The following is a 109,901-nucleotide window of genomic DNA, read 5'->3' on the forward strand; positions in this document are numbered from 1 at the left end:
GATCACCGACCATTCGAAATCCGTCAGGTCATAGCGGCGCCGGCTCATCGTTCCTCCTCTGCAATGAGGAAAAACGTGAATCACAAAACTGACGACAAAGGAATCCCGTTTATGAGTTTATGGCCTAGGAGACGATCCTCAACGGCGGAGGCCCCGTCTCATGCGGTCCGCATTGTTCACCCTGGCCTTGGTCTTGGCCACAATCCCGGCGCCGGGCGCCCAATCCGCCGGCGCCGCAGACCCGGACACCCGAACTGCAGGCGCCGCCGCCGGCGACGACGGGCTCGTGCGCACCACCGGGGCATTCGATGTGGCCCAGACCGTGGACCGTCTGGCCCGGGCGGTCGAGGCGCGCGGATCGACCATGGCGCAGGTGCGGCGCGTGTCGGGCTCGATCTGCGGCCGAGCCAGGTGCTGATCTTCGGCCGGCCCCAGGGCGGCACGCCACTGATGCAAGCCGCTCCGACCCTGGCGCTTGACCTGCCGCTCAAGGTGGCGGTCTATGAGGACGCCCACGGCACCACCCGTCTTATCCATACCGATCCGGGCTGGCTGCTGGCCCGCCACGGACTCGCCGAACGTCGGCCCGCCATCGACAAAATGCGCGGGCTGATGACAACGGTGACGGCCATTGCCGCCGGGCAAACGCACGGCACCGACGCCCCCTGACGCCCCGACACGCCGAGGGCCGCGCCGCCCCTGCCCTTGCCACACGCACCAGTGACAGACGCACCGGATCAGTCGGCCTCCAGGTCGCGGGCGCGTTCGGTGTGCTTGAGCAGCCCGGTCCATTCGGGGTGGGTCTCGACCATCCGGTGATAGACCGGCTTGACCGCCTCGATCAGCGCGCCGCCGGTATCCAGAATCTCGTCAGCGAACCGCAGCATACGGCTGTTGGGCCAGATCGGGTCGCGTACCGCGGCCACTGCGGCGAAGGCGCCGGCGGCGTCGGTCACCTGCATCCGGTAGAGCAGGATCGCCGCCGCCGCGGTCGAGCGCGACCGGCCCATATGGCAATGCACCAACAGATGCCGGACCTGGTGCGGCGCCAGGGCGTCGGCATGGGCGATCAGGTGGCGCACATCTTCGCGGTCGGGGGCGCGCAGGCCGGCCCGTTCGTCGATCAGGTCGTGCAGCCGCAGGGTCATCCGCGACGCCAACGCCATCCGATCGAGCGCCGGCGGGTCGGGCTCGTCGGGGTCGATCAGCGACACCGCGTGGCTGATGCCCCGATTGTGCAGGCCGGCCAATTCGTCGAGGCCGGCGATCGACAGGTCGAACGGCAACTGGGTCATGGGCATACGCTCCCTCCTTCTGATCGTCGAGGCCCGCCGGCGCTCAGTCCAGGGTCAGCAGATCCACCGCCCCGATGGTCGCCGGCACGCCGAGCCAGTCGGCCAGCGCTTCGGGCACCCAGGCGTCGCGCGGGCGCTTGCCGGTCATCAACAGGGCGAAATTGTCGGCCAGAATCTCTTCGGGGTGGATCGTGTACTGGGTGTTGCGGCCGATCCGGTCGTAAAGATCGTCCAGATCGTCGGTCCGGTAGAGACGCGCGGTGCCGTCGCGGCCGTTGACCGCCTCGCAGCGGCCGCCGGTGTGGCGCACCGCCATGAAGCCGGTGCGAAACTGCCCGGCAAAGCCCGGCGGGCGCCGCATCGGGTCATAGGTGCGCGACACGGCGTAGAGCAGCGGCACCACCTTGGTGGGCACACCGTCGACGGTCACCGGCAGATAGTGCGCATTGACCGGCGCGTCGGGGTTGGTGATCCGCCGCCCGGCATAGGGCGCGGGCAGGTCGAAGGTGCCGCAGGGCTCGAACCCGATCAGCGCGTAGAGCTCGTCGCGGGCGGCGCGATTGTGCCGCGACAGCACATGAAACAGCTCGTGATAGAACAGCTCCACCAGCGTGCCGTCGGCCGCCCGGCGTGCGATCAGCCCCGGCGCCGCCGTCGGCTCCACTGCCGTCGCTGTCGTCTGCGGCGAGGTGGTCGCCGGCCGCGCCTCGGTCCGGGCCGCTGCATCGGGTTGCGCGCCCTTGGGGCCATCGGCTGAGCCCGGCCCCGGGCCGGTTTGGCGCGGTGGCGAGCCCGCGTCCGGCCGGCCGGGTGCCGGCTGGGGCCGCTGGGCCGGCGTGCCCGCGTCGCCGGGCTTGGGGGGCGCGACCGGTTGGCCTTGCGGGCCGGTGGGGAACACAATGGCGTGGGCGCGGGTATGGGCGAGCCCGCCTTCGACCACCGGGCCGGCGCCGACGATTACCACCGTCTCGGGCAGCCAGCGGGCGAGTTTGGCAATCCGCGCGCGTTCGCCGTCGATCAGGGTGGTGAGCAGGTCGCGTTCGCGGGTGGTAAAGCCGCGCGCGGCCTGGGCATAGGCATCGCGGAGCGCGGCAACCGGCACCGGCGTTTCGGACAACAGCCGGATCGCCGGGTCAGCGGGGCTCATCTGGTCGAAATAGTCGTCATAGGCGCCGCTCAGGATCGCCCGGGCCTCGTCGGGCGCGGCCAGGCGCACCTCGACCGCCAGCGCAGGCCCCGCCAAGAGCCCCGCAAGCCCCAAGGTGGCCACCCCACAGATCGCCGCACGACGCAGCATCGACAGCATGACAAAACACCTCGACAGGGCCGGCCAAACGGCGCGGACGGTTGGCGACAACGGCATGGGGCGCGAGCCTAACCGCCCGCGCCCCCGCCGTCACCCCCCAGCCCTCAAGCCTTCAAGGCCTCAAGGCGGAGGCTATGCCGCCGCTTCGACCTGTGCGGCGGCGCCGTCGGCCACCGGCTCCCAACGGCCCCGGCCCGCATAGCGCTGCGCCACCCGGCCGGTGTCGTCGAAGGCGTAGAGCGCCAGCCAGCCATGGTCGAGCAGGTGGCGCACATGCTCATGCTTGGCGATCACCGCGTCGATGGCGTCGGTGGGCGCGGCGATCAGCACCGGCAGGCGCACCGGGTCGTGGATCAGCTTGTCGCCGTCGTCGAGCGACTGAACCGGCAGGCCGACGCGCAGGTCGCCGGCATTGCCTTCCAGCACACCCACGGTCCCAACGACGTTGTGCAACACCTTGTTGCCGCAACCGAAAACCCGGTTGTCCACGGTCGAGGCGAAATATTGCAGGCTGATCCAACTGGCCACCACCATGGGCGCGGTCATGATCACTTCGAGCACGCCGAAGCCCTCGTCGCGCTGCCAGTCATAGGAGTGCAGGAACGCCTTGCCGGCCAGATCCAGATGCTGGGTGAAGGCGCGCGGCGCGGCGACGAAGGCAGCACAGCCGGCCAGCCCCCATTCGGGCCGCACCTGGCTCCAGTCGCGGCTGCGGTCGATGACGCCGTCGGGTGTCACCCGGCCGGTCGGGTCGGTCAGCAGACCGGCGCGTTCGGCGCGGGCCCGCGCGCCCGCCTCGTAGAGCCGGTCGGCGAGCCGGGTCGCGTCGGCCTTGTGGCTGTCGGGCACCCGGGCGGTGTCGAACAGCACCACCCGGTCGGTGGTTGTGTCGTGCTGGGCGCCCAGGAACACCGTGTCCTCGGGCACGGCGAGGCCGCGCTGGGCCAGCCCCCGGCGCACCTCGGGGTCGTTCAGCACCGCTGCGGCGATACGCACATTGGGTTCGCCGGTCAGGCCGCCGCACGCGCCGCAGTCGAGGCCGGCGGCGTGGGGATTGTTGACCGTGGTCGAACCGTGGCCGACCAACACCACCAGACGCGCGAAGCCCTCGGTCAGCGACAGGCCGCGCAGCGCGCCCTCGCCCAGCGCCACCCGATCGTCGAGCGGCAGGGCCGAGATGTCGGGCGCCAGGTCGGCAGCCACCTGGCCGTCGAGGCCGTCGTCGCGCGGGTGCGGCACCGGGCGGCTGGTGCCGAGCGTGTCGGTGACCAGCTTGGCCAGATAGCTCGGCCCGGCGGTCTCGACGAACGAAAACGCCGACACCGCCGCCATCTTGAACGACTTCCAGGCGCGCGTGGCGGTGCGCCGGGCCCGCCGCTTGTCGATCGCCGCGTGCACCCGGTCGGCGGCGTCGGCCGGCCCGTGGGCGCAGCGATGGGCGCTGGCCAGGCTTTCGCGCACGGTGTGGCTGGGCAGCAGCGGCACCGGGCAGTGGGCGCTGCCGACCTCGTCGCCAAGCCGCACATATTCCATGGGGAAGGCGAAGAAGCCGGCAAAACCGATGGTCGCCACATCGGGCGCCACCGCTTCGAGGGCGCGGCGATAGACCTCGGAACGCACGTCGATGCAGAAGGCCAGTTGGGCAGACGGCCGAGCTGGGCCGGTCTCGATGCGGTCGGCGGCGCCGTTGATGGTGGCGATCAAGCGCCGTTGCCAGCCGCGATCATAGGCGGTCTGCAACAGCGCGTCGACCATCAGCGCGGTCTCGCCGGCGCGGTCGGTGGCGTCGTCATAGGCCCGGCGTGCCTCGGCCCAGGCCCGGTCCACGCCCTGGGGTGCGAGCGCTGTCAGCAGCGCCGCCTCCCAGGCCAGGCGCACGGCCAGGAACTGCGCGGCGGTGTCGTCCGCCTCGCCGGCCAGTTCGTCGGTCCAGCCCAGATAGCGCGCGTACCCGGCCCAGCCGGCCATGTCCATGACCAGCCGGTGCAGATAGGTCTTCACGCCATCGGCGGGCACGCCGAGCAGCGCCAGCGCCTCGGCCGCGGCCGCCGCCGGGTCTTCGGGCAGGGTCTGAACCGCGGCCGAGAAGCCCTTGAGCCCCATCACGTCGGGCGTCCGGTCCAGCACCGCCTCGGCGCGCCAGGCGGCATAGGGGGCCAGGTGGCGCCAGGGCGACGGCCACAGCGCCTGGCCGCCGTCGAAATGGCGCCCGGCCCAGTGCGAGATCTGGTCGGTCATGAACCGCGCCCAGTCCTCGCCCGTGGCTTGGGCGGCGACCCCGGCGACCGTGGGCAGGGCGGCCGCGCGCGCCACCATATCGTCGCCGCGCCCGGCCAGCGTCTTGAGCGCGGCCGCGTCGGCGGGCAGATCGGCGGCACGGTCGCCGGCCTCGCTCCGCCCGGTTTCCAGCGCCGCCGCCAGGTCGGCATTGGTGATCCGCCCCTCGGCGATCGCCCGGGCATAGAAGCCGCGCGGCATGGCCATGCGCGCCCCAGCGGCGCGCGCCATGGTCACCGCGGCACGGGTGAAGGTCTGTTCGGCGATGCCGAGGAACGGGTTGACGGCGACAAAGGTGCGCAGCGGCCACAAGGGTGCCACCCGGCCGGCGGCCTCGGCCAGGGCGGCGCCGGCGGCCTCGGCGGTCAGCGCGGCCTGGCCCGGTGTCGTCGGCTGGCCCGCAGCGGGGGTCATGGTCGGATCGAAGGGCATGGCTTGGCTCCTCATGACTGAAGGGGGGATTGCGCGCTGGGCGCGTGCGACGAGACGGTGGGAACGGCCCCGGGCGTGGCGGACGCACTGGCCGCGTCGGCGGCGTGGGCCCGGGCGGGCGCCTGGCGCAGCGCGCCGATGCGGCGGTTCACATAGGCGTTGGCATAGGCACCTTGGGCGGCCAGCAGGTAGAGCCAGCGCCCCTGTCCGGGCGCCAACCGCGGCCCCAGGGCCTGGGCCAGGGTGACCAGGGCGAACGCGCCGCCGACCACCGCCATCACCGCCTGCATGGCCAGCGTCGGCTCGACCGGGCGCGGCAGCATGGCGTCGAGCAGCAGGTGGGCGCCCAGTTGCAGGCCCACATAGACCAGCGCCAGCGCGCCGCTGGTGGTCACCGTGCGCACCACCACCTCGCGGCCCGGCTTACCGGTCAGCCCCTGCGACACCAGATGGGTCAGGCCCATCACCAGGATGGCACCGAACAGCAGGATCGCCGGCTCGGTCTCGGGCGTCAGGCCGGCGACCGTGGCGATCACCAGGAACAGCCCCAGCGACAGGGTCAAGGCGGCGACGAAGGCCGCCGGGTGGGCACCATAGGGGCCCGGGCGCGGCATCGACCGGCGCACCGTTTCGACCACGCTGCCGGCGGACAGGAACGCGTGCGCCTTGTAAAGCGAGTGGGCGACGATGTGCAGCACGGCGGCGGAAAACGCCCCCAACCCGCACTGCAACAACATGAAGCCCATCTGCGCGACGGTCGAATAGGCCAGCGAGACCTTGACGCTCGGCTGGGTGAGCATGGCGATGCAGCCGAACAGCGCGGTGACCGCGCCGATCACCGCCAGCACGGTCATGGCGCCGAGGCTCAACACCATCACGTCGGCGAAGCGCACCACCAGAAAGCCGCCGGCATTGACGATCCCGGCGTGCAACAGCGCCGACACCGGCGTCGGCGTTTCCATCACCTCCAGCAACCAGCCGTGGGTCGGGAACTGCGCCGACTTCAGCACCGCGGCGATGACGATCAGCCCGGCGGCCAGCGCCACGCCCCACGGCGCACTGCCGGCAGCGGCCGCCGCCGACGCGGCCTCGGCGATGCCGGCCAGGTCGGCGGTGCCGAACGCCCGCGCCAGCAGAAGCGCCGCCAGGATCAGTGCGGCATCGCCGGCGCGCGCGGCCAGGAACTTCTTGCGCGCCGCGACCACGGCGATCGGCCGGTCGGCATAGAACACCAACAACCGGTGCAAGGTCAGGCTGGTGGCGATCCAGGCCGCCACCAGGTGCCACAGATTGCCCGCCGTCACCAGCAGCAGCACCGCCGCCAGGGTCAGGCACAGCGCGCCCATGAACCGACCGTGGCGGGCGTCGCCGTCCATATAGTTGCGGCTGAACTCGGTGACGATGACGCCGACGAACGACACCAGGCAGGCCATGATGGCGCTCAGCGGGTCGAGGCGCGGGCTGAGCCCCACGCCGCCCACGCCGATCAGCGCGCCGGTGGCCGGCCCGCCAACGATCAGCCCCAAGCCGGCAACCACCGACAGGGCGAGCGCGCCGAGCGTGGCGACCCGCGCGGCGGTCAGGACGAGGCGCGGCCGGCGCCCCGGGTCGACCAGCGACACGCCGGCGGCCAGCGCCAGCAACAGCGCGGCCACCGGATAAAAGGCAGCCAGAAAGGCGGACATGAGCAATCTCCGTCAAAAAGAAGCGGGGTGGGAAAGCGATGCTGGGGCTTGGAGTAGCAGCCCGATTTTGATATATAAAATTCAATGATTGGAACGAATCGTTCGGAAAATACGAACGTTTACGGAGCCGCCACGCCATGGCCGCGCTGAACTATCACCATCTGCGCTATTTCTGGGCGGTGGCCCATGAGGGGTCGCTGACCGGTGCGGCGGCGCGGCTGAACGTGGCGCAATCGTCGCTGTCGGTGCAGATCAAGACCCTGGAGGAGCGGCTGGGCCACGCGCTGTTCGAGCGCCGGGGCAAGCATCTGGTGCTGACCGAAGCGGGGCGCATCGCGCTCGACCATGCCGACGCCATCTTCGACCTGGGCGACGATCTGCTGGCCACGCTGGCCGAGGCCGGCACCGCACAGCGCAGCGTGTTCCGGGTCGGCGCGGTGTCGACCCTGTCGCGCAATTTCCAGCTCAGTTTCCTGCGCCCTTTGCTGGACCGCGTGGACGTGGAGGTGGTGATCCGCTCGGGCCGGCTGGGGCCGCTGTTGCAGGCGCTCGAAGCCCACCAGTTGGACGTGGTGCTGGCCAACACCCTGCCGCCGCGCGACGCCGCCAGCCCCTGGCTCGCCCATGTGATCGACGACCAGCCGGTCAGCCTTATCGGCACACCGGGCCGGGTCGCCGGCCGCGCCGACCTGGCCGCGCTGGTCACCGACAACGCGCTGGTGGCGCCGACCCGCGACAGCAGCATCCGCGCCGACTTCGACGCGCTGATGGACCGGCTGGGCCTGCGCCCGCGCCTGGCGGCCGAGGTGGACGACATGGCCATGCTGCGGCTGTTGGCCCGCGACGATATGGGGCTTGCGGTGCTGCCGCCGATCGTGGTGCAGGATGAACTGGACAGCGGCGCCCTGGTCGAGGCGCTGCGCCTGCCCGACCTGACCGAGTCGTTCTACGCCATCACCCAGCGCCGCCGGTTTCCCAACCCCTTGCTGAAGGCGCTGTTGCCGGCCTGATCGCCTGCGCACCCGGTGTCAGCCGTTTGACATGCGGCCCTAAACCGCGTAATGACCCTATCCGATTCCGGTTTTCGGACATGACATACCGATCCGCGCCCGAGGGTGCCCACCAGTCAGCGAGGTTTCGCCCACTGGTGCCATTGGTGTTTGTCTGACCGCCGTTTGCCCACCGGATGGAGAGGCATGATGTTCGACAGTTTGAGCGATAAGCTCGGCGCGATTTTCGACGGCCTGCAAAAGCGCGGCGCGCTCAAGGAAGCCGACGTGACCGCCGCCCTGCGCGAGGTCCGTGTGGCGTTGCTGGAGGCCGACGTGGCGCTGCCCGTGGTCAAGGACCTGATGGGCCGGGTCAAGGCGCGCGCGGTCGGCGCGGAAGTGCTGCGCTCGGTGACGCCGGGCCAGCAGGTGATCAAGATCGTCCATGACGAGCTCAAGGAAACGCTTGGCTCGGACGGCCAGGGGCTCAACATCCACCGCGCGCCGCCGGTGCCGATCCTGATGGTCGGCCTGCAGGGCTCGGGTAAAACCACGACCAGCGCCAAGATCGCCAAGCGACTGACCGAGCGGGACAAGCAAAAGGTCCTGATGGCCTCGCTGGACACCCGCCGTCCGGCCGCCATGGAACAGCTCAAGACCCTGGGCGAGCAGAACCAGATCGCCACCCTGCCGATCGTCGAGGGCCAGACCGCCGCCGATATCGCCAAGCGCGCGCTCCAGGCCGCCAAGCTGCAAGGCTTCGACGTGGTGATCCTGGACACCGCCGGGCGCATGGCCATCGACGAAGACCTGATGGCCGAGGTCGAGCAGGTGCGCCGCATCGCCGACCCGGCCGAGACGCTGCTGGTCGCCGACAGCCTGACCGGTCAGGACGCGGTGACCACCGCCAAGACCTTCGACGAGCGCGTCGGCATCACCGGCGTGGTGCTGACCCGGATGGACGGCGACGGCCGCGGCGGCGCGGCCCTGTCCATGCGCGCCGTGACCGGCAAGCCGATCAAGCTGGTCGGCGTGGGTGAAAAGGCCGACGCGCTGGAAGACTTCCACCCCGAGCGGATCGCCGGGCGCATCCTCGGCATGGGCGACATCGTCAGCCTGGTGGAAAAGGCCCAGGAGACGTTCGAGCAGGAAAAGGCCGAACGCCTGGCGCGCAAGATGCAGAAGGGCCGCTTCGATCTGGACGATCTGAGCACCCAGTTGCAGCAGATGCGCAAGATGGGCGGCATGAAAAGCCTGATGGGCATGATGCCCGGCATGGGCAAGCTGCAAAAGCAGATGGACGAGGCCGGCTTCGACGACCGCATGATCCGCCGCCAGGAAGCGATCATCTCGTCGATGACGCCCCAGGAGCGCCGGGCGCCCGACCTGATGAACGCGTCGCGCAAGCGCCGGGTCGCCGCCGGCTGCGGCTTGACCGTGCAAGAGGTCAACCGGCTGCTGAAAATGCACAAACAAATGTCGGGCATGATGAAGCGCATGGGCAAGGCGTCCAAGCGCGGCGGTGGCATGCCCAACATGGCCGCGCTGATGGGCATGGGCGGGGCGGCCCCGGGCATGGGCGCCAAGCTGCCGCCCGGCATGGGGCTCGGTCCCGGCGCCATGGGCCCCGGCGGCCCTGGCATGCCCGGCCTGCCCGGCGATGGCGACGGCGACGGTCTGCCGCCGCTGCCGCCCACCGGCGGTGCCGGCAGCGGGCGCAAACCCAAGCGCCGCAAGAAGTAACCCCTGATACGGCGCCGTGTCGGGGCTTGTGCACCTGCGCTCCCCGGCCGCCGCCCCCGACCGAACAAACCCAACCCGATCCCGCGCGGGATCACCAGTCAAGGAAGGACCAACCCCATGGCACTCGCAATTCGCCTGTCCCGCGGCGGCGCCAAGAAGCGCCCCTATTACCGCATCGTGGTGGCCGACAGCCGCATGCCCCGCGACGGCCGCTTCATCGAGAAGGTCGGCACCTATAACCCGACCCTGCCCAAGGACCATGACGAGCGTCTCCGCATGGACCTGGACAAGATCAAGGACTGGATGGCCAAGGGTGCCCAGCCCACCGACCGGGTGGCGCGGTTCCTGGAAAATGCCGGCGTGATGGACAAGAAGACGCGCAACAACCCCAACAAGGCCAAGCCGTCGAAGAAGACCCTGGAGCGCCAGGAAGAGAAGCGCCAGAAGGAAGAAGAGCGCAAGGAAGCCGAAGCCGCCGCCAAGGAAGAAGCCGAGGCGTAACCGGCTTGGACCGACCGGGGTTCGGCTGATCGCACCCCGGTCGCCGCCGCGCAAGGAGGCCGCGCCATGGCCGCAGCCGACCCCGACGACCGTACCGACAACCGCCACTGGGTGTGCGTGGCCGCCTTGGCCGGCGCCCATGGGGTGCGCGGCGAGGTGCGGGTCAAGACCTTCACCGACACGCCCGACGCCCTGGCGCGGTTCGAGACGCTGCACAAGGGCGCCTGCGGGCCGGTCTGCCGGCTGACCCTGACCCGGCCGATCAAGGGCGGCATGGCCGGCCGGATCGACGGTGTCACCAGCCGCGAGGACGCCCAGGCGTTGAGCGGCACAAGGCTTTACGTGCCGCGCACCGCCTTGCCCGACGACGCCGACGAGGACGAGTTCTATCTGGCCGATCTGGTCGGCTTGACCGCGCTCGACCTCGACGGTCGGCCGCTCGGCCGCGTCCAGGGCGTGCCCAATTATGGCGCCGGCGACCTGATCGAGCTGCGTCTCGACACCCCGGTCAAGGGCTTCGGCCGGTCGCCATTGATCCCGTTCGAGGCGCGCTGGGTGCCCGAGGTGGCGATCGATGCGGGCACCCTGACCGTCGACCTGGCCGGCTGGTTGGCCCGCCAGGTGGACGGTAGCGACCCGGACGCCCCGGCGGGCGGCAAGGCCGGCGGTTGAGCGGAGACCGAGCCATGAGCGAGGCGCCCACCGCCGACACCCGCCCGGTATTCACCGCCCAGGTGCTGTCGATCCTGCCCGAGATGTTTCCCGGGCCATTGGGATTGAGCCTCGCCGGCCGCGCGCTCGACCGCGGCATCTGGGGGTTGAAAACCCTGGACATCCGCGACTTTTCACGCGATAAGCACCGGTCCGTCGATGACACCCCGGCCGGTGGCGGCCCGGGGATGGTGATGCGTGCCGACATCGTGGCCGATGCCATCGATGCGGCGCGGGCGGACGCCGACCCTGATTGGCCGCTGGTTTATCTGTCGCCGCGCGGGCGCCGGTTCGACCAGGCGATGGCCGGCGACTGGGCGGCACGCGGCGGGGTGACGCTGCTGTGCGGCCGGTTCGAAGGCGTCGACCAGCGCGTGCTGGATGCGCGCGGGGTCGAAGAGGTGTCGGTGGGCGACTTTGTGCTGTCGGGCGGGGAGCCTGCGGCCATCGTCATGCTCGACGCGGTGATCCGGCTGTTGCCCGGCGTCATGGGCAAGGCCGAGAGCGCCGAGGAAGAGAGTTTTTCGGCGGGGCTTCTCGAAGCGCCGCACTATACCCGCCCCACCGTGTGGGACGGGCGCGCGATCCCGGACGTGCTGTTGTCCGGTCACCATGGGCGGATCGCTGCCTGGCGGCAGGATCGGGCCGAAGAAATCACCCGCTTACGTCGGCCGGACCTGTGGTCGACCTATGAGCGGACAGCAAATGAAGAAGGATAGGGCAGATGAACCCGATCGAGAAACTGGAACAGGAACAGCTCGCCAAGCTGACCGACGGCAAGACGATCCCCGAATTCGGGCCCGGCGACACGGTGCGCCTGCAACTCAAGGTGGTCGAAGGCAATCGCGAGCGGCTGCAGCCGTTCGAGGGCGTGGTGATCGCGCGCTCGGGCAAGGGCATCCACGAATCGTTCACCATGCGCAAAACCTCGTTCGGCGAGGGCGTGGAGCGGGTGTTCCCGGTCTATTCGCCCAATATCGCCAAGATCGACGTGATCCGTCGCGGTGCCGTGCGCCGGGCCAAGCTCTACTATCTGCGCGGCCGCACCGGTAAGGCTGCCCGGATTCCCGAGCGCAAGGACTGGCGCCGCAAGCCGAAAAACGCCCAAGCGGCGAAACCCACCACCAAACCGGCGCAGTAACCGGGGCGGGCCGCACGGGTCCTGCCCCCAAGGGCACCCCGCAGGCCAGCCACAGGCTGTATGACCGATCAGGCGGTGCCCCTTGAGGGGTGCCGCCTTTTTTCGTTTTGATTGGACCCACAGGGTCTTGTTTGATCGCCCGACCGACGCTGCCGCGATCGCGCGCGCCGCCGCCACCGGGCCCACAGATTTGAGGAACAGTCCATGAGCTATCGCATCGCCGTAGTGGGCGCCACCGGCCTGGTCGGCCAGGAAATGCTCAACATCCTGGCCGAACGCGAGTTCCCCGCCGCCCGGGTGCACGCGCTGGCGTCGCGCCGGTCGCTCGGCCAGACCGCCGCCTATGGCGAGCGGACGCTGAAGGTGGCAGCACTCGACGATTTCGATTTTTCCCAGGTGGATATCGCCTTGTTCGCCGCGGGTGGCTCGGTGGCCGCCGAGCACGCGCCGCGCGCCGCTCACGCCGGCGCCATGGTGATCGACAATTCGTCGCACTTCCGCATGGACCCCGACGTGCCGCTGGTGGTGCCCGAGGTGAACCCCGAGGCCCTGGGCCAGGCCAGCAAGCGCATCATCGCCAACCCCAATTGCTCGACCGCGCAGATGGTGGTGGCGTTGAAGCCGCTCCACGACCGGGCGATTTTGCGCCGGGTGTCGGTGGCCACCTATCAGGCGGTGTCGGGGGCGGGCAAGGCGGCGTCGGACGAGTTGTTCACCCAGACCCGCAACATCTTCGTCAACCAGGAGCCCGAGCCCGAGGCGTTCACCAAGCAGATCGCCTTCAACGTGATCCCGCATATCGACGTGTTCATGGACGACGGCGCGACCAAGGAAGAATGGAAGATGGTGGTCGAGACCAAGAAGATCCTCGACCCCAAGGTGCGGGTGTTTGCCACCTGCGTGCGCGTGCCGGTGTTCGTGGGCCATGCCGAGGCGCTGCACCTGGAGTTCGCCCAGCCGATCGAGCCCGACGAGGCGCGCGAGATCCTGCGCGAAGCACCGGGCGTGCTGGTGGTCGACAAGCCCGAGGACGGCGGCTATGTGACGCCGGTCGAAGCCGCCGGCGAGTTCGCCACCTATGTCAGCCGCATCCGCACCGACCCCACGGTCGAACACGGGCTGGCGCTGTGGTGCGTGTCGGACAATCTGCGCAAGGGCGCGGCGCTCAACGCGGTACAGATCGCCGAAAGCCTGATCGCCCGCCACCTGCCCGCACCGGCCGGCGACTGACCGCGCCGGCCGATGAGGCCGCCGCGGCGGGCCCGGTCGAGACCGGCCCGACCGCCCGTCGCCGGCGCGCCCTGGAGACGGCCGATCGGGACACAGGCGCAACGTGCCGGTGATTGCGGTTCGAAAACGGTGGCCGCGCCCCGGCGGCAAGCCTGGTGCAGTGTCGTTCAATACCGACCGCCCTCGCCCGACCCGTCAGCCGTGTGGCGGTGACCGGCGCCGCCGGATTGGCCGATGCCGACCGGATACCGGCCATGTTGCACCAGACCGCCGGCGGTCGAGATCGCCTGCCGATCAACACCGGGGACGTTTCGCCGTCGGGTCAGCGCCGGGCGCTGTCCGAGGTGCTGGCGCCGGCCCCGGTCGGTTGGGCTGCATCGTCGGCGCGGGCCGGCGGGCGCATGAGCGCGAAGTAAAGCGGGTAGGGCAGGCAGCGCAGCAGCTTGAGCAGCAGGGTGAACCGGCGCGGAAACGAGATCTCGAACCGGCGGGTCTTCAACCCGGCGATAATTCGGTCGGCGGCCTTGTCGGCGCTGATGATGAACGGCATGGGGAAGGGGTTGCTGGCGGTCATCGGCGTGTCGACGAAACCCGGCGACACCACCTGCACCAGCACGCCGTCGCGCCCCGCCTCGGGATGCAGCGACTCCGCCACATGGGTCATCGCCGCCTTGGACGCGCCATAGGCCGCCGCACCGGGCAGGCCGGTATAGCCCGCCACCGACGAGATCAGCATGATCCGGCCCCGCCCGCGGGCGCGCATGCGCCCAAACGCCGCCAGCGCCACGGTCAGCGCGGCGAAGAAATTGACCTCGAAATGATCGCGGAACAGCTTGACCGTCAACGTGTCGGCGGGCGCCAGTTTCCAGAACCCGGCACCATAGATCAGCGTCGCGACCGGTCCGAGCGCTTGCTCCACCTGATCGAGCGCCGCCGCGACCGCCGCCTCGTCGGTGGCGTCGAGCGGCACCGGCACGATACGGGCGGCCTTGGGCCCGGCCTCGTCGGCGACCGCCTGCAACTTGTCCGCCGAGCGCGCCGAAATCGCCACCGGCACCCCGGCACGCGCCAGCTTGAGCGCCACCGACCGGCCCATACCGGTGGACGCACCAACGATCCAGACGGGGCCTTCCACTCGGGTCATGATGCGTGGGTCTCCTGCTCTTTGGGGTCGATGCAATGGCCGATCAGCGGGTGCTGGGCCAGATCGTCTTGAACCGGCGCCACGGGGCGGCGGGTCGGGCGATAGACGATGGTCGAGCCGTCGCGCTTGACCTGAAAGGCGATTTTGGCGAGGCACCGGTCGGCATCGTACCAGAGGTCGAATGCCAGGTCCGGCCCGCTCAGATGATAGCGCGTGGCCTCGATCCGCTGCTTCGCCTGATCGGCGGGCGCTGCAACGGCGTCCGGCCCGCGCCCGGTAATGGTCACGTCCATGACCGCCCCGGTCTGAGTGTTGATCAGGCGGTCCTGATCCGGCGTCGCGGGGTGCCAGTAGCTGGTCGCCAACAGGCCGTCGGGGGCCGACACGTCGACGGTTTCGCCGGCGCCGGTGACGATCCGATAGCCGCCGTCAACCCACTGGGCCTCGACGCTCAGATCGGTGCCGTTATTGTTGGTTGCGCTGTTCAACGCCACCAGGCGGCCGTTTCGCCACACCTCGCGATTGTCGTGTTCGTAGCGATAAACGGTGATAAAGGCGAACTTGACCTTGAGCCGGATCGACACGTCGACCGCCAAGCCGCCGTCGGGCAGGGCCTTGAAGGCGATCTCATGGCGGCCGATGGTCTCGCCTTTGCGCAACACGTCGAAGCCGAAGCCCGGCTGTGGACCCAGGTTAGCCCAAGCGGCTCCGGCGCTTGCCAGGGCGAGCGCCAAGCATGTGACCAGCGCAGCCCGGCGACCGCAATTGGCCGCCCCGGTCGTCGCCGTGCGGGCGCGGATCAGGTCTTGAGAAATGGGTTGACCACCCAGCCCAGCGCGCCGGTCAAGCGCACCGGAGCGTCGAGCACGATCAGACACAGGCAGCCCTCCTTGGCATCGGCCACGGGCTGGTGAATATCCCCGCCGTCGGCCTCGCAAAAATCGCCGGCGTCCAGGTCGATATCGCCGTCGCGGTAGCCCCCCTGCAACACCACGGTGTATTCGCGGCCGCGATGGCTGTGCTGGGGCATGGCACGGCCGGGGTCGACCTTGAGCAGCGAAACACGGAACACATCGCTGCCGGGCAGATCGATACGCGCTTCGGTCACGCCATTGCCGCGTCGCTTCCAATCGAGCCCGTCGAGCGAGCCCTTGATATAGGGGCGCAAGGGTTCGGGCACCAACGCCAGGGCCGCGTCGTCGAGACCGCCGGCATCCATGCCCGGCATCTCGGCGCCGGCCGTCTCGTCGCCGAAGTCTTCGTCGTCAAGCCGTGCCAACACATCGTCGAGCGCGTCGTCCGACAGGCTCTCATCGTCGAGCGCGCACAACAAGCCGCCGCCAAGCGTCATGGTTTCGGTATACGCCGATCGCGCCCGGTCGCTCAGACTCAGGTGCGTCGCCACGGCCAACGCGACCGGTTCGGCCAGGCTGCCGCTGACATAATCGAGCATCAGCGCGTCGTCGATTTGGGTTTGCATGGTTCAGCTATCCGGCAAAGTCGTCTTCAATCGGGTCAGGGCCAGGCGAATCCGTGATTTCACGGTGCCCAGCGGCAGACCCAGTTCCTCGGCGATCGCCCGGTGCGATTTATCCTCGTAGAACGCCTTCTTGATCACCAGCGCCTGGTCGTCGGGCAAGCCGGCGATGCGATCGGCGAGCACCGCCCCGGTTTCGTTCGCCTCATAGGTTTCGTCCTGCGTCTCGACGGGTTGTTCGAGATGCAGAAAATCTTCTTCTCGCAGATCCGGGCGGCCCTCACGGCGCAACATGTCGATCCGCTTGTTGCGCACGATGGTGAACAGCCAGGTGGACACCGACGCCTTGGCCGGGTTGAAGCTGGCCGCCTTGCGCCACACCGCCACCATCGCCTCTTGAGCGATTTCTTCAGCGGTGTGCGGGTCGGCGCCCGCCCGCATGCCATATGCCTTCAGCTTGGGCGCAAAATGCGCGAAAAGCCGGGCGAAGGCTGCCCTGTCTCGTTCCTGCGCAATCGCGACCATCATGGCGCGCAGATCCGCCTCGGTGACGCCAGCCGAACGTGCGGCCGACGGTTGCGGCATTGTCCCAGTCACTCTGCGGGGCCCCGTCTGTGTCGATATGGATATCGCCAAGGTAAGCATCCTGAGTGCCAAAGATAAGCCGTCGAAGCAATCTACGCCCTCATCGGCGGACTGGATGACGCGGATCGCAAAAATCGATCATCGCCCCGAGGCCAGCGGCACGGGGCGGCGGAAGACCGCCGCAGCCCCGCGGCAACCGGGCGATCGCCTTAAGGGGGCGAAAGAAAATATTGCTTGATGGGCCGCGCGCCAGGGCGCATCCCCCGGGTAGGGCAACATTTGACGACGCCACGGGCCGTGCGGCTCTTGCGCAGGCTTGCCGGCTCGGCTTATCGCTGCCCTTTGTCCCGACGGGATGCCGCCATCCGCGGCGCCCGCCGCCTGTTTCCTCCGGCCGGAATGACGCGATGAGCGAGTTGACGCACCTCGAGCGGCTTGAAGCCGAAAGCATTCACATCATCCGGGAAGTGGCGGCGGAATGCCGCAACCCGGTCCTGCTTTATTCGATCGGCAAGGACAGCCAGGTGATGCTGTACTTGGCGCGCAAGGCGTTCTACCCCGCGCGCCTGCCGTTCCCGATCATGCACGTGGATACGCTGTGGAACTTCCACGAGATGATCACCTTCCGCGACCAGTTGGTGAAGGACTGGGACCTGGACCTGATCGTCCATGTCAACGAGGAGGGCGCGGCCCAGGGCATCAACCCGTTCACCCACGGTTCGGCGGTGTTCACCGATATCATGAACCTGGGCGCCTTGAAGCAGGGGCTCGACAAGCACGGCTTCGACGCGGCGTTCGGCGGCGGCCGGCGCGACGAGGAGAAAAGCCGCGCCAAGGAGCGGGTGTTCTCGTTCCGCACCCCCGAACATCGCTGGGACCCGAAGAACCAGCGCCCCGAGCTGTGGCGGCTTTACAACGCGCGCAAGCACAAGGGGGAGAGCATCCGTGCCTTCCCGCTGTCCAACTGGACCGAGATGGACATCTGGCAGTACATCTATCGCGAAAACATCCCCATCGTACCGCTCTACTACGCCAAGGAGCGCCCGGTGGTGTGGCGCGACGGCGTGATGCTGCTGGTCGACGACGACCGCATGCCGCTGGAGCCTGGCGAGACGCCCGAGATGCGCCATGTGCGCTTCCGCACGCTTGGCGACTATCCGCTCACCGGCGGCACCGCGAGCACCGCTGCGACCCTGCCGGCGATCATCGAGGAGATGATGCTGGCGACCACGTCCGAGCGCGAGGGCCGGGTCATCGACAAGGACCATGGCGCCTCCATGGAGCGCAAGAAGCAGGAGGGCTACTACTGATGGCCGCGGATTCCCAGCCCAGCACCGTCATCGAGTTTCTCGACGAACAGGCCGAAAAGTCGCTGTTGCGCTTCATCACCTGCGGCAGCGTCGACGACGGCAAGTCGACCCTGATCGGCCGCTTGCTCTATGACAGCAAGCTGATCTTCGAGGACCAGCTCGACACCCTGCGCGCCGACAGCAAGACCAGCGGCACCCAGGGCGGCGACATCGACTTCGCGCTGTTGCTCGACGGCCTGGAGGCCGAGCGCGAACAGGGCATCACCATCGATGTGGCGTACCGCTTCTTCGCCACCGACAAGCGCCGCTTCATCGTCGCCGACACCCCCGGCCACGAACAATATACCCGCAACATGGCCACCGGCGCCTCGACCGCCGAGTTGGCCGTGCTGCTGGTCGATGCGCGCAACGGCGTGCTGCAACAGACCCGGCGCCATGCCTTCTTGTGCAGCCTGCTCGGCGTGCGCCACCTGGTGCTGGCGGTCAACAAGATGGACCTGGTCGACTATGACCATGACCGGTTCCGCGCCATCGAGGCCGAATTCGCCGAATTCGCCCGGGGGCTCGGCTACGACGCCCCGATCTCGATCCCGATTTCGGCGCTCAAGGGCGACAATGTGCTGAACCCGAGCCCGGAGATGACCTGGTACCGGGGCCCGACGCTGATGGGCCATCTGGAGCAGGTGGAGCCGCGCGCCGACCTGTCGGAACGCGCCTTCCGCCTGCCGGTGCAATGGGTCAACCGGCCCGACCACACGTTCCGCGGCTTCGCCGGCACCGTCACCCGCGGCACCATCCGCCCCGGCGACCCGATCGCGGTGCTGCCGTCGGGCAAGACCAGCACGGTCGCGCGCATCGTCACCATGGACGGCGACCTGGACCGCGCGGTCCCTGGCCAGGCGGTGACCCTGACGCTCGCCGACGAGATCGACATCTCGCGCGGCGACATCTTGTGCCGGCCCGAGGAACGCCCCGGCGTCGCCGACCAGTTCGAGGCCAAGCTGGTGTGGATGGACGACAAGTCGCTGATGCCGCAGCGGCCCTATCTGATGAAGATCGGCGGCATCAGCGCCGGCGTGCAGGTCACCCGGATCAAGCACACGGTCAACGTCAACACGTTGGAAAAGCGCGCCGCGCGCCACCTGGACCTGAACGAAGTGGGCGTGGTCACTCTCAAGCTCGACCGCGCGATCCCGTTCGACCCCTATATGGACGACCGGCACACCGGCGGCTTCGTCATCATCGACCGGCTGACCAACAACACGGTCGGCGCCGGCATGATCGACTTCTCGCTCAGGCGGTCGTCGAACATTCATTGGCAAGCCATTGACGTCAATAAGGAAGCCCACGCCCAACAAAAGAACCAGGTGCCGCGGATGCTGTGGTTCACCGGGCTGTCGGGGTCGGGCAAGTCGACCATCGCCAATCTGGTCGAGAAGAAGCTGTTCGCGCTTGGCAAGCACACCTACATGCTCGATGGCGACAATGTGCGCCATGGGCTCAACCAGGATCTGGGCTTCACCGCCGAGGACCGGGTCGAGAACATCCGCCGGGTCGCCGAGGTGGGCAAGCTGATGGTCGAGGCCGGCCTGATCGTGCTGGTGTCGTTCATCTCGCCGTTCCGCGCCGAACGGCGTCTGGCCCGCGACCTGCTCGAAGACGGCGAGTTCATCGAGGTGTTCATCGACACGCCGGTGGACGTGTGCGCCGAACGCGACCCCAAGGGCCTGTACAAAAAGGCGCGCGCCGGCGAGATCAAGAACTTCACCGGCATCGACAGCCCCTATGAGGTGCCCGAGGTGCCCGAACTGCACATCGAGACCAACGATCTGGACGCGGAAGCGGCGGCCGACAAGATCGTCGCCTATCTGCTCGACCACTGATCGGCCAGCGATCAAAAGACCGACATACGGTCAGGGCAGGGCGGGGCACGGCATCGACCGGCCCCGCCCCCGCCGTCAAGGGTCGTCGAACAGCCGCTTGCCGCCGGCGCAAAAGCCGGTGATCTGGTCGAGCACATCTTCGAGCATGGCGATCTGGCGCGCGCTCAACCCCTCGACGGCGGCGTCCCGGTGGACCGCGCTGAACGCCGCCTCGATGGCCTCGGCGCTGGACCCGGCCTGGCGCAGCACGAACGCCAGCGACACCAGGGCCGCCGGGTCGTCATGGCGTTTGAGGGTGCGAAGAAGAGCCTGACGCTCTTCCCCGCCCCGGTCGGTCGCTCGTTCGGTCACGCGCGGTTCTTTCCTAGCACCCACCCTGGGGCGGTTGCGCCAAGACCCAGTTATTGGCCGTGCCCGCCAGCGCCTGGCGATAGGCCGCCACGGTCATCTGTTGGGCCGGCGACACCACGCCGTGGGTCGGGTTCTGGCCGGCATCGGCGTGATAGGTCAGCGTGTTGGGCAATTGATTGTTGTTGATCCGCCAGACCCGGAAATTCCCCACATTGCTGGTGCCGCCCCAGGCACCTTGCGGGCGCCGGTGGGCCGGCAGATTGCAGCCGGTCACCGGCGACACCGACATGCCTTGATAGCGGTGGTTGTCGTTCTGCGGGTTGACATTGCCATTGTGCACCTGAACGTCGGGATAATTGCCGTCGGTGACCACGTTGAGATAGTTCTTGAGGTTCTGATTGCCCTGGGCGGTGGGGTTGGCGCGCGGTTGGGCGGGGTTGCCGCCGTCCGAGACCATGCCGCGATAGAGCGTCTGGGCGGTCCCGGCCAGCGTCCCCGCCAGCCACAGCCCCACGGCCGCCAGACACAGGGCGGCCAGAGACAAGCGCTGCTGGCGCGCACGGGTGGTGGCCAAATCGTTGCGTGTCATGAGTATCTCCTGTTTCGAAGCCAGTGAAGGATCGCGCCGCGCTCGGTCGACGCCTCGCCACTAGGCCCGATCCGGGCGGCTTCGATCAGGAGGCAGGGATTCCCCCGCTTGGGTGCGGAAACCCGGGTCACGCAGCCAGCGACGGGCCGGCCTTCTTGAAATAGAGGAACGGATACCATTCGGTGGCCAGGGTCCAGCCGTCGCCGGCCATCGCCTCGATGGTGCGCGACGGACGCAGCGCCACGGCCCGGTGATAGGTCCATTGCCGATCGGTGGCACAAAACGCGAACCAGCCCGGCCCGCACGCCACCGCCTCGCCGCCCTTGGCACCTTCTTCGGCCAGGGCCCGGACCTCGTTGAAGGCGGTCAGACCGCGCCGGCGATAGACCGCGCCGGGGGCGGCGGCCGACGGGTCGCCCGCCTCGCCCCAGCCGCCGAACCGCTGCTGCGCGGCCTGGCGGCTGATGCCGACGGCGCGGCCGATATCGTCCCAGGTGGCCTCGGCCCGCCGGGCCGCGTCGACCCAACGCCCGACCGACCGGCGGGCCTCATCGGCGGCCACATGGGCCGCCGTCACCATTTGCAGAAACGCCGCCCGGTCGGCTTCGTCGAGCGGGCCGATCTCGGCCATCCGCCATTCAAGCGGCACATCGGCCGCCCGTTCTCGCAAGGATTTTTCTTGGTCCGGGGTCATTTCTCATCTCCTCAGGCGCTGTCATGGCTCGGGCGTTATGGCCGCTCGTTATGATCGGTCGTTTTAGCGTCAACCTTATCTTGACGGGCGTCAACGTAAGGTTGACATCAAGGCCCTGTCAACAGAATCTTGACGGCAGCGGTCGCATCGGCTGCCCGGGCGTCGTCGTCCGGCGCCAAGACGCTGGACGCGCGGCCGGCGCGATGCTATGCGAACCGACGGAGTGCGGGCGTAGTTCAATGGTAGAACGAAAGCTTCCCAAGCTTTAGACGTGGGTTCGATTCCCATCGCCCGCTCCAATCCTCCTCAAGATCCAGATCGCCCGGCGGCCGCCCGAATGCTTTACGCCGTCCCCCGATCGGCTTAAAACCGGCGTTTCAAAACCACCATAGGGATACCGTCCGGTGCAGCGGCGAGTGCGGCTGCCGCGCGGTGCAAAGAGGCCGGCCATGGACACGGTGATGAGCTATGAGGCGACCACCCACGCGATCGTGGTGGAGGTGACGCCGTTCTTCCTGGACGACGAATCCGACCCTGAAGATCATCGCTATGTCTGGGCCTATCAGGTGCGCATCGAAAACCAGCGCGGCGGGACGGTGCAGCTTTTGCGCCGGTCGTGGCGGATCACCGATGCGCTCGGCCGCACCCACGAGATCGACGGCGACGGCGTGGTCGGCGAACAGCCGATGATCGCGCCCGGCGATTGCTTCGAGTACACGTCGGGCGCACCGCTTGCCACGCCGTCGGGGTTGATGCAGGGGTCTTACACCATGGCCGACCATGACGGCCGGCCGTTCGAGGTGACCATCCCCGCCTTTTCGCTCGACAGCCCGTATGAGGCGCGGCTGGTGAACTGAGGCCCGGCCCGTGCCAGATCTGCGTATTGTCGCCTATGTCTTGGGGCTTTTGCTGCTGCTGCTCGGCGGCACCATGCTGGTGCCGGCGGCGGTCGACGCGGTCAATGGCAGCGCCAACTGGACCGTGTTTCTGGGCTCGTCGGCGCTGACGCTTCTGGTTGGCGGGCTGTTGGCGCTCGGCTTTCGCGGATCGAGCACCGCCATCGACCGGCGCCAGGCGTTCATCCTGGTCACCGCCGCCTGGGTGGTGCTGCCCTTGTTTGCCGCCGTGCCGCTGGTCCGCGCCGACATCGCGCTGTCGTTCACCGATGCGTTTTTCGAGGCCATGTCGGGCCTGACCACCACCGGCTCGACGGTGATCACCGGGCTCGACGATCTGCCGCGCGGCATCCTTTTGTGGCGGGCGATGCTGCAATGGCTGGGCGGGGTCGGCATCATCTTGATGGCCATGGCGCTGTTGCCGCTCTTGCAGGTGGGCGGGATGCAGTTGTTCCGCCTGGAATCGTCCGATGCGTCGGAGAAAACCCTGCCGCGCACCGCCGCCTTCGCCGGTTGGATCGGCGGCATCTACACCGGCCTGTCGCTGATCTGTTTCGGCCTGTTGTGGTGGGCCGGCATGCCCGCGTTCGACGCCGTCGCCCACACCATGAGCACCATCGCCACCGCCGGCTTTTCCACCAAGGACGCCTCGGTCGGCCATTTCGACAGCGCCACCATCGAAGCGATCATCGTCTGCTTCATGGTCGTGGGCGGCCTGCCGTTCACGCTCTACCTGCTGGCTCTCAAGGCCGGGCCGAAGGTGTTCTGGCGCGACGCCCAGGCGCGGGCGTTCATCGTCGTGGTGATCACCATCATCGCCGCCACCACGCTGTGGCTGCACCTGTCGCGCGACTATCCGCTGTTCGACGCGCTGCGCTACGGCAGCTTCAACATGATCTCCATGCTCACCGGCACCGGGTTCGCGTCCATGGACTATGGCCAGTGGGGCGGCTTCGCGCTCACCGCGATCTTGTTCGTCATGCTGATCGGCGGCTGCGCGGGCTCGACCACCTGCGGGGTGAAGATCTTCCGCTGGCAGGTGATCGTCTCGGCCCTGACCGCCTGGACCCGGCGGCTGTTGCACCCGCACGGCCTGTTCACGCCGCAGTTTCAGAACAAGCCGATCTCGGCCTCGATCACCGAATCGGTGATGGCCTATTTCTTTCTGCTGATGGCCAGCCTGTCGGTGATGAGCGTGGCGCTCGCCGCCGTCGGGCTCGACTATCTGACCGCCGTGTCGGGCGCGGTCACCTCGCTGTCCAATGTGGGCCCGGGGCTCGGCGCCACCATCGGCCCCACCGGCACCTTCGCCGACCTGCCCGACGCCGCCAAATGGCTGCTCAGCTTCGCCATGTTGCTCGGCCGGCTCGATCTGTTCACCGTGCTGGTGCTGTTCACGCCGGCCTTCTGGCGCGGCTGAACCGCACGCTCGACCAAGGAGGCCCGGCCCGATGCCGTCGCAACACGCCCTCGACCTGATCGCGACGCTGATCGCGTTCCCGACCGTCAGCCGCGACGGCAATGCCGAGTTGATCGACTTTCTCGACGACCATCTGCGCCGCGCCGGCGCCGAGGTGGCGCTGTTCCGCCACGCCCACGAGCCCAAGGCCAATCTGCTGGCGACGATCCGGCCGCGCGACCCGGTGGCCGCCGGTCGGCCCGGCGTGCTGCTGTCGGGCCATACCGACGTGGTGCCGGTGGACGGCCAGCCCTGGACCGCCGACCCGTTCACCGCCCGGGTCGCGGACGGCCGGCTCTATGGCCGCGGGGCGTGCGACATGAAGGGGTTTCTGGGCCTGGTGCTGGCGCGCGTGCCGCAGATGGTCGCCGCCGACCTGACCCGGCCCCTTCATCTGGCGTTTTCCTATGACGAGGAGGTGGGCTGTGCCGGGGTGCGCAGCCTGGTCGACCACCTGGCCGGGCTCGCCACGCCGCCGGCGCTGTGCATCGTCGGCGAACCCACCGAGATGACCGCGGTCACCGGCCACAAGGGCATCCGGGTGGTGCGCACCGAGATCACCGGGCGCGCCGGTCATTCGTCGGCCCCCGCCGCCGGCGCCAACGCCGCCGTGGCCGCCGGGCGTTTCGCGGCGTTCCTGGACGATCTGGCGCGCGACCTGGCCGCCGCACCACCGGCGCCGGGGTTCGAGCCGCCGCACAGCACGCTCAATGTGGGCCGCATCGACGCCGGCAGCGCGGTTAACATCATCGCCGACCACGCCACGGTGCTGTGGGAATATCGCAGTGTCCCGGGCGCCGACGCCGACGCGCCGTTGGCCGCCGCCCAAGCCTTCGCCGAGACCGACTTGTTGCCCGGCCTGCGCGCCACCGCCCCCGAAGCGGCGATCGCCTTCGCGGTCGAGGCGGACGCGCCGGCGCTCAGCGAGCTGGACCACAGCCCGGCGACCGAACTGGTCTTGCGGCTTCTGGGCGCCAACCACACCCAGGCGGTATCGTTCGCCACCGAGGCCGGCTTGTTCCAACACCGCGCCGGCATTCCGTCGGTAGTCTGCGGCCCCGGCTCGATCGCCCAGGCCCACAAGGCGGACGAATATGTGCGCCTCGACCAGCTTGACGCCTGCGACCGGTTCCTGACCCGATTGATCGACGAATTGACTGCCTGACCAGGGCCTTATCGCTGCCGGTTCAAGCGGTATCCGCCCGGCTCGGTTTGCAGGATCTGGGCCTTGGCGGGGTTGTCCTCGATCTTCTGGCGCAGGCGGTAGACATGGGTTTCCAGCGTGTGGGTGGTGACCCCGGCGTTATAGCCCCAGACCTGGTTGAGCAATTCCTCGCGCGACACCGCCTTGCCCGCCGCCCGGAACAGATATTTCAGGATCGCGGTTTCCTTCTCGGTCAGCCGGATCGGCCGGTCGCCGCCCTGGCGTTCCATCATCTTCGACGCTGGCTTGAAGGCATAGGGGCCGATCTGGAACACCGCGTCTTCGGACTGTTCGTGCTGGCGCAGATGGGCGCGGATACGGGCCAGCAGAACGCTGAACGCGAACGGCTTGGTCACATAGTCGTTGGCGCCGGCGTCGAGGCCCAGAATGGTGTCGGCGTCGGTGTCGGCGCCGGTCAGCATGACAATGGGGCTCGCCACACCGGCCTTGCGCATCAGCCGGCAAACCTCGCGGCCGTCGAAGTCGGGCAGGCCCACGTCGAGCAGGATCAGGTCGAAGCTGGTCTGCTTGATCGCTGAGAGCGCCGCACCACCCGAGGCCACCTCGTCGGTGGCGAATTCGTCCAGCAGCCCGAACTGGTCGGCAAGCGCGCCGCGCAGATCCTCGTCATCGTCGACCAGCAGAATTCGTTTGGCGCCCATCCAATCGACCCGTTATCCCTGTGCAAACCGCTCCCCCTGATAGTACATATCAAAACCAATGGTAAAAGCTAGTCCGCCCACCAGCGCCTCCGACCCCGACACACCGCGCAGCCAAGCCGGGTCCGGGTCCACCACCGCCGACCCGTTCGGCGCCGACGCCGCCCTGATGCACCGGGTCGCCCGGGCCCAGGACGATCTGCGTCGCTGGTATCCGGTGCGCGTGACCGCCGGCTCGGCCGAGCTTCTGATGCTGCCGGCGGGCAGTGGCAATCCGGCCATGCTCGCCGCGCTGAGCGACCGGCTCGGCCCGCCCCATCCGGTGATCACCCGCGAACGCGCCGCCGTGCTCAAGGTCCAGCACAAAGGGCACGAAACGGTGCGCCTGGCGCCGCGCGCCGACCGTTCGGCCCTCGATCTGGCGGCGCTGGCCGACGCCACGCTCGACCTGGCGACGCCGCTCAAGGGGCCGTTCACCACCGAACCGACCGACGCCGACGCCGATCGCGCGCAAGCGGCCGCCCTGACCCTGCTGAAGCGCGCGCGGTTGTTGCCCGCAGCACTGATCTGGCCGGCGCCCGACCGGTGGCCCGACGGCGCCGCCGCGTTGACCCTGGTGGAGGCGGACGCGGTCGCCCGGCTGGCAGAGACCGGGCCGGGCCGGGTGCACCGCATCGCCGAGGCGCGGCTGCCGGTGGCCCATGCCCCGGACAGCCGTCTGATCGGCTATCGCCCGACCGACGGCGGGCCGGAGCATTTCGCCCTGGTGATCGGCCAGCCGGACCGCGCTGCGGTGCCATTGGTGCGGCTGCATTCGGAATGCTTCACCGGCGACCTGTTGGGCTCGCTCAAATGCGACTGCGGCGACCAGTTACGCGGCGCCATCCAGCGCATCGGCGCGGTCGGCTGGGGCGCGCTGCTCTATCTGGCCCAGGAAGGGCGCGGCATCGGGTTGATGTCCAAGCTCAAGGCCTATGCCTTGCAGGACCAGGGCCACGACACGGTGGACGCCAATCTGCGCCTGGGCTTCGGCGTCGACGAACGGCTGTTCGACCCCGCCGCCGCCATGCTGCGCGACCTGGGCATGGAGCGCATCCGGCTGCTGACCAACAACCCAGCCAAGGTGGCGGGGCTCGAAGCGCTGGGGCTCGATGTGGTCGAGCGGGTGCCCCACACCTTCGCCACCAATCCCCATAATGAAGCCTATCTGGCCACCAAGCGCGACAAGACGGGCCATTATCTGTGACCACACCCGACCCCGGACCCACGCCCAGTCCCGCGTCCGAGCCTGCGCCTGGGGCGGTGTCGGTGCGCGCCGAGGGCGTGGGGGCCAGCGCCGGTCGGGTGGCCTGGGTCGGGGCGGACGGGCGAACGTTGAGCGCGCGCTGCCGGCTCGGCCGGGGCGGGGTGGTGGCGGCCGACGCCAAGCGCGAGGGCGACGGCGCGACGCCGGCGGGGCGCTGGCCACTGCGCCGGCTCTATTACCGGGCCGACCGGCTGACGCGGCCAGAAACCGCGCTGGCGACAACGGCGCTCGACCAGCTGTGGAGCTGGTGCGACGCGCCCGACCACCCGGCCTATAACCGGCGGCTGGATACCCCGCCGGCCGCCTCGCACGAGCGGCTGTGGCGCAGCGACCGGCGCTACGACCTGATCGTGCCGCTGGGTTACAATGACGATCCGCCGCTGCCGGGGCGGGGCAGTGCGATCTTCCTGCACCTGACCGACACGCCCGACCGGCCGACCGCCGGCTGCGTGGCCATGGACCGGGACGACCTGCTGGCCCTGCTGGCGGCGCTGACGCCCGCCAGCATGATGGTGATCGACGCGCCCTGAGGGGGGCCGAGGGGCGCTACGGCGACCCGATCAGCGCGGCCGGCGCGCGGCCAGGGCGATTTCCATGCAGGTGCGATGACAGATGCTTTCGGCGGGCAGGCCGGTGGTCTTGCACTGCACCTCGGCGCTCAAGGTGCGCGCCAGGGCGTGGCTCAGCCGCGGCGCCGACCAGCGGCGGATGTCGGCGGCGATGCGCTCGCGGTCTTTCCAGATCGGCGGCGGCGCCAGCTTCATCATCGCCGCCTTGGCGTCGAGCCCGGCCTCCATATGCGCGGCCATCAGGTGGAACTGCTGCAAGCGCCGCTGCACCGTGCGCAGGATCGCAACCGCGTTCTCGCCAGCGGCAAAGGCGCGTTCGATCCGGCGGTCGAGCCCGGCCGCATCACCACCGGTCACCGCCTCGGCGATCTGGCTCAAGGTCAAGGCCGAACCGTCGCCCACGCACGCCTCGGCGTCGGCGAGCGACACCGTGCGATCGTCGCCGTCGCCCTTGTAAAGCGCCAGTTTTTCGAGCTCGCGCCGCGACAACATGCGGTCGCCGCCCAGATTGGCGAGTAGATAGGCGCGCCCGTCGGCCGAGGCGGTGAGCCCGGCGGCCCCCAGGACCTCGCCGATCAAGCCCGACAGGTCGGCGGCCTCGTCGGGATAACAGGCAAGCGCCAGCACATCCTTGCGCTGTTCGGCCAGCTTGCGCAGCTTGGAGCGCGGCGAGAGGTCGCCCGCGACCAGCAACAAAAGGCTGTCGCCCACCGGCCCGTCGAGCGCATTGGCCACCGCGTCCGCGTCGCCGTCGCCGGGACTGTCCACGCGCACCAGACGCCGGCCGCCCATCAGCGAGATCGCGGCCATTTCGTCGGCAATGCGCGCCCGGTCGGCCTTGACCTCGTCAGGCCCGAGGCGGGCGACGCGGAACGGGTCGCCCGGGTCGTCGACGATCTGAGCGGCGATCTTGTCGGCGCGTTCGCGGATCAGCCCCTCGTCGCGACCGAACACCAGAACGCCCCGAAAGCCGGGGTCGAGGGCACGCAGGGCCGAGGTGATCTGACCGCGATTTGCCTTGACCATCAGATGTCTTCCGCGCGGTCCTTCAAGGCCACGGAAAGCCGCCGGGTGATGTCGTCGGCCAGCCGCTCGGCGGCCTGGCGACGGGCTGCGTCGCGCGCGGTGACCAGCGCATAGTCCGACTGCACCACGTCATAGCCGATCTGGGCGCGCGCCCGGTCGCTGACCAGGACCGCGCCGTCGCGCCGGTCGACCAGCCGATAGACCGCGGTCAGGCGCAGCCGCTCGCGGGTCACTTCCCGGTCGGCCTCCAAGCCGTAGCGGTCGCGATCCTCGCTCAGCGCGACGCTCAGATCGTAGCGCGGGTCGCGGGCATAGCCGGCCGGCGTCAAGCGGTCGATCAGCCCGTTGCGCAGCATCAACCCGGCCGGGTCGCCGATTTCGGCGACGGCGACGCGCGCCAGTTCCGCCGACGCCGCCACCCGGCCGCCGCCGGTGGCGTGCAGGGGCGTGAACCCGCAGCCCTGGACCGCAAGCGTCAGGCCCACAAGCCCGGCGCCGAGCGCGCCGCGCCAGCCCCGGCGGGCGCGGCGGTCAGCCGACCACCACATTGACGATCTTTCCCGGCACCACGATGACCCGGCGCACGGTCTTGTCGGCGATCGCCCGGCTCAGCTTGCCATTGGCCAGCGCCGCAGCTTCGAGCGCCGCTTTGTCGAGGGTCTTGTCGACCTCGATGGTGTCCTTGAGCTTGCCATTGACCTGCAAGGCGATGGTCACCGTGTCCTCGCGGACCAGCGCCGGATCGGCCACCGGCCAATCGGTCTCGGCCAGCAGGGTGCGATAGCCCAGTTGGCGCCACAACTCTTCGGTCAGGTGCGGCATCATCGGCGCGCACAGCCGCACCAGGGTCTCCAACGCCTCGCGGCGCACGCTGCCCGGCGCGTCGGACGCCGCCGAAATGGCATTGGCGAACTCGTAGATACGCGCCACGCTGCGGTTGAGGTGCAGAGCACTGAGGTCGCCGGTGACGCCCTCGATCGCCTTGTGGGTGGCCCGGCGCAAGGGGTGGTCGGCGGGATCGGGCGCGCTACCCGGCTCGGCCAGGTCTTCGGCCTCGGCGACCAGGCGCCAGACCCGCTGGACGAACCGCCATGCGCCTTCGATGCCGGCCTCGCTCCACAGCAGGTCGCGCTCGGGCGGGCTGTCGGACAGCATGAACCAGCGCGCGGTGTCGGCGCCGTATTGTTCGATGATATCGTCCGGGTCGACCACGTTCTTCTTCGACTTGGACATCTTCTCGACCCGGCCTTCGGCCACCGAAGCACCGGTGTCGGAGCGGATCAGATTGCCGTCGTCACGCTTGCGCACCAGATGGGGGAACACCCAGCCGCCGTCGCTGTCGCGGTAGGTCAGATGGTTGACCATGCCCTGGGTGAACAGGCCGGCGAACGGTTCCTTGCCGTCCACATGGCCGCACACCTCCAAGGCGCGCATGAAGAAGCGGGCGTAGAGCAGGTGCAGGATCGCGTGTTCGACGCCGCCGATATACTGATCCACCGGCAACCAATACCCGGCCGCCGCGCGGTCGATGGGGGCGTCGGCGTCAGGAGCGCAGAAGCGCAGGAAATACCACGACGAATCCACGAACGTGTCCATCGTGTCGGTTTCGCGCTCGGCCTCGCCGCTGCAGTTCGGACAGCGCACATGCTTCCAGGTCGGGTGCCGGTCGAGCGGGTTGCCCGGCTCGTCGAACGACACGTCGTTGGGCAGGGTCACCGGCAGGTCGGCCTTGGGCACCGGCACCACGCCGCAGTCGGGGCAATGGATGATCGGGATCGGCGTGCCCCAATAACGCTGCCGCGAGATGCCCCAGTCGCGCAGGCGGTAGTTGACCGTCCGCCGGCCCTGGTCCGCCGCTTCCACGCGGTCGATCACCTCAGCCTTGGCGTCTTCCACGGTCATGCCGTCGAGGAAGGCGGAATTGGCCAGCCGCCCGGGCCCGGTATAGGCCTCGGCACCGACCGCATAGGTGGCCGGGTCGGCGTCGCTCGGCACCACCACCGGGCGCACCGGCAGGTCGTACTTGCGCGCGAAGTCCAGGTCGCGCTGGTCGTGGGCCGGGCAGCCGAAGATCGCGCCGGTGCCATAGTCCATGAGCACGAAATTGGCCACATAGACGGGCAGGGTCTGGCCGGCGACGAACGGGTGCCGGACCGACAGGCCGGTGGCATAGCCGCGCTTCTCGGCGCGCTCGATGGCTTCTTCCGAGGTCCCGGTGCGCCGGCATTCCTCGACGAAGGCGGCGAGCTTGGCGTCGCCGGCGGCGAGCTCGGTGGTCAGCGGATGGTCGGGCGACAGGGCGATGAAGCTGGCGCCGAAGATCGTGTCGGGGCGGGTGGTGTAGACCTCCACCTCGCCGTCGCGGCCGTCGAAGGCGAAGCGCAGGCTCAAGCCTTGCGACCGGCCGATCCAGTTGGCCTGCATGGTCCGCACCTTGTCGGGCCAGCGGTCGAGATCGTCGAGGCTGACCAGCAAGTCCTCGGCGAAGTCGGAGATCTTCAGGAACCATTGGGTGAGCTTGCGCCGCTCGACCGGCGCGCCGGAGCGCCAGCCCTTGCCGTCGATCACCTGTTCGTTGGCCAAGACCGTGTGGTCCACCGGGTCCCAATTGACCCAGCTATCCCTCCGGTAGACCAGTCCGTGGTCCAGGAAATCCAGGAACAGCGCCTGTTCCTTGCCATAATATTCCGGGCTGCAGGTGGCGAATTCGCGATCCCAGTCGATCGCCAGGCCGACCTGTTTGAGCTGTTCGCGCATCGACGCGATGTTGTCGTAGGTCCAGTCGGCGGGGTGGGCGCCGGTTTCCATGGCGGCGTTTTCGGCCGGCATGCCGAACGCGTCCCAGCCCATGGGGTGCAGCACATTGTAGCCGCGCGCCCGATAGAAGCGGGTCAGGGCGTCGCCGATGGTGTAGTTGCGCACATGACCCATATGGATGCGCCCCGAGGGGTAGGGGAACATCTCCAGGATATAGTATTTCGGCTTGTCCGAACGGGTCGGGGTCTTGAACACCTGGGATTGCGCCCAGGCTTTCTGCCATTTCGCCTCGACGACTTTGTGATTGTATCGGGTCATGGTCGGCACAGTCTGTTAACGGGGACCAGGCGGCACAGGCGCGGTGCCGGCGGATGGGATCGGACGCGGCGTAGGCGGCGCGCTCAGCCGTCGAGCGACTGGATGCGGATTTGGCGCGCCCGGGTCAGGATCGCATCCTCGATCTCCAGCGCGGTTTGCGCCCGCACCGGGGCATTCACCCATTGCGTCCCGTCGCGGGTCTGGCGCAGCACGCGCACATTGACCGCGTCGGCGCGCAGCTCTTCGTCGAGCACGAACACCGACACCTTGAGCCGCTCGTCCCGGGCATCGGGATTGACGTACCAGTCCGAGATGATCACCCCAGAGCCGCTGTCCACTTCAAGCAGCGGCAAGAACGACAGCGTGTCGAGCGAGGCGCGCCACAACAGGCCGTTGACGCCGATCGCCCGGGTCTGATCGGGCGCCTGACGTGCGGTCGGGCCGCCTCCGCACGCGGCAACGAGGAAACAGGCCAGAAGCGGCGCCAAGAAACGGCGGGTGGTCATCAAACGGTCACTCTTCCGGAGTCTGGGTGATCGACAAAATGCAACGCAAAACATCATGCGATGGTAACTGCCGGTCGGTATAACGGGGATATGCGGGGTTGGCCAGAGGGTCCGGGCCACGGCCGTCGTAACAGGACCGACGCGCCGAGCGGTGTGCAAATGCAACAACCCTGAGCAAAACCGGACCGCTCGTTCCACCAAGCTGTTGCCGTGAGGGGGCATTGACTATACTTGGCCTGTGGCGGCGCGCGATGGGATATGGGATCGGGCGTTGCGGTCAGTCGACGAGAGTGGTCGGACACGATGTTGGGGCTTGAACGAACAGGCAGGCGGGACGATGTGGCCAATCCCTGGCGGAGTGGCGCCGTGGCACTCGCCCTGTTGCTCCTGACCGCGATCGAGCCCGGCTCGGCCGCGTTGGCGCAGACCAGCGCCCCCGATGCCGGGTCGACCAGCGCCGGCGATCGCCAAGCCATCGCGCCGCTGGAAGAGACCATGGAAGATCCGCGCACCGGCGCCAACGCCAAGCCGGTCGAGATCGTGCTCGACAATTCGCTCCACGGCTCGCCCGATGCCAAGGAGCCCGGCTTTCTCTATTTCGACGACTCGGCCGACAACGCCCCGGCAGGACCGACCATCACGGTGGGCGACGGCACGGTGTCGGGCCTGACGCCCCGGCTCTATTTCACGCCGCGCGGGCAAGCCGGCGGCGCGCCCGGGCCGATCGTCGCCGGCGGGCTGACCACCACCGGCGCGTCGAGCCGGATCAGTTTCAACGGCCTGACCGGCAGCGCGGCCACCGACGGTCTGAGCGTCGCCGTCACCTCGGCGGTGATGCAGCGCCCGAACAGCGGCGGCACCGCGGCCGGCGCCTTCGATTTCCAGTTGTCGCCGCTCGACGAGACCGTCAGCCTGGGCCTGTCGCTGGGCTATTGGGGCTTCAACCTCGACGCCAATGTGATGCGCGAAACCGCGCTGTTCACCGGCAATGTGGAAGGCATCGACTTAGGGCTCGGCTATTCCTGGGACGACTTCTCCACCTCGATCTCGGTGGGCGAGTTTCGCCAGGACGACTTGGGCGTCGGCGGGCCGGGGCTCGTGGACGACATCAATTATTACAAGATGGAATTGGGCGCGACCTACCAGCTAACCCGCAGTTTCCACTTGAGCGGCGGTGTCCAACACTTTGAATATGGACAGCAATGGCGCGCGTTCAGCGACCGCCAGCGGTTCCAACTGCTCTATCTGAGCGGCCAGCTGCGCTTCTGACCCCGGGCCGGCACCGCCCGGCGCCTCAGGCCGACCAACCGTCGATCGCGGCAATGCCGTCGACGCCCGGCGGCAAGCGCCGCACGGTCGCCGCCGAGATCCCGCCAAGCGCCACCAATGCCACACCGCGCGCGCCTCGATGCCGCGCCAACAGCCGCGCGAGGCGATGCGGACCGAGGCCCGGGGCGCCGGGATGGCTGCGGGTGGCGAACACCGGCGAGACCAGCACCGCGTCGGCGCCGATGCGCATCGCCCGCCGGATCGCCGCCGCATCGTGGGCCGCCGCGCTGATCAGCAGCGGCAGACGGGCGACGCCACCGAGCCGCGCCAAGCCTTGGGGCAGGTGCACCCCGGCGGCGCCGACCCGCAGCGCCAGGCGCGCGTCGCCGGCGACCAGCAGCACCAGACGACGACGCCGGCAGCGCGCCGCAACGGTGCGCGCCCAGGCCGCCCGATCCAGACGGTCATAGTCGCGCAAGATCACCCAGGTGCCCGGCGATAACCGGTCGAGCACATCCAGCGGATCGCCGTCGCGCCCCCGGTCCAGCACATAGATCGACACCGCGCCGGGACCGTTCAACGGCCGGGGCAGGGCGCGGCTCAGCGCCGTCTTGCCCGGGCCCGGTTGCGGGCGGTATGCAGGGCACCGGCGCCGCGCTGGCGTCACCGGAGCGCGCCGTCGCCATGCGCTAACTGATTTCGAGAAGGGGTCGGTCATGCCCGAGACGCTTTCACAGTCGCTTTCACCGGCGGGGGCGCCGTCGGGCTCCTCCGTCGCCGACAATCTTGCGGCGGTCAAGGACGCCATGCGCCGGGCGATCGCCCATCACGGCGTCGACCAGCCGCTGCCCACCGTGGTCGCAGTATCCAAACGTCACCCGGTCGAGCGCATCGTGCCGCTGCTCGACGCCGGCCACCGGGTGTTCGGCGAGAACCAGGTGCAGGAAGCCCAGGACAAATGGCCGGCGCTGAAAGAGCGCTTTGCCGATGTGTCGCTGCACCTGCTTGGGCCGTTGCAAAGCAACAAGGTGGCCGACGCGGTGGCGCTGTTCGACGTGATCGAGAGCCTCGACCGCGAGAAGATCGCCCGCCGGCTGCGTGACCAGATGGTCGCCCAGGGCCGCAAACCGCGCCTGTTCGTCCAGGTCAATACCGGCGAAGAGCCTCAGAAAAGCGGCGTCCTTCCCGGTGATTTAGCTGATTTTATAAGGCTTTGCCGGGAAGACTTGAAGCTGGATATCGACGGCTTGATGTGCATCCCGCCGGTGGAGGAGGACGCCGCCGTTCACTTCGCCTTCCTGAAAGAGCTGGCGCGGCGCCACGGGCTCGCGCGGCTGTCCATGGGCATGTCCGGCGACTATCCGGTGGCCGCCGCGGTCGGCACCGACTATGTACGGGTCGGCACGGCGATCTTCGGCGCCCGGCCGCGCGCTTGAGCCAGCCGGCCGCGCCGCCGATTGCCCCGCACGCCGCAGCGGGAGATCAGAAACCGCCGCCGCGCGCGGTCATCAACCGGCCGCACACATCGTCCAACTGTTCCAGGGTCTTATAGCTGACGGTCAGGGTCCCGCCGCGCTCGCCCCCATGGGTGATCGTCACCGACAGCCCGAGCGCGTCGGCCAGATCGTCTTCAAGCGCGCAGGTATCGGCGTCCTTGGGCGCCGCCTTGCCGCGCCGCTTGGGCCGATCCGCACCATCGACACCGTTATCGGCCGCGGCAGCCGCGTCGGCTTCGGCCGGCGGCGGCGCCTTGGCATCGGCGATCATCCGTTCCACTTGGCGCACGGTGAGCCCCTCCCGCTCGATCCGCTCGGCCAGCGCACCGGCTTCGTCGGCGCCGACCAGGGCGCGGGCATGACCCATCGACAGGCCGCCGGCCTCGACACGGCGCAAAACCGCCTCGGGCAGGGACAAAAGCCGCATCAAATTGGCCACATGACTGCGGCTTTTACCGACGATGCGGCCCACCGCTTCCTGGTTATGGCCGAACTCGTCGATCAGGCGCTTGTAGCTGCGCGCCTCTTCCACCGCCGTCAGTTCCTGGCGCTGGACGTTTTCGATGATCGCCAGTTCGAGCGCGCTGCGGTCGTCCATCTCGCGCACGACCACCGGCACGTCGTGGACGCCGGCGCGCTGCGCGGCGCGCCAACGCCGTTCGCCGGCGATGATCTGGTAGCCATTGCCACCGCCCGGCACCGGCCGCACCAAAAGCGGTTGCAGCACGCCCTTTTCGCGCATCGACGCGGCCAGTTCCTCGATCGCCGACTCGTCGAAATGAACCCGCGGCTGGAACGGGTTCGGGCTCAACATGCCGATCGAGACCGTGCGCACCGGCCCGGCCTGCCGCGCCGCCGCGGCAGTCTCATCGTCCTGGGCGGACTGGTCGGTCATCAGGGCCGACAGACCGCGGCCCAACCCGCGGGACTTGGACTTGGCTGTCACGGGCGTGGTTCCTTCCGCTGTGGCTGCAAGGGCGTTTCGAGGCGGGGGGGGGGCGCTTGGCGGGCGGCGATCACGCCGCCCGGGTCGTCGGCGCGGGCGACGGCCGGTTGCGGTTCAACAGCTCGGCGGCGAGTTTCATATAGGCTTGGCTGCCGACACAGCGATGGTCGTAGAGCAGGGCGGGCTTGCCGTGGCTCGGCGCCTCCGACACCCGCACATTGCGCGGGATGATCGTGGTGTAGACCTTGTCGCCCAGATGCTCGCGCACATCGTCCGCCACCTGGTCGGACAGACGGTTTCGCCGGTCGTACATGGTCAGCACGATACCGTCGATTTCGAGCCCCGGATTGAAACCCTTGCGCACCTGTTCGATGGTGTGGAGCAACAGGCTCAAGCCTTCGAGGGCGAAGAACTCGCACTGCAAGGGCACGATCACCCGGTGTGCGGCGACCAGGGCATTGACCGTCAACAGCGACAAGGACGGCGGGCAGTCGATCAGCACATAGTCGTAATGGCCGGTCATCCGGTCGTCGCGCACCGCCTGTTGCAGGCGATAGCTGCGTCGATCCTCGCCGACCAGTTCCAGATCCGCGCCCGACAGGTCGACCGTGGACGGCACCAGGTCGAGCCCGGGGATCTCCGTGGTCACGGCGGCGTCGGCGAGCGTCGCCGTGCCGCACAACACGTCGTAGATGGAGCGCCGGCGCGCCGCCCGGTCGATGCCCATGCCGGTGCTGGCATTGCCCTGCGGGTCCAGGTCGATCAGCAGGACGGTGCGCTCGACCGCGGCGAGCGCGGTGGCCAGGTTGATCGCCGTGGTGGTCTTGCCGACGCCGCCCTTCTGGTTGGCGACAGCGAGGATGGTGGTGGCATTGGCGCCGCTGCTGCGCGCCGGCCGGCCTTCGGGCAGTCCGTCGATGACCGCCTGATCCTTCTTGCGTCCGCGTCCGAACATGGCGCCCGGTCCTTCCCTGAAAGTGTCGCTTGGTCGCCGGAGCGTTTAAGCGCCGTCGCGGCGTCGTACCTGCGAAAGCCGCAGGAGCACGCCGTCGTCATGCGTAGCACTCGCCACCCGGTCCGCCTCGACTGTCCAGTATTCGGCGAGATCGGTCAATTCCTGCCCCACCTCGCGTCCCTTCAACAACCAGAAAACCGTGTTTTCATTGATGAAATCGGCCGCCCATTCAATCAGCCGCAAAAGCGGCGCGAAGGCCCGGGCGGTGACGATATCGACCGGAAACGGTGCCAAAGCTTCGAGCCGGTCGGTGTGAAGGGTCGCCTCGGCACCGGTGGCCAGCAGAACCTGGCGCAGAAAGCTCGCCTTGCGCTGGTCGGCTTCCACCAGATGAACCCGGCCGACCCCCAGTTGCGCCAGCACCAGGCCCGGAAACCCCGCGCCCGAGCCCAGGTCGAGGATCGTCGGGCACGCCAACCCCTCGCGGCGGATGGGCGGCACCAGTTGCGCGCTGTCGGCCATGTGCCGGCGCCACAGGTCGGGCAGGGTGGAGCGCGACACCAGGTTGATCGAGCGCTGCCACTTGACCAGCAACTCGGCGTGCTGCGCCAACGGGGCCGCTGTTTCACGTGAAACATCGCCCAAGCGACACACCAGATCCAGACCGGCCGCCCGGTCGTCGGTCATTCGAGGGTTCGCCATGGGATCAAGCCGCCCGCTGGCCGCGTTTGACATGGTTGAGCAGCACCATCAGCGCCGCCGGCGTCACCCCGGCCACGCGCGCCGCGCCGCCCAAGGTGTCCGGCCGGGCGCGGTCGAGCTTCTCGCGCACCTCATTGGACAAGCCGACGACCGCGCCATAGTCCAGGTCGGCGGGCAGGGCGAGTGCCTCGTCCTTGCGAAACGCGGCGATATCGGCCTCCTGCCGGTCGAGATAGCTCTTGTAGAGCGCGTCGATGGCCAGCTGGTCGGCGATGTCGGGCGCGATGGCGCCGAGCGCGTCGGGCCAGATGGCGCGCAGCCGGTCGAGCGTCACCCCGGGCAGGGCGAGCAGGGTCTCGCCGTCGCGTCGGCGGCCGTCCTGGTTGAGCGTCAGCCCGTGCGCCGCCGCCTCGTTGGGCGTCAGACTGAGCGCGCGCAGGGCTTGGCGCCCGGCGTCGAGCGCCGCTGAGCGGGCCTCGAACGCCGCTTGGCGCTCGGCGCCGACCAAGCCGACGGCGACCCCGCGCGGCGTCAGGCGCTGGTCGGCATTGTCGGCGCGCAACCGCAACCGGTACTCGGCGCGCGAGGTGAACATCCGATAGGGCTCGGGCGCGCCGTGGTGGATCAGGTCGTCGACCATCACGCCGGCATAGGCCTCGGCGCGGTCGAGCACGAACGGCGCGTCCGCACCGCCGGCCGCCAGCGCGGCGTTGGCGCCGGCCAACAACCCCTGGGCGGCGGCTTCTTCATAGCCGGTGGTGCCGTTGATCTGGCCGGCCAGATAAAGCCCGGTCAGGGCGCGGCATTCGAGCGTCGCCTTGAGCGCGCGCGGGTCCACATAATCATACTCGATGGCGTAGCCCGGTTGCAGTATCGCCGCCGTTTCGAGGCCGGGAATGGTGCTCAGCAGCGCTTGTTGCACATCCTCGGGCAGGCTGGTGGAGATGCCATTGGGGTAGACCGTGTGGTCGTCCAGGCCCTCGGGCTCAAGGAAAATCTGGTGGCTGTCGCGGTCGGCGAAACGCACCACCTTGTCCTCGATGGACGGACAATAGCGCGGCCCGGTGCTCTCGATCTGCCCCGAATAGAGCGGCGAACGGTCCAGATTGGCGCGGATCACCGCGTGGGTCTCGGCCGTGGTGCGGGTGATGTGACACGGCAATTGCGGCACGGTCACGCGCTCGGTCAGGAACGAAAACGGCGTCGGCGGGTCGTCGCCCGGCTGAACCTGGCACGCCGCCCAGTCGATGGTGCGGCCGTCGAGGCGCGGCGGCGTGCCGGTCTTGAGCCGGCCAAGGGGCAGGGCGAGCCGGTCGAGGGTGCGCGCCAGGCCAATGCTCGGCGCCTCACCAACCCGGCCGGCGGGGATGCGCCGGTCGCCCAAATGGATCAGCCCGCGCAGAAACGTGCCGGTGGTCAGCACCACGCGGTCGGCGCGGATCTCGCGCCCGCTCGCCGTGACCACGCCGGTCACGCGCGGGCGCGCGCCGCTGGTGTCGAGCAGCAGGTCTTCCACCGGGTCGGCGAGCAGGGTCAGATTGTCCTGGGCGCGCAACGCCGCCGCCATGGCTTCGGCATAGAGCTTGCGGTCGGATTGGGCGCGCGGACCCCAGACCGCCGGGCCCTTGCGCCGGTTGAGCAGCCGGAACTGGATCCCCGAGGCGTCGGCGACCCGGCCCATCAGGCCGTCGAGGGCGTCGATCTCGCGCACCAGATGGCCCTTGCCGAGGCCGCCAATGGCCGGGTTGCACGACATGGCGCCGATGGTGTCGAGCCGATGGGTGAGCAGGAGCGTGCGCGCGCCCATGCGCGCCGCCGCCGCCGCCGCCTCACAGCCGGCATGGCCGCCGCCGATGACGGCCACATCGTAAAGTCCCACCGCGTTTGTCATGATGCGCGGAAAATAGGCGCGCACGGGCGCGAAGTCAAAGGGATTGGCGCGGCTGCGCCCCCACGGGCCGCAGCCCAGACCGCCCATGTTCCACGTGAAACATCATTTACCGATGCAAAAGTCGGCAAACACCACGTCGAGCAATTCCTCCACGTCGACGCGCCCCAAGATGCGGCCGATACCGCGCACCGCCAGGCGCAAATCCTCGGCCTGGAGCACCAGGTCGCCGTCGACCGGGGTCCATGGATCATCGCCGCCGCCATCCCTGGCGCCATCCCCGGCGGCTGCGGCCACCGCCAAGAACCGGTCGAGCGCCGCCAGGCTGTCCTCGACCGCGCGCCGGTGACGCGCCCGGGTCAACACGGTGCCCTGGGCGGGCGGGGCGGCCGCCCCCAGGGCGTCGGCCAGGCGTTCGCTCACGCCGTCGAGCCCGGCACCGGTCGCGGCCGACACCGCCAGCCAGCCGGTCGGCGGCCCCCAACCGGCCGCGGCCAGATCCGCCTTGCTGGCCAGCCGGACCCGCGCCGGCCCGTCGGTCGCGCCGACCAGGGCCGCCACCCGGGCGTCGGCCTCGGTCTCGGAGATATCGCCCAGCGTATCCGCCGGCACCAGCACCAGGGCCAGGTCGGCGGCGGCGGCGGCGGCGCGGGCCCGGCGCACGCCCTCCCGTTCGATTACATCGTCCGACTCGCGCAAACCGGCCGTATCAACCAAGGTCACCGGAAAACCGGCAATATTCATGCGCACCCGTACCATGTCGCGGGTCGTCCCGGCGATCTCGGAGACGATGGCGGCGTCGCTCCGGCTCAGCGCGTTGAGCAAGGACGACTTGCCGGCATTGGGCGCGCCGAGCAGCACCACGGTGAACCCGTCGCGCAGCCGTTCGCCGCGCCGGCTGTCGGCCAGATGGGCGGCCATGGCGTCGCGCAAGGCGGTCAGTCTGGGCACCAGGTCGGCGCCGGCGTGGGCCGCGTCGGCCTCGTCGGCGAAATCGATCGCCGCCTCCATATGGGCGAGGCAGCGCACCAACTCGGCCCGCCAGCCCTCGTAAAGCCGGCTCAAGCAGCCGTCCATCTGGGCCAGCGCCTGGCGCCGCTGCGCCGGGGTCTCGGCGGCGATCAGGTCCGCCAGCCCCTCGGCGTGGGTGAAATCCATCTTGCCATGGTCGAAGGCGCGGCGGGAAAATTCACCGGCTTCGGCCGGGCGCAGGCCGGGCAGGGCGGCGAGGGCGGTCAAGGCGCCCTCGACCACCGCCGGGCCGCCATGGAGGTGCAATTCGACCACATCTTCGCCGGTGAAGCTCTTGGGGCCGGGAAACCACAGCACCAGCGCGCGGTCGAGCGGCGCCCCGTCGGCCGGGTCGCGCAGGCTGACCAGCCGGGCCAAACGCGGCGCGTCGGTGCGGCCACCGAGCGCGCGCAGAGCGTCGCCAGCAGCCGGCCCGGACAGCCGCACCACGGCGACCCCGGCCCGCCCGGCGCCGCTCGACAGGGCGAAAATGGTGTCCGGCGCCGTCTCAAGCTCGGTCTGTCCGGGGCGGACGGGCGCCGCTTGCCTCTGATCCACTGGCTCGATACCTTCCGCTTCGAGTAACCGCTGCGCGTGCCCCGATCACATGCGTCAAGGCGCGCCCGAACGCAATGGCGCCGACGGGCAGGCGGGCCGGCGGCGGTCGCGTTTACCCATGTTTCATGTGAAACACACGGCCCCCACAACCAAGAGTGTCGATTGCCATGCCCCAACTTTCCCTGCACAGCCCGGTGGGCGACCTGACGCTTTCCGAAGAAGACGGCGTACTGGTCGCCGTCGATTGGGGCTGGGGCCGCGACCAGGCCGACACGGCCCTGCTGCGCGCCGCGCGCCAGCAGATGCACGCCTTTTTCGATGACGACCTGGCCGCCTTCGACCTGCCGCTGGCGCCGGCGGCCACGGCGTTTCAGGACCGGGTGCGCGCCGCCTTGCTGGCGATCCCGCGCGGGCAAACCCGCAGCTATGGTGATCTGGCGCGCCGCCTCGACAGTTCGGCGCGCGCCGTGGGGCTGGCATGTGCGCGCAACCCGCTGCCCATCCTGGTCCCGTGCCACCGGGTGCTGGCCGGCGACGGCGCCTTGCGCGGCTATGCCGGCGAGGGCGGTGTGGAGACCAAGCGCGATCTGTTGCGGCTTGAGGGCGCGATCCCTTGAGCGCCGGTCGCCCTTCGGCCGCCGGTGCGGGGCGGCCCGCTGCCGGCCGTTTTGTCCCCTAACCCCGGACCCCAGGAGCTGGACCCATGTCGGACACACTCACCATCCCGGCCAAGGACGGCAGCGGCCGGTTCGCGGCCTATGTGGCCATGCCGGAGAGGACCCCGGCGCCGGCGATCGTCGCCATTCAGGAGATCTTCGGGGTCAATGCGGGCATGCGGCGGATCTGCGACGATCTGGCCGCACAGGGCTATATCGCCTGGGCGCCGGATCTGTTCTGGCGCATCCAACCCGGTATCGACCTGACCGACCAGACCGAGGCCGAATGGCAGCAGGCGTTCGACCTGTTCAACAAGTTCGACGCCGACAAGGGCATCGAGGATATCGCCGCCACCATCGCCGCGGCGCGTCGCCACCCTAAGAGCAATGGCCGCGTCGGCGCCGTTGGCTATTGCCTGGGCGGGTTGTTGGCTTATCTGACCGCCGCGCGCACCGATGTGGATGCGTCGGTCGGCTATTACGGCGTCGGCATCCACGAGCGGCTGGGCGAGAAAGACGCCATCGGGCGCCCGCTCTTGCTGCACATCGCCGAGGAAGACGGCTTCGTCGACAAGGACGCGCAAAAGCAGATGCACGATGCCCTTGACCCGCACCCCTTGGTGACCTTGCACGACTATCCCGGAGTCGATCACGCTTTCGCCCGGCCCAATGGCACCACTCGCAACGAAAATGCCGCCAAACTGGCCGATCAGCGGACGATTGATTTCTTCGCCGAGCATTTGCGTTAATCTTAACAGTGCGGGGGCGGGAGACGCGCCGGCCCCGCCCGCCCAGGCGGTCCGTGACGCCCCGCTGGCGCGGGTATCCAGCGTCGCGCCCCGGGGGCTGACCCATGCTGACCATCGAAGACTGCATCGCGCTCAGCACGCTCACCGAAGCGGAAATCGACGCCATCGCCGAACATGAGCACCTGCCAGAGATTGCGGCAGTCGAACTCGGTGCCTATCTGATGCAGACGCGTGATGGAAAAGCCCGGGTGAAAGCCATGATCGTCGACGATATCCACGCCGCACAGGCCAGGGAGCAGCACGCCCATGCGGCCAAGCTCAAGCTGTGCCTGAAGCACTTCCTGGCCGAACATGGCCCCGAGCTCGGCCGCCAAGTCTCGGCCGACGCCCGGGCCGATACGACGCCCGACCCGCGCGCCAACCACCGGGCCGACCGGGCCGGCGCGACCGACTGACCATCCCGTAGACAGGCGTCACAGCGCCGTCTTTCAAGTCTATTATCTTTTGGGGCCCGACCGCGATCGCCTCGCGCCACGCTCAGGGAGATGCCGCCTATGGCTGCTGATGACACGTCGCTACCGGACCACCCCACCGATGACCAACCGGCCTCGCCGGCGTCCACACCTTCGTCGTTCGCCCGGTCCACACCGCCCGCCCCCGTCCAGACCCCGCGCGATACCGCCGGCGAGGTGATGGACCAGCACCACACCTTCGACCGCCTGATGACCGCGCGGGTCGGTGCGTTGACCGGCGGGCTGTCGGTCACCTCGATCATGTCCGCCTGGGTCGATTGGGGCACGCACATGATGCAGGCCCCGGGCACCGCCCTGTCGCTGTGGCAGGAGGGCGCCAAGATGGCGACCCGCCTGGCGATCCACAGCGCCAAGGTGACCGCCGGACAGGAGGCCCCGCCGATCATCAAGCCCGACCCCGGCGACAACCGGTTTCGCGATCCGGCCTGGCAGACCTATCCCTATTCTCTCTGGGTCGAGGGCTTTTTGCTCGGTCAATCCTGGTGGATGGCGGCGGCCTGCGGCACCCGAGGGGTGTCCAACCAGCACCGCCGGCAGGTCAGCTTCATGATGCGTCAGATGCTCGACGTGGTCGCGCCGCCGAACATCCCATGGCTCAACCCGCAGATCGTCAAGACAACGCTGGAGACCGGCGGCGCCAACTGGCGGCGCGGCATGACGAACTTTTTCGACGATGTGGACCGCCAGATTTCCGGCCGCCCGCCGGCGGGCGTCGAGGAATACCCGGTGGGCGAGCGGCTGGCGATCACGCCCGGGCGCGTGGTGTTCCGCAACAAGTTGATGGAACTGATCCAGTACAGCCCGACCACCGAGACCGTCCACAAGGAACCGATCCTGGTCGTGCCGGCGTGGATCATGAAATACTATATCCTCGACCTTCAGCCCCATAATTCGCTGGTCAAGTATCTGGTCGACCAAGGCTTCACGGTGTTCATGATTTCCTGGATGAACCCCGGGCCGGACGATTGGGATCTCAGCCTCGACGATTATCGGCGCATGGGCGTGATGGAGGCGCTCGATATCGTCACCGCGCTGACCGGCGAGAAGGTGCACGCCACCGGCTATTGCCTCGGCGGCACGCTGTTGTCGATTGCGGCGGCGACCATGGCGCAGCGCCAGGACGAGCGCTTGCAGACCGTGACGCTGATCGCCGCCCAGACCGACTTTACCGAGGCCGGCGAGCTGACCCTGTTCATCGACGAATCGCAGTTGTCGCTGCTGGAAGATATCATGTGGGACCAGGGCTATCTGGACACCAAACAGATGGCCGGCGCGTTCCAGATGCTGCGCTCCAACGACTTGATCTGGTCGCGGATGATCAAGGAGTATGCCCTTGGTGAGCGCGCCCCGATCAACGATCTGATGGCCTGGAACGCTGACCAGACGCGCATGCCCTATCGCATGCACAGCCAGTATCTGCGCGCCTTGTTCCTGGAGAACCGCCTGTCGCGCGGGCGCTACGCCATCGGCGGCAAGACCATCGCCATGCGCGATATCGACTGCCCGGTGTTCGCCGTCGGGACCGAGCGCGACCATATCGCGCCGTGGGAATCGGTCTATAAGGTCCACCTGCCGACCAACACGGAGATTACCTTCGTGTTGGCCAGTGGCGGCCATAATGGCGGCATCGTGTCAGAGCCCGGTCACCCGCGGCGCCACTACCGCATCGCCACCCAGCAGCCCGACGACACCTATGTGGACCCGCAGACCTGGAAGAACCTGGTCAATCCCCAGGAGGGATCCTGGTGGCCGGAATGGGCGCGCTGGCTGTCCACACGCAGTTCGAGCGAGCGCGTGCCGGCGCGTGCCGAGGGCAACCGGAAGAAGGGCTACCCACCGCTCGACGCGGCGCCGGGAACCTATATCTATATGAAGTGAGAGTAGGGCGACCGGGAGAGCGGGTCGGCAGAACGCTGCCCGTTGACCGCTCGTCCGCCCACAGCGCCGAGGCGCTGCGCGCTCCCAACGCTCCCGCTGCGGCGACAAGCCATGAAAAACCCCTCTCCCAGCGGGGAGAGGGGTCGGTCCGGCGAGCCGAGAGAGGATCGCGGGGGCGGCAACTGCCTGTCGGCGGTGTCAAACGCCCGCCATTGCGAGCCGCTCCGCCTAATTGTTCATGGACGAGAAGAACTCTTCATTGTCCTTGGTTTCTTTGAGCTTGCCGAGGAGGAACTCGATTGCGTCCACGGTGCCCATGGGCTGGAGGATGCGGCGCAACACCCACATCTTCGACAGCGCGTCCTTGCTGACCAGCAATTCTTCCTTGCGGGTGCCGGACTTGAGGATATCGATCGACGGGAACACGCGCTTGTCGGCGATCTTGCGGTCGAGGACGATTTCCGAATTGCCGGTGCCCTTGAACTCTTCGAAGATCACCTCGTCCATGCGGCTGCCGGTATCGATCAGCGCGGTGGCGATGATCGACAGCGAGCCGCCATTTTCGACATTGCGCGCCGCGCCGAAGAAACGCTTGGGCCGTTGCAGGGCGTTGGCGTCGACGCCGCCGGTCAGCACCTTGCCCGAGCTTGGCACCACGGTGTTGTAGGCGCGCGCCAGGCGGGTGATGCTGTCGAGCAGGATCACCACGTCGCGGCCGTGCTCGACCAGGCGCTTGGCCTTCTCGATCACCATTTCAGCCACCTGGACATGGCGTTGCGCGGGTTCGTCGAAGGTGGACGACACCACTTCGCCGCGCACCGAGCGCTGCATGTCGGTGACTTCCTCGGGCCGTTCGTCGATCAGCAGGACGATCAGGAACACGTCGGGATTGTTGCGGGTGATCGACTGGGCGATGTTCTGCAACAGCACCGTCTTACCCGTGCGCGGCGGGGCGACGATCAGGGCGCGCTGGCCCTTGCCGATCGGGGCGACCAGATCGATCACACGGGGGCTCAGATCCTTGGTCGGCTCGTGCGGGTCGAGCTTGAGCTGATCTTCGGGGTAGAGCGGCGTCAGATTGTCGAAATTGACCTTCTGCTTGACCTTCTCGGGCTCTTCGAAATTGATTTTCGACAGCCGCAGCAGGGCGAAATAGCGCTCGCCGTCCTTGGGCGCACGGATATAGCCTTCGACGGTGTCGCCGGTGCGCAGGCCAAAGCGGCGAATCTGGCTCGGGCTGACATAAATGTCGTCGGGTCCGGGCAGATAATTGGCCTCTGGCGATCGTAAGAAGCCAAAGCCATCGGACAAGATCTCGATCACGCCGCCGCCGGTTATTTCTTCGTCATTCTCAGCCAGTTGCTTGAGAATGGCGAACATCATGTCCTGCTTGCGCATGGTCGAGGCGTTTTCGACGCCATATTCTTCCGCCAGAGCCAAGAGCTCTGCCGGCGCCTTTTGTTTCAATTCTTGGAGCTGCATTGCGCTTCTGTGCCGTACGCTTCACCGCGGCTTGGGCGCCGGGTGCACGTCATGTCTGATGGGAGGTAGGAGGTCAGCCCACACGTTGCCTTAGTGGTAACGCGACGGGAAAAAGCGTGGGCATGTGGGAATTGTTGGGACGATGTCCAATGTCCACCGCTTTGTGTACCATAACGGCACCGGCAGTCAAGGGAAAAGACGCCACACTCGCAGCGTCAGAACGGCTTGAACTCCACCAGGAAGACGATGAAGATGATCCCGAAAGACGGGATTTCGTTGACCATGCGGTAGAATTTGGTGGTCCGGGTGTTTTCGCCGGCGACGAACGTCTTGCGCCAGCGCGCCAGCACCATGTGGAACACGGTCAGCACCACTACCAGGGCCAGCTTGGTGTGCAGCCAGCCCTGGCCGACCAGATAGCCCCGGTCGACCGCCACCCAGATGCCCAGCACCCAGGTGGCGATCATCGCCGGATTCATGATGATGCGCAGCAGCCGCGCCTCGCGGGCCTGCCAGGCCTTGTCCTCGTCGCTGCCCACCTGTGCTTCGGCGTGATAGGCGAAATAGCGCGGCAGCATGAACAAGCCGGCCATCCAGAAGATCACGGCCATGATGTGAAGCGTGTGCGCCCAGGCGACGGGATCGGTCAGCGACATGGCAGGCCTCGTGTGCGGGAGCCGGCGTTACCGGCGGCTGGATTTCAGGTGGGCCGCCAGCGCCTCGATGTGCGCGGGCGGAACGTCGGGGGTGATTCCGTGGCCAAGATTGACCACATGGGCGCCCGATTTCAAGGCCTGCAATGCATCATCGGCGGCCCGGGTCATTGCGTCGCCGCCGATCAGCGGCAGACGCGGGTCCAGATTGCCCTGAATGCAGACATGGGGTTGCAGGTGTTCGGCCGCCCAGGCGGCGGGCACGGTCTCGTCGATGTGCATCGCGTCGACGCCGGTCTGCAGGTAGGATTTGAGGTTCAGCCCGCCGCCGCGCGGGAAGCCGATGACCGGCACATCGACCGCAGCGCGCAGCTTTTCGACGATGCGCTTGGTGGGTTGGGTCACCCACAGGTCGAATTGGTCGGGCGGCAACACGCCGGCCCAGCTGTCGAACAGCATGACCGCCTCGGCGCCTGCCTTCACCTGGCGGATCAGGTAATCGACGGTGACGATTTCCAACCGCTCGATCACCTCGGCGAAAGCTTCGGGGTCGCGATAGGCCATGTCGCGCGCCGGGCCTTGGTCTTTGGTGCCGCGACCGGCGACCATGTAGGTGGCGACGGTCCAGGGCGAGCCGGCAAAACCGATCAGCGATACCGGCTCGGGCAGGGCGGTCGTGAGCCGTTCGACGGTTTCGTAGATCGGCGCCAGACAATCGTGCGCCTTCGCCGGATCGAGCTTGGTTCGCCAATCGAACTCGCTCAACGGCGTCAGGCGGGGGCCTTCGCCCTGCTCAAACCACAGATCCTGACCCAGAGCCAGGGGCGTCACCAGGATGTCCGAAAACAGGATCGCTGCGTCGGGGGAAAACCGGCGGATCGGCTGAAGCGTCACCTCGGTCGCCAATTCGGGATTGAACACCAGGTCCAGGAACCCGCCGGCCTGGGCACGGACCTCGCGATACTCGTCCATGTAGCGACCGGCCTGGCGCAGGAACCAGAACGGCGCACGCTCTTGCGGCCGCCCCTTCAGGGTCTCGATGATCAAGGTCACCTGGCTTTCCCTTTCTACAAACTATGAGAATCTGGTGGTGGTGGTGGTTTGCGGTGGATAACGGGCATAACCCGGTTGTGACAAGGTTTTCCACAGCCAGCAGGCCCGGGCCGCCATGCCGGGTTGGAAACCCAAGCAGTACACGGGATAAGCGGCTGCATAGCCTGAATTGGCGCCGCAGGGAAAGATGTGAACTATGGGGATAAGGTTGCCGCGCAGAACTGCGTTTTTTCGGCTTGTCCACCGGGTCCACAGCCCGCACGCTTATGCCCATGGGGACGGGGGGAAAAACGCTCGTTTGGTCGCTTGCTGGGCTTGACCGGGAAAATCGGCCTGTTATCCCCATTTTACCCACAGTTATCCACAGCGCGTTTCACAGGATCTTCCCCCGGTTATGAACACCGCCAAAACGGTTCAACACATCCATCTGATTTCCGACGCCACCGGCGAAACGCTGGAGTCCATGGCCAAGGCGGCGCTCGCCCAGTTCGACACCGGCGAGGTGCGCAAGCACATCTGGCCGATGATCCGCTCGCCGCAGCAGATGGACCGGGTGATGAACGATATCGAGCGGCGGCCGGGCCTGGTGCTGTACACACTGGTCAACGAACAGATCCGCGATGTGCTGGTGCGGCGCAGTTCGGCGGCGGGGCTCAAGCATGTGTCGGTGCTCGACCCGGTGATCAGCGCGCTGGCGTCCTATCTGGGCCAGGAAGCGACCCATTTGCCGGGCCGTCAGCACATGATGGATGCGCAGTATTTCGACCGCATCGAGGCCATGCACTACACCATGGCCCATGACGACGGGCAGATGCCCGACGGGCTGGCGGCGGCTCAGATCATCCTGGTCGGGGTGTCGCGCACGTCGAAGACGCCGACGGCGATCTATCTGGCCAATCGAGGCTTTCGCGTCGCCAATGTGCCGTTCGTGTTGAACGCGCGGATGCCCGAGGAGCGCATGGCCAAGGCCAATGCCTTGGTGGTCGGTCTGACCACGTCGCCCGAGCGGTTGGTCCAGATCCGCACCAGCCGGTTGCGCTCGATCCAGGAGCAGAGCCAGACCGACTATACCGACCTGGAGACGGTGCGCGAAGAGGTGCGCCTGTGCCGGCGGTACTGTAACGAGCGCGGGTATCCGGTGATCGACGTGTCGCGCAAATCCATCGAAGAGGCGGCGGCCGCGATCATCAACCTCTATCACGAACGCAAAGGGCCGTGCGGCAATGGCGCTGGCGTCAAGTAAGCGCCGGGTGATCCTGGCGTCGGCCAGCCGGGCGCGGCGCGAGATGTTGGCGGCCGCCGGCCTGGCGGTCGCGGCGGTGCCGGCGGGAGTTGACGAAGCGGCGGTCAAGGCGGCCATGGCCGGGCAGGGCGCGGAGGCGGTGGCCCGGGCGCTGGCCGCTGCCAAGGCGTCGGCGGTCGGCGCGGCCCATGGCGACGCCCTGGTGATCGGCGCCGATCAGGTGTTGAGCCTTGATGACCGGCTTTACGACAAGCCGCGCGACCGGGCCGAGGCGCGCCGCCATCTGGAAAGCCTGTCCGGCCGCCGCCACGGGCTGGTCAGCGCGGTCACGGTCTATGGCGACGGCGCGGTGCAATGGTCGACCGCCGACCGGGTCGACCTGACCGTGCGGTCCTTGACCCCGGCGTTTCTGGACGCCTATTGCGCGGCCATGGGCGACCGGCTGCTGGACAGCGTCGGCGGCTATGAACTGGAAGGGTTGGGTGTGCATCTGTTCGAGCGGATCGAGGGCGATTACTTCACCGTGCTGGGCCTGCCGTTGCTGGCGCTGCTGGGCTATCTGCGCCGGGTCGGGGCGGTGGCGTCGTGACCGCCGCCGATCGCCCGGTCGCCGGGGTCATCGGTTGGCCGGTGGCGCATTCGCTGTCGCCGCGCCTGCACGGGTTTTGGCTCGACCGCGCCGGGATCGACGGGTTTTACGTGCCCATGGCGGTGGCGCCCGAGCGCCTGGGCGCCGCGCTTGCCGGGTTGCCGGCGCTGGGGTTTCGCGGCGTCAATGTCACCGTGCCGCACAAGCAGGCGGTGTTCGATGCCCTCGACCGGGTGACGCCGGTGGCGCGCCGGGCGGGGGCGGTCAATACGGTGACGGTGGGGGAAGACGGCACGCTTGAGGGCACCAACACCGATGTGGCCGGTTTTCTGGGCCATCTGCGCCAGGCGGCGCCGGTGTGGCAGGCGGATGCCGCGCCGGCGGTGATCTTGGGCGCCGGCGGCGCGGCGCGCGCCGCGGCGGTGGCCTTGCTCGACGCCGGAGTGGCGCGGGTGACCGTGGTCAACCGCACGGTGGCGCGCGCCGAGGCGCTGGCCTCGGCCTTGGGCGACGCGCGCGTGGCGGTTGCCCCTTGGGAGCGGCTGGCCGGCGCGCTCGACGGTGCGGGGTTGCTGGTCAACACCACGTCGCTGGGCATGGCGGGGCAGCCGCCGTTGACGCTCGACCTGGCGCCCTTGGCGGCCGACGCGGTGGTCTATGACATCGTCTATGTGCCGCTGGAGACGCCCTTGCTGGCCGCCGCCCGGGCGCGCGGTTTGGCGACCGTCGACGGGCTCGGCATGTTGATCCACCAGGGTGTGCCGGCGTTTCGGGCGTTTTTCTGCGCCGAGGCGGCCGCTGACGCGGCGACCCGCGCGCACCTGTTGGCGGCGCTTTAGATGCTGGTGATCGGGCTCACCGGGTCGATCGGCATGGGCAAGTCGACGGCGGCCCGGATGTTCCGCCGCTTGGGCGTGCCGGTGTTCGATTCCGACGCCTGCGTGCACGCGCTGATGCGCCCGGGACAGGCCGGGTATCGCGCCATCGCCGGGGTGTTCCCTGAGGTGGTGGTGGCCGGCGGCGTCGACCGGGCGGCCCTGGGCGCGCGGGTGTTTGCCGATCCCGGCGCCAAGGCGCGGCTTGAAGCCTTGTTGCACCCGTTGGTATTCGCCGACCAGCGCGCCTTTCTGGCTCGCCAGCAGCGGGCCCGCGCGCGCCACGTGGTGCTCGATATCCCGCTGTTGTTCGAGACCGGCGGCGCGCACCGGGTCGATTGTATTGCCGTGGTGTCGGCGCCTTATGCCATCCAGGCGCGCCGGGTGCTCGCCCGCCCGGGCATGACCGCCGACAGGTTTCGCGGCATTCTGGCGGCTCAGATGCCCGACGCCGAGAAGCGCCGGCGGGCCGATGTGGTGATCCCGTCGGGCCATGGGCACCGGCCGGCCTTGCGCGCCATCGTCGGCCTGTTAAGGTCCTGGCCGGCGGCGCGCGGCCGGGTCTGGCGGCCCGGTTGGGGCGGCCCGGCGATCCGGGCATTGCCGCGAGACGCAGCGTAGGGAGCGACCATGCGCGAAATCGTTTTCGACACCGAAACGACCGGCTTCGATCCCAATGAGGGCCACCGGCTGATCGAGATCGGTTGCGTCGAGATCCGCCACGGCCTGGCCACCGGCGAGACCTTCCACGTCTATCTCAACCCCGAGCGCGACGTGCCCGAAGAGGCGGTCCGGGTGCACGGGCTGCGGCGCGAATTCCTGGCCGACAAGCCGTTGTTCGCCGATATGGTCGACCGGTTTCTGGATTTCGTCGGCGACACGCCGCTGGTCGCCCACAATGCGAGCTTCGACCGCACCTTCATCAATGCCGAGCTGGCCAAGGCCGGGCGCCCGACCCTGCCGTCGCGTCAGTTCGTCGACACGCTGGAGATGGCCAAGCGCAAGTTTCCCGGCCAGCGCAATTCGCTCGACGCATTGTGCGAGCGGCTGGGCGTCAGCAACGCCCGGCGCGACCTGCACGGCGCCTTGCTCGACGCGGAAATCCTCGCCGAGGTCTATCTGGAGCTGCAAGGCGGGCGCCAGCGCGGGCTTGAACTGGTGTCGGAGGCGACCCGGACGGCGACGGTCGAGGTCCACAGACCGCACCGCGCCGCGCGCCCGCATGCACCGAGCGACGAGGAAGCCGCCGCACACGCCGCCTTCCTCGACCTGTTGACCGATCCGATCTGGCGGCGCGACGGGGGCTGAGCGCGCGCCGCCGTCCACCGGGTCAGTTCAGCGTCGGGGCGTCGCCGGTTTGCTGCTGTTGGATCTGCTGGCGCTGCTGTTGATAGAGCGCATGGAAATCGATCGGGTCGAGCATCAGCGGCGGGAAGCCGCCGTCGCGCACCGCGTCGGCGATGATCCGGCGGGCGAACGGGAACAGCATCTGCGGCGCTGCGATCAACAGGAACTGCTGCAACTGCGCGTCGGACAGATTGCGCGCCATGAACAGTCCGGCATATTGCACCTCGACCGCGAAGATCACCGTGGGCGTGTCTTCCTTGGTCTTGCTGGTGGCCGAAATCTTCAGCTCCACCTCATAGGCGTCCTGGCCGCGCTGTTGCGCCTGGACGTTCACCGACACGTCGATATTGGGCTTGTCGTCGGGCTGGCGATAGAGCGTCTGCGGCGCGTTCGGGTTTTCGAACGACAGATCCTTGACGTATTGCGCCGCCACCGAGGCTTCGCCGCCGGCGGGTTGAGCGTCGGACCCGGCCTCGGGGCCGGTGGTTTCTTCTGCCATGGTGTCACTCTTGTCCGTGATGGGGTCCGCTGAAGGAAGGCGTCGGCGCGGGGTGCGCGCAGGCCAGGGGCCGGATGCCGCAGCCACCGACAGATCGCGCGGTGGCTAGCATGAGCCCATGGCCGCCCACAAGCGTTTGTTGCCCCTGGACCCGCTGCGGTGGCAAGACCGCCGCGCGGTGCACCACGACGGCAAAAAAGATGTCAGCGCCGGTCGCCGTTGCGCCCGCTGTCGTCGTCGCCATAGCGCACCGCGTCGGGCTCCAGGTCGATGATGTCGTCCGAGCCATGGCCGTGCGGGCGCCCGTGGAAGCGCGGGTCGTGAAAGCGTGGGTCATGGCCGCGCGGGTCGGGGCCGGCGCCGGTCTCGGTGCGCACGATCATGGCGTTGACCATGCTGCCGACGCCCCAGGCGATCAGCAGCCGGCGCAGGCCGGGGATCAGCAGCACGAAGCCCACCGCGTCGGTCAACAGGCCGGGCAGAAACAGGCACACACCCGAAAGGGCCAGCAGCAAGCCTTCGAGCACGTCGCCGATCAACGGTTCGCCCCGGTCGGCCGCCGCACGAATGCGCAACACAAGGTCGCGGCCTTGCAGGCGGACGATCGACACGCCGATGACCGCCGTGGCGATCGTCAACAGCACGGTCCAGCCCAGGCCGATGGCCTGGCCGGCAAGCCCGAACGCATACAATTCGGCCAGCGGCAGGCCGACCAGCAGGAGGATCAGCACGAGGCCGACACTTGTTCTCATGGACACATCACCCTATGTCTGGCGTTCACGGTGTGGACGCTCTTTCTTCGATGTGCGTAGACTGTAGGGCTGTTGCAAGGTCCGCTCAAATTTCGGACATCCTGCGGGATTTTCGACCGTCCCGCGGGCAGCCCCCAAGACAGGTGATCTTTCATGAACGGCGGTGTTGTCGATCTCATCATTCTGGCCATGATTGCCGGTTTCATCATCTTGCGCCTGCGCAGCGTGTTGGGCCGCCGGCCGGAGGATGATCAGTCCCCGGCACCGGGTCAGGCCAGCCCGCGCGGCCAAGACGGCCCGCTGGCTCGTAAGCCGGCCAGCCCTGATCGCGAGGCGCGCGGCGATGGCGAGTCCGTGGTCGACATGGAAGCCGACCCCAAGCTGCGCGAGGTCTATCGCAAGATCCGCCGCGCCGACGCGTCGTTCGACCCGGCGGGCTTTCTGTCCGGCGCCCGCGAAGCCTACACGATGATTCTGGAGGCGTTCTGGGCCGGCGACAAAGAAACCATCAAGCCGTTTCTGTCCGACAAGCTGTTCAACAGCTTTGCCAAGGCGATGGACGACCGGGCCGAACAGGGGCACCGGGTCGAAAACAAGATCGTCGATCTGGACAAGGTGGACATCGCCGACGCCGAGATGGTCGATGGCCGGGCGCGCCTGACGGTTCGATTCGTCACCAGCTTGGTCAACCTGGTGCGCGACGAGCAGGGCCGGGTGATCGAGGGCGATCCCACCGACACCATCGAGGTCACCGACCGCTGGACGTTCGAGCGCGATCCCAAGTCCGCCGACCCCAACTGGACGCTGATCGCCACCCGGTCGGAGTAACGCCATGGCCCGGCCGTCCCGCGATGGGACCTGGGCGCTGGTGGCGGTTGCGCTGGCGGTGCTGCTGGCCGGCGTCGTTCTGGCGCTGGTCCTGGTGCCGCCCCGGCCGTCCAAGGCGCCCGAACCGCCCAAGCCCATCGACCGCGCGCTGCGCTACGACCCGGTGGATTATGCCGCGCTGCCGGGCTGGGCGGCCGACGACCACAGCTTGGCGCTGCAAGCGTTTCTGCAAAGCTGTCGGGCGTTCGAGAAACAGCCCGCCGAACGACCGGTGGGGCCGGGCCCGGTGGGCACCATGGCCGACTGGACGCCGCTGTGCGCCGAGGCCCGGTCGCTGGCCGCCGGCGGGATCGACGAGCGCACCGCGCGGGCGTTCTTCGAGGATCGTTTCCAACCCCTGGCCTTGACCTTGGGCCCCGAACGCCAGGGGTTTCTGACCGGCTATTACGAGCCGGTGCTGGCCGGCAGCCGGGTTCGCACCGAGCGCTTCGACGTGCCACTTTACGGCCCCCCGCCCGACTTGGTGACCGTCGATCTGGGCGCCTTTCGCGCCGATCTCGACGGCGAGCGGATCACCGGCCGGGTCGAGGACGGCCGCCTGCGCCCCATGCCCGACCGCGGCGCCATCGACCGCGGTGCGCTCGCCCAGCGCGATCTGGAGATCGTCTGGCTCGACGACCCGGTCGAAGCGTTTTTTCTGCACATCCAGGGGTCGGGGCGCATCCAGTTGCGCGACGGATCGGTGCTGCGGGTCGGCTATGCGGCGCGCAACGGTCATGCCTATCGCAGCGTCGGGCGCGAACTGCTCGCGCGCGGGCTGTTGGCACCGGGGCAGGCGAGCGCGCCGGGGATCAAGGCATGGCTGCGCGACCATCCCGACCAGGCTGCCGCGTTGATGGCCGAGAACCCCTCCTATATCTTCTTTCGCGTCGTCGAAGAGTTGGCCGACCGGTCGGTGGGGCCCATCGGCGCGCTCGGTGTGCCGTTGACGCCCGAGCGCAGCCTGGCGGTGGACCGGACGCATCTGCCCTTGGGCGCGCCGGTCTATCTGGATGCCAGCTACCCCGCGCCCCAAACCCACGAAGCGCGGCCGCTGCGCCGGTTGATGATGGCGCAGGACGTGGGCGGGGCGATCCGCGGCGCACTGCGCGGCGACGTGTTCTGGGGCACCGGGCCCAAGGCGGCCGAGATCGCCGGCCACATGATGCACGAGGCGCGGTTCTATCTGCTGGTGCCCAAGACGGTGGCATCGGGCGCCATGGCCGCTATGTAAGGGGCCATTGGCGGCCCGGATCGGGCCGGATGCCCCTTGATGACGGTCGGTGGAACGAACGGTATGGCGGCCAAGAAGACCCTGTCGGATGAGGACGCGGCCTTGTGGGATGCGGTCAAGCAGACCGTCAAACCCCTGGGCCAGCGCAAGGTGGTGGCGAGCGCGCCGCCGCCGCGCCGGCCGGTGCGCGCGCCCCGGCCCGCCGATCCGCTCGACGCGCCGCGCGTGCCGGCACCGGCTGCGGCGATCGACCGGCGCACCGCGCGGCGGCTGGCACGCGGGCAGATGGCGATCGACCGCAAGCTCGACCTGCACGGCCGCACCCAGGAACAGGCGCTGTCGTTGCTGACCATGGCGGTGCAGCAGCTCTATGCTCAAGGCGGGGGCTGTTTGCTGGTGGTCACCGGGCGCGGCGGCCGGCGGTTTCGCCAGACCGGCGACGTGCCGGCGGCCTATCGCCGGCGGGAGGATTTCGCGCCCGAAGGCGGCGTGCTCAAGCGCCAGGTGCCGCTATGGCTGACCGGCGCGGAGCTGGGCGGTTTCGTCTATGCCTATGGTCCGGCGGCCGATAGCCATGGCGGCGCCGGCGCGCTTTATGTGATGGTGCGCCGGCGCCGCTGACCGTTGGCGGACGATCAGAGGATATAGCGGCTGAGGTCGGTGTCCTCGCTCAGATTGCCCAGATGCTCGCGCACATAGGCGGCGTCGACGGTCACCGTCTCGCCGGTGCGGTCGGTGGCGGTGAACGATACCTCGTCGAGCACCCGTTCCATGATCGTGTGCAGCCGCCGCGCGCCGATGTTTTCCACCGTGGCGTTGATATCGGTGGCCATGCGCGCCAACTCGTCGACGCCGTCGTCGGTGAACACCAGGGTCACGCCCTCGGTGGCCATCAGCGCCACATACTGCTTGACCAGCGAGTATTCGGGCTCCAGCAGGATGCGCCGGAAATCGTCCTGGGTCAGCGCCGACAATTCGACCCGGATCGGCAGCCGGCCTTGCAGTTCGGGCAGCAGGTCCGACGGCCGCGACAGGTGGAAGGCGCCCGAGGCGATGAACAGCACATGGTCGGTCTTGACCGCGCCGTATTTGGTCGACACCGAGGTGCCCTCGATCAGCGGCAGCAGGTCGCGCTGTACGCCCTCGCGGCTGACGTCGCCGCCGCGCGTCTGTTCGCCCGCGCAGATCTTGTCCAACTCGTCCAGGAACACGATGCCCGACTGTTCGACCAGGGTGATCGCCTCGCGGTTGACCTGGTCGTCGTCCAGCAGATTGTCGGACTCCTCGGCGATCAGCGTTTCATAGGCGTCGGCGACGCGCAGACGCTTGCGCACCGTGGGCTTGCCGAACGCCTTGCCGAGCATGTCGCCCAGATTGACCATGCCCATCTGCGCGCCCGGCATGCCGGGGATGTCCATGGTCGGCAGCGACGCGCCGCCGGTGTCCGACAGGTCGAGTTCCACCTCCTTGTCGGCCAGCTCGCCGCTGCGCAGCATGTCGCGATACTTCTTGCGCGTGGTCTCGCCCGCCTGGTCGCCGACCAGGGCGGTGACCACCCGTTCCTCGGCATTGAGTTCGGCCTGGGCGCGGACATTGCGGCGCTCGCGTTCGCGCACCATGGCGCGCGCGGTCTCCACCAGGTCGCGGATGATCTGTTCCACGTCGCGGCCCACATAGCCCACTTCGGTGAACTTGGTCGCCTCGACCTTGAGGAACGGCGCCTGGGCGAGCTTGGCGAGCCGGCGCGAAATCTCGGTCTTGCCGACGCCGGTAGGGCCGATCATCAGGATGTTCTTGGGCAGCACCTCGTCGGCCATGTCGCCGTCGAGTTGCTGGCGCCGCCAGCGGTTGCGCAGGGCGATGGCCACGGCGCGCTTGGCGTCGCCCTGACCGATGATGAAGCGATCCAGTTCGGAAACGATCTCGCGCGGCGAAAAAGCGGTCATGACAGGTCCAGGGCTTCGAGGGTCACTTGGTCGTTGGTATAGATGCAGATGCCGGCGGCGATCGCCATGGCGCGGCGGGCCACCTGTTCGGCACTGAGCGGCTGGTCGGCCAGCGCGCGCGCCGCAGCGAGTGCGTAATTGCCGCCCGAGCCGATGCCGATGACGCCGTCGTCGGGCTCTAGCACGTCGCCAAGGCCGGTGAGCACCAGCGACACCTCGGCGTCGGCGACGATCATCATCGCTTCGAGCCGGCGCAGATAGCGGTCGGTGCGCCAGTCCTTGGCCAGTTCCACGGCCGCGCGCTTGAGCTGGTTGGGGTGGCGTTCGAGCTTGGCCTCCAGCCGTTCCATCAGCGTGAAGGCGTCGGCGGTGGCGCCGGCGAACCCGGCCAGGATGTTGCCCTTGGCCAGCCGGCGCACCTTGAGCGCGGTGCCCTTCATCACCGTGTCGCCCACCGACACCTGGCCGTCGCCGGCGACGACCACTTGGTTATCCTTGCGCACCGATACGATGGTGGTGCCGTGCCAGGGCGGCGACGCGGATTGCGGGGACATGGGATCTCCTGTCAAAGGCCGGCCGGCGCGCGAGGGTATCGACAGCGCCGGACGTGAGATGGATCGGGCGCCTCGGGTCGCCGGGCACCGGATTGCGGGGTATGTAAAGTCGCGCGCGGCGCGTCGCAAGGTGGCCACCTTGGCGATTGGCTTGGACGCCTGGGCCTGTTATACCCCGCCGCGACCGGGCTGGGGGCTGCTTTGCTGCTGTCCGGCCGATGATCAGCCCGGTCGGGGATGGCGCGGTGAGGGATGCGCGCCGCCGCCGGCGCAGCCAAGAGGGGTCCGATGATCATGCGTCAGGGCCAGGTCTCCCGCCAGACCAAGGAAACCGCCATCACCGCCCGGGTCGCGCTCGACGGCACCGGCATCGCCGACATCGACACCGGTGTCGGCTTCTTCGACCATATGCTGACCGCGCTGGCCCGCCACAGCCTGATCGACGTGGCGCTCAAGGCCGAGGGCGACCTGCATATCGACGCCCACCATACGGTCGAGGATTGCGGTATCGTGCTCGGCCGCGCGGTGGCCCAGGCGCTGGGGGACAAGGCGGGTATCGAACGCTTCGGCGCGGCTTATGTGGCCATGGACGAGGCGCTGGTGCGCGCCGCGCTCGACGTGTCGGGGCGCGCGTTCCTGGTCTGGGACGTGACCTTCACCCAGGACCGGCTGGGCACCATGGACGCCGAGCTGGTGCAGGAGTTCTTCCGCGCCTTCGCTTGGGAGGCCGGGCTGACCCTGCACGTCACCCAATTGGCCGGGACCAACAATCACCATATCGCCGAGGCCGCGTTCAAGGCGCTGGCCCGGGCGCTCAAGATGGCGCTGGCCATCGACCCGCGCCGGCCCGACGCCGCGCCGTCGACCAAGGGGACGTTGAGCGCATGAGCGAACGGGTTGCGGTGGTGGACTGCGGGTCGGGCAATCTCCGGTCTGCGGAAAAGGCTCTGGTGCGGGCGGCGCGCGGTGCTGGCATCGACCGGCGGGTCGCGGTGACCGCCGACCCCGACGCGGTGCGCCGGGCCGACCGGCTGGTGCTGCCGGGCGTCGGCGCGTTTGCCGAATGTCGCGACGGTCTGGCCCGGGTGGCCGGCATGCTCGACGCGCTCGACGAGGCGTGCCGGGCGGCCAAGCCGATCCTGGGCATCTGTGTGGGCATGCAGTTGCTGGCCAGTCGGGGCCATGAATACCGGGTCGAACCGGGCCTGGACTGGATCGCCGGCGAAGTCCAGCCGCTCAAGCCGGCTGACCGGGCGGCCAAGATCCCGCACATGGGCTGGAACCGCCTGACGCCGACGCTGGCCGGCAGCCGCCACCCGCTGCTCGACGGCATCGGCCCCGGTGCCCATATGTATTTCGTCCATTCCTATCATTTCGTGCCCGCTGCGCGTGCGGCGGTCCTGGCCGAGAGCGACCATGGCGGCCGCTTTGTCGCCGCGATTGGGCGCGACACGGTGGTCGGAACCCAGTTTCACCCTGAGAAAAGCCAGCAAATGGGGCAGAAGCTGTTGGAAAACTTCTTAAGGTGGCGGCCATGAGCGCAGACGGCATGAATGTCCTTCCGGAGATGATGGTGCATACGGCAGTAACGCGGGTGACGGCGCTGGAAGACCATGAACTCGGCGACCTGGTGAAGGCGGCCGAGGCGGCGATCGACGAGGGCGGCGCCAATTGGACGCGCTCGCCGGGCCAGGCGCCGCTGGAGAAATATTTTCGCGGTGTCATGCTGGCGCCGCACCGGGATCTGTTCGTCGCCCGGCTCAACGGCCGGGTGCGCGGCGGCCTGCAACTGATCCAGCCGCCGCCCTTGTCCGAGACCGGCCCGTCGAGCGGCGAGATCGCGTCGTTCTTCGTCGCCCCGGATGCGCGCGGTTTCGGCCTGGCGCGCGGCTTGATCGACGCGGCCGAGGCGCGCGCGCGCGACCTGGACCTCAAGGTGCTGGACCTGTCGATCCGCGCCGACCGCGAGGCGGCGCAAAGCCTGGTGCGCGCCAAGGGCTTCCACCGCTGGGCGGTGAAGTCGCACTATGCCCATGTGGACGGCCGGTTCGTCGCCGGGGCGTATTTTTCCAAGGACCTGGACGACCCCGACGGGCTGTCGGACGAGGACGAAGAGGGCTGATGCCGTGAAGCTGTATCCCGCCATCGACTTGAAGGACGGCCAGTGCGTGCGGCTCTATCAGGGCCGCATGGACGCCGCGACGGTCTATAACGACGACCCCGCAGCCCAGGCCAAGGCGTTCGAGACGGCGGGTTGCCATGCCCTCCATCTGGTCGACCTCAACGGTGCCTTCGCCGGCCAGCCGGTCAACGGCGCGGCGGTGGAGCGGGTGGTGGCCACGGTCGGCGTGCCGGTGCAACTGGGCGGCGGCATCCGCGACCTGACGACCATCGCCCAATGGCTCGACCGGGGCGTCGACCGGGTGATCCTGGGCACCCTGGCGGTGCGCGAACCCGACACGGTGATCGAGGCGTGCCGGCGCCACCCCGGCCGCATCGCCGTCGGCATCGACGCGCGCGGCGGGCGCGTGGCGGTCGAAGGCTGGGCCGAAACGGCGGACGACCTGCCGGTGGCCGACCTCGCCCGCCGGTTCGAACAGGCCGGCGTCGCCGCCATCGTGTTCACCGATATCGACCGCGACGGCACCCTCACCGGGGTCAATGTGGACGCGGTGGCGGACCTGGCCGAGGCGGTGTCGATCCCGATCATCGCGTCGGGCGGGGTGCGCGGCCTGGGCGATCTGCAGGCGCTGGTGGAGCGGCAAAAGCACTGCTCGGGCACCATCGAGGGCGTGATCGCCGGGCGCGCGCTTTATGACGGCACGCTCGACCTGGGCGCTGCCCTGGCGCTGTTGGAGGCCCCCTGATGCTCAGCGTGCGGCTGATCCCGTGTCTCGACGTGAAGGCCGGCCGGGTGGTCAAGGGGGTCAATTTCGTCGACCTGCGCGACGCCGGCGACCCGGTGGAACAGGCGCGCGTCTATGACCGCGCCGGCGCCGACGAGCTGTGTTTTCTGGACATCACGGCGAGCCACGAGAAACGCTCGATCCTGCTCGACGTGGTGCGCCGCACCGCCGAGCAGTGCTTCATGCCGCTGACCGTCGGCGGCGGCGTGCGCACGGCGGAAGACGTACGCAAGCTGTTGGTCGCCGGCGCCGACAAGGTGTCGGTGATGACCGCCGCCGTCGACCGCCCGGACCTGATCGCCGAGCTGGCGCAGCGCTTCGGCCGCCAGTGCATCACCGTGGCGGTGGACGCCAAGCAGATCAGCCCCGGGCGCTGGGAGGTGTTCACCCATGGCGGGCGCACCCGCACCGGTATCGACGCGGTCGCCTATGCCCGGCTGGCGGCTGAGAAGGGCGCAGGCGAGATCCTGCTCACCTCCATGGACAAGGACGGCACCCGCGACGGCTTCGACCTGGCGCTGACCCGGGCGGTGGCGGATGCGGTGCCGGTGCCGGTGATCGCATCGGGCGGCGTCGGCACGCTCGACCATCTGGTGGCGGGCGTGCGCGACGGCCATGCCTCGGCGGTGCTGGCGGCGTCGATCTTCCACTTCGGCGACCATTCGATCCCCGAGGCCAAGCGCTATATGGCGGCGGCCGGGCTGGCGATGCGCGAGGGCGACCATGGCTGACCGCCCCAAGAACACCCAAGCCCCCGACGCTTCCCCTGGCGCTCCTCAAGCCCGCCAGGACACCCCGGCACCGGGTCGCGACTGGCAGGTGCTCGACGCGCTGGTCGCCACCATCGCCGAGCGTCGCGCCGCCGGCGACGACCAGACCAGCTATACCGCCCGGCTGTTCGCCAAGGGCCGCGCCAAGATCGCCCAGAAGGTCGGCGAGGAGGGGCTGGAGACCGCGCTCGCGGCGGTGGGCGAGGGGCCGGACGCGGTGGTCTCGGAATCGGCCGACCTGTTGTTCCACTGGCTGGTGCTGCTGGCCGAGATGGACGTGGACCCGGCCCGGGTGCTCGACCGGCTGGCCGAGCGCCAGGGCTTGTCGGGGCTGGCGGAGAAGGCGGCGCGCTCCGACTGATCCGGGGCGGACAGGAAAAGCGGTTTGGCGGCCGGGGCTTGCGGCGCCTGCGTCAAGCCGCCAAAGTCGGGACCCACGGACCCTGCCAGCTTGAGGAGCGCCGCCCATGGCCTATGATCCCGACAATGTCTTCGCCAAGATCCTGCGCGGCGAACTGCCGTGCAACAAGGTCTATGAGAACGAGCACGCGCTCGCCTTTCACGACATTCACCCGCAAGCGCCGGTGCACGTGCTGGTGATCCCCAAGGGCGCGTATGTGTCCATGGAGGATTTCACCGCCAACGCGCCCGACGAGCTGGTGCTGGGCTTTTTCCGTACCGTGGGCCATGTGGCGCGGGAATTGGGCCTGTCGGACCCGGGCTTTCGTATCCTGGCCAATCATGGCGCCGACGCCCACCAAGAGGTGCCGCACCTGCACGTGCACATCTTCGGCGGCCGGCCGTTGGGGGCGATGCTGGTCAACGCCGGTTGACCCATTTGTCGCACCCAGCCGTATCTCGTTGGTCCGACAACAAAACCGGAGTGACCGAGAGATGACCATTGCCGCCTGGTGTGTGCTCGCCTTCCTGATTATCGCCTATGCGCCGCGCGCCGGCTCGATCCGCGGCGCGATCGCGCAGGAAGGCCGGTACGACAATATCAACCCGCGCGCCCAGCAGGCCCGCCTCGAAGGTGCCGGCGCCAAGGCCCAGGCCGCCCACGCCAACAGCCTTGAAGCCTTCGCCCCGTTCGCCGCCGGGGTCTGGGCCGCGCACGCCTTCGGCGCCGACCCGATGATCCGGGACGGCCTGGCGCTGGCCTTCGTGGCGGTACGGCTGGTCTATTGGCGCGCTTATGTGGCCGACTGGGGCAATGGCCGCTCGGTGGTTTGGGCGCTGGGCTTCCTCATCACCGTGGCCCTGTTCGTCGCCGCCGGTCTGACGTGACGCTGGCGCGCCGCTAAGGACGCGAAAGGGGGGGGCCGTGGCCCCCCAAAACACCCCGATGCAGGGCGCGACGGCGCCGATCAGGCGCTGATCTTCTGCGCGACCAGCTTTTTCAGATCGTGTTCCGGGCGCGGGCCCAGATGGCTGATCACCTCGGCGGCCGCGATGGCCCCCATGCGGCCGGCGGCTTCCAGGCTCAGGCCCCGGCTGAGACCGGTGAGCACGCCGGCGGCATAGAGGTCACCCGCGCCGGTGGTGTCTTCCACCGTGGTCGGTTCGGCCGGCACGTGCACCCGTTCGCTGCCGCGCGCCAGCGTTCCGCCCTTTTCCGAGCGCGTGCACACCGCCACCTCGACCTTGGCCGCCACCTGTTCGACCGCCGCGTCGAAATCGTCGGTTTCGTAGAGCGATTTCAGTTCGGCTTCGTTGGCGAACAGGATGTCGATCTTGCCGTCGTTCAAAAGCGCCTGGAATTCAGAGCGATAGCGGTCGACGCAGAAGCTGTCCGAGAGCGTGAACGCGGCCTTGCCGCCGTTCTTCCGGGTGATGTCCATGGCCTTGACGAAGGCGTCCTTGGCGGCCGGGGGGTCCCACAGATAGCCTTCCATATAGACGATCTTGGCGCGCTTGAGCATCGCTTCTTCCACGTCGTCGGGGCCGAGGCCCTGGCAGGCGCCGAGGAAGGTGTTCATGGTGCGCTGGCCGTCGGGGGTGACCAGCACCAGACAGCGCGCCGTGGGCGGGCCGTCGGTGGCCGCCGGGGTGGTGAACTCGGCGCCCAGCGAGCGAATGTCGTGGGTAAACACATTGCCAAGCTGATCGTCGCGCACTTTGCCGATAAAACCACAGGCGCCGCCCAGCGACGCGATGCCGGCGATGGTGTTCGCCGCCGAGCCGCCGGACGATTCCACGCCGGGGCCCATCTGGGCGTAGATCGTCTCCGCCTGGTCGGCGTCGATCAGGATCATGGCGCCCTTGTCCATGGCGTGTTTTTTCAGGAAGGCGTCGTCGGTGCGAGAAATCACGTCAACAATTGCGTTGCCAATGCCGACCACATCAATGGTATCAGCCAAAAGTGTCTCCTGTCCGCTGTTCGCGGCACGTCGTCTGACGCCGCGCGCCGCCTCGAAAAGCGCGCTTGGCGTAACATGGTCTTGAGAATAATTGAAGGCCCGCGGCCAAAGGAACTGTGAATGCTTGCAAAATCCTTGCGTTTGACACTTGCCGGATTGAACGAACCGGCCGTTCAGCGGGTGGTGGTGATCGGCTTGATGACCGCTGCGGCGGTGTTTGTCGGCGCGCTCATCGGCCTGGTGGCGCTGGTGCCGTATCTGCCCGACCCGAATTGGGCGTGGCTCGGTCCGGTGGCCGACGTGGCGGCGGGGCTGGCGGCGGTGGCGCTGGTGGTGGTCGCGGCTTATGTGCTGTTTCCCGGTCTCGCCACGCTGGTGATGAGCTTCTTTCTCGAAGACGTGGTGCACGCGGTGGAAAGCCGCCATTACCCCGAGGCAGCCGAAGGCGCCGAGGCGCGGCTGATCGACGAGGTCGGGCTTGGGCTGCGGCTGTTGGGCGTCAGCTTGCTGATCAATCTGGTGATCTTGCCGCTGTATCTGATTTTGCTTGCCACCGGGGTTGGCTCGCTGGTCATGGCCGGGCTGTTTCTCTTGGTCAATGCGGGGCTCTTGGGGCGCGAGTATTTCGAGATGGTGGTGGTGCGCCACGTGCGCCGGCGCGAGGTGGCGGAACTGCGCCGCGCCCACCGCACACTTACCTGGCGCGCCGGGCTGGTGATCGCGGCGCTGTTCATGATCCCGATCGTCAATCTGTTCGCGCCGGTGCTGGGCGCCATGCTGATGACCCATCTGTTCCACCAGGAACGCCGTGCGGCCGGTGCCGGGCCGCGCCCGCCCCGGGCCGGGACGGCGCGGCCATGACCGCCCGCGCATGGCGTCTGACCGTGCCGCTGGCGCTGCTGGCGCTCGCCGGGTGCGCCGACCTGGGGTCGCGGATCGACGGCTGGCGCGAAGGCGGATCGGCGGCGGCGGACGCTGCCGTTGCTGGTGCCTCGGCTGACCGGTCTGCCCATGGTGGCGCGCGGCGCGGGGGGCCCGGCGTGCCGCCGTCTGCGGTGCCGCAGGTCGACGGGCGCCCGGTGCCGCCGCCTGAGCCGGGGCTGCTGCTGGGCAAGACCGCGGCCGAGGTGCAGGGTCTGCTCGGCCCGCCCGATCTGGTGCGCCGCGAGGGCGCGGTGCACGTGATGCAGTATCGCAGCGCCGGCTGCGTGTTCGACGTGACCCTCTACGAGGCCGGCCCCGGCGCGCCGTTCAAGGCGTCGTACCTGGAATCGCGCGACATCACCGGCACCATGCTGGCCGCCGGCGCATGCCTGCAGTCACTGGTGCCGCCGACGCGCTGGGCCGACTGGCGCCAACAGGCTGCGGCCACCCGCGCGGTCGACGCCGATCCGGGCGCGCCCTGACCGGCCTTCGGCCGCATCCGCGCCGCCGGCATCAGGCGTCGGCGGGTGCCGGCGTTTTGGGCTCATAGGGGCACAGGTCGCGGATCGGGCAGGCGGGGCAATTGGGCTTGCGCGCCTTGCACACATAGCGCCCGTGCAGGATCAGCCAGTGATGGGCGTGGCGGCGATAGGGCTGGGGGATCACCGTCATCAGCCCCTTTTCCACCGCCAGGGGCGTCTTGCCCGGCGCCAGGTCGAGCCGGTTGGCGACCCGGAAGATGTGCGTGTCGACCGCGCAGGTCTCGTGGCCGAAGGCGATGTTCAGCACCACATTGGCGGTCTTGCGGCCGACACCCGGCAAGGCTTCGAGGGCGTCGCGGTCTTCGGGCACGCGGCCGCCATGCTCGGCGATCAGCCGCTCGGACAGGGCCAGCACATTCTTGGCCTTGTTGTTGAACAGGCCGATGGTGCGAATGCGCTCCTTGATGCCGTCGAGCCCCAGGGCTGCCATGCGCTCCGGCGTGTCGGCGACCGCGAACAGCGCCCGGGTCGCCTTGTTGACCCCGGCGTCGGTGGCCTGGGCCGACAGCACCACCGCGACCAGCAGCGTAAAAGCGTTGGTATATTCCAGGTCGCTGCGCGGCTCGGGGTTGGCGGCGGCCAGGCGGCGGAACACTTCCTCGACGGTTGCGGGCGACATGGCGGGCGCTTTTCGTGGCACGGGGTGGGGGCGGGGGGCGCGGCCAGGCAGGGGACCTGGAGCGGCAGTTGTGCCGCTTGCGCTGAACCGGTTCAAGTCTCAACGTCGTATCAGAGCGATGTCTAGTCCGCCGCCCTATCCGCCCAGCCTGGCACCGGCCGCCGCCGGGGCCTCGCCCCCCGATGCGCCCGGTGACGCGCCGGCCGGGGTGGCGGTTTGGTTCGACGCCGTGCTGCGACCCAACCGGTCGCTCGGCCCGGCGGGGCGGGCGCGCTTGTTCTGGGCGGTGGCGGCGTTGTCGGCGGTGTCGGCGCTGCGCTTTTGGGCGGTCGGCGCATGGCCGGTGGCGCTGTTCTTCATCCTCGACGCCGGGCTGCTTTGGGGCGCGTTCAAGCTCAACGACCGCGCCGGGCGCCGGACCGAGACGATCCGGCTCAGCCGCGCCGGGCTCGATGTGGCCTATACCGCGCCCGATGGCCGCACCCGCACCGCCCGGCTCGAACCCGTCTTCGCCCGTGTCGACGTGCGCCACGCCGGCAGCCACCGCGCCCAGGTGCGGCTGGTGTCGCGCGGCGTGGAAGCGGTGGTGGGCTCGTTCCTGAGCCGCGACGAGCGCCTGGAGATGGCCGCCGCGCTCGACGAGGCGCTGTATCGGTTTCGCACCAACCAGGCCCCGCCCACACCCGGCGGCTGAGCGGCTTTCGCGGGTCGCGCAGCGGTCGCTGACGGTCTCGGGCTAGAGCGCCAGATTGCCGGCGACCACCCGCTCGATCTCCCAGCCCCAGCCGGTCTCTTTCATCAACACGAGCTGGCTGCCGCCCTGGATGCGGTGGGCGGTCCAGACGATGGCGACCAGGGCGCGGCTGCCGTCGTCGGAAAACGCCGGCAGCGAGACCCGCAACAGCCCCGCCGCCTTGGGGAAGGTGTCGTTGAACGCCGCCCAGAACGGGTTGTAGCCGCGCGGCAACCGCTCGCCGCCGTCGAGCGCGCGCTGCCGGCGCCGCTCGGCGCGGTCGCGAAAGCGCGCCTGGACCTCGGCGGTGAGCACCCGGCAGCGCTCGACCCCGTCGCACAAGCTGTCGAGGGGCGCGCGCGCCACATTGCGGTCCTTGAGCGCGTCGAGCAGGGCCTCGGGGATCGCCGCCGCGCCGTCGGCCGTGCCCGGTGTGGGCAGAAAGCCGCGGCCGATGGTGCGGTCCGAGACCACCGCCAGCGCGCCTGCGTGGGCGCCGCGATAGACGTCGATGGCGGCCAGGATGGCGTCGGCGTCGCGCGCGCTCACCGTTGCCTGGGGCGTCGCGATGCCGGGGTCGGGCATGGTCTGGGCCAGGGCGGGCGCTGGGGCCGGGATGCTGGCCAGGGCCGCCAGAACCGCGCCCAGGGCGACCCACATACCGGCCTGTGCGCCCCGGCGGCCCATGGTCAGCCGATCCCCAGCACGTCGGCCATGCTGTAAAGGCCGGGCGCTCGGCCCGGCTCGGCGGCCCACAGCGCGGCGTGCAGCGCGCCTTCGGCGAAGATCGCCCGGTCGGTGGCCTTGTGGGTCAACTCCAGGCGCTCCTTGGTGCCGGCGAAGATGACGCTGTGCTCGCCGGCCACGTCGCCGCCGCGCAGCGCCGCAAAGCCGATCTGGCCGGGCTCGCGCGGGCCGGTGATGCCGTCGCGCGGGCCGGCCCGGAGCGTGTCGAGATCGCCGCCCCGGCCGCGCGCCGCCGCCGCCCCCAAGGCCAGCGCGGTGCCCGACGGCGCGTCCACCTTGTGACGGTGGTGCATCTCCAGGATCTCGATGTCCCAATCCGTCCCCAGACGTTCGGCCGCCTGTTGAACGAGCGCTGCCAACAAATTGACCCCCAGCGAGAAATTCGCCGCCTGGACCACCGGCACATGGGCCGCTGCCGCGCTGATCGCCGCCTGGTCCTGGGCGTCGAGGCCGGTGGTGCCGACGACCAGGGCGGTGGCGTGGGTGGCGGCGAGCTCGGCGTGGGCGCGGGTCGCCGCCGGCACGGTGAAGTCGACCGCCACATGGGCGGCGGCGAACGCGGCGGCGGCATCGTCGCTGACCGGCAGCCCGGCCACCGTGCGCCCGTACCAGGGGCTGCCCGGCGTGTCGGTCAGGCCGGCCAGTTCGACGCCGGCGCGCCCGGCGACGCTGTCGATCAGCGTCTGGCCCATGCGCCCCGACGCGCCGGTGATGGCGACCCGCACGGTCACGATGCCGGCTCGGTCTGGCCGAGCGGCTGGCCGGCGAGCACCTGGTCGATCATCGCCAGCGTCGGGTCGACGCCGTAAAGGGCGATGAAGCCGCCCATGCGCGGGCCCTGGCTCTGGCCCAGCAGGACCTCGTAGAGCGCCTTGAACCAATCGCGCAGATTGTCGAACTCGGCGGTTTTGCCGGCGGCGAAGACCTCGTTCTGGATCGTGTCGCCGTCGGCGTCGGCGGGCAGGGCGCGCAGCCGCCGGGCCAGGTCCTCAAGCCCGGCGCGTTCGGTGGCGTCGGGCAGGCGATAGCGCTTGGTCGGGGCCACGAAGTCGTCGAAATAGGCGATCGCATAGTCCATCAGCGCGTCGAGGGCGGGGTGGCTGTCGGGCGTGGTGTCGGGCGCATAGCGGCTCACATAGCCCCAGAGCCTGGCCTTGTCCTCGGTGTGGGCGGCGCTGACCAGGTTGAGCAGCAGGGCGAAGCTGACCGGCATGTGCACCGCGGGCACGGCGCCGCCGTGGATGTGGAACACCGGGTTTTCCACCTGCTGGGCGGGCGTCTGGTCGGCGAACTTGGCCAGATGGGTGTAATACTCGTCGACCGCCTTGGGGATGACGTCGAAATAGAGCTTCTTGGCCTTGCGCGGCGCCTGGAACATGTAGAGCGCCAGGCTCTCCTGGGTGGCGTAGCGCAGCCAATCCTCGATCGAGATGCCATTGCCCCGGGACTTGGAGATCTTCTCGCCCCGGTCGTCCAGGAACAACTCGTAGCTGAAGCCTTCGGGCGGCCGGTTGCCGAGGATCTGGGTGATCCGGCTCGACAGCTTGACCGACTCGATCAGGTCCTTGCCGGCCATCTCATAGTCGACGCCGAGCGCGTCCCAGCGCATCGCCCAGTCCACCTTCCACTGGCACTTCACATGGCCGCCGGTGACCGGCACGGTGAACAGGCTGCCGTCCTCGTTGCGGAAGGTGACCGTGCCGGCGTCCGCGTCGCGTTCGACCAGCGGCACCTGCAAGACCTTGCCGGTGGTCGGGCTGATCGGCAGGAACGGGCAATAGGTCTTGCGCCGTTCCTCGCCCAGGGTCGGCAGCACCACGTCGATCACCGCGTCATAATTGGCCAGGACCTTCTGCAACGACGCGTCCATGCGGCCGCTCTTGTAGCAGTCGGTCGCCGAATAGAATTCGTACTCGAAGCCGAACCGGTCGAGGAAGGCGCGCAGCCGGGCATTGTTGTGGGCGCCGAAGCTGTCATGGGTGCCGAACGGGTCGGGCACCACGGTCAGGGGCTCGTCCAGATGGGCGGCCATCATGTCCTGGTTCGGCACATTGCCGGGCACCTTGCGCAGGCCGTCCATGTCGTCGGAAAAACAGATCAGCTTGGTGGGCAGATCGGGCGCCAGCCATTGCAGCGCGCGCATGACCATGGTGGTACGCGCCACCTCGCCGAAGGTGCCGATGTGCGGCAGGCCCGACGGGCCGTAGCCGGTTTCGAACAGCACGAAGCCTTTTTCCGGGCCGCCGGCGTCTGCCACCCGTTTGAGCACCCGGCGCGCCTCGACGAACGGCCAGGCCTTGGCGTCTTGCGCCAGGCTGGTCAGGTCGGCGGGGGTGGGAACGGAACGCGTGGCCATAGCGGCTCTCCAGGGTTAGCCAGTCGGATGATACACGCCCGACCGGGTACGCCACGGCGGCCGGAAAATCAACATTTTCCGGGGTTTTCTGCGCGTTTGAGGAAGATGCCGGGCCGGTATGCGGCGGCGATCCGGCCGCCTGCGGCGGTCCAAGCGCGCTGCAGGGCGCGCAGACCGGGTGCCTGGGCGCTCGCCGCGTCCGCCGCTCCGGGGTGGCCCGCGACCGCCGAAGCGCCCATAGTGGCGGGAAAACGCCACGCGACGGCCCGACTTACGGGTCCATGAGGGGAGGATCGCGATGACTGACCATGCCGACATGACCGCCTTTGCGCGCCAGGTTTTCGAGGCCCAGCCGTTCAGCCGCTGGATCGGTGCCGAGCTCGTCTCGGTGGGGGCGGACGACGCGCGGATCGCGCTCGACCTGTGCGACCGGCACCGCCAGCAACACGGTTTCGTCCATGGCGGCGTGATCAGCTATCTGGCCGACAATGCGATTACCTTTGCCGGTGGGCTGGCGCTCGGCGGCAATGCGCTGACCTCGGAGTTCAAGATCAACTATCTGCGCCCCGGCGTCGGCGAGCGCCTGGTGGCCGAGGCGCAGACCTTGTCGGCGGGCAAACGCCAGGCGGTTTGCACAGCGCATGTTTTCGCCGAAAGCGGGGCGGAACGTCGGCTGTGTGCGGTGGCCCAAGGGACGGTGCTGCCGGTGGCCGGCTGAGCCCGGTGCCGGCGCCGGGGATAGTCCCTTGTGCCGGCCGCGGTCGGGCTCCATCCTGAGAGCATAAGCGGAGCAACGATCCGTGCCTTGGGGAGAGAGATCGCGATGACGCCGTTCCGACCGCAGAGCCACCTGCCGACCCATGAGGTCACCAACCAGCCCGAGCCGCTGACCGACTACAATCTGTTCGACAGCGACCTGGCGTTCGCCGAGACCGTGAAGCGGTGGGGTTGCGCCGACACGGTGCGCCGGGTGCGCGCCTATGGCGCCGCCCTCGGCCGCGACGAGATCCTGGCCGCTGGCGATCTGGCCAACCGCGAGACGCCCGAACTGGTGGCCTTCGACCGCTTCGGCCGGCGGCTCGACGAGGTCCGCTTTCACCCCAGCTATCACCGGCTGATGAGCCTGGGCATGGAACACGGCCAGCATTCGATCGCCTGGACCGCCGAGGCCCACGGCCATCTGAGCCACTGCGCGCTCGAATATCTGATGCACCAGGTGGAGGCGGGGGTGTGCTGCCCGTTGAGCATGACCTATGCCGGGTTGCCGGCGCTCAAGGCCAATCCCGCCCTTTACGAGACCTGGGCGCCCAAGCTGCTGTCGCGCAGCTATGACCCGGCGTGCCGGCCGGTGGCCGACAAGGTCGGGGCGACCATGGGCATGGCGATGACCGAGAAACAGGGCGGGTCGGACGTGCGCGCCAACGCCACCCGCGCCACCCATGTGAAGGGCGAGACCTATGAACTGGTCGGCCACAAATGGTTCTGCTCGGCGCCCATGTCGGACGCCTTCCTGACCCTCGCCTATACCGACGCCGGGCTGACCTGCTTCTTCGTGCCGCGCTGGACCGAGGCGCGCGAGCGCAACCGCCTCTTCATCCAGCGGCTCAAGGACAAGCTCGGCAACAAGGCCAATGCCTCGTCCGAGATCGAGTATCACGGCGCCGAGGCGATCCGGGTCGGCGCCGAGGGCCGCGGCATCCAGACGATCATCCAGATGGTCCACCACACCCGGGTCGACACCACGGTGGGCGCGGCCAGCCTGATGCGCGCGGCGCTGGTTCAGGCGCTCCACTTCACCGCCCAGCGCAGCGCGTTTCAAAAGCGCCTGATCGACCAGCCCTTGATGCAGGCGGTGCTTGCCGACCTGGCGCTGGAGACCGAGGCGGCGATGCTGCTGGCCTTCCGCATCGCCCAGGCGTTCGACGCCGCCGAGGCCGGCAATGCGCAGGAAAAGGCGTTTTCGCGCATCGGCGTGGCGATCGCCAAATACTGGCTCAACAAGCGCGTGGTCGGCGTGGTGCACGAGGCCATGGAAGCCCATGGCGGGTCGGGCTTCGTCGAGGACGGGCCGATGGCCCGGCTCTATCGCGAGGCGCCGCTCAACGGCATCTGGGAAGGGGCGGGCAATGTGATCTGCCTTGATGTGCTGCGCGCGCTCGACAAGGACGCCGAGGCCAAGGACGCGCTGGTCGAGCAGTTGAAAGCGGCCTGCGGCCACGACCGGCGGCTTGACGCCCAGGTCGACCGGGTGATCGCCCTGGCGTCCAACCGCGCCGGGCTGGAAGCCAATGCCCGCCGGCTGGTCGAAGAAACCGCGCTGGTCCTGCAAGCCGATCTGATGATGCGCCACGCGCCGGCGGCGATGGCCGATGCCTTCCTGGCGTCGCGGCTCGACGAGGAAAACTGGGGCCACGCCTTCGGCACCCTGCCGCCGGGGCTCGATCTGCGCGCCATCGTCGAGCGCGCGCAGCCGGTGCTCTGAGGCGGCGGCCCTTTGGCCACCCTCGCCGTCATTGCGAGCCGCCTTTAGGGGCGCGGCAATCCATGGCAGGGTGGCGGCCGGGGTGCCGTCCCGGCGCTGCTATGGCGCCCAGGGCTGGCGGTGATGGGATTGCTGCCCTGCGCTCGCAATGACCGGGGAACGGGCTTGTGCTCGGCTCATCGGCCCCGGGAGCGGGATGGGGGCGGCATGGGGAGCGGGACGGGCTCCCTTCCACGCCCGCGATGCTACCCCATCGACAACAGCCAGGGGGCGGCCGGGCCTAGCTCACCGTCCAGGTGCGGCCCTGGCGCAGGAAACCGTTGAGCGCGGCCAGGTCGGCCGATGGGCCGCTCTCGTCGGCCTCGGCGTCGTGCACCTGGCGCAGCAGCGCTTCCTCATAGGGCGGCGCGGTGTCGTCGCAATAGAGCACGCCCATGACCACCGGTGCTGCCGGGCCGCTGAGCGTGGCGAGCATCTGGGCCAGGATCGGGTTGGTCTCGTTGTGGACCATGATCTCGGTTTCGTCGACGCCGTCGCCGCCGCCGACCGCCACGATGTCGAGCTTGAGCGTGTTCGGGTTGAGCTTGAGCCCGCGCCGGCGGTCCTTGCCCCAGATCAGCGGTTGGCCGTGAACGGCGTAGAGCTGGTGCTCGGGCGCGGCGGCCTTGGCGGTCAGGTCGGCGAAGGCGCCGTCATTATAGACCACGCAGTTCTGGAAGATCTCCACGAAGCTGCCGCCGTGATGGGCGTGGGCGCGCTTGAGCAGGCCGGGCAGGGTCTTTTGCGCGGTGTCGGTGGTCCGCGCCACGAACCGCGCGCCGCTGCCGAGCGCGAACGCGCACGGGTTGATCGGCCGGTCGACCGAGCCTTCGGGCGTCGACGGCGTGCGGGTGCCGAGCGCGGTGGTCGGCGACGCCTGGCCCTTGGTCAGGCCGTAGATGGCGTTGTTGAACAGCAGGATGTTGAGGTCGACATTGCGGCGCAGGGCGTGCAGCAGATGGTTGCCGCCGATCGACAGGCCGTCGCCGTCGCCGGTCACCACCCAGACGTCGAGAAACGGGTTGGCCAGCTTGATGCCGGTGGCCACCGCCGGCGCGCGGCCGTGGATGGTGTGGAAGCCGTAGGTGTTCATGTAATAGGGAAAGCGCGACGAGCAGCCGATGCCGGACACAAACACCGTGCTTTCGGGCCGCGCGCCGAGCTCGGCCAGGGTCTTCTGGATGCCCTTGAGGATGGCATAGTCGCCACAGCCCGGACACCAGCGCACTTCCTGGTCGGAGGCGAAGTCCTTCGGGGCCAGGCCCGGCACCGCCGGGTCGGCCTTGGGGCGGGCCTTGGGTTGGGGCCGGTCCAGCAATTCCGGGGCCGGGGCCGGCGGCGGCGGCGGCGCGAACTGGTCCATCAGGCGATCTCCTGGTCGGGCTGGTCGAGGCTTTGGCCCGCGTCCAGCCGGGCGATGGCGGCTTGTACTTCGCAGATGGTGAGCGGTTGGCCCGAGACCTTGGTCAGCGAGGCGAGGTCGATGCGATAGCGATCGCGCAGCACGCTGGCCAGTTGGCCATTGTTCATCTCGGCCACCAGGATCTGGTCGTAACCGCTTAGCAGCGCGCCCAGATTGGTCGGGAACGGGTTCAGGTGGCGCAGGTGGATGTGGGCGGCTTCGATGCCCTCGCGCCGGGCCTGGCGCACCGCTTGGGCCAGCGCGCCATAGGTCGACCCCCAGCCGACCACGGCGACGCCGCCGGCGTCCGAGCCCTGTTCGACGCGCTGGGCCGGCAGCCGGCGGGCGACCCGCGCCACCTTGTCGGCGCGCAGCCGGGTCATGCGCTGGTGGTTGGCGGCGTCGTAGGAGATATGGCCGGTGTCGAAATCCTTTTCGATGCCGCCGATGCGGTGCATGCGGTCGGGCGTGCCCGGGGTCACCCAGGCGCGCGCCTGGGTCTCCGGATCGCGCTCGAACGGGCCGGCGTCGCCGCCGCGCTTGGGCGGGGTGATCGGCTCCAAGCCGGTCAGGTCGGGCAGGCGCCAGGGCTCGGCGGCGTTGGCCATGAAGCCGTCGGTCAGCACGATCACCGGGGTCATCGTCTCGATGGCGATGCGCGTCGCCTCGATGGCGGTGTGGAAACAATCGGCCGGGCCGCTGGCGGCGATCACCGGCAGCGGCGCGTCGCCGTTGCGCCCGTAGATCGCCTGATAGAGGTCGGATTGCTCGGTCTTGGTGGGCAGGCCGGTGGATGGGCCGCCGCGCTGGCAGTTGACCACCACCAGCGGTAGTTCGGTGGCGATCGCCAGGCCCAGCGCTTCGGTCTTGAGCGCGATGCCCGGCCCCGACGACGAGGTGATGCCCAATTGCCCGGCATAGGACGCGCCGAGGGCGGCACAGATGGCGGCGATCTCGTCCTCGGCCTGGAAGGTGATGACGCCGAACTGCTTCATGCCCGACAGGGTGTGCAGGATCGGCGACGCCGGGGTGATCGGGTAGCTGCCGACGAACGGGTCGAGCCCGGCCAGCTTGGCCGCTGCCACCAGACCCCAACTGAGCGCCTGGTTGCCGGTGACGGTGCGGTATTCGCCGGGGTCGGCCTCGGCCGGCAGGACGCTGTAGCGGCGCAGGCCGCCGCCGAGCTCGGCGGTCTCGCCATAGGCATGGCCGGCGTTGAGGGCCGCCACATTGGCCTCGGCCAGCGGCGCCTTGGCGGCGAATTTGGTGGTCAGCCAGTCGATCACCGGCTGGCGGTCGCGGCCGAACATCCACAGCGTCAGGCCCAGCGTCCACATGTTCTTGCAGCGCAGGGCGTCCTTGTTGCCGAGCCCATGGGGCTTGACCGCCTCGATCGTCTGCTTGGTGATGTCGAGGCCGAGGATGCGGAAGCCGTCGATGGTCTGGTCGTCGAGCGGATTGTGCGCGTAGCCGGCCTTGTCGAGCGCGCGCTTGGTGAAGCTGCCGGTGTCGACGATCGCCAGCCCGCCGGGGCGCAGACGTTCCAGATTGGCCTTGAGCGCGGCCGGGTTCATGGCCACCAGCACGTCCGAGATGTCGCCCGGCGTCATCACCTCCGACGCGCCGAAATGAACCTGGAACGCCGACACGCCGAACGGCGTGCCCGCCGGGGCGCGGATTTCGGCGGGATAGTCGGGAAAGGTGGACAGCCCATGGCCGCCCAAGGCCGCCGATTGGGCGAACTGGGTGCCGGTGAGCTGCATGCCGTCGCCGCTGTCGCCGGCGAAGCGGACCACCACGGACTCGAGGGTTTCGCGCGCGGTACGCAGGCCGAGGGCGGTGGCACTGTCGGGCCGGTCGGGGTCGGCGGGGGCGTCGGTTTCGGTGGCTTGGGGTGCAGGCACGGTCGGGGCGCTGGCCATGGGACCTCACTGTTACGCGCGCCGATACCGGGCCCGGGGGCGGGTGAACGGCGCATCACGATGGGGCGGCGAAGGGCGCCGTCCCGCAAAGTGCCGGGTCGTCCCGCGAGTGGGCGGGCACGGGCCCGGTCGTCAACACGCCGCGGAGTTTCAACACGGGTGCCGACGCGATGCAAGACAAACCGGCACCTGTATGACGCTTTCAAGACAGGGCTGGGGAAGCGCTGGTCGCGGCGGGCGGGATGCCGCCGATCAGCCGGTGCGCTTCGGCGATCACCAGCGCATGGCGCTTGGCGATGACCGCCGGCTCGGCGCCGTAGCCGCCGCCGGGAACGCTCGCCAACGGCACACCGCGCGCCCAGGCGGTTTCAAGCACCAGCCGATCGCGGGCGGCCAACCCCCTGTCTGTCAAAGACAAACGGCCCAGCTTGTCGTCCCGGTGCGGGTCGACGCCGGCATTGTAAAAGATCAGTTCGGGGCGGTGGTGGGCGACCAGCGGGTCGAGCAGGTCGGCAAGGGTCGCGAGATACGCCGCGTCGCCGGTTGCGTCCGCCAGACCCACGTCCAGGTCGCCGGCCACCTTGCGCACGGGGAAGTTCTTCTCGGCATGGAGGGAAAAGGTAAAAACCGCTGGCTCATCAGCGAAAATCGCCGCCGTCCCATCGCCTTGATGGACATCCAGGTCGATGATCAGCACGCGGTCCACCAGGCCCTCGGCGCGTAGCGTCGCCACCGCCACGCCCACATCGTTGAACACGCAGAAACCGGCGCCGAATCCGGGATGGCCGTGATGGCTGCCGCCGGCGGTCTGGGCCGCCAACCCCCGGTCGAGCGCCAAACGCCCGGCCAGCGTGGTTCCGGCAGCCGAAAGGCGTGCGCGGTCAACCAGTTGCTCGCTGACCTGGAAACCGATCCGGCGGCTGGCGGCCGCGTCCAGCGTGCCGTCGAGTACCGCCGAGACATAAGCCGGTGTGTGCGCCAGTTCGAGCCAGGCCCGGGGCGCGGGTGCGACGCTATGGCACAGCGCCGGTGTCGCCCATCCGGCGTTCGTCACCACGTCCCACAGCTCGGCGTACTTGGCCATGGGGAATCGGTGACCCTCGGGCAACGGCGCCACATAGCGCGGATGGTGAACCAGCGGGAGAGCCATGGCCCAAGACGGTATCGCAGGCGCTGCACCGCCAGAAGGCCCGGGGGCTGCGGTTCAAGCGCGCGGGCATGGGGGTCCGGGCGCAAAAAAGGCGGCGCCCCCCTCGAACGGGAGGCGCCGCCCCGGTTTCGGCACCGGATCGGGGCAGCGCCCCGACCCGGGGTCGGTCTCCGGGTCGGACAGGGGCTTAGAAGCCCATGCCGCCCATACCGCCCATGCCGCCCATGTCGGGGGCGCCGCCGCCGGCCGGCTTTTCTTCCGGAATCTCGGCGATGCAGGCTTCGGTGGTGACCATCAGGCTGGCGACCGACGCGGCGTCTTGCAGCGCCGTGCGCACCACCTTGGTCGGGTCGATCACGCCGGCCTTGACCAGGTCTTCATAGACCTCGGTCTGGGCGTTGAAGCCCCAGTGGTTTTCGCCTTGCTCCAGGAGCTTGCCGGCAACCACCGCGCCGTCGACGCCGGCGTTGGTGGCGATCTGACGGACCGGCGCTTGCAGCGCGCGACGGACGATGTCGATACCGCGGGTCTGGTCTTCGTTGTCGCCCTTCAGGCCTTCAAGCGCCTTGGTGGCGTAGAGAAGCGCCGTGCCGCCGCCCGGGATGATGCCTTCTTCCACCGCTGCGCGGGTGGCGTGCAGGGCGTCGTCGACCCGGTCCTTCTTCTCTTTCACTTCCACTTCCGAGGCACCGCCGACCTTGATCACGGCAACGCCGCCCGACAGCTTGGCCAGCCGCTCTTGCAGCTTTTCCTTGTCATAGTCGGAGCTGGTATTGTCGATCTGGTTGCGGATCTGGTCGCAACGGGCCTTGATCTGGTCGTCCGAGCCGGTGCCGTCGATGACCGTGGTGTTGTCCTTGTCGATCGACACCTTTTTGGCGGTGCCGAGCATGTCGACGGTGACGTTTTCGAGCTTGATGCCCAGGTCTTCCGAAACCACCTGGCCGCCGGTCAGCACGGCGATGTCTTCCAGCATGGCCTTGCGACGGTCGCCGAAGCCCGGCGCCTTCACCGCCGCGACCTTGAGGCCGCCGCGCAGCTTGTTGACCACCAGCGTGGCCAGGGCTTCGCCTTCCACGTCTTCAGCGATGATCAGCAGCGGCCGGTTGGACTGAACCACCGATTCCAGCAGCGGCAGCAGCGCCTGCAGGTTCGACAGCTTCTTCTCGTGCAGCAGGATGTAGGGGTTTTCCAGCTCCACGGTCATCTTTTCGCTGTCGGTCACGAAGTAGGGCGACAGGTAGCCACGGTCGAACTGCATGCCTTCGACCACGTCCAGCTCCGAATCGAGGCCCTTGGCTTCCTCGACCGTGATCACGCCTTCCTTGCCGACCTTTTCCATCGCTTCGGCGATCATCGAGCCGACGGTCTTGTCGCCATTGGCCGAGATGGTGCCGATCTGGGTGATTTCGTCGTTGGACGAGATGTCCTTCGAGCGGCCCTTGATGTCCTCGACCACCTTGGTCACGGCCAGATCGATGCCGCGCTTCAGGTCCATCGGGTTCATGCCGGCGGCCACCGACTTCATGCCCTCGGTGACGATCGCTTGCGCCAGCACGGTCGCGGTGGTGGTGCCGTCGCCGGCCAGGTCGTTGGTCTTGGACGCCACTTCCTTGACCATCTGGGCGCCCATGTTCTCGAACTTGTCTTTGAGTTCGATTTCCTTGGCGACGGTGACGCCGTCCTTGGTGATGCGCGGTGCGCCGAACGACTTCTCCAGCACCACGTTGCGGCCCTTCGGACCCAAGGTCACCTTGACCGCGTTGGCCAGGGTGTTGACGCCCGACAGAATGCGGTCGCGGGCATCGGTATGGAAACGGACTTCTTTGGCAGTCATCGGACTGTGCTCCTAGCTTCCAGAATCGGTTTCAGATTGAATGAAATCCCGGCGCCTCAGTCGACGATACCCAGGATGTCGGATTCCTTCAGGATCAGCAGGTCTTCGCCGTCGATGGTGATTTCCTGGCCACCCCATTTGGCGAACAGCACCTTGTCACCCTGCTTGACGTCCAGCGGGGCCACTTCGCCCTTGTCGTTCTTGGCACCCGGGCCGACGGCCAGTACTTCGCCTTCTTGAGGCTTTTCCTTGGCGGTATCGGGGATAATGATGCCGCCCGCGGTCTTCTCTTCGCTTTCGACGCGGCGGATCAGCACCCGGTCGTGCAATGGACGAAATGCCATGATACGGCTCCTCCTCAAACCATGCGGCCGGCTCGTTTGCGACACCGGCTCAGGTCCTTGTTTCCGAAGGGTTCAGAATGCGCGTTAGCACTCACCCTAGTCGAGTGCTAACAGCCGCTAGATTGGGCAGGGGCACGATCATGTCAAGACGCCGCACCGAAAAAAATGACCGGCCGGGGCGGTGGTCGCCGCCGGCGCCGTTAAGCCCGTGAAAACGGTTGATTATCGGCCATAGCCGGCAGCGGGCGGGGCGGCCGCGCGTGCGGTCATCCGATGCTGAACCATGGCGTACCGGCGCGGCTCTGTCGGTGCCGCCCCTATCGTGGCGCGGGCGGGGAAGGCAAGAAAAGACCATCACCGTGCGCGCGGTCGCCTCGGGGGAGAGGCCGCCGGCACGCTTGCCGATCGAGGAAAGTCTGGCGCCCGGCCGTGCTTTTCCTATATAGGGCGCAGCATGGCTTCCACCAATTCAGAGCGCCGCCCGTTCGTCAAGATGCACGGACTGGGCAACGACTTTGTCGTCTTCGACGCCCGGCAAGCGCCGTTGGCCTTGTCGGACGCCACCGTGCGCGCGCTGGCCGACCGGCACACCGGCATCGGTTGCGACCAGTTGATCATCCTGCGCGCCAGCGACGACGCCGATGTGGCCATGGAGATCCGCAACGCCGACGGCTCCACGGTCGCCGCCTGCGGTAACGCCACCCGCTGTGTGGCGCGCCTGGTGATGGGCGAGCGCGGTGCCGAGCAAGCGGTGATCGAGACCGCTGCGGGCCTGTTGCGCGCCCACGGCAGCGGCGCCGGCGTCGCGGTGGACATGGGGCCGCCGGGGCTCGACTGGCAGGATATCCCCCTGGCCGAAGCGGGCGACACCCGGCGGCTCGATTTTACCCGTGGCGCGCTGGGCGATCCGGGCGCGGTGTCCATGGGCAATCCGCACCTGGTGTTCTTCCAGGACGACGCCGTGGCGGTGCAGGCTTTCGAGACTCTGGCGCCGCAGATCGAACGCGACCCGCTGTTCCCCGAGCGCATCAATGTGAGCCTGGCGCGGGTCGATGCACCCGATGCCCTGGCGCTGACCGTGTGGGAGCGCGGCGCGGGCTTCACCCGGGCGTGCGGTACCGCCGCCTGTGCCGCCCTGGTGGCCGCCCACCGGCGCGGGCTGACCGGCCCCAAGGCGCGCGTGGGTCTGCCCGGTGGCATGCTGATGGTCACTTGGGATGTGGCCGGCGACAGCGTCATCCTGGCCGGGCCCGCCGACCTGTCGTTTTTCGGCGCGGTGGATCTGGCCGCCTATGAGATCGAGGCAGCGGCATGAGCGCGCCCGACATCGATCTTGAAACCGGGGCCGACACCGATCCTGATACCGCCACCCAGGCCGGGGCGGCGGTCGAGCGGGCGCGGACCGAGGTGATCACCTTCGGTTGCCGGCTCAATGCCTACGAGTCGGCGGTGATCGAGCGCAATGCCGAGGCCGCCGGGCTCGACGACGCCGTCGTCGTCAACACCTGCGCGGTGACCGCCGAGGCGGTGCGCCAGGCGCGCCAGACGATCCGCCGGGCGCGCCGCGACCATCCAGGCCGCCGCATCGTGGTCACCGGCTGTGCGGCACAGGTGGACCCGGGCCAGTTCGCCGCCATGGCCGAGGTGGACGCGGTGATCGGCAACCAGGACAAGCTCGGCCCGGCGGCCTTCGAGGCGTTGGCGGCGGGCGCGGCCGCGCCGGTCCAGGTCACCGACATCATGGCCGTGCGCGAACAGGCCGGCCATCTGATCGACGGCTTCGGCGAGCGCGCGCGCGCCTTCGTCCAGGTGCAGAACGGCTGCGATCACCGCTGCACCTTCTGCATCATCCCCTATGGTCGCGGCAACGCGCGCTCGACGCCCATGGGCGCGGTGGTCGACCAGATCAAGCGGCTGGTCGACCGGGGTTATGGCGAGGTGGTGCTGACCGGCGTCGACCTGACCAGCTATGGCCCCGACCTGCCGGGCAAGCCCAGCCTCGGCCGGCTGGTCCAGACGATCCTGGCCCAGGTGCCCGACCTGGCCCGGCTGCGCATCTCGTCGATCGACAGCATCGAGGCCGACGCGGCGCTGATGGACGCGATCACCGGCGATGCGCGGGTGATGCCGCACCTGCACCTGTCGCTCCAGGCCGGCGACGATCTGATCCTGAAGCGCATGAAGCGCCGCCACAGCCGTGCCGATGCCATCGCGTTCTGCCAAGCGGTACGCGCGCGCCGGCCCGAGGTGGCGTTCGGCGCCGACATCATCGCCGGCTTCCCCACCGAGACCGAGGCCATGTTCGAGAACAGCCTGGCGCTGGTCGACGACTGCGACCTGACCTGGCTGCACGTGTTCCCGTTCTCGCCGCGCCAGGGCACGCCGGCGGCGCGGATGCCGCAACTGCCCAAGCCGGTGCGCAAGGACCGCGCCGCCCGGCTGCGCGCCGCCGGGGCCGCGCGCGCCCGGGCGTTCCTCGACCGTGCAGTGGGCGGCCAGGTGGATGTGCTGGTGGAAAAGGCCGGCCGGGACGCTGCGGGTCCGTTCGCCACCGGCCACAGCGGCCAGTTCGCGCCGGTGCGCCTGGCCGGCTCGGTGGCGCCCGGCCAGATCGTGCGCGCCCGGGTGACCGCGCGCGACGGTGACACGCTGCTGGCCGCCCCGCAGGCTTAGGGCTCGAACCGATAGTCGGTGTTGCAGAACTGGCAGGTGACGGTGATCAGGCCGTCGTCTTCGACCATGTCCGACAGCTCTTCGCTCGAATAGCGCGCCAGCACCGAGGCGATCTTGTCGCGGCTGCACCGGCAGCCGAAGGCCACCGGGTGGCTGTCGAAGACGCGCACGCCGTCTTCGTGGAACAAGCGGAACAACAAGGTCGGCAGGGCCAGCTCCGGGTCCAGCAACTCCTCGGCGCGGGTGCTCATCATCAGCGCGGTAGCGCGGTTGAACGGTTCGGTGTTGGGTTCGCCGGCCGCGTCGTGGTCGATGTCGCCGCCGCCGTCGTCGGGCGTGCCGCCGCCGGTCGGCAGATCTTGCACCATGATGCCGCCGGCGCGCCAGTGGCCCGACACCGGGTCCTGCCCGGCGTGCAACAGGATGCGCGTCGGCAACTGTTCCGACTGGGCGAAATAGGTGCCGGCGCACTCGGCCAGCGTGCCGCCTTCAAGCGCCACGATGCCCTGATAGCGGTCGGTCTGCGGCCCCTGGTCGAGGGTCAGGGCCAGGTGCCCCTTGCCCATCAGCCCCTGCAGGCTCGGCCGTTTGCCCAGCGTCTTGAGCCGGTCCCGGTCGACCTGGGCGAAGCCGCGCACGGTGCCCGGCGCCAGGAAGTCGCCGACCAGCAGCGACAGCGGGCCCGAGCCCTTGGCCTGGATGGTCAGGATGCCGTCGTCGACCTTGAGCATGCTGCCGAGCAGGCACGACAGGGCGGCCAGTTCGCCAACCACTCCGGCCACCGGGGCGGGATAGTCGTGGGCGCGGATGATCCGGTCGGCGGCGGTGCCGAGCCGGACCGCCCGGCCGCGCACCGGCTGGCCTTCGATGCGAAACGGCAATACCTGATTGTCGGCGCTTCCCGGCGGGTCCGGGACGACGATCGGCTCATCGGTCATGGGGGGTGCTCTTACAGTCGGTCGAAACAGTGCAACAAGATGGCCTTCTGGGCGTGCAGGCGGTTTTCGGCCTGATCCCAGACCGCCGATTGCGGCCCTTCCAGCACCGCGGCGTCCACTTCCTGGCCGCGATAGGCGGGCAGGCAGTGCAGGAACACCGCCTCGGGCGCCCGCGCCATCAGCGCCTCGCTGACCCGATAGGGCGCAAAGGCGTCCAGGTCCACCGCCTCGTCGCCCATGCTCTTCCAGGTGTCGGTGTAGACCGCCTGGGCGCCGTCGACCGCCGCTTCGGCGGTGGCGACGCGCGCCACGTCGCCGCCTTGGGCGGCGGCCCAGGCGAACAGCGCGTCGGGCATGCGCCCGTCGGGGCCGGCCAGCCGCACCGAGGCGCCCAAGCGCACGGCGGCGTGGACCAGCGACACCGCCACATTGTTGCCGTCGCCGAGCCAGGCGATGCGCGCGCCGGCCAGGCTGCCCAACCGTTGCTTGAGCGTCAGCATGTCGGCGATCGCCTGGCAGGGGTGGCTGTAGTCGGTGAGCGCGTTGACCACCGGCACGTCCGAGGCGCCGGCCAGCGTCTCCAGGTCGCCATGGGTGTGGGCGCGGAAGGTGATCGCGTCCACATAGCGGCTGAGCACGCGGGCGGTGTCGTCGAGCGGTTCGCCGCGGCCGGTTTGCATGCCCGCGCGGTCCAGGGTCAGCGGTGCACCGCCCAATTGGCGCACCGCCAGGTCGAACGACACCCGGGTGCGGGTCGACGGCTTGGCGAACAGGCAGGCGACGGCGGCACCGGCGAGCGGCGCGTCGTCGTCGGGTGCCGCCTTGAACCGGCCGGCGCGGGCCCGGGCGCGGGTGTCGGCGGCCTCGATGAGCCGCGCCACGGTGGCGGCGTCCAACCCGGCCAGGTCGAGAAAATGGCGCGGGGTACCGGCGGCCACGGCCGGCTCGGCGCCGTCCATCAGGCCACCGTCCGGGCGGTTTGCTCGGCCTCGGTCAGTGCGGCGCCCAGACGCTCCATGGCTTGGTCGATATGCGGCTGGGTGAGGATCAACGGCGGCAGCAGGCGGATCACATTGTCGCCGGCGGGTGCGGTCAACAACCCGTGGCGCAGCGCGGTCGCCACCACCTCACGGTTGACCAGACCGTCGCGCAGCTTGATGCCCCACATGAGCCCGCGCCCGCGCATGTCTTCGACCTGATTGTGGTAGCGCTCGGCGAAGTGCGCCAACGCCTGGTGCAGCGCCTCGCCCATGGCGATCACATGGCCCATGAAACCGGGCTTGAGCAATTCGTCGAGCACCGCATTGCCGACCGCGGTGGCCAGCGGGTTGCCGCCGTAGGTGGAGCCGTGGGTGCCGGGCACCATGGCCGCGGCGACCGCGTCGGTGGCCAGACAGGCGCCAAGCGGGAAGCCGCCGCCGATGCCCTTGGCGGCAGCCACGATATCGGGGCGGATGTCGGCCCATTCATGGGCGAACAGCTTGCCGGTCCGGCCCATGCCGCACTGGATTTCGTCGGCGATCAACAGCAGGCCGCGCTCGTCGCAGATCCGGCGCACGTCGCGCAGGAAGACGTCGGGCAGCGGCACCACGCCGCCTTCGCCCTGCACCGGCTCCAGCATCACAGCGGCGGTCTGCGGGCCGATGGCGGCGGTCAGGTCCTCGATGGCGCCGGCGACCACCTGGCGAAAGCCCGGGGTCGCCGGGCCGAAGCCCTCGGCCTTGCCGGCGGCGGCGACGGCGGCCAGCGTCCGGCCGTGGAACGCCGCGGTCAGGGTGACGATCTCGTAGCGGTCGGGCTCGCCCTGGTCGAAGAAGTAGCGCCGGGCGGTCTTGATCGCGCACTCGATGGCCTCGGCGCCCGAATTGGTGAAGAACACCCGATCGGCGAAGCTCGCCGCGCACAGCCGCTCGGCCAACCGTTCGGCGTGCGCAATGCGGTAGAGGTTCGAGGTGTGCCACAGCTTTTCGGCCTGGTCCTTGAGCGTCGCCACCAGGTGGGGGTGGGCGTGGCCGAGGCAGCTCACCGCGATGCCGGCATTGAAGTCCAGATAGGCCTTGCCGGCGTCGTCATAGAGGGTCATGCCCTCGCCGCGCTCGAACGCCACGTCGGCCTGCCGGTAAGTGCCCATAAGTGCGGATGTCACGACCGCCTCCGTCTCGAAAAAGGAACCACCCCGCCGCTTGGGGATAAGCGGCGGAGTATTGTGATCAGGCCGGGCGGTGTCAATCGCCGGTCCGGCGGGGTTTGGCCATGGGTCAGACCCCAGCTCAGGCCTTGAGCTTCCAGCCGCTGCGGAACACCCGCCAGGCGATCAGTGCCAGCGCCGCGTTGGCCACGCCGATGAATGCCACGCCCACGGGCAGCGACGCATCCGCGGTGCCGATAAAGCCGTAGCGGAACCCGTCGATCACATAGAAGAACGGATTGACCGCCAGCACCGCGTCGAGCACCGCCAGTTGGTCGGCGCCCCAGCCGCCGTCGGCCATGCGCTCCTTGAGGATGCCGACCGAATAGAAGGTGCCGCTCAACAGCGTCAGCGGCGCGACGATGAAGTTGGTGATCGTCGCCACATGGTCGAATTTCTCGGCCCAGACCCCGGTCAACAGCCCGATCAGCGACATGAAGATCGCCGCCATCAGGCCGAAATAGAGGATCGCCCAGGGGTGGGTGACGGTGATCGCGTCAAGCGGCAGCACCCAGAACACCAGCAACAGCACGCCGCACACCACCAGCGCCCGGGCCACGCCGCCGAGCACATAGCCCATCACCAACTCGCCCGCCGACAAGGGCGGCATCAGCACGTCGATCACCGTGCCCTGCACCTTGCCGATGATCAGCGACGAGGCGGTGTTCTGAAACGCGTTCTGGGTCAGCGCCATGATCGCCAGGCCCGGGGCCAGGAACTGCTCATAGGGCACCGCGGTGGTGACCCGGTCCGAGCCGCCGATCACCACGGCGAAGATCAAGAAGAACAGCACCGCCTGGACCGACGGCGCCAGCACGGTCTGCATCCACACCTTCATGAAGCGGCGGATTTCGCGTTCGGCGAGTGTTTGCAGGCCGCCCCAATTGACCGCGCCGATCCGCCGGACGCCGAAATCGTCGGCATGTCCGGCATGGTCGGCCTTGGCGGCGGATTGGGACACGGGCTGGCTGTGGACGGCGGTATCGGGCATGATCGACTCTCGCGCTGTTGTCGGATCGCGCGCCCTGGAAGCGCGTCGCGGCCCCAGGGCAGACGACTGCGCGGCCACGCCCCGACCCGGCCGGGGCAAGGCTGGGGTAATCGGCGGGGCATGACGCCACGACAGGAGGTACGGCTTGAGGTAATGGCCCGGACGGCGGTCGGCAACCCTTGCGTCCCCCGGGCGCCGGTTTTATGTCACGCATCTGGCAAGTCAGGGAAGGACCGAGTGAATGTCGTGGACTGATGAACGGATCGAGACCTTGAAGCGGCTGTGGGACGCGGGCAAGAGCGCCAGTCAGATCGCCACGGAACTCGGCGAGGGCGTGACCCGCAACGCGGTGATCGGCAAGGCGCACCGTCTGGGTCTCAAATCGCGGCCGAGCCCGGTCAAAAGCGACGCCCAGGCGGCGGCCAAGACCGGCGGCACGGCGGCGCCGGCCAAGAAGCGCACGCGCAAGAAGAAGCCCGCCGACGACCGGGTCACCCTGCTCGACCTGACCGAGCGCATGTGCAAATGGCCCTATGGCCATCCCGGCGACGCCGATTTCCATTTCTGCGGCAAGCCGAGCCAGCCCGGCCTGCCCTATTGCGCCCAGCACTGCCAGGAAGCCTATCAGGCGCTGCAACCGCGCAAAGATCGCCGCAACCGGCCGCCACGGATCATCTGACCGGCCGCTGTCGCGATCCCGGGCTCTCATCGGCAAAGCGGTGCCAGCGCGGGGAAGACCGGCGCGGTCCCCTCGGGTCCGCTCGGGCCCGCTCACAGCCGGGATCACCGTGTCCGGGTGTCCGGCGGTCGAGCCCGGTGGCAGTTTTTTCACAATCCCACGTCTTGCTGTCCGCCTTTGGTGTGTGAATACTCGGGCCGTCACCAACAGGAGGACGGTATGCGCATTCTTATTACGACTCTGGGCGCGCTGGGGCTGGCCGGCGCGATCGCAACGGCGGCGGCGGCTCAGAATGTGAGCCCCGAACAGGCCCATGCGGACCATCGCCAAGCGACCATCAGCGGCTCCGGCATGGCCGGCGTGACGCTTCTGCGGATGCAGCAAGGGTTGATCGAGAAGAAAAATGTGCCCCAGCTGTTCGACTATTGGGCCACCGGCGCGCGCCTGTCGGTCGAGGCGTTTCGTCCGGACACCCGCGGCGCCGACGTGAAGACCGAGGCAAAGGACGCCATTTGGGCCAACTGGTCCGACTTCGAAGCCGCCATGACCGCCTATGCCGAGGACGTGGAAGAGCTGGCCGCCCTGGCCGCCGACGGTAAGACCGACGAGGCGCTCGGCGGCATGGGGCCGATCTTCAAGAATCACTGCCGCGGCTGCCACAACGACTACCGCACCGACTGATCGCGGTGCACGGGTCTCGGCGCACGCTGCCCACGCCGAGCACCCCAGCACATCTTGAAGCTTGCTGCCACGAAACCCGGCCGGTCGCCCCGGCCGGGTTGTTCCGCTCACGCCGCCAAGGTCTCGATCAGGCCGACACCGCCCCAGCCCAGTGCGACGGCGGCGGCCAGGCAGGCCAGGGCACGCAGCGCGACGGTGCGCGGCCCGGCCAGCACCCGGTCGCCCGGCGTTCGCTCTGCCGACAGGCCCGGCTTGCGGCCGGTGATCATGGCGCGGATCAGATCCTCGCCGGCAAGGAACACATAGTAGAGCACCGCCAGCACATGGAGCGCGATCAGGCCCAGGATGACATTGAACCAGCTCTTGTGCCAGCCGGTCAGGGTGCCCACCCAGTCCGACGACACGAGGCCGGCGAGCGGCCCCCAGAACAGGAAATCGTCGCTGGCGAACAGTCCCATGACGGCCTGAGCGAACACCGCGGCGAGCAGCACGACCACCATCCACCCGCCGGCCGGGTTGTGGCCGGGGCTCACATGCTGGCGTTGCTGCCACAGGTCGACCAGGTGGCGCAGCACCGGCCCCGGCCCGGTCAGGAACCGGGCGAACCGGGCGGTGGGGCTGCCGACCAGGCCCCACAACACGCGAAAGATGATCAGCGACAACAGGAACAGGCCGACCTTTTCATGCAGTTCCAATTCGCCGTTCTCGGCGGTCCACCACGCGGCAACGATGCCGAGCGCCAGCGTCCAGTGGAACAGGCGTGTGGGCAGATCCCACAGTCGACCGGCGTCGGGGCCTTTGGCCATGATCCCCTCCTTGAGTGAAAAGCCGTTTCGTTATGTGCCGGATTGCCCCGGTCCGGCGCAAGACGGCAGCGCTTGGCGTGGGCCGGAGAAATCGGCTACAGTATCGGTGCTGTTTTGCGTTGACAGACGCGGGCGGTTTCCTTACCTAAAGACGACGTAATTAGTCCGGTTTTGAGCCGGAAACGGGGACTGAATGATCCGTCTAACGAATTTGGCTGACTATGCGGTTGTGCTGATGAGTGAATTGGCACGGACCGACCGGCGCGCCAATGCCTCCGATCTGGCGCAGGGCTCGGGCATTCCCGAACCCACCGTCAGTAAGATTCTGGGCCAGATGAAGCGCGCCGGCTTGTTGGTGTCGTCGCGCGGCGTCAAGGGCGGGTTTGCGCTCGCCCGCCCGGCGGGAGACATCACCGTCGCCGATGTGATCGAAGCGGTTGACGGTCCGATCGCGTTGACCAACTGCGTCTCGACGGCGGAGCGCGAATGCACCCTGGAACCGGTTTGTAGCATGGCGGTGCACTGGCAGACGATCAACGAGGCAGTGCGCGGCGCCTTGGCGGGGATCTCGCTGAAAGAGATTTCCAAACCGGTGTCGCCGCCGGGCTTTGTAGAGGCGGCGGCGCGGGTGACGGAACAAGCCGACTAGACGGCCGGTATCCGCAGCGCCAATCCGACCGGTGCTGCGGGCCGAACAACAGGTGACTGACGGGTAAGGAGACGGCACATGGCTGCCACGGCCGAAACGCGCGAGCAGGTCGACGAAGCGACCGGCGATTACAAGTACGGGTTTGTCACCGAGATCGAATCGGATTTCGCGCCCAAGGGGCTGAACGAGGATATCGTCCGGTTTATCTCTGAGAAGAAGGGCGAGCCGCAGTGGATGCTCGACTGGCGGCTCAAGGCCTATCGCGCCTGGCTCAAGATGACCGAGCCGCAATGGGCGATGCTCGACATTCCGCCGATCGACTATCAAGACGCCTATTATTATGCCGCGCCCAAGCAGCAGGGCGACGGGCCCAAGTCGCTTGACGAGGTCGACCCGGAACTGCTGCGCACCTATGAAAAGCTGGGCATCCCGCTGGAAGAGCAGAAGGTGCTGGCCGGCGTCGAGGGCGCGCCCAAAGTGGCGGTCGATGCGGTGTTCGATTCGGTGTCGGTGGCGACCACCTTCCGCGCCGAGTTGGAAAAGGCCGGCGTGATCTTCATGTCGATCTCGGAAGCGATTCGCGAGTATCCCGACCTGGTGCGCAAGTATCTGGGCAGCGTGGTGCCGATTCGCGACAATTTCTTCGCCTGCCTGAACAGCGCGGTGTTCTCCGACGGTACCTTCGTCTACATCCCCGAGGGCGTGCGCTGCCCGATGGAACTGAGCACCTATTTCCGCATCAACGCCGAGAATACCGGCCAATTCGAGCGGACGCTGATCGTCGCCGACGCGGGCTCTTATGTGAGCTATCTGGAAGGCTGCACCGCCCCGCAGCGCGACGAGAACCAGCTTCACGCCGCGGTGGTGGAACTGGTGGCGCTCGACGACGCCGAGATCAAATATTCCACGGTTCAGAACTGGTATCCCGGCGACAAGGACGGCAAGGGCGGCATCTACAACTTCGTCACCAAGCGCGGGCTGTGTAAGGGCAAGCGCTCCAAGATCAGCTGGACCCAGGTGGAGACCGGGTCGGCGATCACCTGGAAGTATCCTTCCTGCGTGCTCCAGGGCGACGAGTCGGTGGGCGAGTTTTATTCGGTGGCGGTGACCAACAACCGCCAGCAGGCCGATACCGGCACCAAGATGATCCACCAGGGCCGCAACACCCGCTCGCGGATCATCTCCAAGGGCATTTCGGCCGGGCGCTCCAACAACACCTATCGCGGACTGGTGCGGGTCCAGGCGGGCGCCTCGGGGGTGCGCAACTTCACCCAGTGCGACAGCCTGCTGATGGGCGACCAGTGCGGCGCCCACACCGTGCCCTATATCGAAAGCCGCAACCCCGGCGCCCAGATCGAGCATGAGGCGACCACCTCGAAAATCTCGGAAGACCAGATGTTCTACTGCCTGCAACGCGGGCTCGACGAGGAAGCGGCGGTCGAGATGGTGGTCAACGGCTTCGCCAAGGAAGTGATGCAGCAACTGCCGATGGAATTCGCGGTCGAGGCGCAGAAGCTTCTGGGCATCAGCCTCGAAGGCAGCGTGGGCTGAGCGACCGGGCTGACGGCGATTTTTGTCCCGGCTTGGCCGTGCGCCCCGCAGCATCGGGGCCGGGCCGCCGGTGGACGCAAAGGTGAAAGACGATGTTGAAGATTGACGATCTGCATGTGTCGGTGGACGGCACCGAAATCATCAAGGGCCTGAGCCTGGAGGTGAAGCCGGGCGAGGTGCACGCCATCATGGGGCCCAATGGCGCCGGCAAGTCGACGCTCGCCTCGACGCTCGCCGGGCGCGACGCCTATGAGGTGACCGCCGGCTCGGTGCACTATGCGGGCAAGGACCTGCTCGCGCTCGCCCCCCATGAGCGCGCCGGCGAGGGCATCTTCCTGGGCTTTCAGTACCCGGTCGAAATCCCCGGCGTGTCGAACCTGAATTTCCTCCGCACGGCCTTGAACGCGCAGCGGCGCTATCGCGGCGAGCCGGAGTTGAACGGCGCCGATTTCATGAAGCTGGCCAAGGACAAGGCCAAGGATCTTGAGATGTCGCTGGATATGCTCAAGCGGTTCGTCAATGTGGGCTTTTCGGGCGGCGAGAAGAAGCGCAACGAGATGGTCCAGATGGCGGTGCTCGACCCGAAGCTGGCGATCCTCGACGAGACCGATTCGGGCCTCGACATCGACGCGCTCAAGACCGTGTCCCAGGGCATCAACGCGCTGCGCGGCTCGGACCGGGCGATCCTGCTGATCACCCACTATCAACGCCTGCTCGACTATGTGGTGCCCGACCATGTGCACGTGCTGGCCGACGGCCGGATCGTGCGCTCGGGCGGCAAGGACCTGGCCCATGAGCTCGAAGCCCAGGGTTATGCGGCGGCGGTGGCGTGACCATGGCGGACAGCCCCTTCGATGACGCCTTCGCCGGCCTGGGTGGCGCCAGCGCCCAGCGCCGCGCGGCCTATGACCGCTTTCGCAGCCTCGGCCTGCCGAGCCGCCGCCAGGAAGACTGGAAATATACCGACCTGGCCGGGCTCGACCGGGCCCGGCTGGCGCCCGCTGCCACCGGTCCGGCGGTCTCGGCCCCGGTGGCCGGGCTCGACGGCCCGCTCCTGGTGCTGACCAACGGCCGGGTGGACGCCGACGCCAGCCGGATGGGCGACCTGCCGGCGGGCCTGGAGATCGTCACCGACGGCGAGCCCGCCTCGACCGGCGCCGATAACGCCCTGGCGGCCTTGAACGCCGCCTTCGCGCCCCAGGCGGTGCATGTGCGGGTGGCCGACGGCGCGGCGATCGACCGGCCGCTACAGCTGCTCTACCGGGTCACCGACGCCGACGCGTGCGCCGCCCACGTCCGGGTGCGGGTGGCGCTCGGTGCCCGGGCCGCGCTGACGCTGGTCGAGCGGTTCGAGGGCGACGCCTCGGCCTATTGGCAGAACCAGGTGCTCGACGTGGCCGGCGAGACCGGCTCGACGCTGATCCACGCGCTGTTCCAGGCCGAGGGCCCGCGCAGCGTCCACAGCGGCCTGACCCGGGTGGCGCTGGCGGGCGGCGCGCGCTATCGCCGCTTCGACCTGCAAACCGGCGCCGAGATCGCGCGCAACGAGGTTCATGTGGCGGCGACCGAGGCCGGCGCCCACGCCGATATCCGGGTCGCCCAGATGGCGCGCGCCGGTCAAAGCCTCGACACCCGCAGCTATCTCGACCACCGGGTCGCCGACACCACGTCGGACCAGGGCGCGCGCGCCGTGGTTGACGCCCAGGGTCGCACCGCCTTCCAGGGCAAGGTGCACGTGGCGCGCGACGCCCAGCGCACCGACGCCCAGCAGCAATCGAAGGCGATCCTGCTCGACGAAACCGCCGAGGCGAACACCAAGCCCGAGCTTGAGATCTACGCCGACGATGTGGTCTGCGCCCATGGCGCCACGGTGGGTCAGCTGGACGCGGCGGCGCTGTTCTACCTGGTCCAGCGCGGCTTGCCGCTGGCCGAGGCCAAGGCGCTGCTGATTGAGGCCTTCGTGGCCGATCTGTTCGGCGACCTGGACGACGACACCTTGCGCGACGCCTTCGTGGCCGCGGCGCAAGTCTGGTTCGGAAAGGAGCCTAGCTGATGGAAGGCAGCGTCCTGCCAGACCAGGCCCGTGGCGAGAGTGGAGCGGTGGCCGGCGATTTCGACGCCCACGCCTATCGCGCCGACTTCCCCGTGCTGGGCGAGACCATGCACGGCAAGCCGCTGGTGTTTCTGGACACCGCGGCCAGCGCGCAGAAACCCCAGGCGGTGATCGACGCGGTCAATGGCGCCTATGGCTCGGGCTATGCCAATATTCACCGCGGCATCTACAAGCTGAGCCAGGACGCCACCGACGCCTATGAGGCGGCGCGCGACGCGGTGCGCGAGCTGCTCAACGCCGCCGAGCGCGAGGAGATCGTGTTCGTGCGCGGCGCCACCGAGGGCATCAATCTGGTGGCGCAGAGCTGGGGGCGCACGTTCCTGGCACCCGGCGACCAGATCGTCCTGACCGAGATCGAGCACCACTCGAACATCGTGCCGTGGCAGTTGCTGCGCGACCAGATCGGTGTCGAGATCAAGGTGGCGCCGGTGGACGACAGCGGCCAGGTGGACCTGGACGCCTTCACGGCGCTGCTCGGGCCCAAGACCAAGCTGGTCGCCATGCCGCACGTGTCGAACAGCATCGGGACCGTGCTGCCGGTGGAGACCATGATCGCGCTCGCCCACGACGCCGGTGCTAAGGTGCTGATCGACGGTTGCCAGGCGGTGCCGCACCAGCCGGTCGATGTGCGCGCCCTCGACGCCGATTTCTACGTCTTTTCGGCGCACAAGCTCTACGGGCCCACCGGCATCGGCGCGCTCTACGCCAAGCGCGCCTTGCTGGAGGCCATGCCGCCCTATCACGGCGGCGGCGACATGATCGCCACGGTGACGTTCGAGAAGACCACCTGGAACGATCTGCCCTACAAGTTCGAGGCCGGGACGCCGCATATCGCCGGCGGTATCGGCTTCAAGGCGGCGATCGACTATGTGCAGGCGATCGGCCTCGACCGCATCGAGGCCCATGTGGACGCCCTGCGCCGCTATGGCGAGCAGCGTCTGGCCGGCATCAATTCGATCCGCCAGATCGGCACCGCCGAGGCGCGTGCCGGCATTCTGTCGTTCGTCATGGAGGGTACGCACCCCCATGACGTGGGGACCATCCTCGACCGGGCCGGGGTTGCGGTGCGCTGCGGCCACCACTGCGCGCAGCCGACCATGGACCGCTTCGGCGTGCCGGGCACCGTGCGCGCCAGCTTCGGCCTCTACAACACCGAACAAGATGTGGACGCGCTGGTCGACGGGCTGGCAAAGGTGGCCGAGATCTTCGGGTAAGGACAAAGACCATGACCGACCGCGATTACATGACGCTGAACCAGAAAGACGCGCCAGAAACCCCTGAACGGCCTGTGTTTACGCCCCAAGCGGGCTCGCAATTCATGGCCGAGTTCATGGCGTCTGACGCGGCCCCGGGTGAGGCCGGGACGGCGGCCGATGGTGCGGCCGCCGATGGCTCGAACGGCGGCGCGTCGGGGTCGGGCGGCGCGGTCGATCCCGCCCAGGTGGAGGCCAATGTGATCGCCAATCTGCGCACCGTCTTCGACCCCGAAATCCCGGTCAATATCTACGAACTGGGCCTGATCTATGCGGTCGAGGTGGACGGCGACAACAATGTGGACATCGTCATGACGCTGACCTCGCCGCACTGCCCGGTGGCCGAATCGCTGCCCATGGAAGTGGAGCAAAAGGCGCGCGAGGCCGAGGGCGCCAACGAGGTCAGCCTCGACCTGGTGTTCGACCCGCCCTGGGACCTGTCCAAGATGAGCGACGAGGCCAAGCTCGAACTGGGCATGCTCTAGCGCGCCGGTTCGCCGGGGCGGGCGCGACCGGCTCCGTGCGACCGACCGACGACCCGATGACCGCGACGAAACCGAGACGAAGGAGACACCCCATGGCCACGCTGAGCGTCACCGACCGCGCCGCCGAGCGCATCAAGTCCCTGGTCGCCAGCCGCGAGACGCCGCCCGCCGGGCTCCGCCTCGCCGCCAAGGTGGCCGGTTGTTCGGGGTTCATGTACGACCTGCAATTCGTCGATGAGGCCGATCCCGGCGACGCCGCCATCGACGTGGCCGGCACCAAGGTGTTCCTGGACCCCGCCTCGGCGCAGTATCTGAACGGCGTCGAGATGGATTGGCAGGAAGACCGCTTCACCACCGGCTTCACGTTCAGCAACCCCAACGCCAAGAGCCTGTGCGGCTGCGGCGAAAGCTTCCACGTCTGAGCCGCGCGGCGTAGCCGCCCCCCCGCCATGGCGGGCGGGTAATGACACCAGCCCTTCAACACCCTCTGGTTTGAGCGCCGCCCTCTGCCGTGCCGGCACCGTCCGCCGGCGTCTCGGAGTGCGTCTCGGGGCGCCTCCCGGCGGCTTCTGGGCGGTCGCCGGCGCTCACGGGTCGTCGGTGTCGTCGCGACCGCGCGCGGTCTTGCCCAGGGCTGCCTCGCGCCGGGCGATGTAGAGCGTCGAGCCGGCGATGATCGCCGCGCCCGCCGCCGTCCACCCGGTCGGGATCTCGGCGAACACGAACACGCCGACGCCGGCGGCGAGCGGGATGCGCACATATTCGAACGGCGCCACCAGGCCGGCCTCGGTGCAGCGATAGGCGCGCAGGAAGCTCTGCTGGGCCGCCCATCCTGCCGCCGCCAACACCACGATCAACAGCCATTCAAGCGGCGTCGGCGGCACCCAGATGAACAGCGATGCCGTGCCCAACAGCACCGCCACCGCCAGATTGGGCCAGAACACGATGGCGGTCGGACGGTCCACCTCCGACACCCGCTTGACCACCACCACCGACACCGCCATGGCGAGCGCGATCGACACCGCGACCAGCGCCGGCACCAGCCGCACCATGGCCGGGGTGGCGCCACCGTCGCCGCCCGCCGTCGCGGCTGCGGCCGACGCCACGGTCTCAGGGCCCAGGGCATGGGGCACCAGGGTCACCAGCACGCCGGCGAACCCCGCCACCATGGCCAGGGTGCGGCGCAGGCGGATCGTCTCGCCCAGCACCAGGGCGGCCAGCAGGGTGATGAACAACGGCTTGGTGAACGACACCGCGGTGACGAAGAACAAGGGCAAGACGCTCAACGTCCAGAAGCCGGCGCCGTTGATGAACGTCAGCAGCAGCGACCGCACGGTCAGCAGCCGCCAGCGCCGAACCCGGAACAATTCCGGCCCCTTGGGCACCATGAACAGCGCCATCACCGCGACCATCACGGCGGCGCGCACGCCGGCCAGTTGCACCGGCGGCAGGCGTTGGCCGAGGCTCTTCACCAAGGCGCCCATAACGGTCACGCAGACCGACGCCGACACCATCCAGACAATGCCGCGCACAAGACCGCCGCGCGGCGCACGGGGCACGCGGTCCAGGATCACCGCCGGTCCGCCCAGGCGGAGCAGGTGTTGTTTCATGCCCGTGCTATAGACCCCGGCCCCCCGCCAAGGCCAGGGCCAAACCGGCGCAGGTGCCGGCGTGTCTTCCAACGCCTTGCGCCGGCACATCAAATCGTGACGGATTACCGGCGATCTGTTTAACTTCCGGCCCTGGTGGGATGACAAGGGGTCTTGCGATGGATCGCCTGGGCGCCATGCGCTTGATCGTGCGGATCGCCGACCTGGGCAGTTTCACCCGGGCGGCGGCCGATTTGGGGTTGTCGCGCACCGCCGCCTCCAAGCAGGTCAAGGCGCTTGAAAGCGCGCTCGGCACCGCGTTGATGACCCGGACCACGCGGCGCGTGGCGCTGACCGCGGCCGGCGAGGGCTATGTGGAACGCGCCCGCGACATTTTGTGGCGGCTCGACGAGGCCGAGCGGCTGGCGGCGAGCCTCGACCCGGCGCCCGAGGGGGTGTTGCGGGTGCACGCGCCGCCAAGCTTCGGCCAGCGCCAATTGTGCCCCGCGCTCAAGCCGTTTCTCGACGCCTATCCCAAGCTCAAGGTGGAGATGACGCTCACCGACCGGCCGGTGGATCTGGTCGAGGAGGGCTATGACATGGCGCTGTGGATCGACGGCGCGCCGCCCGCCGATCTGGCCGCGCGTCGGGTCGGCGAGACGGCGTTCGCCCTGGTCGCCGCGCCGGCTTATGTGAAGGCCGCAGGTGCGCCCGAATGCCCCGCCGACCTGACCCGCCACCGTTGCCTGGTCAACGCCCACTTCTCGGCCAACAACCAGTGGCGGTTCACCCGCGACGGCGAGACCGCCACCGTGGCCGTCGACGGGCCGCTGACGGTCAACAATGTGGACGCGATCCGCGAGGCGGCCCTGGCCGGGCTCGGGGTCGCCTTTCTGCCCGCCTTCCAAGTGGCCGAGGAGTTGCGCACCGGCCGGTTGTGGCGGCTGTTGCCGCCCTGGACCGGCGAGACCCAGGGCATCTATGTGGTCTATCCGCCGAGCCGGCTGGTGCCCGCCAAGGTGCGCCTGTTCACCGCCTTTCTGGGCGAGCGTCTGAGCGCTCAGTTGCGCCCGCGTGACCGGCGATCGCTTCCCGGCGGGCCAGATAGACCGTCGACGCGAGGATGATCAGCGCGCCGGCCCCGGTCAGCCAGTCGACCCGTTCGTCGAACAGCCAGGCGCCGAAGGCGGTCGCCAGCACCAGGCGCACGAAGTCGATGGGCAGGATGGCGCCGGCGTCGGCCTCGGCGAACGCCATGGCCAGGGTGCGCTGGCCCACCGATGCCAGCAGGCCGATGGCGATCAGCAGCGCCCAGTCCACCGGTCCCGGCCACACCCAGCCGGGCAGGGCGGCGGCGAAGGTGACCGGCAGCGGCAGCAAAAACGCATAGGCCACGATGGTGTCGGAGCGGTCGGTGGGCGCCAGCGCCTTGATGGTCAGCATCGAGCCCGCGATGCCCAGCGTGCCGGCGATGGCCCCGGCCACGCCCAGGTCGAACTCGACCGCGCCCGGACGCAGCACCAGCAACATGCCGGCGAAGCCCACGATGAGCGCGGCGACGCGCCGGGCGTGGATGCGCTCGCCGAACAGCAGCACCGCGCCCATGGTGGTGAACAGCGGTGCCGCATAAGAGATCGCCACCACCAGCCCCAAAGGCGTCACGGTGACCGCATAGAAGATGCCGAAGGTGCCGACCACCGAGGTGACGCCGCGGATCAGATGGACGGGCAATCGCCGGGTGCGCAGCACGGCCAGGCCGCGGCCGCGCAGGTCGGGCGCCAGCGACAGGCAGCCAAACGCGGTGCGCGCGAACATGATCATGAACGCCGACACGGTCTCGCCGGCGATGCGGATCAACGTCCAGACCAGCGCGAAGGCCACGCAACTGGCCAGCATATAGGCCATGCCCCGGACGGTCGGGTCGAGGCCGGCGAAACCGCCGGCCCCGCCGCCGCCCGAGGCTGGCCCGGCCGGGGTCATCCGGCCAGTCGCCGCTCGATCGCGTCCCACACCAGGCCGGCGAGGTTGGTGCGCTCGAACCGGTCGATTTCCTGGATGCCGGTGGGCGAGGTGACGTTGATCTCGGTCAGATAGCCGCCGATCACGTCGATGCCGACGAAGATCAGGTTGCGCCGCGCCAATTCGGGCCCCAGCCGGTCGCAGATTTCGCGCTCGCGCTCGCTCAGGTCGCTGCGCTCGGCGCGGCCGCCCACATGCATGTTGGAGCGCGCCTCGCCCTCGGCCGGCACCCGGTTGATCGCACCGACCGGCTCGCCGTCGACCAGGATGATGCGCTTGTCGCCGCCGCGCACCGCGGGCAGATACTGCTGCACCATCACCGGCTCGCGGCTGACGCCTAGGAACATCTCCATCAAGGAGGCCAGGTTCTGGTCTTCGGGCTGCAAGCGGAACACGCCATAGCCGCCATTGCCGAACAGCGGCTTGACGATGATGTCGCCATGCTCGGCGCGGAAGCTGCGCACCTCGTCGATCGACCGGGTGATCAGGGTCGGCGGCATCAGGTCCTGAAAGTGGGTGACATAGAGCTTTTCGGGCGCATTGCGCACCGCTTCGGGGTCGTTGACCACCAGGGTGCGGCCGCGCAACTGCTCCAGAAAGTGGGTGTAGGTGATGTAGGCCATGTCGAACGGCGGGTCCTGGCGCATCAGCACCACATCGGCGTCCTGGGCCAGGTCGAGCGTCTGCGGGGCGTCCAGATCGTAATGGTCGCCCGGCGTGCGCGCCAGCCGCATGGCCCGGCCGCGCGCCACCACCCGGCCGTCGCGGAAGCTCAGCGCGTCGGGCAGATAGTGAAACAGGCGATAGCCCCGGGCCTGGGCTTCGAGCGCCAGGGCGAAGGTGGAATCGGCGTCGATGTCGACGGTCTCGATGGCGTCCATCTGGACGGCGCACACACGGGCCATGGGCGAAGGTCTCCTGGATTGGCGGCGGGTCGCCTTGATCTAATGCACCCGCCGGGTCGGGCCAAGCCCTTGGGACGGTTTCAAAGACCGGCGCGCGGGCGCCAAGCGCCGGGGATGTGGCGCGGCCACGGCCAGCGGCCCACCAACACCAGGTCGAAGCGGATATCGGCGGCGGCGGCGGCCGGGTTGCCGGCCATATAGGCGAGTGCGGCGCGCGCCACCCGGTCGCGTTGGCGCGCGTTCAGGCTGTCGGGCAGGTGGGCGAGGGCGCGTCGGTGCTTGACCTCGACGAACGCCAGCACCGGGCCCTTGGCGACGATCAGGTCGACCTCGCCCACCGGCGTGCGGAAGCGCCGCTCGACCAGCCGATAGCCCTTGAGCCGCAGCCACCAGGCCGCCCAGCGCTCGGCGCGCCGACCGCGCGCCTCGGCGGCCGCACGGTCCGGGCGGTGGGGCGCGCGGCGGGCCATGGTCAATCGCCGCCCCGGTTGCGGTCTGCGGTGCCGGCCCCGTCGTCGGCCAGCCGCAGCGCCCGGTTATAGACCGTGCGCCGGGGCAGGCCGGTGACCCAGGCGACCGCGTGGGCGGCCTCGCGCACCGACAGGGTCGCCAGCGCGTCGGCCAGCAGGGCGTCGAGCCGGGCGTCGTCGGCGGTCTCGGGCGCGGCGCCGGCGACCACGATCACCACCTCGCCCTTGGGCGCGCCGGCTTGGGCATAGTGGTCGGCCAGCGCGTCGAGCGGGCCGCGCCGCACCTCTTCGAAACGCTTGGTCATCTCGCGGCACACGCAGGCCGAGCGCGCGCCGAACGCCCGGGCCATGTCGGCCAGGCAGGCGGCGAGCCGTTGCGGGCTTTCATAGAACACCAGCGTGCCGGGCTCGGCCGCCACGGCACCGAACGCCTTCTGCCGCTTGGCCTGTTTGGGCGGCGGAAAGCCGGCGAACAGAAACCGGTCGGTGGGCAGGCCGGCGACCGTCAACGCCGCCAGCAGCGCGCTGGCGCCGGGGATCGGAATGACAGGAATGCGGGCGGCGACCACGTCGGCGACCAGCTTATAGCCCGGGTCGGCCAACAGCGGCGTGCCGGCATCGCTGACCAGGGCGATGCGCGCGCCTTGGGCCAGATCGTCCAACAGCCGCGCGCGTACCGCCGGCGCGCTGTGGTCGTGATAGGCGGTCATCGGGGTGTGGATGGCAAAGCGTTGGGCGAGCTTGCGGGTCACCCGGCTGTCTTCGCAGGCGATCCGGTCGGCGGCGCGCAGCACCGCGACGGCGCGCTCGGTCATGTCGCCCAGATTGCCGATCGGCGTGGCGACCACATAAAGCCCGGGCGCCAGCGCGCCCGCCGCCACCCCGTCGGCGTCATCGCCCCCGCTATCGTCGGTGTCGGCGCGGTCGGTTTCGGTCGCTACAGTTTTGCCCATATTCTCGCTCAGGATCGAGGATGTTGCACCGCCGGACGGCTTGACCTTAGGTAGAGGCTTCGCCGGTCCGCTTAAAGTGAGGATTTCATGGGTCTGCGCGCCACCGTCTTGCGCCGTCTGCATCCCGCCGCGCTCGCCAGCCTGCTGGTCCTGTCCGGCTGCGCCGCGTCGTCGCAAGCCCCGGCCCCCTCGACGCCCGCCGCCCCGCCGGCCAGCGCGCAAGGCCCGGACATGGGCGCCTTGCTGCTCGACGACGGCAGCGACGTCTACCGCTCCGCGGTCACCGAGGACACCGGCCGCCAGATCACCGTCGCCCTGCTCGCGCCGTTGACCGGGCGCGGCGAACGGGTCGGCGCGGCGCTGCGCGACGCTGCGGTGATGGCGCTGTTCGACGCCTATGACCCGCGGCTCGACCTGCGCGTGTTCGACACCGGCGGCCAGCCCGACGGGGCCGAGCGCGCGGCGCGCCAGGCGGTCGACGCCGGGGCGCGGCTGATCCTCGGCCCGCTCTACGGCGCGTCGGTCAAGGCGGCCGGCCCGATCGCGCGCGCCGCCGACATTCCGCTGGTGGGCTTTTCCAACGACCGGGCGGTGGCCGGCAACGGTGTCTATCTGTTGAGCTATCTGCCCGAACAGCAGGTCGCGCGCGTGGCCCGTTACGCCGCTGCCAAGGGCCACCGGGCGTTCGCCGCCCTGGTGCCCGAGGGCGACTATGGCGACCGGGCGCTCGCCGCGCTGGGCCGCGCCCTCGACGGCACCCGCGCCGACTTGACCCGGGTGGAAAGCCACCCGCGCACCGTCGAGGGTGTTTATGAGCCGGTCAAGCGGCTGGCCGACTATGACCGGCGCCGGGCCGCCTATCGCGACGAGGTGGCGTTCCTGCGCGACATGGAAGGCGGCATGGCGGCCGACCTGTTGGCCGATCTGGCCGGCAAGGAGACGCTGGGCGCGTTGGCGTTCGACACCGTGCTGATCCCCGAAGGCCCGCCCTTGGTGCGCACCATCGCCACCCTGCTGCCGTTCTACGAGGTCGACACCCAGGCGGTGCGGGTGCTGGGCACCATGCGCTGGGACGGTGTCGATCTGTCCAACGAGCCGGCCATGGTCGGCGCCTGGTACGCCGCCCCGGACCCTGAGCGGGTCGACGGCTTCCTGGACCGGTTCGACCGGGTCTATGGCGACCGGCCGCCGCGCCTGGCGACCCTGGGCTATGACGCCATGGCCTTAGCGGCGGTGTTGGCGCGCGACTTCGACGCCGGCCAGATCAGCCGCGCCGACCTGGAAGACGGCGCCGGGTTCAGCGGCGTCGGCGGCCTGTTCCGCTTCCGCCGCGACGGCACGGCCGAGCGCGCGCTCGCCATCCTCGAAGTGGTCGAGGGCGGCGCCACGGTGATCGACGCGCCGCCGGGTAGCTTCTACACGCTCAACTGAACGGCGCCGCCGGCCGTCAAAAGTCCGACGCCAGGCCGCCCACTTCCCAGTCGCCATAGCGGGTCGGTTCGGGGCCCTGGCGGCCACCGATCTCGCGCGGGCGGGCGGTTTCGCCGGCCTCGCTTTGGGCGGCTGCGTCGCCGTCCGTCGGGGTTTGGGCCGGGGTCTGGGTCGGGGTTTGGGTCGGGGTCGCCTGGTCGTCTGGGCGGTTCGGCTTGTCGGTCATCGTCGGTCTCCCGAAGGGGCGTGGTGTTTCCCATATGGACCGCTCGGCGGCGCGAGGGAAGGGTCGGCCCCGCAGGCCCGTGGGGCGGCGGTTCGTCGTGGCGCGGCCTCGGTCGGTCGCCGGCGCGCCGCTTGGCCGCTTGAACGGCGCCGGGTGCGGGCTACATGGAAGGCATACGCCAGATTTGGTCTCTCAGGGAGTTACAGACCTTATGAACATGATGCGCACGGCCATGCTGCTCGCGGCCATGACCGCGCTGTTTGTGGGCATCGGCTATTTGTTGGGCGGCGCCGGGGGCATGACCATCGCGTTTATGGTCGCCGCGGGGATGAACCTGTTCGCCTATTGGAACTCGGACAAGATGGTGCTGCGCATGCACCACGCGCACGAGGTGGACGAGCGCTCGGCGCCGATGCTCTACGGCATCGTGCGCGATCTGGCGCGGCGCGCCGAGTTGCCCATGCCGCGCGTCTATGTGATCGAGAACCCGCAGCCCAACGCCTTCGCCACCGGGCGCAACCCCGAGAACGCGGCGGTCGCGGCGACCACCGGGCTGCTCGACAGCCTGTCGCGCGACGAGGTCGCCGGGGTCATGGCGCACGAACTGGCGCACGTGAAGAACCGCGACACGCTGACCATGACGATCACCGCGACGATCGCCGGGGCGATCTCCATGCTGGCCAATTTCGCGCTGTTCTTCGGCGGCAACCGCGAGAACGGTCCGGGGCTGATCGGCTCGATCCTGATCATGATCCTGGCGCCCATGGCGGCTGCGCTCGTGCAGATGGCGATCAGCCGGACGCGCGAATATTCCGCCGACCGGCTGGGTGCGGAGATCTGCGGCGACCCCTTGGCGCTCGCTTCGGCGCTGGCCAATCTGGAGCGCGGCGCGCGCCGGGTGGTCAATGCCGACGCCGAGCACAACCCGGCGACCGCGCACATGTTCATCGTCAACCCGCTGTCGGGCCAGTCGATGGACAATCTGTTCTCCACCCACCCCTCGATGGCCAACCGCATCGCGGCCCTGGAACAGATGGCCGGCCGGCCGCTGTCGGGCGGTGGCGGTCGCGGCGCCGGCAACAGCCCCTGGTCGGCTCCCAATGGGTCGGGCGGCCGCCGCGGCCCCTGGGGATAAGCGATAAGCCGTCATGACGACCTGTCCGACCGGGCCGGTATTGGCGCCCGGTCCGACGACCGAGACAGCCAGGGCGCCATGGGGTGGCGCCGGATCGGCCAGGGTAAGACGGGTAAGACGGGGTAGGGCGGCGAGATGTCGCCTGTCTCGTCGGGGACCCAGGGGGCCGTGTTCGCAGATGACAGGCGCGGCCGGGGGCGCTACACCCCCGCGTCATGACCGCTGCATCGTCCAACGCTTCCCGTCCCACCGGGCCCACCGGCCCGGCCGGCGCCGACCGTCGCGCCGCCCTGGCGATCCTCACCGAGGTGATCGACCGGGGCCGGCCGCTCGACGCCGCCATGGACGCCGCCTTCTCCGGCGCCGGCGCCGCGCTGCCGGTGCGCGACCGGGCGTTCGCCCGCGCCCTGGCCACCGCCGCCCTGCGCCACCGGGGCGGGCTCACCCGACTGGTGGGCGCGTTGCTCGACCGGCCGCCTAAGGGCCGGGCGCGGCAGATGCTGCCGTTGTTGCACCTGGGGCTGGCGCAGATCTTTCACATGAACGTGGCCGACCACGCCGCCGTGTCGGCGACCGTGGCGCTGGCGCCCAAGCCCTATCGCGGGCTGGTCAACGCGGTGCTGCGCCGGGCGGTGCGCGACCGGGCGCGGCTGGCGTCGCTCGTGGCCGCCGATGGCGTCGACCTGCCGGCCTGGCTGTTCACGCGCTGGCAGAAGACCTATGGGGCGGAGACTGCGGCCGCCATGGCGCGCGCCATGGCGGTCGAACCGCCGCTCGACCTGACCGCGCGCCACGACCCCGCGGCGCTGGCGCAGGCGACCGACGGGCGCTTGCTGGCCACCGGCTCGGTGCGGCTGGTGCGGCCGCCGGCGGTCGATACGCTGCCCGGCTTCGACCAGGGCGCGTTCTGGGTTCAGGACGCCGCCGCTGCCCTGCCGGTGGCCTTGTTGGGTGATGTGGCCGGCCGCCGGGTCGCCGACCTGTGCGCCGCACCCGGCGGCAAGACGCTGCAACTGGCGGCGCGCGGCGCCCGGGTCACCGCCGTCGACCGCTCGGCCGAGCGGCTGGCCACCGTGCGCGCCAATCTCGACCGCTGCGGCTTGGACGCCCGGATCGTCGCCGCCGACCTCACAGAGTGGACGCCCGACGCGCCGTTCGACGCCATCCTGCTCGACGCGCCGTGTACCGCCACCGGCACCCTGCGCCGCCACCCCGACGTGGCCTGGCATCGCGGCGCGGCCGATGTGGCCAAACTCGCCGCCCTGCAACGCCGGCTCGCCGCCCGCGCCGCCGGCTGGTTGGCGCCCGGCGGGCGGCTGGTGTTTTCCACCTGTTCGCTGGAACCCGAAGAGGGCCCGGCGGTGGCGCGCCACCTGGCCCAAGCTTGCGATGATCTGGCGCCTCAGCCGCTCGGCGACGCGGCGGCCGAGGCGGCACGGTTGGCGCCCGATGCGCCCGAGGGCCTGGCCGCCGCGCTCGCCGGGTTTGCCGACGCCGAGGGCTGGCTGCGCACCCGGCCCGACCAGTGGGCCGAGCTCGGCGGGCTCGACGGCTTCTTCGCCGCCCGATTCGTCAAGCCCGGCTGACCGCCGGTCCGCCCCCCGATCCACCCCCCGGCCCGCCGATACGCCGGCGCTTGCCGCCATGCCGGGCGGCTGGTAACTACGTTGCCATGGTCCAGCCACTTTGTGCCGATTCGGGTCCCGGTGCGACCCGTCCCTGTGTCCCGGGTGTCGCAGGCGCCAGCCGTGCGGACCGCCGCCGGCTGCCCGCTGTCTGTTCCCGGCCTCGCCCCGGTCCGGCGGCGCAAAGGTGACCGGCCCCATGGCCAGCCAGCAGCATCGAGACGATCCCCCCCGCAGCCGAGCGGCTCATATGGCGGACGACCGGCGCACCGGCCGCACCGGTGGTCGCGCGCCCGACCGCCCCGGTAGCCCTGGCGGCTCTGACGCTTATAACGCGGTCGCCGAGGTATCCGCCCACCGCATCCGCCGCGCCGGCGACCGCGCCGGTGGTCCGTTGCTTACCTGGCCGGTGAGTGTGGCCTGGCGCGGGGTGCAGCTTTACACGCCGTTGCGCGCCCTGGCGCTGTCGGGGCCCGAGCCGTTCCGGCTTTACGCCGCGCCGACGGACCCGTTGCCCGGCGACCCGGCCCTGGGCACCACGATCCTGAGCGGCGCGCTGCCCGGGCGCGGCGGCAATAGCGGCGTCGGCGACGGCGAGCCCTGGCTCAATCTGGCGCGGCGCAGCGTCCGCCACCAATGGTTCGTGCACAGCTTCGAGTGGCTGCCCGATCTGATGGCCGCCGCCGACCGCGATGCGGCGCAAGAGCTGGGCGTGCAACTGATTCGCGACTGGGTGGCGCGCTATCCCGGCCCCGGGGCGGACCCCCAGGCGTGGCATCCCCATGCCACCGCGCGGCGGCTGATCGCCTGGACCGCGCATGCCCAACTGGTCCAGCGCGCGGCCGCCCGCACACCGTCGCCCAACGCGCTGACCGCCATGGCCCGACAGGCACGCCACCTGCGGCTGGTCTATCCGCGTCGGGGCCACCTGCCGGCCCGCATCGTCGCCTTGTCGGCGCTGCTGATGGCGGCCTTGACGCTCGACATGCCCGAGCTCAAGCCGCGCCGGCTGGCCCGCCATGTGGCGCACCTGTTGGACCTGTTCCTGCACGATGATGGCGGACCGATTTCGCGCCAGCCGGCACACGCGGTCGGCGTTCTGCGCATTCTCATGCTGCTGCGCGAGTTGCACCGGGCGCGCGGTCTGCCCCAGCCGGCGTGGATCGGCGAGCGGATCCGGGCCGTCGTGTCGTTTCTGCGCGGCATCAGCCTGGGCGACGGCTCGGTGGCGCGGTTCAACGGCGGCACCGCGATGAGCGCGGCGGCGGTATTGCATTTGCTCCACCAGGCCGACCCTGCGGCGCCGGTGAGGGTCAGCGCGCCCGCCACGGGGTTCGAGCGCCTGAGCGCCGGCGGCGTCACCTGCGTGATCGACAGCGGCCCGCCGCCGCCGCCCGATCTGTCGACCCGGGCCGGCGCCGGCACGCTTAGCTTTGAGATGAGCGACGGGGACTACCCCCTTGTGGTCAATATGGGATCGGCCAGCCAGCATGGCTTGCCCGAGAAACTGACCTCGGTGGCCCGGGCGACCGCGGCTCACTCCACCCTGGTGATCGACGACACCAATTCGACCCGCGCGGAAGCCGATGGTCTGCGCCGGGGGGTCGAAAGCGTCGGCGTGCGTCGGGCGGTGTCGGAGGCCGGGACGCTGCTCGACCTCGCCCATGACGGCTATCGCCATCGACTCGGCGTCGTCCACGAGCGGCAATTGTTCCTGGCTGGCGACGGCAAGCGGCTGGTCGGCGCCGATCGGCTGGTGGGCGCCGGGCGGAACAAGCTGGCCATTGTCGACCTGCGCTTTCATCTGCACCCGCGGGTCGGGGTTCGGGTGAGCCGCGACGGACTGAGCGCCGACTTGAGCCATCCGGGTGGCCGGGCCTGGCGGTTCCGCGCCGACGGTCGCGTGGTCAAGACCGAGGAAAGCCTGTTCATCGACGCCGACGCCGGCCCGGTGCGCACCAAGCAACTGGTGGTTCGGGTGGCTGCTCCGGTGCCCGCCGACGCGCTGCGCTGGAGCCTGGAACGGATCGCCCTGCCGCGCGACGCGGGTAACGCCTGACGCCCGACGCCCGCCCCCGGACGCCAGACACTTGCGCCGGCGCGGACCATCGGCTCTTGCCCGGCGCTGGCTGGCCCCGCAGGGCGGCGGTTAGGCGGTCGTCGGGGCGGTGGCTTGTCGACGCCCCGGCAATCGGCTACGCCAAGGCGCGCGCGGTCTCCGGGCCGCCTGTTTCGTTCCAGAGGAAGCCGCCCCATGCCCGATTTGTTGCCGATTCGCCGAGCCCTTCTTTCCATGTCCGACAAGCAGGGGCTGGTGCCGTTCGCCCAGACCCTGGCGCGCTTCGGCGTCGAGTTGGTGTCCACCGGCGGCACCGCGCGGGCGCTGCGCGAGGCCGGGCTGACCGTCACCGACGTGAGCGAGGTGACCGGCTTTCCGGAGATCATGGACGGCCGGGTCAAGACCCTGCACCCGTTGGTCCATGGCGGGCTTCTGGGGCGGCGCGACCTGCCCGAGCATCAGGCGGCCATGGATACCCACAACATCACCGGCATCGACCTGGTGGCGATCACGCTCTACCCGTTCGAGGAGACGGTGGCGCGCGGGGCCGACTTCGACGAGACGGTGGAAAACATCGATATCGGCGGCCCGGCGATGATCCGCTCGGCGGCCAAGAACCACGCCTTCGTCACCGTGATCACCGATGCCGCCGACTATGACCGGGTGGCCGGCGCGCTCGACGCCCAGTCGGGCCAGGTGGACGCGGCCCTGCGCCGCGAGCTGGCGGCCAAGGCGTTCCGCCGCACCGCCGCCTATGACGCGCGCATCGCCCAGTGGTTCACCGACGAGGTGGGCGAGACCGATCCCGAGCGCCTGACCTGGACGGCGGAGCGCGCGCAAAGCCTGCGCTATGGCGAGAACCCGCACCAGGCGGCGGCCTTCTACACCACCGGCGACCGCCGGGCGAGCCTGGCCACCGCCGAGCAGGTGCAGGGCAAGGAACTCAGCTACAACAATCTCAACGACGCCGACGCCGCCTTCTCGCTGGTCAGCGATTTCGGCACCGAGCGGCCCACCGTGGCGATCATCAAGCACGCCAATCCGTGCGGCGTGGCCCAGGCCGACAGTCTGGCCGACGCCTATGCCCGGGCGCTCAAATGCGACCCCGTCTCGGCATTCGGCGGCATCGTGGCCACCAACCAGACCCTGGACGCGGCCACCGCCGAGGCGATCACCCGGATCTTCACCGAGGTGATCATCTGCCCCGACGCCGAGCCCGAGGCGCGCGCGGTGGTGGCGGGCAAGAAGAATGTCCGCCTGTTGCTCACCGGCGGCCTGGCGGCGCCGCGCGACAGCGACCGTCTGGTGCGCAGCCTGGCCGGTGGCTTCCTGGTTCAGGGCTGGGACAATGCCCGCACCGTGGCCGAGGAGTTGAAGGTGGTGACCAAGCGCGCGCCGAGCGCGGCCGAGATGGCCGACCTTCTGTTCGCCTTCGCGGTCTGCAAACATGTCAAGTCGAACGCCATCGTCTATGCCCGCGACGCCATGACCGTGGGCATCGGCGCGGGCCAGATGAACCGCCTCGACAGCTCGCGCATCGCCGCCATCCGGGCTGCCGAAGCGGCCGAGACGGCGGGCGAGGCGGCGAGCCTGGCCAAGGGCTCGGTGGTCGCGTCGGACGCTTTCTTCCCGTTCCCCGACGGCATGTTGGCGGCCGCCGAGGCCGGCGCCACGGCGGTCATCCAGCCCGGCGGCGCGATGCGCGACGACGCGGTGATCGAGGCCGCTGACGCGGCCGGGCTGGCCATGGTGTTCACCGGCCGGCGCCACTTCCGCCACTGAGCGCCGGGACGGCCGGCAGCGGACGGGAGGGCGCGCCCATGCGTACCATCGGCATCCTGGGCGGCATGTCGCCCGCCTCGACCGCGCTCTATTACGACACGCTGTGCGCGCTGACGCGGGACCGGATGGGCCCGCGTCATGCGCCCGATCTGCTGATCCGGTCGCTCGACTTCGCGGTCGTCGAGGCGATGCAGAGCGCCGGCGACTGGGCCAGCGCCGGCGCGCTGTTGAACGCCGAGGCGCGCGCCCTGGTGGCCGGCGGGGCCGAGTTGTTGGTCTTGGCCACCAACACCATGCACAAGCTGGCGCAGCCCATGATGGCGGGCGTGGGCGTGCCGCTGGTCCACATCGCCGACGCCACCGCCGCGGCGATCACCGCGCGCGGCCTGACCCGGCCGGGGCTGATGGCGACCCGCTTCACCATGGAACAGGATTTCTATCTGGACCGGCTGCGCGCCGCCGGTCTCGCCCCGCTGGTGCCCGGCGCCGAGGATCGGGCGCAGACCCATCGGATCATCTATGACGAACTGTGTGCGGGCCGGGTGACCGAGGCGGGCCGGCGCGCCTTCGAGGCGATCGCCCGGCGCCTGGCCCAAGCGGGCGCCGACAGTCTGATCCTGGGCTGTACGGAAGTGGGGCTGTTGCTCAATGACGACAATGTGCCGGTGCCGGTGTTCGACACCGCGCGCATCCATTGCGCCACGGCGCTGGATCAGGCGCTGGCCTGACCGGGTGTTGGGGTGGCCGGCTGGCCTGACCGGCTGGGGTGTCGGTCGGGGGCGGCGCCCGGCCCCCGACCGCTCTGCCCCCGACCGCTCGGCCCTTGAAGCCCGCTCAGCCCTTGAAGAAGGTGCCGTAGAGCCCGTCGAGCATGTACTGGACGGCGAACGAGGCGACCACCAGCCCCAGCACGCGCGAGAACACCTGCGAGAAGGTCGGTCCCATGAACGCGGTGACCCGGGCGGCCGCCAGGAAGATCAGGAAGGTCAGCACCAGCACCACGGCCATGGCCAGCGCGACCATGCCCTGGCCCACGCTGCTGTCGGCGTTTTGCGACATTTGCAGCATGACGGCGGCGATGGCGCCGGGGCCGGCCAGCATGGGCACGGCGATCGGGAACACCGAGATATCGTCCTCGTCGTGGGCGACCGCCTCTTCCTGGATGTGTTCGGCCGATTCCTCGCGCCGCTTGGTGCGCTTTTCGAACACCATCTCATAGCCGATCATGAACAGCATGAAGCCGCCGGCGACCCGCAGCGCGTCGAGCGTGATGCCGAGCGCGTTGAGAAACGGTTTGCCCACCAGCGCGAAGAAGGCCAGCACCAGGGCGGCGATCAACGTGCCCTTCAAGGCCATGAACCGGCGCTGGGCGGCCGTGGAGCCTTCGGTCAGGGCGGCGAACACCGGCGCGATGCCGACCGGGTCGACGACCACGAAGAAGGTGACGAAGGCGGGTACGAAGGCGGTCAGAAAGATTTCCTGCATCAGGCGTCTCCGCTGCTGTCGGGGCTGGGCAGGGGCACGCCGGCCTGGCGGCAGGCGGCGGTTACGGTGTTCTTGAGCAGGCAGGCGATGGTCATCGGCCCGACGCCGCCGGGCACCGGCGTGATCGCGCCGGCGACCGCGCGGGCGGCGGCGAAGTCCACATCGCCGGCCAGCCGGGTCTTGCCCGCGCCCTTCTCAGGCGTGGGGACGCGGTTCATGCCCACGTCGATCACCGTGGCGCCGGGCTTGATCCAGTCGCCCTGGACCAGATGGGCGCGGCCCACGGCGGCGACCACGATGTCGG

114 protein-coding genes and 1 tRNA gene (1 of these 115 running past the window's edge) are annotated in these 109,901 nt (G+C 69.2%); 63 read left to right on the top strand and 52 right to left on the bottom strand.

The features are described from left to right. Window positions 1-160: 160 nt before the first annotated feature. On the top strand, window positions 161-418 hold the full coding sequence (locus tag EV659_RS15005; protein WP_242463474.1) for a hypothetical protein: 258 nt from the start codon (window positions 161-163) through the stop codon (window positions 416-418). Then, the gene (locus EV659_RS15010; protein ID WP_243641581.1) at window positions 412-669 is read left to right on the top strand and encodes a DUF302 domain-containing protein; all 258 of its coding nucleotides are present in this window, start codon (window positions 412-414) and stop codon (window positions 667-669) included. Before EV659_RS15005 ends, EV659_RS15010 begins: the two co-directional genes overlap by 7 nt. Before the next feature lie 68 nt (window positions 670-737). Here the strand turns inward: EV659_RS15010 and EV659_RS04565 are convergent, their stop codons facing one another. The 4 genes from EV659_RS04565 to EV659_RS04580 form a co-directional block, all read right to left on the bottom strand. Beyond that, entirely contained in the window at window positions 738-1,301 is a 564-nt protein-coding gene (locus EV659_RS04565; protein WP_132707691.1) for a protein-tyrosine-phosphatase, read from the bottom strand. Window positions 1,302-1,338: 37 nt separating this feature from the next. After that, a complete protein-coding gene (locus tag EV659_RS04570; RefSeq protein WP_132707692.1) occupies window positions 1,339-2,601 on the bottom strand; it encodes a hypothetical protein in 1,263 nt (420 codons plus the stop codon). A gap of 132 nt (window positions 2,602-2,733) precedes the next feature. Then, window positions 2,734-5,310, bottom strand: a complete 2,577-nt coding sequence (locus EV659_RS04575) for a YbcC family protein (RefSeq protein WP_200287340.1) — start codon at window positions 5,308-5,310, stop codon at window positions 2,734-2,736. A gap of 11 nt (window positions 5,311-5,321) precedes the next feature. After that, the gene (locus tag EV659_RS04580) at window positions 5,322-6,995 is read right to left on the bottom strand and encodes a proton-conducting transporter transmembrane domain-containing protein (protein ID WP_132707693.1); all 1,674 of its coding nucleotides are present in this window, start codon (window positions 6,993-6,995) and stop codon (window positions 5,322-5,324) included. A 137-nt stretch (window positions 6,996-7,132) separates the two neighbouring features. Here EV659_RS04580 and EV659_RS04585 point away from each other — a divergent pair, with 137 nt between their 5' ends. From EV659_RS04585 to EV659_RS04615, 7 genes are all read left to right on the top strand, one after another. Next, entirely contained in the window at window positions 7,133-8,005 is an 873-nt protein-coding gene (locus EV659_RS04585; protein ID WP_132707694.1) for a LysR family transcriptional regulator, read from the top strand. Between the two features lie 189 nt (window positions 8,006-8,194). After that, window positions 8,195-9,727 (top strand): signal recognition particle protein, encoded by a 1,533-nt coding sequence (ffh, locus tag EV659_RS04590; protein ID WP_132707695.1) that lies wholly within the window; start codon window positions 8,195-8,197, stop codon window positions 9,725-9,727. Between the two features lie 117 nt (window positions 9,728-9,844). Beyond that, window positions 9,845-10,228: a 30S ribosomal protein S16 gene (gene rpsP / locus EV659_RS15195; protein WP_132707696.1), complete on the top strand. Its 384-nt coding sequence runs from the start codon at window positions 9,845-9,847 to the stop codon at window positions 10,226-10,228. A gap of 66 nt (window positions 10,229-10,294) precedes the next feature. After that, window positions 10,295-10,900, top strand: coding sequence for a ribosome maturation factor RimM (gene rimM / locus EV659_RS04600; RefSeq protein ID WP_132707697.1), 606 nt, complete (start codon window positions 10,295-10,297; stop codon window positions 10,898-10,900). Window positions 10,901-10,914: 14 nt separating this feature from the next. Continuing rightward, window positions 10,915-11,658: a tRNA (guanosine(37)-N1)-methyltransferase TrmD gene (trmD, locus tag EV659_RS04605; protein ID WP_132707698.1), complete on the top strand. Its 744-nt coding sequence runs from the start codon at window positions 10,915-10,917 to the stop codon at window positions 11,656-11,658. 5 nt (window positions 11,659-11,663) lie between these two features. Beyond that, window positions 11,664-12,080: a 50S ribosomal protein L19 gene (gene rplS, locus EV659_RS04610; protein WP_132707699.1), complete on the top strand. Its 417-nt coding sequence runs from the start codon at window positions 11,664-11,666 to the stop codon at window positions 12,078-12,080. A gap of 204 nt (window positions 12,081-12,284) precedes the next feature. After that, complete coding sequence (locus tag EV659_RS04615; RefSeq protein WP_132707700.1) at window positions 12,285-13,310, top strand: aspartate-semialdehyde dehydrogenase; 1,026 nt, start codon at window positions 12,285-12,287, stop codon at window positions 13,308-13,310. Between the two features lie 322 nt (window positions 13,311-13,632). Here the strand turns inward: EV659_RS04615 and EV659_RS04620 are convergent, their stop codons facing one another. From EV659_RS04620 to EV659_RS04635, 4 genes are all read right to left on the bottom strand, one after another. Further along, window positions 13,633-14,454, bottom strand: a complete 822-nt coding sequence (locus EV659_RS04620) for an SDR family NAD(P)-dependent oxidoreductase (RefSeq protein WP_132707701.1) — start codon at window positions 14,452-14,454, stop codon at window positions 13,633-13,635. Further along, window positions 14,451-15,188, bottom strand: a complete 738-nt coding sequence (locus tag EV659_RS04625; protein WP_165878729.1) for a DUF6134 family protein — start codon at window positions 15,186-15,188, stop codon at window positions 14,451-14,453. The genes EV659_RS04620 and EV659_RS04625 overlap by 4 nt, the downstream gene beginning before the upstream one ends. Window positions 15,189-15,253: 65 nt before the next feature. Next, complete coding sequence (locus EV659_RS04630; protein ID WP_132707703.1) at window positions 15,254-15,934, bottom strand: ChrR family anti-sigma-E factor; 681 nt, start codon at window positions 15,932-15,934, stop codon at window positions 15,254-15,256. 3 nt (window positions 15,935-15,937) lie between these two features. Further along, the gene (locus EV659_RS04635; RefSeq protein WP_132707704.1) at window positions 15,938-16,516 is read right to left on the bottom strand and encodes a sigma-70 family RNA polymerase sigma factor; all 579 of its coding nucleotides are present in this window, start codon (window positions 16,514-16,516) and stop codon (window positions 15,938-15,940) included. 37 nt (window positions 16,517-16,553) lie between these two features. Here EV659_RS04635 and EV659_RS04640 point away from each other — a divergent pair, with 37 nt between their 5' ends. The 3 genes from EV659_RS04640 (at window position 16,554) to cysN (ending at window position 19,709) form a co-directional block, all read left to right on the top strand. Further along, complete coding sequence (locus EV659_RS04640) at window positions 16,554-16,754, top strand: hypothetical protein (RefSeq protein ID WP_132707705.1); 201 nt, start codon at window positions 16,554-16,556, stop codon at window positions 16,752-16,754. A gap of 169 nt (window positions 16,755-16,923) precedes the next feature. Next, complete coding sequence (gene cysD, locus EV659_RS04645) at window positions 16,924-17,826, top strand: sulfate adenylyltransferase subunit CysD (protein WP_132707706.1); 903 nt, start codon at window positions 16,924-16,926, stop codon at window positions 17,824-17,826. Further along, a complete protein-coding gene (gene cysN, locus EV659_RS04650; RefSeq protein ID WP_132707707.1) occupies window positions 17,826-19,709 on the top strand; it encodes a sulfate adenylyltransferase subunit CysN in 1,884 nt (627 codons plus the stop codon). The genes cysD and cysN overlap by 1 nt, the downstream gene beginning before the upstream one ends. A 75-nt stretch (window positions 19,710-19,784) precedes the next feature. Here cysN and EV659_RS04655 read toward each other — a convergent pair whose 3' ends face one another. The 3 genes from EV659_RS04655 to EV659_RS04665 form a co-directional block, all read right to left on the bottom strand. Next, window positions 19,785-20,060 (bottom strand): hypothetical protein, encoded by a 276-nt coding sequence (locus EV659_RS04655; RefSeq protein WP_132707708.1) that lies wholly within the window; start codon window positions 20,058-20,060, stop codon window positions 19,785-19,787. 13 nt (window positions 20,061-20,073) lie between these two features. Then, entirely contained in the window at window positions 20,074-20,649 is a 576-nt protein-coding gene (locus tag EV659_RS04660) for a Tse2 family ADP-ribosyltransferase toxin (RefSeq protein WP_132707709.1), read from the bottom strand. A 127-nt stretch (window positions 20,650-20,776) separates the two neighbouring features. Beyond that, the gene (locus EV659_RS04665) at window positions 20,777-21,343 is read right to left on the bottom strand and encodes a hypothetical protein (protein ID WP_132707710.1); all 567 of its coding nucleotides are present in this window, start codon (window positions 21,341-21,343) and stop codon (window positions 20,777-20,779) included. A gap of 225 nt (window positions 21,344-21,568) precedes the next feature. On the opposite strand from EV659_RS04665, the gene EV659_RS04670 reads away from it, so the two are divergent. The 4 genes from EV659_RS04670 to argE all read left to right on the top strand — a co-directional run bounded on the left by EV659_RS04670 (window position 21,569) and on the right by argE (window position 24,863). Continuing rightward, window positions 21,569-21,642 (top strand) — tRNA-Gly (locus tag EV659_RS04670). A gap of 150 nt (window positions 21,643-21,792) precedes the next feature. Beyond that, a complete protein-coding gene (gene apaG, locus EV659_RS04675; protein WP_200287339.1) occupies window positions 21,793-22,200 on the top strand; it encodes a Co2+/Mg2+ efflux protein ApaG in 408 nt (135 codons plus the stop codon). A gap of 10 nt (window positions 22,201-22,210) precedes the next feature. Continuing rightward, the gene (locus EV659_RS04680) at window positions 22,211-23,659 is read left to right on the top strand and encodes a TrkH family potassium uptake protein (RefSeq protein ID WP_132707711.1); all 1,449 of its coding nucleotides are present in this window, start codon (window positions 22,211-22,213) and stop codon (window positions 23,657-23,659) included. 31 nt (window positions 23,660-23,690) lie between these two features. Further along, window positions 23,691-24,863, top strand: coding sequence for an acetylornithine deacetylase (argE, locus tag EV659_RS04685; protein WP_132707712.1), 1,173 nt, complete (start codon window positions 23,691-23,693; stop codon window positions 24,861-24,863). Window positions 24,864-24,871: 8 nt separating this feature from the next. Here argE and EV659_RS04690 read toward each other — a convergent pair whose 3' ends face one another. After that, window positions 24,872-25,564: a response regulator transcription factor gene (locus EV659_RS04690; RefSeq protein WP_132707713.1), complete on the bottom strand. Its 693-nt coding sequence runs from the start codon at window positions 25,562-25,564 to the stop codon at window positions 24,872-24,874. Window positions 25,565-25,622: 58 nt separating this feature from the next. Between EV659_RS04690 and ribA the strand changes: the two genes are divergently transcribed. Both ribA and EV659_RS04700 read left to right on the top strand, forming a co-directional pair. Further along, a complete protein-coding gene (gene ribA / locus EV659_RS04695; protein WP_200287338.1) occupies window positions 25,623-26,807 on the top strand; it encodes a GTP cyclohydrolase II in 1,185 nt (394 codons plus the stop codon). Continuing rightward, the gene (locus tag EV659_RS04700) at window positions 26,804-27,397 is read left to right on the top strand and encodes a L,D-transpeptidase family protein (RefSeq protein ID WP_200287337.1); all 594 of its coding nucleotides are present in this window, start codon (window positions 26,804-26,806) and stop codon (window positions 27,395-27,397) included. The genes ribA and EV659_RS04700 overlap by 4 nt, the downstream gene beginning before the upstream one ends. Window positions 27,398-27,427: 30 nt before the next feature. Here EV659_RS04700 and holA read toward each other — a convergent pair whose 3' ends face one another. The 4 genes from holA to EV659_RS04720 form a co-directional block, all read right to left on the bottom strand. Then, complete coding sequence (gene holA, locus EV659_RS04705; protein ID WP_132707714.1) at window positions 27,428-28,462, bottom strand: DNA polymerase III subunit delta; 1,035 nt, start codon at window positions 28,460-28,462, stop codon at window positions 27,428-27,430. After that, window positions 28,462-29,010, bottom strand: a complete 549-nt coding sequence (gene lptE / locus EV659_RS04710) for an LPS assembly lipoprotein LptE (protein WP_132707715.1) — start codon at window positions 29,008-29,010, stop codon at window positions 28,462-28,464. The genes holA and lptE overlap by 1 nt, the downstream gene beginning before the upstream one ends. Next, complete coding sequence (gene leuS / locus EV659_RS04715; protein ID WP_132707716.1) at window positions 28,994-31,537, bottom strand: leucine--tRNA ligase; 2,544 nt, start codon at window positions 31,535-31,537, stop codon at window positions 28,994-28,996. Before leuS ends, lptE begins: the two co-directional genes overlap by 17 nt. Before the next feature lie 83 nt (window positions 31,538-31,620). Next, entirely contained in the window at window positions 31,621-32,043 is a 423-nt protein-coding gene (locus EV659_RS04720) for a DUF3576 domain-containing protein (protein ID WP_132707717.1), read from the bottom strand. Window positions 32,044-32,409: 366 nt separating this feature from the next. Here EV659_RS04720 and EV659_RS04725 point away from each other — a divergent pair, with 366 nt between their 5' ends. Beyond that, on the top strand, window positions 32,410-33,312 hold the full coding sequence (locus tag EV659_RS04725; protein WP_132707718.1) for a hypothetical protein: 903 nt from the start codon (window positions 32,410-32,412) through the stop codon (window positions 33,310-33,312). Window positions 33,313-33,337: 25 nt separating this feature from the next. On the opposite strand, the gene EV659_RS04730 is transcribed toward EV659_RS04725, so the two are convergent. Beyond that, a complete protein-coding gene (locus tag EV659_RS04730; RefSeq protein ID WP_200287336.1) occupies window positions 33,338-33,979 on the bottom strand; it encodes a thiamine phosphate synthase in 642 nt (213 codons plus the stop codon). Between the two features lie 49 nt (window positions 33,980-34,028). Here EV659_RS04730 and EV659_RS04735 point away from each other — a divergent pair, with 49 nt between their 5' ends. Beyond that, complete coding sequence (locus tag EV659_RS04735; RefSeq protein WP_132707720.1) at window positions 34,029-34,748, top strand: YggS family pyridoxal phosphate-dependent enzyme; 720 nt, start codon at window positions 34,029-34,031, stop codon at window positions 34,746-34,748. 46 nt (window positions 34,749-34,794) lie between these two features. On the opposite strand, the gene EV659_RS04740 is transcribed toward EV659_RS04735, so the two are convergent. The 5 genes from EV659_RS04740 to mnmE all read right to left on the bottom strand — a co-directional run bounded on the left by EV659_RS04740 (window position 34,795) and on the right by mnmE (window position 40,868). Continuing rightward, the gene (locus EV659_RS04740) at window positions 34,795-35,754 is read right to left on the bottom strand and encodes a ParB/RepB/Spo0J family partition protein (protein WP_200287335.1); all 960 of its coding nucleotides are present in this window, start codon (window positions 35,752-35,754) and stop codon (window positions 34,795-34,797) included. Between the two features lie 70 nt (window positions 35,755-35,824). Further along, window positions 35,825-36,709: a ParA family protein gene (locus EV659_RS04745; RefSeq protein ID WP_132707721.1), complete on the bottom strand. Its 885-nt coding sequence runs from the start codon at window positions 36,707-36,709 to the stop codon at window positions 35,825-35,827. A 45-nt stretch (window positions 36,710-36,754) separates the two neighbouring features. Next, a complete protein-coding gene (gene rsmG / locus EV659_RS04750) occupies window positions 36,755-37,396 on the bottom strand; it encodes a 16S rRNA (guanine(527)-N(7))-methyltransferase RsmG (RefSeq protein WP_132707722.1) in 642 nt (213 codons plus the stop codon). Between the two features lie 19 nt (window positions 37,397-37,415). Then, the gene (gene mnmG / locus EV659_RS04755) at window positions 37,416-39,290 is read right to left on the bottom strand and encodes a tRNA uridine-5-carboxymethylaminomethyl(34) synthesis enzyme MnmG (protein ID WP_221400788.1); all 1,875 of its coding nucleotides are present in this window, start codon (window positions 39,288-39,290) and stop codon (window positions 37,416-37,418) included. A gap of 114 nt (window positions 39,291-39,404) precedes the next feature. Beyond that, a complete protein-coding gene (gene mnmE, locus EV659_RS04760) occupies window positions 39,405-40,868 on the bottom strand; it encodes a tRNA uridine-5-carboxymethylaminomethyl(34) synthesis GTPase MnmE (RefSeq protein WP_132707723.1) in 1,464 nt (487 codons plus the stop codon). 167 nt (window positions 40,869-41,035) lie between these two features. Here mnmE and EV659_RS04765 point away from each other — a divergent pair, with 167 nt between their 5' ends. From EV659_RS04765 to EV659_RS04780, 4 genes are all read left to right on the top strand, one after another. Then, window positions 41,036-41,485, top strand: coding sequence for a methylated-DNA--[protein]-cysteine S-methyltransferase (locus tag EV659_RS04765; protein WP_132707724.1), 450 nt, complete (start codon window positions 41,036-41,038; stop codon window positions 41,483-41,485). 86 nt (window positions 41,486-41,571) lie between these two features. Then, on the top strand, window positions 41,572-42,273 hold the full coding sequence (locus EV659_RS04770) for a dienelactone hydrolase family protein (protein WP_132707725.1): 702 nt from the start codon (window positions 41,572-41,574) through the stop codon (window positions 42,271-42,273). Between the two features lie 104 nt (window positions 42,274-42,377). Further along, window positions 42,378-42,728, top strand: a complete 351-nt coding sequence (locus EV659_RS04775) for a hypothetical protein (RefSeq protein ID WP_200287334.1) — start codon at window positions 42,378-42,380, stop codon at window positions 42,726-42,728. Window positions 42,729-42,827: 99 nt separating this feature from the next. After that, window positions 42,828-44,684 (top strand): PHA/PHB synthase family protein, encoded by a 1,857-nt coding sequence (locus EV659_RS04780; protein ID WP_132707726.1) that lies wholly within the window; start codon window positions 42,828-42,830, stop codon window positions 44,682-44,684. A 228-nt stretch (window positions 44,685-44,912) separates the two neighbouring features. On the opposite strand, the gene rho is transcribed toward EV659_RS04780, so the two are convergent. From rho to hemE, 3 genes are all read right to left on the bottom strand, one after another. Further along, window positions 44,913-46,166, bottom strand: a complete 1,254-nt coding sequence (gene rho, locus EV659_RS04785; protein WP_132707727.1) for a transcription termination factor Rho — start codon at window positions 46,164-46,166, stop codon at window positions 44,913-44,915. A 215-nt stretch (window positions 46,167-46,381) separates the two neighbouring features. Beyond that, window positions 46,382-46,822 carry a protoporphyrinogen oxidase HemJ gene (gene hemJ, locus EV659_RS04790; protein ID WP_132707728.1) on the bottom strand — a complete coding sequence of 147 codons (441 nt, stop codon included), beginning with the start codon at window positions 46,820-46,822 and terminating at the stop codon, window positions 46,382-46,384. A gap of 27 nt (window positions 46,823-46,849) precedes the next feature. Continuing rightward, entirely contained in the window at window positions 46,850-47,872 is a 1,023-nt protein-coding gene (gene hemE / locus EV659_RS04795) for a uroporphyrinogen decarboxylase (protein WP_132707729.1), read from the bottom strand. Window positions 47,873-48,266: 394 nt separating this feature from the next. Here hemE and EV659_RS04800 point away from each other — a divergent pair, with 394 nt between their 5' ends. From EV659_RS04800 to dnaQ, 5 genes are read left to right on the top strand one after another with little or no spacing between them, the layout of a single operon-like run. Next, window positions 48,267-49,115 carry a pyruvate, water dikinase regulatory protein gene (locus EV659_RS04800; protein ID WP_132707730.1) on the top strand — a complete coding sequence of 283 codons (849 nt, stop codon included), beginning with the start codon at window positions 48,267-48,269 and terminating at the stop codon, window positions 49,113-49,115. Beyond that, a complete protein-coding gene (locus EV659_RS04805; protein ID WP_132707731.1) occupies window positions 49,096-49,704 on the top strand; it encodes a Maf family nucleotide pyrophosphatase in 609 nt (202 codons plus the stop codon). The genes EV659_RS04800 and EV659_RS04805 overlap by 20 nt, the downstream gene beginning before the upstream one ends. Then, window positions 49,701-50,543: a shikimate dehydrogenase gene (locus EV659_RS04810; protein WP_132707732.1), complete on the top strand. Its 843-nt coding sequence runs from the start codon at window positions 49,701-49,703 to the stop codon at window positions 50,541-50,543. The genes EV659_RS04805 and EV659_RS04810 overlap by 4 nt, the downstream gene beginning before the upstream one ends. Beyond that, window positions 50,544-51,200, top strand: a complete 657-nt coding sequence (gene coaE / locus EV659_RS04815; RefSeq protein WP_132707733.1) for a dephospho-CoA kinase — start codon at window positions 50,544-50,546, stop codon at window positions 51,198-51,200. It begins immediately after the preceding gene. 9 nt (window positions 51,201-51,209) lie between these two features. Then, window positions 51,210-51,887 (top strand): DNA polymerase III subunit epsilon, encoded by a 678-nt coding sequence (gene dnaQ, locus EV659_RS04820; RefSeq protein ID WP_132707734.1) that lies wholly within the window; start codon window positions 51,210-51,212, stop codon window positions 51,885-51,887. A 22-nt stretch (window positions 51,888-51,909) separates the two neighbouring features. Here dnaQ and secB read toward each other — a convergent pair whose 3' ends face one another. After that, window positions 51,910-52,425 (bottom strand): protein-export chaperone SecB, encoded by a 516-nt coding sequence (gene secB / locus EV659_RS04825; protein WP_184409787.1) that lies wholly within the window; start codon window positions 52,423-52,425, stop codon window positions 51,910-51,912. 203 nt (window positions 52,426-52,628) lie between these two features. Beyond that, window positions 52,629-53,177, bottom strand: coding sequence for an FxsA family protein (locus tag EV659_RS04830; RefSeq protein ID WP_132707735.1), 549 nt, complete (start codon window positions 53,175-53,177; stop codon window positions 52,629-52,631). Between the two features lie 153 nt (window positions 53,178-53,330). Between EV659_RS04830 and EV659_RS04835 the strand changes: the two genes are divergently transcribed. From EV659_RS04835 to EV659_RS04845, 3 genes are all read left to right on the top strand, one after another. Further along, the gene (locus tag EV659_RS04835) at window positions 53,331-54,005 is read left to right on the top strand and encodes a Tim44/TimA family putative adaptor protein (RefSeq protein WP_132707736.1); all 675 of its coding nucleotides are present in this window, start codon (window positions 53,331-53,333) and stop codon (window positions 54,003-54,005) included. A 4-nt stretch (window positions 54,006-54,009) separates the two neighbouring features. After that, window positions 54,010-55,278, top strand: a complete 1,269-nt coding sequence (mltA, locus tag EV659_RS04840) for a murein transglycosylase A (RefSeq protein WP_132707737.1) — start codon at window positions 54,010-54,012, stop codon at window positions 55,276-55,278. A gap of 63 nt (window positions 55,279-55,341) precedes the next feature. Further along, window positions 55,342-55,899 (top strand): Smr/MutS family protein, encoded by a 558-nt coding sequence (locus EV659_RS04845; protein ID WP_165878730.1) that lies wholly within the window; start codon window positions 55,342-55,344, stop codon window positions 55,897-55,899. Window positions 55,900-55,913: 14 nt separating this feature from the next. Here the strand turns inward: EV659_RS04845 and hslU are convergent, their stop codons facing one another. Both hslU and hslV read right to left on the bottom strand, forming a co-directional pair. Then, window positions 55,914-57,224, bottom strand: a complete 1,311-nt coding sequence (gene hslU, locus EV659_RS04850) for an ATP-dependent protease ATPase subunit HslU (RefSeq protein WP_132707739.1) — start codon at window positions 57,222-57,224, stop codon at window positions 55,914-55,916. Then, window positions 57,221-57,778, bottom strand: a complete 558-nt coding sequence (gene hslV / locus EV659_RS04855) for an ATP-dependent protease subunit HslV (protein WP_132707740.1) — start codon at window positions 57,776-57,778, stop codon at window positions 57,221-57,223. Before hslV ends, hslU begins: the two co-directional genes overlap by 4 nt. Window positions 57,779-58,072: 294 nt before the next feature. Here hslV and hisB point away from each other — a divergent pair, with 294 nt between their 5' ends. The 8 genes from hisB (at window position 58,073) to EV659_RS04895 (ending at window position 62,741) form a co-directional block, all read left to right on the top strand. Next, window positions 58,073-58,666, top strand: a complete 594-nt coding sequence (hisB, locus tag EV659_RS04860; protein ID WP_132708026.1) for an imidazoleglycerol-phosphate dehydratase HisB — start codon at window positions 58,073-58,075, stop codon at window positions 58,664-58,666. After that, entirely contained in the window at window positions 58,663-59,316 is a 654-nt protein-coding gene (gene hisH, locus EV659_RS04865; RefSeq protein WP_132707741.1) for an imidazole glycerol phosphate synthase subunit HisH, read from the top strand. The genes hisB and hisH overlap by 4 nt, the downstream gene beginning before the upstream one ends. Window positions 59,317-59,327: 11 nt before the next feature. Further along, entirely contained in the window at window positions 59,328-59,900 is a 573-nt protein-coding gene (locus tag EV659_RS04870; RefSeq protein ID WP_165878731.1) for a GNAT family N-acetyltransferase, read from the top strand. 4 nt (window positions 59,901-59,904) lie between these two features. Next, on the top strand, window positions 59,905-60,645 hold the full coding sequence (gene hisA / locus EV659_RS04875; RefSeq protein WP_132707743.1) for a 1-(5-phosphoribosyl)-5-[(5-phosphoribosylamino)methylideneamino]imidazole-4-carboxamide isomerase: 741 nt from the start codon (window positions 59,905-59,907) through the stop codon (window positions 60,643-60,645). Next, a complete protein-coding gene (gene hisF, locus EV659_RS04880; protein WP_132707744.1) occupies window positions 60,645-61,415 on the top strand; it encodes an imidazole glycerol phosphate synthase subunit HisF in 771 nt (256 codons plus the stop codon). The genes hisA and hisF overlap by 1 nt, the downstream gene beginning before the upstream one ends. Beyond that, window positions 61,408-61,815: a phosphoribosyl-ATP diphosphatase gene (locus EV659_RS04885; protein WP_132707745.1), complete on the top strand. Its 408-nt coding sequence runs from the start codon at window positions 61,408-61,410 to the stop codon at window positions 61,813-61,815. The genes hisF and EV659_RS04885 overlap by 8 nt, the downstream gene beginning before the upstream one ends. A gap of 106 nt (window positions 61,816-61,921) precedes the next feature. Further along, window positions 61,922-62,287, top strand: a complete 366-nt coding sequence (locus tag EV659_RS04890; RefSeq protein WP_132707746.1) for a histidine triad nucleotide-binding protein — start codon at window positions 61,922-61,924, stop codon at window positions 62,285-62,287. Between the two features lie 61 nt (window positions 62,288-62,348). Continuing rightward, window positions 62,349-62,741, top strand: coding sequence for an MAPEG family protein (locus EV659_RS04895; protein WP_165878732.1), 393 nt, complete (start codon window positions 62,349-62,351; stop codon window positions 62,739-62,741). 80 nt (window positions 62,742-62,821) lie between these two features. Here EV659_RS04895 and EV659_RS04900 read toward each other — a convergent pair whose 3' ends face one another. Next, complete coding sequence (locus EV659_RS04900) at window positions 62,822-63,814, bottom strand: adenosine kinase (RefSeq protein WP_200287333.1); 993 nt, start codon at window positions 63,812-63,814, stop codon at window positions 62,822-62,824. Between the two features lie 120 nt (window positions 63,815-63,934). Here EV659_RS04900 and EV659_RS04905 point away from each other — a divergent pair, with 120 nt between their 5' ends. Continuing rightward, the gene (locus EV659_RS04905) at window positions 63,935-64,675 is read left to right on the top strand and encodes an EI24 domain-containing protein (protein WP_132707748.1); all 741 of its coding nucleotides are present in this window, start codon (window positions 63,935-63,937) and stop codon (window positions 64,673-64,675) included. Then, on the top strand, window positions 64,672-65,220 hold the full coding sequence (locus EV659_RS04910; RefSeq protein ID WP_132707749.1) for a hypothetical protein: 549 nt from the start codon (window positions 64,672-64,674) through the stop codon (window positions 65,218-65,220). The genes EV659_RS04905 and EV659_RS04910 overlap by 4 nt, the downstream gene beginning before the upstream one ends. Window positions 65,221-65,251: 31 nt before the next feature. Here the strand turns inward: EV659_RS04910 and nth are convergent, their stop codons facing one another. Continuing rightward, a complete protein-coding gene (gene nth / locus EV659_RS04915; RefSeq protein ID WP_132707750.1) occupies window positions 65,252-65,899 on the bottom strand; it encodes an endonuclease III in 648 nt (215 codons plus the stop codon). A gap of 118 nt (window positions 65,900-66,017) precedes the next feature. Here nth and EV659_RS04920 point away from each other — a divergent pair, with 118 nt between their 5' ends. Continuing rightward, complete coding sequence (locus EV659_RS04920) at window positions 66,018-66,593, top strand: DUF2244 domain-containing protein (protein WP_165878733.1); 576 nt, start codon at window positions 66,018-66,020, stop codon at window positions 66,591-66,593. A 42-nt stretch (window positions 66,594-66,635) separates the two neighbouring features. Here EV659_RS04920 and EV659_RS04925 read toward each other — a convergent pair whose 3' ends face one another. From EV659_RS04925 to EV659_RS04935, 3 genes are read right to left on the bottom strand one after another with little or no spacing between them, the layout of a single operon-like run. Further along, complete coding sequence (locus EV659_RS04925; protein WP_132707752.1) at window positions 66,636-67,319, bottom strand: hypothetical protein; 684 nt, start codon at window positions 67,317-67,319, stop codon at window positions 66,636-66,638. Between the two features lie 2 nt (window positions 67,320-67,321). Continuing rightward, on the bottom strand, window positions 67,322-68,104 hold the full coding sequence (gene dapB, locus EV659_RS04930; protein WP_132708028.1) for a 4-hydroxy-tetrahydrodipicolinate reductase: 783 nt from the start codon (window positions 68,102-68,104) through the stop codon (window positions 67,322-67,324). Between the two features lie 2 nt (window positions 68,105-68,106). Then, window positions 68,107-69,735: a lysine--tRNA ligase gene (locus EV659_RS04935; RefSeq protein ID WP_132707753.1), complete on the bottom strand. Its 1,629-nt coding sequence runs from the start codon at window positions 69,733-69,735 to the stop codon at window positions 68,107-68,109. A 298-nt stretch (window positions 69,736-70,033) separates the two neighbouring features. On the opposite strand from EV659_RS04935, the gene EV659_RS04940 reads away from it, so the two are divergent. Continuing rightward, window positions 70,034-70,453 carry a PaaI family thioesterase gene (locus EV659_RS04940; RefSeq protein ID WP_132707754.1) on the top strand — a complete coding sequence of 140 codons (420 nt, stop codon included), beginning with the start codon at window positions 70,034-70,036 and terminating at the stop codon, window positions 70,451-70,453. Window positions 70,454-70,558: 105 nt separating this feature from the next. Continuing rightward, window positions 70,559-72,217 (top strand): acyl-CoA dehydrogenase family protein, encoded by a 1,659-nt coding sequence (locus tag EV659_RS04945; RefSeq protein WP_132707755.1) that lies wholly within the window; start codon window positions 70,559-70,561, stop codon window positions 72,215-72,217. A gap of 280 nt (window positions 72,218-72,497) precedes the next feature. Here EV659_RS04945 and EV659_RS04950 read toward each other — a convergent pair whose 3' ends face one another. The 5 genes from EV659_RS04950 to groES all read right to left on the bottom strand — a co-directional run bounded on the left by EV659_RS04950 (window position 72,498) and on the right by groES (window position 78,911). Beyond that, the gene (locus tag EV659_RS04950; RefSeq protein ID WP_132707756.1) at window positions 72,498-73,619 is read right to left on the bottom strand and encodes a 2-oxoacid:ferredoxin oxidoreductase subunit beta; all 1,122 of its coding nucleotides are present in this window, start codon (window positions 73,617-73,619) and stop codon (window positions 72,498-72,500) included. After that, window positions 73,619-75,580 carry a 2-oxoacid:acceptor oxidoreductase subunit alpha gene (locus tag EV659_RS04955; RefSeq protein WP_132707757.1) on the bottom strand — a complete coding sequence of 654 codons (1,962 nt, stop codon included), beginning with the start codon at window positions 75,578-75,580 and terminating at the stop codon, window positions 73,619-73,621. Before EV659_RS04955 ends, EV659_RS04950 begins: the two co-directional genes overlap by 1 nt. A gap of 202 nt (window positions 75,581-75,782) precedes the next feature. Further along, window positions 75,783-76,730 carry a histone deacetylase family protein gene (locus EV659_RS04960; RefSeq protein ID WP_132707758.1) on the bottom strand — a complete coding sequence of 316 codons (948 nt, stop codon included), beginning with the start codon at window positions 76,728-76,730 and terminating at the stop codon, window positions 75,783-75,785. A 187-nt stretch (window positions 76,731-76,917) separates the two neighbouring features. Beyond that, window positions 76,918-78,567, bottom strand: coding sequence for a chaperonin GroEL (gene groL, locus EV659_RS04965; RefSeq protein WP_132707759.1), 1,650 nt, complete (start codon window positions 78,565-78,567; stop codon window positions 76,918-76,920). Between the two features lie 56 nt (window positions 78,568-78,623). Next, the gene (groES, locus tag EV659_RS04970) at window positions 78,624-78,911 is read right to left on the bottom strand and encodes a co-chaperone GroES (protein ID WP_132707760.1); all 288 of its coding nucleotides are present in this window, start codon (window positions 78,909-78,911) and stop codon (window positions 78,624-78,626) included. Between the two features lie 454 nt (window positions 78,912-79,365). Here groES and dapF point away from each other — a divergent pair, with 454 nt between their 5' ends. Together dapF and mtaB are read left to right on the top strand one after the other, a co-directional pair. Then, a complete protein-coding gene (dapF, locus tag EV659_RS04975; protein WP_132707761.1) occupies window positions 79,366-80,226 on the top strand; it encodes a diaminopimelate epimerase in 861 nt (286 codons plus the stop codon). Continuing rightward, window positions 80,223-81,584, top strand: coding sequence for a tRNA (N(6)-L-threonylcarbamoyladenosine(37)-C(2))-methylthiotransferase MtaB (mtaB, locus tag EV659_RS04980; RefSeq protein ID WP_132707762.1), 1,362 nt, complete (start codon window positions 80,223-80,225; stop codon window positions 81,582-81,584). Before dapF ends, mtaB begins: the two co-directional genes overlap by 4 nt. Here the strand turns inward: mtaB and EV659_RS04985 are convergent. From EV659_RS04985 to EV659_RS05000, 4 genes are all read right to left on the bottom strand, one after another. After that, window positions 81,581-82,522: an Hsp33 family molecular chaperone HslO gene (locus EV659_RS04985; protein WP_132707763.1), complete on the bottom strand. Its 942-nt coding sequence runs from the start codon at window positions 82,520-82,522 to the stop codon at window positions 81,581-81,583. The two genes, mtaB and EV659_RS04985, sit on opposite strands and share 4 nt — an antisense overlap. 11 nt (window positions 82,523-82,533) lie before the next feature. Next, the gene (gene argF / locus EV659_RS04990) at window positions 82,534-83,481 is read right to left on the bottom strand and encodes an ornithine carbamoyltransferase (protein ID WP_132707764.1); all 948 of its coding nucleotides are present in this window, start codon (window positions 83,479-83,481) and stop codon (window positions 82,534-82,536) included. Then, on the bottom strand, window positions 83,481-84,653 hold the full coding sequence (locus EV659_RS04995; RefSeq protein WP_132708029.1) for an aspartate aminotransferase family protein: 1,173 nt from the start codon (window positions 84,651-84,653) through the stop codon (window positions 83,481-83,483). The genes argF and EV659_RS04995 overlap by 1 nt, the downstream gene beginning before the upstream one ends. 139 nt (window positions 84,654-84,792) lie before the next feature. Continuing rightward, window positions 84,793-85,701, bottom strand: a complete 909-nt coding sequence (locus tag EV659_RS05000; RefSeq protein ID WP_132707765.1) for an ABC transporter permease — start codon at window positions 85,699-85,701, stop codon at window positions 84,793-84,795. A gap of 241 nt (window positions 85,702-85,942) precedes the next feature. Here EV659_RS05000 and EV659_RS05005 point away from each other — a divergent pair, with 241 nt between their 5' ends. Together EV659_RS05005 and EV659_RS05010 are read left to right on the top strand one after the other, a co-directional pair. Beyond that, complete coding sequence (locus EV659_RS05005) at window positions 85,943-86,380, top strand: GcrA family cell cycle regulator (protein WP_132707766.1); 438 nt, start codon at window positions 85,943-85,945, stop codon at window positions 86,378-86,380. Window positions 86,381-86,599: 219 nt separating this feature from the next. Next, window positions 86,600-87,061, top strand: a complete 462-nt coding sequence (locus EV659_RS05010; protein ID WP_132707767.1) for a cytochrome c — start codon at window positions 86,600-86,602, stop codon at window positions 87,059-87,061. A gap of 107 nt (window positions 87,062-87,168) precedes the next feature. Here the strand turns inward: EV659_RS05010 and EV659_RS05015 are convergent, their stop codons facing one another. Next, window positions 87,169-87,867, bottom strand: coding sequence for a cytochrome b/b6 domain-containing protein (locus EV659_RS05015; RefSeq protein WP_132707768.1), 699 nt, complete (start codon window positions 87,865-87,867; stop codon window positions 87,169-87,171). A gap of 193 nt (window positions 87,868-88,060) precedes the next feature. Here EV659_RS05015 and EV659_RS05020 point away from each other — a divergent pair, with 193 nt between their 5' ends. The 7 genes from EV659_RS05020 (at window position 88,061) to EV659_RS05050 (ending at window position 94,340) form a co-directional block, all read left to right on the top strand. Then, the gene (locus tag EV659_RS05020) at window positions 88,061-88,516 is read left to right on the top strand and encodes an SUF system Fe-S cluster assembly regulator (protein WP_200287331.1); all 456 of its coding nucleotides are present in this window, start codon (window positions 88,061-88,063) and stop codon (window positions 88,514-88,516) included. Between the two features lie 78 nt (window positions 88,517-88,594). Next, window positions 88,595-90,067 carry a Fe-S cluster assembly protein SufB gene (gene sufB / locus EV659_RS05025; protein WP_132707769.1) on the top strand — a complete coding sequence of 491 codons (1,473 nt, stop codon included), beginning with the start codon at window positions 88,595-88,597 and terminating at the stop codon, window positions 90,065-90,067. Between the two features lie 92 nt (window positions 90,068-90,159). Then, a complete protein-coding gene (gene sufC, locus EV659_RS05030) occupies window positions 90,160-90,900 on the top strand; it encodes a Fe-S cluster assembly ATPase SufC (RefSeq protein WP_132707770.1) in 741 nt (246 codons plus the stop codon). A gap of 2 nt (window positions 90,901-90,902) precedes the next feature. Beyond that, a complete protein-coding gene (sufD, locus tag EV659_RS05035; protein ID WP_132707771.1) occupies window positions 90,903-92,120 on the top strand; it encodes a Fe-S cluster assembly protein SufD in 1,218 nt (405 codons plus the stop codon). Further along, window positions 92,120-93,394 (top strand): aminotransferase class V-fold PLP-dependent enzyme, encoded by a 1,275-nt coding sequence (locus tag EV659_RS05040; protein WP_132707772.1) that lies wholly within the window; start codon window positions 92,120-92,122, stop codon window positions 93,392-93,394. Before sufD ends, EV659_RS05040 begins: the two co-directional genes overlap by 1 nt. Before the next feature lie 11 nt (window positions 93,395-93,405). Next, entirely contained in the window at window positions 93,406-93,918 is a 513-nt protein-coding gene (locus tag EV659_RS05045) for a DUF59 domain-containing protein (protein WP_200287330.1), read from the top strand. Between the two features lie 92 nt (window positions 93,919-94,010). Continuing rightward, a complete protein-coding gene (locus tag EV659_RS05050; RefSeq protein WP_132707773.1) occupies window positions 94,011-94,340 on the top strand; it encodes a HesB/IscA family protein in 330 nt (109 codons plus the stop codon). Window positions 94,341-94,505: 165 nt separating this feature from the next. On the opposite strand, the gene EV659_RS05055 is transcribed toward EV659_RS05050, so the two are convergent. Further along, on the bottom strand, window positions 94,506-95,528 hold the full coding sequence (locus tag EV659_RS05055; RefSeq protein WP_165878734.1) for a DMT family transporter: 1,023 nt from the start codon (window positions 95,526-95,528) through the stop codon (window positions 94,506-94,508). Window positions 95,529-95,686: 158 nt separating this feature from the next. On the opposite strand from EV659_RS05055, the gene EV659_RS05060 reads away from it, so the two are divergent. Further along, complete coding sequence (locus EV659_RS05060) at window positions 95,687-96,634, top strand: LysR family transcriptional regulator (RefSeq protein WP_165878735.1); 948 nt, start codon at window positions 95,687-95,689, stop codon at window positions 96,632-96,634. Here EV659_RS05060 and EV659_RS05065 read toward each other — a convergent pair. From EV659_RS05065 to rsmI, 4 genes are all read right to left on the bottom strand, one after another. Beyond that, on the bottom strand, window positions 96,537-97,487 hold the full coding sequence (locus EV659_RS05065) for a DMT family transporter (protein WP_132707776.1): 951 nt from the start codon (window positions 97,485-97,487) through the stop codon (window positions 96,537-96,539). The genes EV659_RS05060 and EV659_RS05065 overlap by 98 nt on opposite strands. Further along, on the bottom strand, window positions 97,484-98,431 hold the full coding sequence (gene gshB / locus EV659_RS05070; RefSeq protein ID WP_132707777.1) for a glutathione synthase: 948 nt from the start codon (window positions 98,429-98,431) through the stop codon (window positions 97,484-97,486). Before gshB ends, EV659_RS05065 begins: the two co-directional genes overlap by 4 nt. Before the next feature lie 80 nt (window positions 98,432-98,511). Next, a complete protein-coding gene (locus EV659_RS05075; protein WP_132707778.1) occupies window positions 98,512-98,901 on the bottom strand; it encodes a YraN family protein in 390 nt (129 codons plus the stop codon). A 2-nt stretch (window positions 98,902-98,903) separates the two neighbouring features. Next, complete coding sequence (gene rsmI, locus EV659_RS05080) at window positions 98,904-99,854, bottom strand: 16S rRNA (cytidine(1402)-2'-O)-methyltransferase (RefSeq protein ID WP_132707779.1); 951 nt, start codon at window positions 99,852-99,854, stop codon at window positions 98,904-98,906. Window positions 99,855-99,941: 87 nt separating this feature from the next. Between rsmI and EV659_RS05085 the strand changes: the two genes are divergently transcribed. Beyond that, a complete protein-coding gene (locus EV659_RS05085) occupies window positions 99,942-101,285 on the top strand; it encodes a penicillin-binding protein activator (RefSeq protein ID WP_132707780.1) in 1,344 nt (447 codons plus the stop codon). 16 nt (window positions 101,286-101,301) lie between these two features. On the opposite strand, the gene EV659_RS05090 is transcribed toward EV659_RS05085, so the two are convergent. Beyond that, a complete protein-coding gene (locus EV659_RS05090; RefSeq protein WP_132707781.1) occupies window positions 101,302-101,511 on the bottom strand; it encodes a DUF1674 domain-containing protein in 210 nt (69 codons plus the stop codon). 211 nt (window positions 101,512-101,722) lie between these two features. Between EV659_RS05090 and htpX the strand changes: the two genes are divergently transcribed. The 5 genes from htpX to EV659_RS05115 all read left to right on the top strand — a co-directional run bounded on the left by htpX (window position 101,723) and on the right by EV659_RS05115 (window position 108,840). Next, complete coding sequence (gene htpX, locus EV659_RS05095; RefSeq protein ID WP_132707782.1) at window positions 101,723-102,646, top strand: zinc metalloprotease HtpX; 924 nt, start codon at window positions 101,723-101,725, stop codon at window positions 102,644-102,646. A 215-nt stretch (window positions 102,647-102,861) separates the two neighbouring features. Beyond that, window positions 102,862-104,232, top strand: a complete 1,371-nt coding sequence (locus EV659_RS05100; protein ID WP_132707783.1) for an RsmB/NOP family class I SAM-dependent RNA methyltransferase — start codon at window positions 102,862-102,864, stop codon at window positions 104,230-104,232. 289 nt (window positions 104,233-104,521) lie between these two features. Next, window positions 104,522-106,330, top strand: a complete 1,809-nt coding sequence (locus EV659_RS05105) for a heparinase II/III family protein (protein ID WP_165878736.1) — start codon at window positions 104,522-104,524, stop codon at window positions 106,328-106,330. A 195-nt stretch (window positions 106,331-106,525) separates the two neighbouring features. Then, window positions 106,526-108,112 (top strand): bifunctional phosphoribosylaminoimidazolecarboxamide formyltransferase/IMP cyclohydrolase, encoded by a 1,587-nt coding sequence (gene purH, locus EV659_RS05110; protein WP_132707785.1) that lies wholly within the window; start codon window positions 106,526-106,528, stop codon window positions 108,110-108,112. Between the two features lie 38 nt (window positions 108,113-108,150). Next, the gene (locus EV659_RS05115) at window positions 108,151-108,840 is read left to right on the top strand and encodes an aspartate/glutamate racemase family protein (protein ID WP_132707786.1); all 690 of its coding nucleotides are present in this window, start codon (window positions 108,151-108,153) and stop codon (window positions 108,838-108,840) included. Window positions 108,841-108,946: 106 nt separating this feature from the next. Here the strand turns inward: EV659_RS05115 and EV659_RS05120 are convergent, their stop codons facing one another. Both EV659_RS05120 and EV659_RS05125 read right to left on the bottom strand, forming a co-directional pair. Beyond that, on the bottom strand, window positions 108,947-109,597 hold the full coding sequence (locus tag EV659_RS05120) for a MarC family protein (protein WP_132707787.1): 651 nt from the start codon (window positions 109,595-109,597) through the stop codon (window positions 108,947-108,949). After that, window positions 109,597-109,901 carry the end of a bifunctional methylenetetrahydrofolate dehydrogenase/methenyltetrahydrofolate cyclohydrolase gene (locus EV659_RS05125; protein WP_132707788.1) on the bottom strand. 628 nt of this gene lie beyond the right edge of the window, so only the last 305 of its 933 coding nucleotides appear in the window; its start codon lies beyond the right edge, outside the window; the stop codon is at window positions 109,597-109,599. Before EV659_RS05125 ends, EV659_RS05120 begins: the two co-directional genes overlap by 1 nt.

It is taken from the genome of Rhodothalassium salexigens DSM 2132 (assembly GCF_004341375.1).
GTDB lineage: Bacteria > Pseudomonadota > Alphaproteobacteria > Sphingomonadales > Rhodothalassiaceae > Rhodothalassium > Rhodothalassium salexigens.

Bases quoted from the DNA above. Each gene is read 5' to 3' on its own strand.
- EV659_RS15005 (WP_242463474.1), top strand. From the start codon at position 161: ATGCGGTCCGCATTGTTCACCCTGGCCTTGGTCTTGGCCACAATCCCG.
- EV659_RS04565 (WP_132707691.1), bottom strand. From the start codon at position 1,301: ATGCCCATGACCCAGTTGCCGTTCGACCTGTCGATCGCCGGCCTCGAC.
- EV659_RS04570 (WP_132707692.1), bottom strand. From the start codon at position 2,601: ATGCTGTCGATGCTGCGTCGTGCGGCGATCTGTGGGGTGGCCACCTTG.
- EV659_RS04575 (WP_200287340.1), bottom strand. From the start codon at position 5,310: ATGCCCTTCGATCCGACCATGACCCCCGCTGCGGGCCAGCCGACGACA.
- EV659_RS04580 (WP_132707693.1), bottom strand. From the start codon at position 6,995: ATGTCCGCCTTTCTGGCTGCCTTTTATCCGGTGGCCGCGCTGTTGCTG.
- EV659_RS04585 (WP_132707694.1), top strand. From the start codon at position 7,133: ATGGCCGCGCTGAACTATCACCATCTGCGCTATTTCTGGGCGGTGGCC.
- ffh (WP_132707695.1), top strand. From the start codon at position 8,195: ATGTTCGACAGTTTGAGCGATAAGCTCGGCGCGATTTTCGACGGCCTG.
- rpsP (WP_132707696.1), top strand. From the start codon at position 9,845: ATGGCACTCGCAATTCGCCTGTCCCGCGGCGGCGCCAAGAAGCGCCCC.
- rimM (WP_132707697.1), top strand. From the start codon at position 10,295: ATGGCCGCAGCCGACCCCGACGACCGTACCGACAACCGCCACTGGGTG.
- trmD (WP_132707698.1), top strand. From the start codon at position 10,915: ATGAGCGAGGCGCCCACCGCCGACACCCGCCCGGTATTCACCGCCCAG.
- rplS (WP_132707699.1), top strand. From the start codon at position 11,664: ATGAACCCGATCGAGAAACTGGAACAGGAACAGCTCGCCAAGCTGACC.
- EV659_RS04615 (WP_132707700.1), top strand. From the start codon at position 12,285: ATGAGCTATCGCATCGCCGTAGTGGGCGCCACCGGCCTGGTCGGCCAG.
- EV659_RS04620 (WP_132707701.1), bottom strand. From the start codon at position 14,454: ATGACCCGAGTGGAAGGCCCCGTCTGGATCGTTGGTGCGTCCACCGGT.
- EV659_RS04630 (WP_132707703.1), bottom strand. From the start codon at position 15,934: ATGCAAACCCAAATCGACGACGCGCTGATGCTCGATTATGTCAGCGGC.
- EV659_RS04635 (WP_132707704.1), bottom strand. From the start codon at position 16,516: ATGCCGCAACCGTCGGCCGCACGTTCGGCTGGCGTCACCGAGGCGGAT.
- EV659_RS04640 (WP_132707705.1), top strand. From the start codon at position 16,554: ATGGATATCGCCAAGGTAAGCATCCTGAGTGCCAAAGATAAGCCGTCG.
- cysD (WP_132707706.1), top strand. From the start codon at position 16,924: ATGAGCGAGTTGACGCACCTCGAGCGGCTTGAAGCCGAAAGCATTCAC.
- cysN (WP_132707707.1), top strand. From the start codon at position 17,826: ATGGCCGCGGATTCCCAGCCCAGCACCGTCATCGAGTTTCTCGACGAA.
- EV659_RS04660 (WP_132707709.1), bottom strand. From the start codon at position 20,649: ATGACACGCAACGATTTGGCCACCACCCGTGCGCGCCAGCAGCGCTTG.
- EV659_RS04665 (WP_132707710.1), bottom strand. From the start codon at position 21,343: ATGACCCCGGACCAAGAAAAATCCTTGCGAGAACGGGCGGCCGATGTG.
- apaG (WP_200287339.1), top strand. From the start codon at position 21,793: ATGGACACGGTGATGAGCTATGAGGCGACCACCCACGCGATCGTGGTG.
- argE (WP_132707712.1), top strand. From the start codon at position 23,691: ATGCCGTCGCAACACGCCCTCGACCTGATCGCGACGCTGATCGCGTTC.
- EV659_RS04690 (WP_132707713.1), bottom strand. From the start codon at position 25,564: ATGGGCGCCAAACGAATTCTGCTGGTCGACGATGACGAGGATCTGCGC.
- ribA (WP_200287338.1), top strand. From the start codon at position 25,623: ATGGTAAAAGCTAGTCCGCCCACCAGCGCCTCCGACCCCGACACACCG.
- holA (WP_132707714.1), bottom strand. From the start codon at position 28,462: ATGGTCAAGGCAAATCGCGGTCAGATCACCTCGGCCCTGCGTGCCCTC.
- lptE (WP_132707715.1), bottom strand. From the start codon at position 29,010: ATGTGGTGGTCGGCTGACCGCCGCGCCCGCCGGGGCTGGCGCGGCGCG.
- leuS (WP_132707716.1), bottom strand. From the start codon at position 31,537: ATGACCCGATACAATCACAAAGTCGTCGAGGCGAAATGGCAGAAAGCC.
- EV659_RS04720 (WP_132707717.1), bottom strand. From the start codon at position 32,043: ATGACCACCCGCCGTTTCTTGGCGCCGCTTCTGGCCTGTTTCCTCGTT.
- EV659_RS04735 (WP_132707720.1), top strand. From the start codon at position 34,029: ATGCCCGAGACGCTTTCACAGTCGCTTTCACCGGCGGGGGCGCCGTCG.
- EV659_RS04745 (WP_132707721.1), bottom strand. From the start codon at position 36,709: ATGTTCGGACGCGGACGCAAGAAGGATCAGGCGGTCATCGACGGACTG.
- rsmG (WP_132707722.1), bottom strand. From the start codon at position 37,396: ATGACCGACGACCGGGCGGCCGGTCTGGATCTGGTGTGTCGCTTGGGC.
- EV659_RS04765 (WP_132707724.1), top strand. From the start codon at position 41,036: ATGCCCCAACTTTCCCTGCACAGCCCGGTGGGCGACCTGACGCTTTCC.
- EV659_RS04770 (WP_132707725.1), top strand. From the start codon at position 41,572: ATGTCGGACACACTCACCATCCCGGCCAAGGACGGCAGCGGCCGGTTC.
- EV659_RS04775 (WP_200287334.1), top strand. From the start codon at position 42,378: ATGCTGACCATCGAAGACTGCATCGCGCTCAGCACGCTCACCGAAGCG.
- EV659_RS04780 (WP_132707726.1), top strand. From the start codon at position 42,828: ATGGCTGCTGATGACACGTCGCTACCGGACCACCCCACCGATGACCAA.
- rho (WP_132707727.1), bottom strand. From the start codon at position 46,166: ATGCAGCTCCAAGAATTGAAACAAAAGGCGCCGGCAGAGCTCTTGGCT.
- hemJ (WP_132707728.1), bottom strand. From the start codon at position 46,822: ATGTCGCTGACCGATCCCGTCGCCTGGGCGCACACGCTTCACATCATG.
- EV659_RS04800 (WP_132707730.1), top strand. From the start codon at position 48,267: ATGAACACCGCCAAAACGGTTCAACACATCCATCTGATTTCCGACGCC.
- EV659_RS04805 (WP_132707731.1), top strand. From the start codon at position 49,096: ATGGCGCTGGCGTCAAGTAAGCGCCGGGTGATCCTGGCGTCGGCCAGC.
- coaE (WP_132707733.1), top strand. From the start codon at position 50,544: ATGCTGGTGATCGGGCTCACCGGGTCGATCGGCATGGGCAAGTCGACG.
- dnaQ (WP_132707734.1), top strand. From the start codon at position 51,210: ATGCGCGAAATCGTTTTCGACACCGAAACGACCGGCTTCGATCCCAAT.
- secB (WP_184409787.1), bottom strand. From the start codon at position 52,425: ATGGCAGAAGAAACCACCGGCCCCGAGGCCGGGTCCGACGCTCAACCC.
- EV659_RS04830 (WP_132707735.1), bottom strand. From the start codon at position 53,177: ATGAGAACAAGTGTCGGCCTCGTGCTGATCCTCCTGCTGGTCGGCCTG.
- EV659_RS04835 (WP_132707736.1), top strand. From the start codon at position 53,331: ATGAACGGCGGTGTTGTCGATCTCATCATTCTGGCCATGATTGCCGGT.
- mltA (WP_132707737.1), top strand. From the start codon at position 54,010: ATGGCCCGGCCGTCCCGCGATGGGACCTGGGCGCTGGTGGCGGTTGCG.
- EV659_RS04845 (WP_165878730.1), top strand. From the start codon at position 55,342: ATGGCGGCCAAGAAGACCCTGTCGGATGAGGACGCGGCCTTGTGGGAT.
- hslU (WP_132707739.1), bottom strand. From the start codon at position 57,224: ATGACCGCTTTTTCGCCGCGCGAGATCGTTTCCGAACTGGATCGCTTC.
- hslV (WP_132707740.1), bottom strand. From the start codon at position 57,778: ATGTCCCCGCAATCCGCGTCGCCGCCCTGGCACGGCACCACCATCGTA.
- hisB (WP_132708026.1), top strand. From the start codon at position 58,073: ATGCGTCAGGGCCAGGTCTCCCGCCAGACCAAGGAAACCGCCATCACC.
- hisH (WP_132707741.1), top strand. From the start codon at position 58,663: ATGAGCGAACGGGTTGCGGTGGTGGACTGCGGGTCGGGCAATCTCCGG.
- EV659_RS04870 (WP_165878731.1), top strand. From the start codon at position 59,328: ATGAATGTCCTTCCGGAGATGATGGTGCATACGGCAGTAACGCGGGTG.
- hisF (WP_132707744.1), top strand. From the start codon at position 60,645: ATGCTCAGCGTGCGGCTGATCCCGTGTCTCGACGTGAAGGCCGGCCGG.
- EV659_RS04885 (WP_132707745.1), top strand. From the start codon at position 61,408: ATGGCTGACCGCCCCAAGAACACCCAAGCCCCCGACGCTTCCCCTGGC.
- EV659_RS04890 (WP_132707746.1), top strand. From the start codon at position 61,922: ATGGCCTATGATCCCGACAATGTCTTCGCCAAGATCCTGCGCGGCGAA.
- EV659_RS04895 (WP_165878732.1), top strand. From the start codon at position 62,349: ATGACCATTGCCGCCTGGTGTGTGCTCGCCTTCCTGATTATCGCCTAT.
- EV659_RS04905 (WP_132707748.1), top strand. From the start codon at position 63,935: ATGCTTGCAAAATCCTTGCGTTTGACACTTGCCGGATTGAACGAACCG.
- EV659_RS04910 (WP_132707749.1), top strand. From the start codon at position 64,672: ATGACCGCCCGCGCATGGCGTCTGACCGTGCCGCTGGCGCTGCTGGCG.
- nth (WP_132707750.1), bottom strand. From the start codon at position 65,899: ATGTCGCCCGCAACCGTCGAGGAAGTGTTCCGCCGCCTGGCCGCCGCC.
- EV659_RS04920 (WP_165878733.1), top strand. From the start codon at position 66,018: ATGTCTAGTCCGCCGCCCTATCCGCCCAGCCTGGCACCGGCCGCCGCC.
- EV659_RS04925 (WP_132707752.1), bottom strand. From the start codon at position 67,319: ATGGGCCGCCGGGGCGCACAGGCCGGTATGTGGGTCGCCCTGGGCGCG.
- EV659_RS04935 (WP_132707753.1), bottom strand. From the start codon at position 69,735: ATGGCCACGCGTTCCGTTCCCACCCCCGCCGACCTGACCAGCCTGGCG.
- EV659_RS04940 (WP_132707754.1), top strand. From the start codon at position 70,034: ATGACTGACCATGCCGACATGACCGCCTTTGCGCGCCAGGTTTTCGAG.
- EV659_RS04945 (WP_132707755.1), top strand. From the start codon at position 70,559: ATGACGCCGTTCCGACCGCAGAGCCACCTGCCGACCCATGAGGTCACC.
- EV659_RS04950 (WP_132707756.1), bottom strand. From the start codon at position 73,619: ATGGACCAGTTCGCGCCGCCGCCGCCGCCGGCCCCGGCCCCGGAATTG.
- EV659_RS04955 (WP_132707757.1), bottom strand. From the start codon at position 75,580: ATGGCCAGCGCCCCGACCGTGCCTGCACCCCAAGCCACCGAAACCGAC.
- EV659_RS04960 (WP_132707758.1), bottom strand. From the start codon at position 76,730: ATGGCTCTCCCGCTGGTTCACCATCCGCGCTATGTGGCGCCGTTGCCC.
- groL (WP_132707759.1), bottom strand. From the start codon at position 78,567: ATGACTGCCAAAGAAGTCCGTTTCCATACCGATGCCCGCGACCGCATT.
- groES (WP_132707760.1), bottom strand. From the start codon at position 78,911: ATGGCATTTCGTCCATTGCACGACCGGGTGCTGATCCGCCGCGTCGAA.
- dapF (WP_132707761.1), top strand. From the start codon at position 79,366: ATGGCTTCCACCAATTCAGAGCGCCGCCCGTTCGTCAAGATGCACGGA.
- mtaB (WP_132707762.1), top strand. From the start codon at position 80,223: ATGAGCGCGCCCGACATCGATCTTGAAACCGGGGCCGACACCGATCCT.
- EV659_RS04985 (WP_132707763.1), bottom strand. From the start codon at position 82,522: ATGACCGATGAGCCGATCGTCGTCCCGGACCCGCCGGGAAGCGCCGAC.
- argF (WP_132707764.1), bottom strand. From the start codon at position 83,481: ATGGACGGCGCCGAGCCGGCCGTGGCCGCCGGTACCCCGCGCCATTTT.
- EV659_RS04995 (WP_132708029.1), bottom strand. From the start codon at position 84,653: ATGGGCACTTACCGGCAGGCCGACGTGGCGTTCGAGCGCGGCGAGGGC.
- EV659_RS05000 (WP_132707765.1), bottom strand. From the start codon at position 85,701: ATGCCCGATACCGCCGTCCACAGCCAGCCCGTGTCCCAATCCGCCGCC.
- EV659_RS05005 (WP_132707766.1), top strand. From the start codon at position 85,943: ATGTCGTGGACTGATGAACGGATCGAGACCTTGAAGCGGCTGTGGGAC.
- EV659_RS05010 (WP_132707767.1), top strand. From the start codon at position 86,600: ATGCGCATTCTTATTACGACTCTGGGCGCGCTGGGGCTGGCCGGCGCG.
- EV659_RS05015 (WP_132707768.1), bottom strand. From the start codon at position 87,867: ATGGCCAAAGGCCCCGACGCCGGTCGACTGTGGGATCTGCCCACACGC.
- EV659_RS05020 (WP_200287331.1), top strand. From the start codon at position 88,061: ATGATCCGTCTAACGAATTTGGCTGACTATGCGGTTGTGCTGATGAGT.
- sufB (WP_132707769.1), top strand. From the start codon at position 88,595: ATGGCTGCCACGGCCGAAACGCGCGAGCAGGTCGACGAAGCGACCGGC.
- sufC (WP_132707770.1), top strand. From the start codon at position 90,160: ATGTTGAAGATTGACGATCTGCATGTGTCGGTGGACGGCACCGAAATC.
- sufD (WP_132707771.1), top strand. From the start codon at position 90,903: ATGGCGGACAGCCCCTTCGATGACGCCTTCGCCGGCCTGGGTGGCGCC.
- EV659_RS05040 (WP_132707772.1), top strand. From the start codon at position 92,120: ATGGAAGGCAGCGTCCTGCCAGACCAGGCCCGTGGCGAGAGTGGAGCG.
- EV659_RS05045 (WP_200287330.1), top strand. From the start codon at position 93,406: ATGACCGACCGCGATTACATGACGCTGAACCAGAAAGACGCGCCAGAA.
- EV659_RS05050 (WP_132707773.1), top strand. From the start codon at position 94,011: ATGGCCACGCTGAGCGTCACCGACCGCGCCGCCGAGCGCATCAAGTCC.
- EV659_RS05055 (WP_165878734.1), bottom strand. From the start codon at position 95,528: ATGAAACAACACCTGCTCCGCCTGGGCGGACCGGCGGTGATCCTGGAC.
- EV659_RS05060 (WP_165878735.1), top strand. From the start codon at position 95,687: ATGGATCGCCTGGGCGCCATGCGCTTGATCGTGCGGATCGCCGACCTG.
- EV659_RS05065 (WP_132707776.1), bottom strand. From the start codon at position 97,487: ATGACCCCGGCCGGGCCAGCCTCGGGCGGCGGCGGGGCCGGCGGTTTC.
- gshB (WP_132707777.1), bottom strand. From the start codon at position 98,431: ATGGCCCGTGTGTGCGCCGTCCAGATGGACGCCATCGAGACCGTCGAC.
- EV659_RS05075 (WP_132707778.1), bottom strand. From the start codon at position 98,901: ATGGCCCGCCGCGCGCCCCACCGCCCGGACCGTGCGGCCGCCGAGGCG.
- rsmI (WP_132707779.1), bottom strand. From the start codon at position 99,854: ATGGGCAAAACTGTAGCGACCGAAACCGACCGCGCCGACACCGACGAT.
- EV659_RS05085 (WP_132707780.1), top strand. From the start codon at position 99,942: ATGGGTCTGCGCGCCACCGTCTTGCGCCGTCTGCATCCCGCCGCGCTC.
- EV659_RS05090 (WP_132707781.1), bottom strand. From the start codon at position 101,511: ATGACCGACAAGCCGAACCGCCCAGACGACCAGGCGACCCCGACCCAA.
- htpX (WP_132707782.1), top strand. From the start codon at position 101,723: ATGAACATGATGCGCACGGCCATGCTGCTCGCGGCCATGACCGCGCTG.
- EV659_RS05100 (WP_132707783.1), top strand. From the start codon at position 102,862: ATGACCGCTGCATCGTCCAACGCTTCCCGTCCCACCGGGCCCACCGGC.
- EV659_RS05105 (WP_165878736.1), top strand. From the start codon at position 104,522: ATGGCGGACGACCGGCGCACCGGCCGCACCGGTGGTCGCGCGCCCGAC.
- purH (WP_132707785.1), top strand. From the start codon at position 106,526: ATGCCCGATTTGTTGCCGATTCGCCGAGCCCTTCTTTCCATGTCCGAC.
- EV659_RS05115 (WP_132707786.1), top strand. From the start codon at position 108,151: ATGCGTACCATCGGCATCCTGGGCGGCATGTCGCCCGCCTCGACCGCG.
- EV659_RS05120 (WP_132707787.1), bottom strand. From the start codon at position 109,597: ATGCAGGAAATCTTTCTGACCGCCTTCGTACCCGCCTTCGTCACCTTC.